This is a genomic window from Mesorhizobium wenxiniae (genome assembly GCF_002284535.1).
GTDB lineage: Bacteria > Pseudomonadota > Alphaproteobacteria > Rhizobiales > Rhizobiaceae > Mesorhizobium > Mesorhizobium wenxiniae.
The window spans coordinates 1-115,343 of record NZ_NPKH01000024.1 but is presented as its reverse complement, the minus strand read 5'-3'; the positions used below and the strand labels follow the sequence as shown (position 1 = coordinate 115,343).

The window sequence follows — 115,343 nt, the reverse complement described above, 5'->3', positions numbered from 1 at the left end:
GTCGTCCATGATCTCGTCGGTCGGGAATTCGGCGATTTGGATGATGATCTCGCCGGTCAGCTTGCGAAATTCCTCCGGCAGATGGGCATAGGCCTCCAGCGCCAGGAACTCCATTTCCTCCATCGACGGCGAAAGCTCGGCGTGCCAGGTGCGGGTTTTGTAGATGCGGGCCATGCTTTGTCCTTTGATCCCGGCATATAGGCTTTCGAGCCGGAGTCGGCAAATGGCCAAGTTGCAGCCTTTGCGCGGACAGGAATAAATTCCCCATGACTCCGCTTGACTCTTCGGGCGGCCTCTGGAATCAATAGGAACATAACAGGAACAATTGTGAGTGGAAGCTGACCGTCATGGCGACAAGCGCCGTGGCGCGGGAGACTGTTTTTGCCCTGCGCCGACAGATCGCGAAGATCGAGGGAACGCTGCCCGAGCGCCTGGAGGCGCCGGCCGGCGCAGCTCCCGTTGATGCGGATGTCACGCCCCGGGATCTAACAATCGTCCGCCGCGGCCTCGCCGTGGCGCCGCCCGATGCGTTTCTGCGCACCGGCGCGGAGGGTCTCGATACTGCGCTCAGCGGCGGCCTGCCGAAGGCGGCGCTGAGCGAGATCCATGGCGCCGCGACACGTGATGCCGGGGTCGTCGCCGGTTTCGCCCTGTCGCTCGTCAGCCTGATCCTCAAACAGGAGCCGCCGCGACTGCCGGTCCTGTGGATCGGCACCGCGGAGGTCTTCCGCGAGGCCGGCTTCCCCTATGCCAGAGGGCTTCATGGCCTTTTCGGGATCGAGCCGGAGCAATTGCTGTTTTCCGAGGCGCCAAGGCTCCTCGATGGGCTGTGGGTCGCCGAGGAAGCCGCCCGGATGACGGCGCTCGCCGCCGTCATCCTCGAAATCCGCGGCAGCCCGCAGCGGCTGGACCTCACCGCGACGCGGCGGCTGCACGCCCGGGCACAGAGCGCCGGCCGGCCGGTGTTCCTGCTGCGCCAGGCCGGCGAGGCCGAACCGACGGCGGCATCCGTCCGCCTCGTCCTATCGGCTGCGCCGTCGGCACCACGCCAGACGCTCGCCGGGCCGCTCGCCGGCTCGATCGGCCGCCCCGCCTTCACCGTCAGCATCGGCAAGAGCCGCACGGCCTTGCCGGGACAATTCACACTGGAGTGGAACCCGGATGAACGCAATTTCGAGGAAAGAAGGGCCGGGGAAGAACGGGCAGCGAATCCTGTCCCTGTGGTTTCCGCACCTCGCCGCGGAAAGGATCCTGCGGCAGCGTCTGGGGCGGTCCTGGCGTTCGCGGCCGTCGGATCACCTGCCCCTGGTGATCAGCCATCGCCAAGCGAACGCGCAGCGCATCGCCGCCCTCGACGAGCGGGCTGAGGCGCTTCATCTGAAGCGCGGCATGGGCATAGCCGACGCGCGCGCCATGCACCCATCGATCGACGTAGTGGAAGCCGATCCCGAGGCCGACCGCCGCCTGCTCGAAAGCCTCGCCGACTGGTGCGACCGCTACACTCCGCTGGTGGCGATCGACGCAGCCGACGGCCTGTTTCTCGACGTCACCGGCTGCACCCACCTTTTCGGCGGCGAACGGGCGATGCTGGACGACATTCTGTCGCGCTTTTTCCATCAGGGTTTCGATGTCCGCGCCGGCCTTGCCGCCACACCTGGTGCTGCTTGGGCGGCAACGCGGTTTGCCAGTGACCGCATCGTCCCCGGTGGCGAGGAGGAAGCGCTACTCGCACCCTTGCCGCTGGCGGCGCTGCGCATCGAGCCTGATATCCGCGCCAGCCTGGAAAGCGTCGGCCTGCGCACGGCGGGCGCCGTCATGGCAGCACCGCGCGCGCCGCTCGCCCGCCGCTTCGGCACATCGCTGCTTTTACGCCTCGACCAGGCGCTCGGCCGCCTCGACGAGGCGGTGTCGCCGCGCCTGCCGGTCGCGCCGCTTTCGGTCGAACGCCATCTCGCAGAACCCATCATGCTGACCGACGAATTAGAGCGGCTGGTGAAAATGCTGGCGACGACATTGAAGGTGGACCTCGAGCGCCGCGGCGAGGGCGCAAGAAGGCTGGCGCTGCTGCTTTTCCGCGTCGACGGCGCCGTCAGCCGCATCGCCGTCGGCACGTCGCGGCCCTTGCGCGAGCCGTTGCTGATCCAGAAATTGTTTCACGAAAGGCTCGCCGCGCTCGAACAGGACATCGATGCCGGCTATGGCTTCGATCTCGTGCGCCTCTCGGTCCTGTCGGCCGCGGCCTTTGACATGCAGCAGGCGGACCTCGCCGGCGAAACGCACGATGACGGCGCCGACATCGCCCTTTTCGCCGACCGCATCCGCGCCCGGCTCGGCGAAAGCGCGGTTTTGAAACCGGTTGCCGTCGAGAGTCATCTGCCAGAGCGCGCCGTCGCCACGCTTCCCTATGCGGAGGCGCCGCAAAGGGTCTCTCCGCCGAAGAAGCCGGACAAGATACAAGACACTTCATCCACGCCTGTCTTTCGGCCGGAACGGCCGATCCGGCTGTTCCGTTCGCCCGAACCGATCGAGGTGCCGGCCACCGAAATGCCTGAGGGACCGCCGATGAACTTCCGCTGGCGGCGCGCGCTGTACCGGGTCGCGCGCGCCGAAGGGCCGGAACGCATCGCCCCGGAATGGTGGCGGGAGACGTCGGGGCCGGAAGACGCGCCGACCCGGGATTATTTCCGCATCGAGGATAGCGACGGCCGCCGTTATTGGCTCTACCGCCAGGGTCTCTACGGCGCCTCTCAAGTCCCGCCGCGCTGGTTCATGCATGGGGTCTTCGCATGAACGCGCTGACGGTCGTTCCCTATGCCGAATTCGGCATCCAGTCGAATTTCTCGTTCCTGCGCGGCGCCTCGAAACCGGAGGAGCTGGTGGTCGCCGCAAAGTTTCTGGGCTTTTCGTCGATCGGGCTTGCCGATCGCAACACGGTGGCCGGTGTCGTGCGCGCTTGGCAGCAGGCCAAGGTGGAAGGTCTTTCCTATCATCCCGGCTGCCGCCTGGTTTTTTGCGATGGCACGCCCGACGTTCTCGCCTATCCGCAGGACCGCAAGGGCTGGGGCCATCTGTGCCGCATGCTGACACAAGCCAATATGCGCGACGATAGCGAAAAGGGCGCACCGCTTCTCTATCGTGACGACTTTTTTGAATGGGGCGATCTCATGTCCCTGGCGGTCCTGCCGGATCTGTCGACGCCGGCGGAGGATGATCTCAGGCTGGTTAGCCGGCTCAAAGACCGCTTCGGCAAGAATCTGCGGCTTGCCGTTTCGCCGGATTATCGCGGCAACGACCACTACCGTATCGAGCAGGCAGCTGCCATGGCTGAGGCATCAGGCCTTCCGCTGATGACGACCAACGACGTTCTTTACCATACGTCCGAACGGCGCCGGTTGCAGGACGTGCTGACGGCGATCCGCCTCAACGTGCCTGTTGCCGAAGCGGGGCTGGAACTGGCGGCCAATGCCGAGCGCCATTTGAAGCCGCCAATGGAGATGGCGCGGCTGTTCCGGCGGCATCCGCAAGCACTGGCGGAAACGCTGCGCTTTGCCGGCGAATTGAGCTTCTCTCTCAGTGACCTCCAATACAATTATCCCGATGAACCGACGGAGTCGGGCCTCGGGCCACAGGCCGAACTGGAAAGGCTGGCTCGAGAGGGAGCCGCGATGCGCTACCCCTCAGGCGTTCCCGCCGATGTGACTAGGCGGATCCGGGAAGAGCTCGCTTTGATCGAGCGCCTGAACTACGCGCGCTATTTCCTGACTGTCTACGACATCGTCAAATTCGCCCGCAGCCAGGGCATACTCTGCCAGGGGCGTGGCTCCGCGGCTAACTCGGTGGTCTGCTATTGCATCGGCATCACCGAAGTGGGACCCGAGCGGATTGACTCGCTTTTCGAGCGTTTCATTTCCGAGGAAAGAAACGAGCCGCCCGACATCGATGTCGATTTCGAGCATGAAAAGCGCGAGGAGGTCATCCAGTACATCTACGAGAAATACAGTGCCAAGCGCACTGCGCTTGCCGCGGCCGTCGTCAGCTACCGGGGCCGCTCGGCGATGCGCGAAGTGGCCAAGGCGATGGGCCTGTCGGACGATGTCAGGAGCGCGTTGTCCAGCTCGATCTGGGGTTGGTCGACCTCGGAGCTCGGCGAAAAGGAGACCAGGGCCGGCGGCCTCGACCAGACCGACCAATCGACAAGGCATGTAATCGAATGCGCCAACGAGATCATGGGCTTTCCCCGTCATCTGTCGCAGCATGTCGGTGGCTTCGTCATCACCAGGGACCGGCTCGACGAGATCGTGCCCATCATCAAGACGGCGATGGACGAACGCAAGATGGTCGAGTGGGACAAGGACGATCTCGACGCGGTGAAAATCCTTAAAGTGGACGTGTTGGCGCTTGGCATGCTGACCTGCCTGCAGCGCGCCTTCACCCTGCTCCAGGATCATTATCCGGAGGTGCGGGATGGCTATGGGCAACCCTATGTGCTGGCCACCCTCCCTGCCGAGGACACACATGTCTACGACATGATCTGCCGCGCCGATACGATCGGCGTCTTCCAGATCGAATCCCGCGCCCAGATGTCGATGCTGCCGCGCCTCAGGCCGAAAACATTCTATGACCTGGTCATCGAGGTGGCGATCGTGCGACCAGGCCCGATCCAGGGCGACATGGTCCACCCCTATCTGCGCCGCCGGCAGGGCAAGGAAAAGCCCGAGTATCCCAAGCCGGAACTGGAAGAAATACTCGGCAGGACACTGGGCGTTCCGCTGTTCCAGGAACAGGCGATGAAGATCGCCATCGTCGCCGGCGGCTTCAGGCCGGGCGAGGCCGATGAACTGCGCCGCGCCATGGCCACCTTCAAGCGCACCGGCACGATCGGCAATTATCGCAAGCGGATGGTCGATGGCATGGTTTTGCGGGGTTACGAAAAGGACTTCGCCGAGCGCTGCTTCAAGCAGATCGAGGGTTTTGGCGAATACGGCTTTCCCGAAAGCCATGCCGCCTCCTTCGCCCTGCTGGTCTATGCCTCCTGCTGGTTCAAGGCATTTTATCCAGACGTGTTCTGCGCCGCGATCCTGAATTCCCAGCCGATGGGATTTTATCAGCCGGCTCAGCTTGTCCGCGACGCGCGCGACCATGGCGTCGAAATCCGCGAGGTCGACGTCAATTTTTCCGGTTGGGACTGCGCATTGGAGGACGCACCCTTCGACCCGGCCCGCATCCTCGGCCGCCATGCCGAAATGCGCGGTGTCATCCGGACCAATCATGCCGTCCGGTTGGGTTTTCGCCAGGTCAAGGGCCTGTCGAAGGAGCGCATGGAGGTGTTTGTCGCCAGACGCGGCGACGGCTACGAATCCGTTCGCGATGTCTGGCTGCGCTCAGGCCTCTATGTCGATGAGATCGAGAAGCTGGCGCAAGCCGACGCTTTCCGTTCGCTCGGCCTCGACCGCCGCGACGCCCTGTGGGCGGTCCGCGCGCTCGACAGCAAGAGTGCCGCCGAGACCTTGCCGCTGTTCGACCAGCCGGCGATCCGCTTGCGCGATCTTGAGCCCGCGACCAGGCTGCCGACAATGCCGCTCGGCGAGCATGTCATCCACGACTATCGTTCGCTCGGCCTGTCGCTGAAGGCGCACCCGCTTGCCTTTCTGCGCCAGCGGCTGGATCGTTCCGGCGTCACGCCCAATGCGCGCCTCGGCCAGGTTCGGGACGGCAAGCGGGTTTCGGTCGCCGGTCTTGTCCTAGTGCGGCAGCGGCCGGGTAACGCCAAAGCGATTTTCCTGACGCTGGAAGACGAGCAGGCGGTGGCCAACGTCATTTTCTGGGAAAGAACTTTCAACCGCTACCGGCCCATTGTCATGGGCGCGCGGTTAATCCGTGTCACCGGCAAACTGCAGTCGGAATCGGACGTCATCCATATCGTCGCCGACAAGGTCGAGGATTTGACGCCGTGGCTGTCCGTGCTTTTGGAGGAGGCCGGCACCGGCCAGCCTGTCAATGAGCCTTCGGCCAGTGGGCGCATGGAGAATGACAACCGCGAAGAGGGCGTTGCAGACGCACATGGCCCACAAGCCGTGCCGGTCCAGCGGGATCTCGCGGCGCTGTCGGGAAAGGCGGAGAAGGTCATGCCCAAAGGGCGCAATTTTCAATAGGCCTTACACCGTTCAGGACGGTCCGCCCAGGCGCGGCGGCAATCCATCCTCGAAGGGGAGCGAGCGAGCCTCCGAAGGCAGCATGATCGGGATGCCGTCACGCACCGGATAGGCAAGCCGTGCGACCCTCGAGATAAGCTCGCCGCGCTCCGGATCCCAGGTAAGCGGGCCCTTGGTCAGCGGGCAGGCCAGCAATTCCAGCAATTTGGGGTCGACATTGGCCTTCTTTCCATCACGCCCATCCACCATTCGGTCTGTCCTTCTCTGGGGCCAATCACTCTAGGTTTCGCGCGGCTCTCCCTTCTCCCCGGGGAGAAGGGAGAGCCGAAGGCGACGGATGAGGGGTGTTCCAGCTTGGCACCAACGGCGCTCCGTGCAGCACCCCTCAACCGTCTTGGCGCTGTGCCAATCTTCCTTCTCCCACAAGGGGAGAAGGAAGAGTCCCTATTGCAGGCTCGACCCGAAATCCTCGTTCTCACGTGCCAGCGCCATTTCGGTGATGGCGATCAGCGTTTCGGCGCGTGTCTTCAGGTCCGCGGCTTCGAGCAGCGCCTGTTTCTCGGCTGGCCCGTAGGGAGCCATCATCGACAGCGCATTGACCAGCATGGCATTTTCGGCGCGGCTGACGCTTTCCCAGTCGGCTTCAAGATCGTTGGCCTGCAAATAGGCGCGAAATGCCTTGAGCAGCGCTGGCCGGTCGATCTCGGCCTCTGCCTGATCTTCGTCGAGATCGGTGAGAAAGGGCGCAAACCGGCACTGGCGGAAGGGCGTTTTGACCGCAAGCTCCTGCACGATGCGGAACCGGCACACACCTTGCAGCGAAATCAGGTAGCGGCCATCGCCGCTCTCGGAAAGTGCGATGATACGTCCGGCGCAGCCGACATTGCAGAGTTCCGGCTCGCCATCGCCACGCCGTGCACCGTCGAGGCTGGGCTGTATAACGCCGATCAGCCGCGATCCGGCGATCGCCTCATCCACCATCTCAAGATAGCGCGGCTCAAAAATGTTGAGCGGCATGCGGCCGCCCGGCAGCAGCAATGCGCCTTCGAGCGGGAAGATCGGCACCGTCGACGGCAAATCCGTATCGAGTCGGTAATGCGCGTTTCCCGCCTGCACTTCCAGCCTCCGGTCGCTCCCTCAAGAAGCGCATGAAGCCCGCCCATCCCATCGCAACCTGACGCGTAATCGTCACGAAGCGAAGAACGGATCGGTCAGGCCTCCTAATCTGGCGCAGCCGTCGTCGATCGCAAGGCCATCAGGAAAAAACAGCTTTATGCGCGTTCAGGAAAACAGCAGCGACGACAATTTGCGCCGCGCCGCCAGCGTTGCCTCGTCGGTCATGCCCCATGCCTCGAAGAACTGCAGCAACTGCGTCTTGGCGCCGTCGTCGTTCCACGAGCGATCAGCCTTGACGATCGCCAGCAGATTGTCGGCCGCGGCCATGCGCTCGCCGTTGGCGTTCTGGATCATCGCAAGATCGAAACGTGCCTGGTGGTCCCCGGGGTTCTCAGCCAGGCGCCGCTGGAGTTCGGCCGGATTGCCAAGTGCTGCTGCCTGCGCGGCAAGCGCCATCTTGGCGCGTACGGCGGCGAGTGGCGGAGCATCCTTCTTGGCTTCCGGGGCCCGCGCCAGCACCGCTTCGGCGCCCTCGGCATCGCCGGCCTCGAACAGCAGATCGCCAAGCCCGGCAATCGCCTCGATCGTGTCCGGCGCCTGTTCAAGGACGGCGTCGTAGATGTCCGCCGCGGTCTGCACATCGCCGGCGGCGCGCGCCTCCGCGGCCGCGGCAAGCGCCTCGGCCACCTGCGGCGCACCATTGTTCTTGCCGCCGACCTTCTGGATGAACGCGGCGATCTGGCTCTCCGGAATGGCGCCCATGAAGCCGTCGACCGGCTGGCCATCCCTAAAGGCGATGACCGCCGGTATCGACTGGATACCAAGCTGTCCGGCGATCGAAGGATGGTCGTCGATGTTCATCTTGACCAGCTTGACCTTGCCGCCGGCGGCGGTGACCGCCTTTTCCAGCAGCGGCGTCAGTTGCTTGCAGGGCCCGCACCATGGCGCCCAGAAATCGACCAGCACCGGCTGACGGCCCGATTCCTGGATGACGTCGGCGGCAAATGTGGCGGTCGTCGTATCCTTGATGACGTCGACGGTGACAGGCGGCTCGCCAAGCGCGACTCTCGCGGGAGTGGCCTCAGTGCCGCCATACTGCACTGTGGTGGCATACTGTCCGCCATTGCTGCCAAATGGGCCGCCAAATTGATTGTTGTCGCTCATCTCGTCGCCCTTTCGGTCGCGCCGCCGGCCACCGGCCCGGCGCAACGTCCTTTATTCTCACTCAGAAATCGGTTTATCGTCATCCAATGTGGCGATCATCCCGTGACTTTCAAGATAACAGGATCATGCCCGGTTGCCTCGACGAATTTGACGAGGTCGGCAGCGGCGATCGAGGTCGTTGCCTCGTTGGTCAGCGGATGAGCATTGATGACCGCATGGCGCATCAACTCCTGGTCGAGAACGACCTTGACCCGCAACTCCGTATCGTTGATCACGCCGAACACCGTGACCGCGCCCGGTACGACGCCGAGAAGCTCCATCAGCATCTCCGGCTTGCCGAAGGAAACGCGCCCGGCGGCGCCGATGATATGATGGATCTGCTTGAGATCGACCACCGCCTCCTCATCGACGCTGACCAGGAAGAAATTGTCCTTCTTGTCCTTGAGGAACAGGTTCTTGGTGTGCCCGCCGGCAATTTCTCCACGCAGCGCCTGCGAATCGGCGACCGTGAACAGAGACGGATGGCGCAAGGTCGAGACCTCGATCCCGAGATCGGCGAGAAAGGCAAAAAGCTCGGCTTCGGTTTTCGGCATGTTGTTTCTTGTCGGACTTCTTGCTGTCGCGGTTTGGATCATGCCGTTTACGGCCAATGACGCGGCCGAGACAAGACCGTTGCGCGGCGACGCGCTGAATTCCGTGCGATATACGCCACGGAAGGCTCGGTTACGTCGCCGGGTGCGGCCAAAAAACCTGCGATTCCCCTGTTGCAATCGCCGCGCCCTTCAGCCATATAGGCGCGGCTTGCGGCCCAAAAGCCGCGCGAGCGGGTGTAGCTCAGGGGTAGAGCACAACCTTGCCAAGGTTGGGGTCGAGCGTTCGAATCGCTTCACCCGCTCCAGTTTCCCACGGGGAATCAAGCGATTAAGAGGCGCCTTTCGGGGCGCCTTTTGCTTACATGGCGTTGCAACCGGCGCGCGTGTCGCCCAGTCGCGCTCGCGATAGCGTTGCGCTGGGCCGTGCGCAACGGGTTCTTCTCGCCATAGGCGGCGCCGGTGGCGGCCACCAACCTCCAACTCCATCAGCCGCCCGGCGGCAAAGCCAATCATCTCGCGCAAGAGGTCGGAATCCGGAGGCTTCTCCACGAGCGCGCAGGTTCATCATGCCATCGGTCATCGATGGTTCCTTCGAGGTTGGTGTCAGCAACCAGACCTCACCGGCGAATTGTCGATGGACCACGGCAAAGCCGCTCGCTCGCTACAGCGCGATCGAGGGCGCGCTCGCGAGCGGCGTCGCTACCGCCGAGCCACACCACCTATGAGCACGCGACCCCGCTCGGTGGTCGACTGCACCTCGGCGGACATACGAAACTATGATGTTGCTTGAGCTGCAATGCGCTCGAGTGTCGGCACTGCCAACCGGCAAATCAGGCCGGGAGCCGCCACATTCGCACACGACCTGTACCACGCAATTCCGTTTCCTCGAGTGGGTCGCAAGCAAAATTTGGTCCAAGCAGTTTGCGAGTTGCATCCGAGATACGGATTTCATCGGGATCCGCTGACGTTTGAATACGTGCGGCGAGATTAACGGTCTCGCCCCACAGGTCATAGGCAAACCGCCTTTTGCCTATGACGCCCGCGACGATTGGTCCTGAGTGAATTCCAATTCTGAGTCTTATCGGTTCTCCTGCGAAGCGTTCGCGCTTAACCGCCTTCCGCAGTTCAAGTGCATAGTGCGCAAGGGCTTCTGCATGATCGGATCGCGCGGCGGGCAGGCCAGCGACCACCATCACGCAGTCGCCGATTGTCTTGATCTTTTCGCAGCCGTATCGTTCCGAGAGCAGATCCGCCGCCTTGAAGAAGTAATTTAAAATAGCGAGCGTTGTCTCGGCTCCGACGCTTCGCGCTCTTTCCGTAAAGCCGACGATGTCGGCAAAAAGCACACTCACGTCAGCATGGTTGTCTGCAATTTGTTCGTCCGCTTTTAACCGCTCCGCGATCGACGCCGGAAGAATGTTGAGGAGTAGGCTTTCGGCGCGATGGTATTCACGCGACAATCCCTCTTGGCTCTGCCTTAACGCCTCGTTCGTCAGTTGTAATTTTTCGTTGAGTTGACGCTCCCTCTCTTGCAGGAGTGTCATTTCATAAGCCTTCTGTTGAAGCCGCTGCCTATTGTCGCGTTCGGCAGTGGCGTCAAGAAAGAGCAGCCATACGCAGGCATTGTCAGCAAAAAGATGAAGGTCCGCGACACGCCCGCTGGGCAGTTCGACCATGGCCATATGATATGGAAGCTCCGGGCAAGGCAGCAAACCTTCCATGAATTCAAGCTGCTCGGCAACAGGCTTACCAATGCGAAGTGATGAGAGTCCGTAATGTTCAACACTACCGCCCTTCTCTGCGATGCAAAGCTGGGCGTCAATTTTCAAATAAGCGACAGAGTGCTCGTTGTAGAAGAAATCGTAAATCCAGTTTCTGACTTCTCTTGGCAATCCATGCATGGTCTATTTGGCAACCATCGAAGCAAGCTGACGAAACGCATCATCAACACATTCACCCGAAAGCGCACTTGTTAGATAGATTTGCCACCCAAGTTGCCTCAGTTCGTTAATCTCACTATCCGATATTGCCCACCGATCGGCCAGATCGGATTTGTTGAACAGCAATACGAACGGCATAGCGCCGAATTCGGCCTCGGCCCGCTCGCGCAGCGTGAGCGCCACGGCAAGAGTAGCGGCACGGGTTCCATCGACGACAAGCACGAGCCCGCTCGCACCTCGCACATAGCTGACGCGGAACGAGCCGATATCGTCTTCGCCGGCCAAATCCCACAAAATCAGATCCACGGTTTTATCGGGCAATACGACACTCTTCTTGTCGATTTTCACTCCCACCGTGGTCAAGTAGGTTTCTGAAAAGATGCTTTGCACAAACCTGCGAACCAGACTCGTCTTTCCGACAGCGAACCCGCCCAACATGCAGATCTTCTTTTGCAATATCCTGGGCTCCGCCCTAGTGGAAATTTACCGTAACCGAAACTCTGCGATTGGCGGAGCTCCCGGTTCGGCTATTTTCAGCCTCCGCTGGCTCAAAGGTGCCCGCGCCGCGAACCAAGAGCAATTCCGGATCGACGCCGCGCTTCTTGAGAAGCGCACGAACTGTCTCCGCGCGGGCGGCGCTGATCGACACGTTGGCCGTTTCACGGCCCGTCGCGTCCGAATGGCCGGTCAACATGAACTGGGCTGTTACGCCTGCCTCGCGGGCATCCTTGGCCAATTCCTTCAACTGATTCGACAATTTGTCGAGAACCGGCAATTGCTCTGGTCCCGGTACAGCCTTGCCAGAATCGAAGAAAATGTCGACCGCTTGAATAGTGTCCCTCAAATGCGTGAGTTCCTGAGGGGTCGACTCACGCAGCTCGGAAATATCTAGAGAGAGTCCGTCCGCGGACAGCTGTTGGGAGGCGACCCGCGCCCGGTTTATCCAGGCGGCAGGGGCCTCACCCACGGCAACGATGCGATCCTGGATGGTCATAAGCCGAACCGATGTCGGCGGAGCAAGCGACGCCACCAGCCGCTTCAGCACGAACTTCGGATCGAGGCTCTGATAGAATTGCCACTGCGAATGAACGCGAGCCGGATCAACCCCTGTTCCGGACAGCAGAGCCTGCGGGTCGGCGGCCTGCGGGTCTCTCAGGCCGGAAATATAGAAGTGTCCACCCCTCGCCCTTTGTTGGGCGACGATGATTCCCGGTTGGGCCTCAAGTCGCGACACATAAGTCTGCCAGTGCTCCGCCGCGCGTGCTTCGGGGCTCACATCACGAACCTTGGAGATGTCGAATACCGGTCCGCCTGCCGAAAGCTGTCGGGCCGCCGCGCGTGCCCGATCTATCCAGGTGTCGGGAGCCTCACCCTCGGCAACGATGCGATCCTCGACGATCGAAAGCCGAACCGATTTCGGCGGGGTCAGTGACGCGGTTAGCCGCTTCAGCACGAACTCCGGATCAAGGCTCTGATAGAATTGCCACTGCGAATGAACGCGGGCAGGATCGACCTCCGTTCCGGACAGCAGAGCCTGCGGGTCGGCGGCAAGCGGGTCTCTCAGGCCGGCAATGTAGAATTGGCCATCGCGCACCTTTTGTTCGGCAACGATGATCCCCGGTTGGGCCTCAAGTCGCGACACATAGGCCTGCCAGTGCTCCGCCGCGCGTGCTTCGGGGCTCACATCACGAACCCCGGAGATATCGAATACCGGTCCGCCTGCCGAAAGCTGTCGGGCCGCCGCGCGTGCCCGATCTATCCAGGTGTCGGGAGCCTCACCCTCGGCAACGATGCGATCCTCGACGATCGAAAGCCGAACCGATTTCGGCGGGGTCAGCGACGCGGTTAGCCGCTTCAGCACGAACTCCGGCTCAAGGCTCTGATAGAATTGCCACTGCGAATGAACGCGGGCGGGATCGACCTGCGTTCCGGACAACAGCGACAGCGGGTCGGCGGCAAGCGGATCTCTCAGGCCGGCAATATAGAATTGGCCATCGCGCACCTTTTGTTCGGCAACGATGATGCCCGGTTGGACCTCAAGTCGCGACACATAGGCCTGCCAGTGCTCCGCCGCGCGTGCTTCGGGGCTCACATCACGGACCCTGGAGATATCGAATACCGGTCCGCCTGCCGAAAGCTGTCGGGCCGCTGCGCGTGCCCGATCTATCCAGGTGTCGGGAGCCTCACCCTCGGCAACGATGCGATCATTGACGATCGAAAGTCGCACTGAATCCGGCGGAGCCAGCGACGCCGTTAGCCGCTTCAGCACGAACTCCGGCTCAAGGCTCTGATAGAATTGCCACTGCGAATGAACGCGGGCGGGATCGACCTGCGTTCCGGACAACAGCGACAGCGGGTCGGCGGCAAGCGGATCTCTCAGGCCGGCAATATAGAATTGGCCATCGCGCACCTTTTGTTCGGCAACGATGATGCCCGGCTGGGTACTCAGCCGCGACACATAGGCCTGCCAGCGTTGCCCGGATTGCCAGGAAAGAAGAAACCAACCGCCTGCCGGAATCAAAACCAGCAGGACTGCAGCCACCACCAGCCAAGGAAATCCTTGGTTAGAGTCCTCCTGCTTCAGTTCAACGCAGGTCTGCAACAGCGTCTCTACGCCGGCCAACTGCGAACTGTCGCCGTCAAACTGCTCTAAAGCCTGTGAGCATTCATCATGGATGCGAAGCAACACATCGCGAACTATTTCATGTAATTCCTCTGGCGGATTTCCCCGGATCACCGCAACCAAGGTCGCAAACGGCCCAACTTCCGACCAGAGACGAAGCTCCCCAAAACGGATAGTGTCGAGGCCGCTCTGTTCTTTCTCGTTAAATGAGTCTTTCACAAAATCTTGAATTGCACTAAGCATCGAAGAAATGAGTTGCGGATCTTCGCTCGTTGCATTATCGGCGGTTACATGCGCTATCAAAAGCCCGGAATTGCGGTTAATCAGAAAGACATGCTCTACACGATAGACAAGAGAATGCTTAAGAACAACTTCTGAGAAGCTTGCGCCCGTTCTCCAAGCTTCAAATCTCCACTTGAGCCCATGCCAAGTAAATATATGTCTTAAAGTTTCATTCAGCGACTGAAAGGTCTGATCGATCTTTTCCCCGATCGACTTGCGAATTGCCGGCAGAAACACCGGGTATAGTATATCCGTAAGCGTACGCGGGCTCTTCTGGATTGACCGTTGCACGGCCCTCTCGACAGCTGGCGCAAGTGCCTCGCCGAGTTGCGCATGAGGCGCACGTGCGGCTGCACTGGGGAGAACACCCCCAACTGCAGACGCAAGCTGCTCGGGTTCGTCGAGCAGGTGCGAAACTCGTGAAAGCTCCGAAATTTCGCGGCCGACCAGCAACTGGCGCAGCGTTTCCATGCGAGGATCGGCGGTGGGAACTCCGTGGAAACGCGCACGATAGTCCGGATCAACGTTCCGGGCAATTTCGACCAAAAGATTAGCCAGGGCCTCGCGATCAATCTCTGTATCGTTCGAAGCTGCTCTTTGAGGAAGGCTGATTGGGTCGACGGTCGACGTCAAGTTCCGATCAACTCACTTTCCAACTACGTTCCGAGTTGCTCTTGCTGCCGACGGGATCCTGATTTAGACATTTTGCAACCTCGACAAACAGGCCAGCCAAAAGATTTCGGTCGGTCTTGACGTTGCTGAGATCGGAAAACATTTTCTCCATTAGCATCTGCATGCTTTCATTCTTTTGCTTGATTTCCTCACGCAGCAATTGATCGCTTCGATTTATCCGGTCCGCGACTTCGCGCTCAAGCTCGCTCAATTGATCCGACAACGCGCGCACCTGCTTTTCAAGCGCCTGATTTTGCTCACGAAGATTCCGGTCAATCTCCTTGTCGGCCTCGGCTCGTGCATCTTTTTCGTTCCGCAATTGCGCCGCGAGCGATTCGACCTGCTTCTTTGCATTTGACTCGTACATTTCAAGATTGCGCTTGGCCTCGGATTCTACATCCTTGAAGCGCTGCAAGAACCGTTCTTCAAGCTTGGAAAAACGGCGGTCGTAGTCCTGCATCTGGTTGCCGAACAGCAGATCACGTATCTTGTCGACACCTACAGCGTCGCCGGAGACCCCGCTCTCGCGAGCCTGGACCCCCATGAAGGCCAGCCCGTTTCCGTCTGCATTACTTATCAGATTTTCGTCCGCTTTATTTGCTGAAGAAGCGGTATTCGAAGATTCCTTAGCCATCCTTATGCCCCTTCATTTGAACACCTGCCACAGTGCAAAACTCAAAAACACCCAAGCATGTCAGCAAAATACCCGGCTCGCAAGCCGGAATCTTCTTGACGTAAGCCAATTCGTGCGTCCCTTTTACATCTCTTCGACTAGCAGCAAATGCACGAGTTCCGATTGGTGTCGCTCTCGCATCTCTTTGTGATAGCAGCCATAACCGGCTAATCTAATCGACCATTGGACGCAATCTACTATCGAAATGAGTAATACAATGTTCCGTCTATAGCTACTGGAGCGCAATTAAGTAGCGCAGACTCATTAGAAGTATCTAAATTAGCTGGTCTGGCGGCCCACATACTGTCTCGCACCCGGCTGTATACTGCGACGATCCGCTTCCTATGCGAGGCCCAACGGTAGAAGGGAGGTCCTCTTTCGCACGGAGAATGGCTGTTCGAGAATGCGGGGCGTTTCGGTCGACAGGGGGGAGCAATTGTCCCAATAACGGCAGTCATTCACACCAAAGCTTCAGTGAGCTTGCATTTACGGCGCCCCCGATTGCAAAAGACGTCAGTCTGCCGTAGCTGTTCACTCATACGGTGCCAGGGACCATAGCTCGTGGTCATGGAGCCGACTCCGGGGATCGACATGAGTATGCGGCATGCTTGGCTTTGACGTGCATCTGCGACAGCTGGCGCCCAAGCTCGGCGGCACGGATGCGAATGCTGCGCCAGGCTTCCAGCATCGGTAGCACGACAGGAGCAAGCTCGCTCCGCAGCCAAATGGCGGCGTCGCGGCGGCTCGGAAGAGTTCGCAGGAGACTGTTTGGACGCAGCGTCCCTGAGGACCGTTCCCTTTGGCAGGAATCGCCGGCTATGTTTCGGGACTCTTGTTCTACCTTCGAACCAGGCACGGGTAAGACGGCGTGGTGCATAATCCTTTGGTTTCAATCGTGGTTCCTGCGCACAACGCTGAGGTAACGCTGGCGCGCGCACTCGATTGCCTTCTCGATCAGGAAATAATGGACTGGGAGGCGATCGTCGTCGACGACGCCTCCAAGGACGCCACCGCCGCGATTGTCGCCGGTTATGTGGAGCGCGATGCCCGGTTTCGGACGTTGAGTTCTTGCGCGCATAGCGCCGCCGGCGCGCGCAATTGCGGGATTTCGACAGCGCGCGGCCGCTGGCTCATGTTCCTGGATGCGGACGATTGGGTGGACGCCAGCTTCCTTGCGAAAATGCTGGCCGCACTTGAACACGCGCCCGATGCGGTCGCCGCCTATTGCGGTTCCCGGCGCGTGATGCCCGATGGCCAACTCACCCCGTCGAGCATCCCGACGGAGATTGCGATCCAGCCCTTCGAAACATTCGCGCGCCGGTGCGCCATTCGCACTCACGCGCTGCTGGTCGACCGGAAGACAATTGTCGAGTTGGGCGGCTTCGATGTTTCGCTGCGCACCTGCGAGGACTGGGATCTGTGGCAGCGCCTCGCACGTCTAGGCAAACGTTGGGTGATGGTCGACGAGCCGCTCGCTTTGTATCGGACCAGCCCCAACTCGCTCACCCGCAATTCGACGCAGATGCTGGCCGATGCGGAAATCGTGATCGCCCGCGGCTTTTCTGCTGACCCCCGGGTCGACCACCCAGCGTCGGCTCACGCCAATGGAGCGATCGAGGCGGACGGCCGCACCGCTTCCGAAGCACTCGCGTGGTTCGCGTTATGGAACGCCGCGTCGGATTGCGGCAGCGGCCGCCGCTCGATCAGCCCGCAGTCCCTGCGCGCGCTCCCGGCCGGACGTAAGTGGGCGCGTGACATCGCCAAGGTGGCCTTCGATGGCCTTATGGTAGGAAGCCTATCGGTGCCAGCGCAATTGGCTGCCAGCTGGGACAGGTTCGGCGGCTCCCTCACCGAGTTGATCACCGAACTCGGCAAGGTCTGGGACGATCCCGTCGCGGGTCGCCGCGTCCAGTATCAGCTTGAGGAAATGCTTCTCGACTTCGACGATCTTGCCGCGCCGCGCAGACTGGCGCGGACACTCGGAATTCGCGTCGACGCTCGAAATCCGGCCTCGATCGAATTGCCGAAAGGAATCGATCAAATTTATGCCTATCTGATGATGGATGGCCAGATCGAGGCTGTCGTGCAGTTCGGCGTACTCGGGAAAGTGACAAGGCGCCATTGGATTGAATTGATCCGGAATTTCGTGCCCCCTGAGCGGCTTATACACAGTGCCGCGCGACTTGCGAGGCGATCGCCTGTACATGCCCCGCAGCAGGGCGCCGGTGCCGACAAGTCAAACATGTTTGCAGCCGAGGCATTGTTGTCCATCGCGGGACGCCGGTCCGATCGGGACAGCCACTTCGGCAAACTCGCGCGGTTGGCCGCGGAAGCGCGGGGGCTGGTTCGGTCGAGCGCCGAAGCGACAGAGCCGCTTGCAGCGCCACGCCGTGCATCGGCCGCGGATGGGCACGACAATGATCGCACGTCGTTCTGGAATCGCCGTTTCGCGATCGAGGATCCCTGGAACTACGGTTCGTCTTATGAGCAGGAAAAATATGAGCGGCAGCTCGAAATTCTGCCTGCCGGTCCGATCGGACGGGCGCTTGAGCTCGCCTGCGCGGAGGGGCACTTCACGCGGCAGCTGGCGCCGCGAGTGGGCCATTTGACCGCAACTGACATTTCCGCCGTAGCCATCGGGCGAGCGCGCGCGCGATGCAGCGATCAGCCGAATGTTGAGTTCGGCGTACTGGATTTTTGCGTGGACACGCTGCCGGGTGAGATGGACCTGATCGTCTGTTCGGAAGTGCTCTACTATCTGGATGATCTCGCCGAGTTGCGGCGCATCGCCAAAAAAATCGTTGAGGCATTGGCGCCTGGCGGCAGTTTCATCAACGCACACGCATTCGTGTTACGTGACAATGTTGAAAGGACCGGCTTCGACTGGAACACATTCGGTGCACAAGCGATCTCAGAGACGCTGGCAGGGACCGAAGGCCTCGTCCTCGATCAATCGATCCAGACCGAGCTCTATCGCATAGACCGCTTCCGCCGCCTGTCACCGGACGACGTGGCGACGGAACCGATGGTTGATCAAGTGCCAATCCGCGCGCGCCTTGAAATCGGGGTCGCGCGAAATATCGTCTGGGGCGGGGCGCGGGCCTTGCGCCGCGACGTTGCGCGTAGCGAGCGGCGGCAGCGTATCCCTGTCCTCATGTATCACAGCGTCTCCGATGAAGGTCCGGCCGCGCTCGCCCGTTTTCGGCTCACGCCGGCCGCATTCCACAGCCAGATGTCATGGCTGCGCGCCAATGGCTTTCACGCGATTAGGTCCGAGCAGCTGGAATGGTTCATCGCCAACCGTCAACCTTTCGTTGGCCGCCCAGTGCTCATCACCTTCGATGACGGCTTCCAGAACTTTGCCGACCATGCCTGGCCGATCTTGCGCGCGAACGACCTGACCGCGGAAGTGTTCCTGGTGACGGACCTGGTGGGTGAAAGTGCACTGTGGGACGCCGACAGCGGTCCGCCAACGCAGCTTATGGACGCCGGGACGGTGCGACGCCTCGCTGCCGAAGGTGCATTCTTCGGAAGCCATCTGGCGACGCATCGCGCGATAGATGGTCTGTCGAGCTCTGACTTGGCCAGCGAGCTGCTTCGCTCTCGTATGTTCATCGAACGGTGGACCGGTCGGCTAACCACGGCGTTCGCGGCACCCTTTTCTGTCACCGATCGACGGCTTGGCAGGCTGGCCAAGGAGTGCGGCTATCGGATCGGCTTCGGCGGCAGACACGGCCCGGCGGACCTCGATTGCGATCCCATCGACCTTCCGCGCATCGAGATTCGCGGGGATCGCTCGCTCGATGACTTTGTTGCCAGGGTCGAGGCCGTGCTGGGATGAAACGGTGAACTTGTCAGTGTCCCGCCCGTTTTCCTCGTTCGCAAGCCCTATTGGGCGACTTGGGACACCGCTGACATCAGCTCCTGCGGGTTTGGCGCCCCAAACATGTATCGCCCACCCTCTGGAACCTCCGTGAAGCTCCAGCGGACGATCCCCTGTCGGTCCAGCAGGAACTGACCGACCAGTTGTCCGTGTCCCGTTGCCATCATCTGCTCGTCGGCTTCGGTCAGTTCGTAATGGTCCCTCTTGTCGAGGATCTCGCCGGCCGCAATAGGATCCATCGGACCGGGCAACTCGCTTGGTATGTCGACCCGCATATCCTTTACCGCTGCCATCGAGACTTTGTACGGCCAGTTGGTCTCGTTTTCGGTGAATTCGAGATTGGGCAGTCCAAAAGCACGATGTGAAGCGCGTTCAGGGTCGGAGGCCGCAAGCAGATTCGGCATCGGGTGGTAACGGAAATAGAGACGCGCCCGTTCGATCGGCGTGTTGACCACCGTCAGGCTCTCCACGCCCTTTTCGCGCAGCTCCGGATCAAGCCGCGCCTGGGCGGCGATATGGCGCCGGCAAAACGCACAATGCAGACCTCGAAACAGGCCGACCAGCACCGGTCTTTGTCCTCGAAAGTCGTCAAGCGCGATTTTGCCTTCCTTGGTAATGGCGTCGAGTACCACGTTCGGCGCACGGTCGCCCGGTTGAAGCGGTACCAAGTCGCTACGCGCGGACATTTCCAACCTCCAACCCGGCTAATCGAGAAAAGGCAGCACCACAAGCGCTTCCGGGTCGAGCCCGTGCTGGGCGCATATACCCTGCGCCAGGGAAAAGTAGCGTTCGGCCTCGGCCAGATTGTCGAGGTCGAGATTAAGCGTTGCCAGACCATCATAGCACGGAAACAGCAGTTGGGGCTCGCCCGTTTCGCGGGCTACGTCCAGTGCTTCGTGGAACAAGCCAACCGCCAGTTCCGGACGGCCGTGGCATTGGTGGATCTGCGCAAGCACGATCAACGGCACCGGCAGGTGCTCGCGCTGGTCGAGCGCCCGGTCGATCTCGATGGCCTTCTCGGCAGCAGGCACGCCCTCCGTTGGACAGCGATCCGTGAAAGTACAACAAGCAACCGCCAGATTGGCGAGGAGGCGCGCTTGGAAACCCAAGTCACCAATATGGCGCGCCACTTCCAGACCGCGCCGACAGACCTCCATCGCCCGTGCCGGATCGATGGTCGTGTAAAGCACGCCGAGATTGGTGTAGCCGCGGCAGGCCGCGCCCAGTAGACCGGCGGCTTCGGCCAATTCAATGCTATGCTCAACCTGACGCACGGCTTCACGGTTTCGCCCAAGGCGAGCCAACGCAACAGCCTTGGTATTAAGTGCCTCGGCGGTCACAAGAGTGGCATCACACCCTACCTCGGAGACATGCTCCGTTGTCAGAGAGCGTACGCAATCCAGCGCCGCGTCTGCCCATTTTGCCGCGAGAGCGTGATCTCCGCTACGGAACGCCTGTCGGCCACGTTCTTGCCAGAGATGCGCCTGCTCGATCGGGGCATCCGCTCCATCGAGGAGCGCTGCCGCTTCAGCATAGCGGGATTCTGCGTTGTCCCGCTTGCCGACGTCCCAGAGCAGCCGACCGATCTTACGCAAAACTCGCGCCGATGCGACACGATTGGCTGACTCGCGGTATGCCTGCAACACCGTCTCGTAGTGGTGGTGCGCGATCTCGCGACGGCCTATCGGGCCGCTCAAATCGGCAATGCGCTCTGCAATTGCCAGTTTGAGTGGTGTTTGCCCGATCGCGCCCAACGCAGTCAGTGCTCGCTCGTAGAAACGAAGGGCGTCGTCGTTGGCGTATATCATGCGAGCGCGATCGCCCGCCGCCTGCAGGTAATGCGCGCCCCTCTCCCGCTCGGCGCTCTGTGCGAAATGATGACCGAGCACGGTCAAATCCTCGAGCCGTTCCGGCTTGCCGCCGCACACTTGCTCCAAGGCAGCACCGACCCGCCCGTGGATGTCGGTCCGGCGTTGCAGGAGCATATTCTGGTAGATCACGTCCTGCAGCAATGTTTGCGTAAAGCGGTAGCTTTGCGACGAGACCGAGCCTGATCCGGCAACTTCCTCGATGATTTCCGCATCGCAAAGCAGTTCGCAGCCGGCTTCTAGCCGGCCGGGGTCGGCTGTCACGGCTTTCAGAAGTGTGGCATCGAAGCGCTGGCCGATTACCGCGGCTTCCTGGGCCAGCCGCCGCACCTCTTGGGGCAGCCGGTCGACGCGAGCAAGCAACATTGCCTGGATGGTGGCGGGAATGCCGGTTGCGAATTCGCCTGCCACAGTCCGCCATCGCTGGCCCTCGCGCATCAGTACACCGCGATCGACAAGGCCGCGGACGATCTCCTCTACAAAAAGGGGGTTGCCGCCCGCGCGCCCAAGGATCTGGTCGAGAAGCCCTCCTGCGGAGTTTACCCAGCTCTCGCCGAAAAGCGCCGCCAGCAGGCTGCGTCCGTCATCATTGTTGAGCGGCGAAAGCCTGAGCGCTGTGTGACTGACCCGACTTGAGTCGAGCTGGCCGTTGTCCGGCGCCGGACGATGCGTGACCAGCAACATCAACCGCGTGCGTTCCAACCTGTCCATCACGAAACGCAGTGCCTCGAGCGACACGGCGTCGGCCCAATGCAGGTCTTCGACGACAATCAACAGCGGCGACAGCGCAAGCCGCCGTTCGATGATTGTGCGGACTGCGTAGAGAATTTGCCGCCGCAGCTGCTCGGGCTCGACATGCTGCAAGGTGGCATCGGGGTCGCCAAGGCCGAGCACATGGTAAAGCAAAGGCATCAGCCGCTTCGCCTCCTCGCCCTCCAGGCCGAGATCGGTAAGCAAGCCTGCGAGTTTCCCCCGCACTTCGTCCCCACTGTCGTTTTGCATCATCCCAGCAGCACTGCGCACCACTGCGCCCAAGGCGCCAAATGATTGTTCGCCCAGCGGTGAGCACGTGGCCAGCCGCACGGCGATGTTGCGAAAACGATCCTCGTCGCCGACGCGGGCGACGAACTCCTTCACCAGCCGCGATTTCCCGATACCGGCTTCTCCGACGAGGCGGACAAGTTGGGCCGAGCCGCTGCACGCCTGGTCAAGGCTCGCCATCATTCTATTGAGCTCCGCACCACGACCCATTATCGGCGCACTGAGGCCGAGCGCCTCAAGCCCACGCGCTGCACGCGGAGTCGCGAGCGGTGCATCCAGTCGATGGACGAGCACACTGCCAGCCTTGCCGCGAAACACGACATCACCGAGCGATTCGTAGGAGAAGGCATGCCGGGTCAGCCTGTGAGTGAGCTCGCCTACCAGCACCTCACCCGGTGCGGCCAGCGATTGCAGGCGTTGCGCCGTATTCACTGTGTCGCCGGTCACCGAATAGGATTTGGCGGTGCCGATGCCCAATCCGCCAGTAACGACCGGACCAGTGTTTATCCCGATGTGGAGTAACAGAGGCGAGCCCGAGTGGGGGGTGCTTTCGCCGAGCCGCGCCGTCCGGGCGATCATGTCGAGAGCGGCGCGAAGCGCACGTTCCGGATCGTCCTCATGCGCGACCGGCGCACCGAACAAAGCGAGCAGTGCATCGCCGATGAATTTGTCGACGAAACCACCAAAGTTTCGCACGGCCGCCGTCAATTCCTTGAACAGTTGGTTCTGCAGCGCTTGCATGACCTCGGGGTCGAGCTGCTCGCTGAGCGTCGTGAAGCCGCAAAGGTCTGCGAACAGGACCGTGACCGTCCGTCGATCGGCGTCGGAGACGGGGTGCAGCCCATCTTCGCTTTCGATATTCGGAAGCAGCGACGGAGTCCGGGAAGGCGGCACAATGGTCCGGTTTGGCGTCGGAGCAGGCCGTTCAACCGCTTTTGCGGGCGCACCGACGCTTGCCCCACATTTCGGACAGAACTCGAAATCAGGTGCGCAGGGGTAGCCGCAACTGACGCATGGCACGGGCTGGCGCCTGCCACACCTCGGACAGAAGGCGTAACCGCCCTCAACCTCGAAACCGCAGCCCGAGCAGTCCATCGAACAAGACCTCTCTACAGGCCGTGACGCCGTGATCTCGCCACGCACTTCACGGCAGGCTATTAACAAGGATGCACCGATAGCCGTCGACCGGCAAGCGGCAGCGCAAATGGGCATCGAGCAATCCGTGTGGGTCCGGTGGCAGAGCGCTGCCGATTCGGGCGGCTGCGTGGCCGTCGTTTGCGAAAGTTCCCTCTTACCCTCCGTCTTCCTGCTATTGTGGAGATGAGGACACGGACCCATGAGCGAGAATCGTAAGCTAGTCGCAATCCTGGCTGCAGATGTGGTCGGATACAGCCGGCTCGCGAGCGCGGACGAAGATCGTACTTTGGCGAGGTTGCGGGCACTGCGCAGCGACCTGATCGAGCCGACCATCGCTGTCCACAACGGACGCGTGATCAAGCGCACAGGCGATGGCGCACTGGTCGAGTTCCGCAGTGTGGTAGACGCCGTGCGCTGCGCCCTCGAAGTGCAGAATGGCATGGTCGAGCGCAATGCCGGCGTGCCGCAGGACCGCCGCATCGAGTTCCGGATCGGCATCCATCTGGGGGATGTGGTCGAAGAAAGCGACGGCGATCTGATGGGCGACGGCGTCAACATCGCCTCGCGTCTGGAGGGCGTCGCGGCGCCCGGCGCCATCTGCCTGTCCGAGGATGCCTATCGCCAGGTCAAGGCGAGGCTCGACCTCTCGGTCAGCGATCTCGGCAGCACACAGCTCAAGAACATCGCCGAGCCCATCCGGGTCTATTCCCTGCAAGTCGGCAGCGCCGGAACCAAGGCGGCCGCGACAACGGAAACTGCGACGAGCCGGCCGCCGACGGCAGCGCCGCCAAAGCTGTCGATCGCCGTGTTGCCGTTCGCCAACATGAGCGGTGACGCCGAACAGGACTACTTCGCCGACGGCATCTCTGAAGATATCATCACGGCGCTGTCCAAACTGTCGCAGCTCTTCGTCATAGCACGCAATTCGTCATTCACCTTCAAGGGCCAGAACGTCAATGTGCAGGAGGTGGGCACCAAGCTCGGCGTGCGGCATGTACTTGAGGGCAGCGTACGCAAGTCGGGGAACCGGGTACGCATCACCGCGCAGCTCATCGATGCAACCTCGGGCGGCCATCTTTGGGCGGAGCGGTTCGATCGCGACCTGACCGACATATTCGCCGTGCAGGACGACGTGACGCAGCAGATCGTCGATGCGCTGGCGCTCAATCTGACTGAGGGTGATCGTCAGCGGCTGGCGCCCGAGCACCCGCGCAACACGGAGGCATATGACTGTTTCCTGCGGGGCCGGGAGCTGTGGCACCGGCTGACGAAGGAGACGAACATCGCAGCCCGCAACCTCTTGCAACGTGCCATCGAACTGGACCCGATGTTTGCCTCTGCCCACGCTTTCCTCGCCCTCACGCACGGACTCGATTACCTGAACAGGTGGAGTGCGTCGCCGCCAGAATCGATGGCGCAAGCGGAAGAGGTCGCAACGCGAGCGGTAACGCTGGATGGCAGCGATCCCTGGGCGCACTGGGCGCTGGCTATCGTCAAGCTGTACTCACGACGGCACGATGGGGCCATCAACGAGGCCGAGCGTGCGATAATCCTCAATCCGAACTTCGCCGAAGGGCACGTCATCCTCGGCGAGGCGCTGTACTATTCGGGCAGGTCCGAGGAGGCCCTCGAGAGTTTCGCCCGGGGGAAGACCTTGAATCCATACTTTCCGGATGTGCTTCTGCACTTTCAGGCTTTGGCCTCGTTTCAACTAGGAAGGTACGAAGAGGCCGTTGACCTCTTGATGCAACGGCTGGCTAGCAACGCTGTCACCGACGTCTCGCGCGCGCTTCTGGCCGCCAGCTACGGCCATCTGGGCCGTTTCGCCGAGGCCCGCGCGGCATGGCAGGAGGTGCTTCGCGTCAATCCCGATTATTCGCTGGAATACCGTCGCAAAGTCTTGCCCTACAAGAACCCTGCCGATTTCGAACTCGTGGTGGACGGGCTCCGCAAGGCCGGTGTCGTACAATGACAGGTGGCCTATGCGGCCGGATCAGACGCAGAGGCTCACCGATAGATCGCCGTCGCCTTGCGGTTGCGCACTACCTAGAGCAATTCCAGGGAAAGTGCGTACCGTTTTCCGTCAGGAATTGCGTCAAAAGTGAGGCTCAGGTCGCCTTGATCTCTGCCTGGCCGATCTTGCGCCATCGGGCGTTTTCGCGAACCAGTTTCAGGTCGTCGGTCGTCTCGGCAAATGTCCGCAAACGGTATTGCCGGAGCAGGTCCGGGAAGAGCGCCCCTTCCGGCAGGCCGGCAAGCTGCTCGCGGACCGAGATCTTTTCATCGATGACCCGCATCCCCCAGGCATTTTCCCGAACCTGCAGCTCCGCAGCCAGATCGCGCTCTTCCGGCGCGCTTTCGTCCAGCACAGCCAGCAGGATGGAGTGGAAAAGCGCTACATAGCCAATCTGTCTCAGGCCGCCCACAACCCGCACGCGCGGCAATATGGCAAGGACGAGGAACATCAGGAACAAGTTCGGCAGCAGCACGCCGTCCAGCAGCGCCTGCTTGAGATGCGGCCGCTCGAACGGGATGGAAAGACCATGCGGCCTATCAGGCTCGATCAGGTGCCCGTTCTCGAGGACGAGCTTTCGCACGCGCTCCTCGCGGATGCCCCAGAAATAGGCCGTGGCATTAGGCAGGAATCTGCCAAATGGGCTCGATGCGGCCTCTTGCAAGGCACGTTCGAGACGCTGGCGCCTTGCGGGCTCAATGAGCAGCCTGGAAAGAAGGCTGCCGTCATATTCTAGATGCCGCGCCATGGCAGCCGCGGCGAGCCGATCGTCGATGAAAACCGGCAGGGCCATGCCGGAACGATCCCAATCGGCGACCAGATCCTCGTTGAGGGCTGTCAGCGCATCGGCGGCGGTTCCAAAAACCTTGTCCTGGCTGGCAAGCAGTGTGCCCAGCCAGCGGCTGGCATCCGTTTCGTCGCCGACCGCTTCGAGCGCGCGCTTGTTGAGGGTGACGGGACCGGCCACGCAGGCGCTTTTGCGGCACAGTTTGTGGCGCCCCATGCCAAACAGGTTGATCTTGTCGTCTCCGACATCGAGCCATCCCGGCCCCTCCCGGCCAATTGTCTCCATGGTCATCGTCGTTCCCATGAAGCCGAAGAAGGCCGACAGCCCGTTTTCGACCGCGCCGAGCCAGGCAAGCAGGAGGGCATCGAAGGTGGTCCGGTCCATCAGAAGCAGGCAGTGCAGGCCGGACTGAATCACCGGTCTGTGCTCGAACTCGTCGAGGGCCTTGCAGATCTCTTCAGGCTGCATGATCGCACCAAGGCGCTGATGCAGGACTTCGCGCAGGATCGAGCGGGCAGCGATCGCCGGGCCCGATGCAGGCCTTGCCACCGGCCGCCACAGATGGCGGGCGTAATCGGAAACCGGTGCATTCCAGTTCTGCTCGATGTCACGCGCGACTTCCGGGCAGAGCAGCGACAGCACAGCCAGAATTTCCACCGGAGGCGTAGTGGTTGGGTCAAAGACGGCGGTCATTGGTCCCGTCTAGCCGCTTGCGGTGCAAACGCCAAGGGAGACCAGACTTGCGGCCGGCCCACACATAGCCCACACATAGATTGTCAACTCGATCAAGATGGTGTGAGACGAAATTGACCGTATTCAACGGAGTTCTCCATGAGCAAGCGCTGTCGCCGATTCGGCACGAATTGTTAGATTGGCTAAACAGTTAAGGCCAAACAGCGGCTCTCAGAACCGCAGCCGGGCCATGCTCAGGAGGTCGTGGTACTGCCCATCGGTAAAACCGGCCTTCACATGCCGGCCTTCGACCTCGAAGCCGTGGCTTGTGTAGAGGCGGACGGCCGGCTCGTTGTCGGCAAAGACGGTCAATTCGACCCGCTTCAGGGCGCGCCAGTTGTCGGCCACGTCAAGCAGCGCGCCAAGTATGGCAGAGCCGATACCCTTGCCGACATACGCATCGTCAAGGCCGATATTGATCTCGCCGATATGCGCACGGCGCGGCGAACTCTGCACGACCAGGCTGCCATGGCCGACGACCCTGCCGTCCAACTCGGCAACGATCCAAGTGGTTTCCTGGCCGGATTTGGCGATGCGCCGCTCCACCTGCTCCACCATCTCGAAGGGCATCCTCAGCGTGCCCCAGCGGAAGCCCGGCATGTTGAAGATAGCGCAAAGCGCCTCCGCATCGCTTGGCCGGACGGACCGGAGCTGCGGCTGGATTTTCTCGGAGGATGGCGAGGTCGTGCTGGTCATGGCGTTTTCCGGCGATGGCAATCGACCCGGCACGATGCACCGGACGTCACCTGAAAATCCAGCCGTCTCTGCAACCTATGATGCCGATTGCGAGCTAAAATACCGGGAGGCGGCGTAGAGTTTGAAGACGCCGCTGACGCCGATCCAGCCGAAAAGGGTGAGCCAGCACAATGTCCCGGTCGCCGTCCAGTCGATCCGGTGCACCGCAGCGTCGGTGATGCGATGCCAAGGATGGCAAGCAGGCCAATCAGGAACTGCGCCAAGCCGAGCACCAGCAGTTCCTCGCGCGGCGCGCTTCTCCAGACGAGATATATGCCGCCCGCACCGGCGAGGAAGATGGCGCTGTAGACCTGAGCGTGGAAGGCATCGATCGGCCATGGCCAGATGCTGCCGAATGTCAGGGGAAACAGCAACAGGCCGACGCCATAGAGCCCGAGGATCGCCGATTCCACCGGCATGTAGCCTCGCCATGCGGGATTCAAGGTCACGCCTTTTGCAGAAGGACGGGCCCTGGCCCGCCACAGGAACAGCCCGGATACCGCGACCGAAGCAAGATAGACCAAAAACCAGAGCCAGGGCGCTTTGCGCCGGAAGTCGAAATAGCCGAGATTGATGAACGAAACCACCGACACGATGACGGTGAAGATGAAGGCCATGACGAGCACGAGCCTGCCGGGCGACCAGCGATTCCAGACCACCAGCGCCGCCATCACGACCATTTCGGCGGTGTAGAAGCCGCCGAGGAAGCGGGCATTGAACGGCGTAACGGCCCAAGGCCAGCGCGGCTTGACCAGCGCGAAAAACAGGCCGGCGCCTACGATCAGGACGATGATGACCGCCCCAGAGAAAAGGCGCAGGGCCGCGGGAAATGGCGGGTTGTTGGATGTCGGCATGGAGAAAGCCCCAACGATGAATGGCCCCATGGACCATCATAGTGCCGCTTGCGGCCGGTGAAAATCCGCCGAATGGAATTGAACTGTCACCAGGCTTGGCCATTCGAATGGCCGTACGGTCCGTTTCGAAGTAAGATGGAGCACTCGGACCAAAGACCTGGTCCGGCCAAGACGCCTCGAGGGCGCATTTTCCGGAGCCTGCACGATGAACGAATCTCAGGATCTGTTCTCGCTTCTGCGGCAATCGACCGATGTCGATCCACAGGCAATCGACGCGATCAAGCGAACCATCGCGGAGGGCAAGGACCGCGAACTTTGCCGCATCAATGCGCCAGCCTTCGCCAGCAAGCATGGCCTCGACGAGGAACGCGCCATAAGCGCCTTTCTCCATGCAGCGCGGGTGGGCATCTTCGACATTTCCTGGAATGTTCTGTGCCCCGGCTGTGGCGGCGTGCTCGACACCAACGCCACGCTGAAAACCCTGCAGAAGGACGAATACACCTGCGCGCTGTGCTCCGAGGGCTATTCGCCGACCCTTGACGAAATGGTCGAGGTGACATTCACGGTCAGTCCCCGCGTGCGCAGGATTGCCGCACACAATCCGCACGAACTGCCGGTTGTGGAATATTTCCGCCAGATCTACTGGGCGTCCGGCGTCGATCTGCCGGAAGAGGATTTCGCGAAAAAGATGGAAGCGTTCTCGCTGGAGGATATCGAGCTTGCCCCCGGTGAAAAGGCGGTTCTGCCCATACAGCTTCCGTCCGAATTCATCATCGTCTTCGAGCCGGTCACCCATTCAGCCCAGTTCATCGACGGGAAGGGCGAACCAACAAAAGAGCGCCGAAGCCTCTCTTTGGTCTTCGACCGCGACCATGTCCAGAACCAGACGCTGGAGATGCAACCCGGCCCGTTGCGCATTTCGCTGGAAAACAGGACCGACACCCGCGTGCTGCCGACGGTCTTCATCGCCGGCCAGGTATTGCATGATTTCCTGGGCAAACGCCGGCCGTTCCTGACGGCCAAGCGCCTGCTCACCAACCAGACGTTTCGCGACCTCTATCGCACGGATACACTCGACATCGACCAGCGTCTGAAGATCACCAGCCTGACCTTCCTGTTCACCGACCTGCGCGGATCGACCGAGCTTTACGAGCGGGTGGGCGACCTTCCAGCCTTCGATCTCGTGCGCGTCCATTTCCAGGTTCTGCACGAGATCGTCGCGGCGGAGGCAGGCGCGGTGGTGAAGACGATCGGTGATGCAGTGATGGCGACCTTCGCGACGCCTGATCGTGCGATTGCTGCGGCCCTCAGGATGCGCGATGCCATGCGTGCGCTCAACGACAAGAGCGGGCGCGAGGATCTGCTGCTCAAGATCGGAGTTCATGCCGGCCCCTGCATCGCGGTGTCTATGAACGAGCGGCAGGACTATTTCGGCCAGACGGTCAACATTGCTTCGCGGGTCCAGAACCTTGCCAACGCACAGGCGATCTTCGCCACTCGTGCGGTGGTCGACGACGATCTCACCGCCGATCTGTTGCACAGGAACGCGCTGACGCCCGTGCCCCACGAGGTCTCGCTGCGCGGCATTGAGCGGGAGATCGCAGTGTATACGATCCCCTAAAGATTTGGCCGCTGAAGATTTGGGTCGTCTAGCCCCTCACACGCGCCTGCAGACAAAATACCGATCGGCGGGCACCGAAGGCGGTGGCGGGAGGCGTTGCAACAGCGGGTGATCGAGCGGCGTGCCGCTGACCGCTATGCCACCCACGCGAAGCAGGCGCGCGATCAGATCGGGAAGCCAGGTAGAGGTCACTGCATCGCGATCATCATAGCCGGTGCCGATGTCGGCATGAACAAGAGCCGCGTCGATGCCAATGAACCTGCTCGCCGTCTCGCGTATTTCGCCGAGCACGAGGTCTTCAGCTTCGGGAATTGAGCTGGCGTGTGCGCCAAGTTCGCGGTCGAACACCACGATCCGCCGTCCGGGCAGGCGCTCGCGCAGATGGTGGAACGTCCGGCCATTGCCGAGGCCGAGCTCGAGCACCAGCCCTTCCATTTTCGCCACCTCGGGGCAAACTTGATCGAGAATGTCGCGCTGTGCGGTCATCCTGCTGATGAAATTCTCGAGGCGAGTCATATGCGTTTGTGTGTCCTGAACCAGCTCAAGAGATCAGCAATGCCCCCGACCAGAACGGTTCACGGGTGAAACCCGAGGGCGACGTGTTAAACCCCGATCGCGTCGCGCCACATATAGAAGCGAACGATGAACACTGCAATAACCGAACAGGCTGCCGACAAGGATCATACCGGGTGGAGTCGGCGGCCCGGCGACGGAATAGCGATGTCACTTGTAGGGGTCTGCGGCGTCCCGCAGCCCGTCGCCGAGGAAGTTGAACGCCAAGATGACGAGAATGACGGGGAGCATCGGCAACAGCAGCCATGGATAGAACGCGATGACGCTGACGCTGCGCGCCTCGGTGAGCAGGATGCCCCAGCTGGTTATCGGCGCCCTCAGGCCGAGCCCGAGGAAGCTCAGCGCCGTCTCGCCCAGGATCATCCCGGGTATGGAGATCGTCGCCGTCGCGATCAGATGCGACATGAAGCCGGGAATGAGATGCCGCCCGATAATGCGGCTGCTTTTGGCGCCCATCAATTGCGCGGCCAGAACGTAATCCTCCTCGCGCAAGGCTAGAAGCTTTGAACGCACGGCCCGCGCCAGTCCGGTCCAGTCGAGCAGCCCGAGAATGACGGTGATGCCGAAATAGATCAGGATCGGACTCCAGGTTATCGGCATGATCGCCGCCAGAGCCAGCCATAGCGGAATGCTGGGGATCGATTGCAGAACTTCGATTATCCGTTGAACGATCAGGTCGAAGATACCGCCGTGATAGCCGGCCAGTCCGCCGATGACAATGCCGAGCAGGAAGCTGAAACTGATGCCGACGAGGCCGATTGTCAGTGAAATGCGTGCGCCATAGATGATGCGCGAGAGCACATCGCGCCCCAGCCTGTCAGTGCCGGCCAGAAAGAGCTGGCCGTTTTCGGCAGGGCAGACAAAATGCCTGTCACCTTCGATCAGGCCCCAGAACCGGTAACTGTCGCCCTTGCAGAAGAAACGGATCCGCTGAACATCATCCTGTTTCTCGATGTAGTTCCGCTTGAGCGTGTCCATATCCAGCGTCATCTGGCGGCCATAGACGAACGGCCCAACGAACTGGCCGTTGTGGAACAGGTGCACCCGCTGCGGCGGCGAATAGATGTAGTCCATGTTGCGTGTGTGCAGATCGTAGGGTGCCAGGAACTCGCAGATCAGTATCCCGAAATAAAGCGCTGCCAGGAATATGCCGGATATAACGGCAAGCCGGTGCTTTCGGAATTTCCACCACATCAGCCGCAACTGCGACGCCTGAAAGACCTTCGACTGCTCCGGCGTCATCGCCTCGACCGACTGCAGGTCAATGGGCGCGATGGAAACGTAGTGTTGCAGTGGAGCACCTGGAGCGGGCAGCGGCGAAAGCGTGTTCATTTGGTGCTGCCGCCCTGCAAACGAATTCGTGGATCAAGCAGCGCCAGCGCCAGGTCGGAAATCAGGACACCGATGACGGTCAGGAAGGCGAGAAACATCAGGAACGACCCTGCCAGATACATGTCCTGGCTTTGCAGCGCCTTGATCAGCATCGGCCCGGTCGTTTCCAAAGACAGCACGATCGCCGTGATTTCGGCGCCGGAAATGATGGCCGGCAGGATAGAGCCGATGTCGGAAATGAAGAAATTGAGCGCCATGCGCAGCGGATATTTGACCAGCGCCTTGAACGGATGAAGTCCTTTGGCGCGCGCGGTCACGACATATTGCTTGTGTAGCTCGTCGAGAAGATTGGCGCGCAGCCGCCTGATCATGCTTGCCGTGCCCCCGGTGCCGATGATCAAGACCGGAATCCAGATATGGGCGAGGATCGACTTCGCCTTGGCCCAGCTCATCGGCTCGCCGAGATATTGCTGGTCCATGAGATGGCCGATGGATGTGCCGAACCAGATGTTGGCGAAATACATCAGGATCAGCGCCAGCATGAAGTTCGGAATGGCAATGCCGAGAAGGCCGAAGAAAGTCAGGCCGTAGTCGCCCCAGCTGTATTGATGCGTGGCGGAGTACATGCCGATCGGAAAGGCGATGAGCCAGGTGAAGATGATCGTGACGAAGGAAACCAGCACGGTCAGCCACATTCGGTCCCCGACGACGTCGCGAACCGGCATCTCATATTCGAAGGAATAGCCGAAATCGCCGCGTAGCATCCCGCCGACCCAGTAGAAATAGCGAATGACCGGTGGCTGGTCGAAACCATAGTCCTTGCGCATCATCTCGATGCGATCGGAATCCACCGCTTCGCCCAGAGCCCGAAGCTCGGCAACATGGCTGTCGAAATAGTCGCCTGGTGGAAGTTCGATGATCGTGAACACCAGTGCCGATATGACCAGCAGCGTTGGAACCATTACGGCGATGCGCCAGACAAGATATCGAAGCACGCTCAGGACTCTCCAAGCCAGAATGTATCCGGCATGTAGACACCGAAATAGGCGGTCGGGTCATAGCCGTAGAGCGCCTTGTCAGGCAGATTGCGCAGCCGCGAGGACACCAGGACCGGCTGATGCGTTCCGTTCACGGTACCGATCGAAAACACCTGATCGGTGTAGATCGACAGCATCGAATTCCAGATTTCGGCGCGCTCCGTGGCTTCGGTCGATGCGTTCCAGCGCTTGAGCAAAACCATCAGCTCGACCACAGGCGGAAGATCGGGCGCCTCACCGACCTTGCCGTGAGACAAGTAGTGAGCACCCCAGAGCGGCCATTGCAGCTGGTCGTCGATGGTGGGGGCCAGCTGGGACGGGTTCATGTCGGCGGTCGGCACGCCATTGTCGATGCCCGACCACATCGACATCATGATCTGGCCGCCAAGCGCGCGGCTGCGGAAGATATCGCGCTGCGAAGTCCGGATGAACAGGGCGATCCCGATCTTGCGCCAGTGATCGGTGATGAGTTCGAGCGCGTCGGTTTCCAGCGTGCTTTCGCCGGCCGTTTCCACTACGATCTGCGCAGGGCGCCCATCGGGAAGTATCCGCAGGCCGTCATCGTCGCGCGTCTGAAGCCCGACCTCGTCGAGCAAGGCATTGGCTTGGTCGGGATCATGGGCGACCCAGGCTTTCGCGAATTCCGGCCGGTAGAGCGGGCTCTCCGGCAGGACCGTATCGGCACTTTCCTGCGCCAGTCCGTAGAACACGGCCATATTGATCTCGCGCCTGTCCACAGCGAGCGAAAGTGCGCGGCGCACGCGCACGTCACGCAAAAGGCCACGCCACGTCCGGTCGGCACAATTCAGATTGGGCAGCAGCGCCAGTCGCGAACCCTGTGTGCGTTTCCAGAGATGCATCTTCACCGGGTACCGCTTCTCCGCGTCCTTCAGGAAGGCGTAATCGCTGAAGTCAATTCCCATGCTTTGCAGGTCGCTCTCGCCCGCACCGGTCTTGGCCGAGATGATCGCCGACGAGCTGACATTCATGACGATCCGGTCAACATAGGGCAGTTGCCGGCCATTCTCGTCTATTCGATGAAAGAACGGGTTGCGCTCGAAGACGAATTGCTCGGCCGGCGGCTTGGTCCGGTTCTGCCAGGGATCGAGCGTCGGCAGTTCCGGGTTCTCCGGGCGATACTGCCGCGACATGCGGATATGCAGAAGCGTCCATTTCTTGGCCCGGTTCTCCTTCATTAGGCCGGCGAGCCGGAATGGATCCTGGTATTTCTTGTGGAACTGCTTGAGATAGGCGGCCGGCAGAACAAGCGATAGCGGCGAAGCAGCAGCAAGCTTGGGCAGGAAGTCGGGATTGGGCCCATCCCAACTATAGCGGACCGTCGACGGATCGACGATCTCGAAGCGTGGCGGCTTGCCGGCCGCCAGCAGGGCCGGGGCAAGCCCGCCTTGCGAGAGCTCATCGTTCAGCCAGACATCTTCCCAGCAATAGCGAAAATCCTCCGGCGTCAGCAGGCTACCGTCAGACCATTTATGCCCTTCCCGAATCTTGAAAGTGAAGACGCGATCATCCGCTACGTCGAAACTTTCGAGGATATCGGGTTGCAAGTTAAGCTTTTCGTCATAGCCGACCAGGCGAGCATACCCGTAGATCGTCATCATCCGGATATCTTTCTGGCTGCCGATGATCGTGCGCAGCGTGCCGCCATACTGGCCGGGCTGCCGGCCCATCGCGGCGAGGTTCAGCGCGCGCGGGCTTTTGGGCAAGCGTTCGGCGAGTGCCGGCAGCGCCTTGGCCTTCAGCTGTGGCTGAAGAAATTCCGGCTCCAGATCGCCGGCGCGCGACGTGCCCGGCAGAAATGCCGAAGCCATGAGGCCAAGGACGGTGCGCCGGCTGATCAATGGCGTAGCTCGCTGACATCGGCCGAACGTCGGGCCAGCACGAGGTGGCCGCCGCCAAGATCGAGCGGCGACAGCATATCCTCGTCGCCCTCGTCGCGGAATTGCGGTCCCCATGCGCTGGTGTCGGAAGCGCCGCTGAGCTTCAGCGTCTTGAAATCCATCGGCCTGTCGAGATCGGGGAAAGGGACTGCGGCAACCAGTGAGCGGGTGTAGGGGTGGACCGGTTTCCTAAGCAGGATTTCGCGCGGCGCAAGCTCGACGATACGCCCGCCGCACATCACCGCGATGCGGTCTGCCATGTAGTCTACCACCGCCAGATTGTGGGATATGAACAGGTAGGTCAGGCCCAGTTCCTTCTGCAGGTCTTTCAAAAGGTTCAGGATCTGCGCCTGGACAGAGACATCGAGTGCCGAAACCGGCTCGTCGCAGATCAGGAGTTCAGGCCCCAGCGCCAACGCGCGCGCGATGCCGATACGCTGACGCTGCCCGCCGGAGAAACTGTGCGGATAACGCTTGATGAAGCGCGGATCGAGCCCGATTGCCTGCATCAGGCTCTTGACCGTTGCGAGTCGGGACGCGGCATTGCCGCGTTGATGGATTTCCAGCGGCTCGCTCAAGATGTTCTCCACCGTCATGCGAGGTGAAAGCGACGAAACCGGATCCTGGAAGACCATCTGGATTTTCGCGCGCAGCATGCGCAGGGCGTCTCCCTCGGCTTCCAAGACGTCGATCGGTCCGTCGCGGCCGTTAAAGATCACAGAGCCGCCGCTAGGGGTGACAGCCCGCATGAGGATCTTGCTGACGGTGGTTTTGCCGGAGCCGCTTTCGCCGACCAGACCCAGGCACTCACCCCGCCTGATATCGAAGCTCACGCTGTCCACGGCGCGAACAGAAGTTTGATGACCCGCTCCGAACCATTCGGACTTGCGGGTGGTGAAGGTCTTTTTGAGATCCCTGACCGACAGCAGGACGTCGTCCGGCCCCTTCGACGCCGGCGCCGTCTGCTTGCCGAGCAGGTTCTCGACATTCACCGGCACCTCGCGGAGCGCTTTTAGCCTTTCGCCAGGCTTCAGATCGAAATGCGGAACGGCTGCCATCAGGCCCTTCAGGTAAGGGTGACCTGGCCGGCGGAATATCGCCTCGACAGGTCCCGCTTCCATGATCTCGCCATGGTAGATGACCACCACCTCGTCGGCGACATTGGCGACCACGCCGAGGTCGTGCGTGATCAGTAGCATCGCCATGTTCAGCTTGGTCTGAAGGCCGCGCAGCAATTGCAGGATTTGCGCCTGGATGGTGACGTCCAACGCCGTCGTCGGCTCGTCGGCGATCAACAAGGCGGGCCGGCAGATAAGCGCCATCGCGATCATGGCGCGTTGACGCAATCCTCCCGAAAGTTCAAAGGGATACATGTCATAGGCGCGCTTGGGATTGGGAAAACCGACAAGGCCGAGCATTTCCTCGGTCCGCGCCTTGCGCTCCGCTCGAGCCATGGGCGTATGAATCTGCAGGGATTCGCTGACCTGGTTGCCGATCGTGTGCAGCGGCGACAGCGATGTCATCGGCTCCTGAAAGATCTTGCCGATGCGGCTGCCTCTCAACGCCCGGATATCGGGTCCGTCACGCGGCATCTGCAGGATATCCTGCGTCGTGCCGGGCTTTTCAGGATCGGAAAACAGGATACGGCCGCGAACTTGGGCTGTGTTCGGCAAAATGCCCATCACTGCCTGGCTGATAACCGATTTTCCGGAACCCGACTCGCCCACAAGCGCGGTAACCTTGCCGGGGAGGACGCGAAGATTTGCACGCCTGACGGCATGCAACGGTCCCCCGATAATGGCAAAAGAGATGCCAACGTCCTCGATCCGCAGCAGATCAACGCCCGAATTCATTCTCATACCAGCCCCACTCTGGCAGGTCCAAAAGGCGAGACTAGCGCATTGCCAGCCTAGAGCAACTTGGATTCGAAACAATCGCCAGTTCCCTGGCGGAACGGCGACCGGACTGCATACCAAAGGCGTTCGGATCAGATCGGGGCGGTTACTGGAGCTTCCTCGGGGCGCCCGCCGACAGCCGCGCTGCATCGCGATGAAGCAGCATGACCTGCTCGGCGTCGGATATTCGGTCGTAAATCGGCTCCAGCGTGCCGTCCTCATCGAGTGCGAGAGCACCCGACAGATCGGGTGAAAGCACCGTCAGCTTCTGTTTGATACCCGCCAGTCCCTCCTTGCCGAGCGTCAGCCAGCTGTGGGCGCCGCAATAGCCGGCGAAGTCCTTACTGGCGAGAATGCTGTGCGGATATTTCTTGGTCAGGGTCTGGAGGCGCTGGACCTCGTTTACAGCCGAGCCGAAGACAGAGAATGTTAGCCGGTCGGTAAGTCCGACATTGCCGAACATCACATTGCCGACATGCAGGCCGATGCCAAATTTTATGTCGCCCAATCCCTGCTCCTTTCTGCGCAGATTGAGATCCATCATGCGAGCGGTGGCCTTGTGCGTTGCCGCAAGAGCAGCCTGGCAGGCGGTCTCGGACTGCGCACGGTGCCTTTCGCAAGGGAAGACGGCAATAAAGCCATCACCTATGAAACTCATGATCTGTCCGCCTCTGCGATTGAAAGGTGCAGCAATGGCATCGAAAAACTGGTTCAGCGTATCGATGTAGATTTCGCGGCCGGCAGTTTCGGCAAGCCTTGTCGACCCGCGCATATCGGCCATGACCAGTGCGGCCCGGATTGTATCGCCCTCGCCGCGCTTGATCTGGCCGTCCAGCACGCGCCTGCCGGCGTCGCCGCCGAGATAAGTCGTCATCATGTTGTCGGCCAGCTTGGTGAGCACCGCCATCTTGGTTGCGATAGCGAGATGGTTCTGGATGCGCAGCAGCGCTGAAATCATGCTGTCGCTGAAGCCTGAAGCGCTGTCGGTGGACCAGGACCCGATCATGCCCTGACTGGTATTGCCGTTGAAGGGATGGACGAAAGCCAAGTAATCGGTCACGCCCATAAGCCTGAGTTCATCGAAAATAGGAAATTCCGACGGCACCGACGGGTCGAGCCGGCGCCTCAGATGGTCGAGCTTGTGGCTGAGCAGATGGTAGTATGGGCTGGTCAGGAATCTGTCAGAATGAACGCCGTCCTTTTTGCGGAAGCCTTCCACTTCCATGCCCTGGCCGCGAAGCCAGGTGAAGCCAAGCGCGTCATAAAGCGGATGAAGCATCGAAAAGCTCAAATGCACCCGCTTCAACGGCAGGCCGGCAGCAGCCAGCCGTTCACAAAAGCCCTTTACCAATGTTTCCAGGTCGTCGCCCGCCAGCGCCGATTGGGTCAGCCAATCGGCAACCTTATCCATGAGAATGGTGGAAATTTCTGCTTGCGCTGTGCTCATGCTATCTTGAGACCCGTCGAAGACGAGCCATTCTCCTTTCTAACGACCCGAAGATAAGACCCTCGAAGTCAATAATGCCCTTGTCGGCAAAAGCCGTCGAAGGGGCATTATGTGGCGAGGCTGCCGGCGGAGTGCAATCATGATCCTGCCATCAGGTAAAAAATTCGCCGGCTCAGACGCCGTCAGGCCTTCACCACAGTCTCTCGGGCTAGCCCGAGGCGGCCAAAAACATTGCGTGTGTCGACGATCAGAAGAGCGTGATCAGCGATCGCCTGATAGTCGATCGCCTCGTGGTCGGTTGCAACGACGACAGCGTCGAAATCCTTCAGGGCCGCCTCGGTCAATTCGACCGAGCGCCGCCCCTTGATCGCCATATGCTCCCGTGTGGTCGGGATCTCGGTAACATGCGGATCGTGGAATTCCGCCTTGCCGCCCCATTCCTCGATGAGTTCAATGAGCCGCAATGAGGGGCTTTCGCGGATGTCGGGCACATTCTTCTTATAGGCGAGCCCGATGATGAGAATGCGCGAGCGGCTGAGCGCCTTGCCGCAGCGCCGGTCCAGCGCCTTCGCCAGTTCATCGACCACATGACGCGGCATGGCCGTGTTGATCTCTGCCGCCAGTTCGATGAAGCGGGTCGGCAGTTCGTATTCGCGCGCCTTCCACGTCAAGTAGAAGGGATCGATCGGAACGCAGTGCCCGCCAAGTCCGGGGCCAGGATAGAAAGGCATGTAGCCGAAGGGCTTGCTCTTTGCCGCCTCGATCACCTCCCAGATGTCGATGCCCATCGCACCGAGCACGACCTTCAACTCGTTGACCAGGGCTATGTTGACCGAGCGGAAGATGTTTTCCGTCAGCTTGACCGCCTCGGCGGTCGCCGTGGTGGAAACCGGAACGACGGTCTTGACCACGCCCTGGTAGAAAGCCTGCACGAGCGTCGCCGCTTCAATGCCGTCGCCTGCCACGACCTTGGGGATCGTCGCGACTTCAAAGCTACGATTGCCGGGATCCTCGCGTTCGGGCGAGAAGCCGAGGAAGAAGTCTATCTTCGACTGCAAGCCGGTTTCTTCCAGTATGGGCTTGATCACGTCGTCGGTGGTGCCGGGATAGGTGGTCGATTCCAGCACGATCAGCTGGCCGAGACGCAGATGCTTCGCGATGGTGCCTGCCGTGTTCCTGACAAAGGAGAGGTCCGGCTCACGGTTTTTCGTCAGCGGTGTCGGAACGCAGATGATGATGACATCGCAGACGGCCAGTTCGGCAAAATCCGCAGTGGCGCGGAACCGTCCGCTCGCCACCTGGCCGGCAAGGGCCGTCGATGTCACCGCCTCAATGTAGGATTGGCCGTTGTTCAGGTTCTCGACCTTCTGGGCTTCGACGTCGAAGCCGGAAACCGGGAAGCCGCCGCGTGCGATCGCAACCGCCAGCGGCAACCCGACATAGCCCAGTCCAATCACGCCGACTTGCGCGGCGCGCGTCGAAATCCGGTTCAGAAGACGGTCATATGTCGATCGTGAGGCGTCCAAAAATCTGCTTTCCGTTCAATTCGGACAGGCCGTCCGCTCCCCATTGCGAGGCTCACCTGGTTCCCCAAGAACCCCGAGGCATATTGCGGAAAATCGATTTCCGCAAGCCGTCGTCAGACCGGCACCTTCGCCTTCAGGCTTGCGGCGGCCATCGCATAGCCGCCGGCGGCGCCATCGATGAAATGAACGTGGTCGCGCTGCAGCGGCGAGGCGACCAGGCATGTCATCAAGGCCGATTTCTGGCGGTGCAGGCCATAGTTGCAGATGCCCGCCTCTTCCGCCTGTTTCAGCCGGTTCTCGATCCGTTGCAACACATCCGCGTCAACGTCGATGGTCATCTTCAAGCCGTCGTCGAACTTCCGGAAATCCGAATTGCTGGCCACGTCGCGTTTGTAGACCTTCGGATCGAAACTGCCGATCGTCCAGCCATACCTGTCGGTGACAGCCGTAAGCGTCATCAGAAACAATATCCACAGCTTCGACAGCCATCGCCATCCTGCCGGCGCCATGGCCCGCGCCTCGATATCGAGGCCGGCGGGCGGAAAACTGAAGCCCGGCCCGTTCACCGGGACCGGGTGGCCATCGCGTTCCTGCCTGCCGGCAAGAGCGATGATGTCGGAAGCCAGAAACTGAAAACCGCGCAAGTCGCGCGACGCCCCCGGTATGGCTATGATCGAGACGATTTCGCCATGCCGGGCTTCGATCGGGTCCCAGCGGCAGGAGAGGCCGGTCAGATCCGGCCGCGCGCCGGCTGGCGCAGGATCGATGCGGTAGCGCCCCGCTTTCATCTCGGCTTCCGCCCAACTGCCGCCACCGCCGGCGAACATGGCATAGAAGACCGCTTCGGAGGCCCGGAACCTCGCCACGCGAACGTCGAGGCCTTGCGCTCTTATATCCTTTATCGGCACGATTGCGGCTCGCAAGGTCAGGTCCAGTTCGTCCGCCACCCATCTCTGGACAACCGCCAGCGCGTTGCGGGTGATCTCCAGCGCCGAGCCGGGAAACGCCACGAGCGCGCCGTCGCCGCCGAAGACAAAGGGAAGATCTTGCCGACCCAGCGCATTGAGCAGCGCCGAAATGACGCTCGCGCCGGCCATATTGACGGTTTTATAGCGCCCAGCCCCGATCGCCTTGGTCGAGCCGACGATGTCGGCGGTGGCCAGCGCCCAGCCATCCGGGAGAGGCCGATAGTTATCGATATCGGCAACGCTTTCGAACTTTGCGAAGACCGGCAAGGAAGCGACAAACGGGTCGGACGCGGCAGCTGTTTCCATGAGCATCAAATAGCACATTCCACTGCTTGAGGGTGAAGTCGATCATGCTTCGAAATTGACTTGCACGGGCATTCCGATGATAGGGTCCGGCGATGCGAATTGCCTTCTACGCGCCGCTGAAGTCGCCCAATCATCCCGTTGCCTCCGGCGACCGCCAGATGGCACGGATGCTGGTCAAGGCGCTGGAGCATGGAGGGCATAGCGTCGAACTAGTATCCGAATTGCGCTTCTATCTACGCGAACCGGAGTCGAAAAGTTTCGCTGCGCTCAAGATCGAGGCCCGAGAGGAAGCCGCGCGGCTGACAAGGCTTTGGGATCGTGACGGCAAGCCCGATCTCTGGTTCTCCTATCATCCCTATTACAAGGCGCCCGACCTGATCGGACCCGAGCTGGCGTCGGCCTTTGCTATCCCCTATGTGACAGCGGAAGCCTCCTATTCGAGGCGGCGCAACGTCGGTTTGTGGGGCGATACCCAAGCGTTGGTGGCGCGAGCCGTCGAACAGGCAGCGCTGAACATCTGCTTCACGCTAAGGGATCGTCAGGGACTGATGGATGCGATTCCCGACGCCGCTCTCGGTATGCTTTCGCCCTTCATCGACACATCGGTATTCGGGGAAATGCCGGCAAGGGGTTGTCCGACGCGCCTCGTTACCGTCGCCATGATGCGCCCGGGCGACAAAGTCGAAAGCTATCGCATGCTGGCGCAGGCGCTCGGTCCGATCGGCCACCTGCCCTGGACCATGTCGGTGGTCGGGGATGGGCCTGCCCGTGACGAGATCAAAGCGCAATTCGCCGGCTTGCCCGCCGACCGTATCGAATGGCTTGGCGCGATTGAGCCAGCCGCCGTGCCGGACGTCCTCTACGGTGGGGGAATTTACGTCTGGCCGGGTTACGGCGAGGCCTATGGTGTTGCCTATCTTGAAGCACAGGCCGCCGGTCTTCCGGTGGTGGCTCAGGACATCGCCGGCGTGCCGGAGGTCGTGCGGGATGGCCAGACCGGGTTTCTCACCCCGGCGGGCGATGTGGCGGCGTTCGCATCTGCCATTGAAAGGCTTCTGGCCCGTAACGACGAAAGAACCATCATGGCCGCGGAAGCCAGACGTTTCATCCTCGAAGAACGCTCCCTCGGTGTTGCAGCGGCGCGTCTGGGCGAACTTCTTGCGAGGATCCCGGTTTCATGACATCCGATCAGATCTGGCAGCCCTTGGTGGAAGAACTGGCGTGCCGGCAACGGGCGGACCGTAAGGCAGAGTTCTGGCTGCGTGACGATGACGCCGTGGAGCCGACGCCGGCGCTTGATCGGCTGCTCGACCTCACCGGTGAATTCGCGGTTCCGGTCACTCTGGCCGTCATTCCGGCCCTGACTGGTGAGAAGCTTGTCGCCCGGCTTGACGAGGCGCCGCATGCCACGGTCGCCATCCATGGTTGGACGCACCGAAATCATGCGCCCGAGGACCAGAAAAAGCAGGAGCTCGGCGCGCATCGGCCGCGTGAGGTGGTGCTCGATGATCTGGCTCGCGGGCTGTCGCACGTAACCGGCCTGCACGGCGCACGTGCCGTTCCGATGCTGGTGCCACCCTGGAACAGGATCGACGCCGGCTTGGTATCCGACCTTGGATCGATAGGATTTGCGGCATTGTCGGTCTATGGGCCGCCGAAGCCGGCTTCACTGGCGGTCATCAACAGCAATGTCGACATCATGGACTGGCATGGCACGCGCGGCTGCCGCGATTATGGCCTATTGGTTCAGGCTATCATCGCGCAATTGCAGCGTGCATTCGACGGCGGCGAACCGGTCGGCCTGCTCACCCACCATCTCGTACATGATGAATCGGCCTGGCTTTTCCTCGAACGGCTATTCACAGTCACAGCACAGAGTGAAGCCTGCGCATGGCTTCCGATCAGGACACTGATCGGGCGCAGCGCCGGTAGAGGAAAATAGCTCAGCGCTTTTTGTGCAATGAGACTGGAAATGTGAGCGTCTGGCCATCCCGCGCGGCAAAAGCGCCGGCAAACCTGTCTTTGGCCAGTTTCTCGATCTCGTCCAGTTCCTCGTCGGTGCGTGTCGGATCGTGGTGAAACAGCGCAAGCCCGCGCGCACCGGCCGCCTCACAGAGCTTGGCGCCCTGTTGCCATGTCGAGTGCCCGTAACCGCGGCGGCGTTCCATTTCCTCCTCGGTGTAGGTGCAATCGTAAACGACGAGGTCGGCATCTTCAATCAGGCCGAGCACCGCCTGATCGAGTTTGTTCGGCTCGTGCTCAGTGTCTGTTATCACCGCCACGACGCGGCCGCCCCATTCGACCCGGTAGCCTATGCAGCCACCCGGATGGGTAAGACTGCCGGTTCGGACCACCACCCCTTCGCGCGGCCGAAGCACGTCTCCGGATACGAAATCGCGATAGTCGAGCCTTGCCTTGCAGAACTCCAGTTTCATCGGAAACCATGGCGGCCGCATGAACTTATCGACCATTTGCCGGGTCGTCATGTGTCCTGCAAGATGCCCGGACCAAAGCGTAACCTTAACGCTCCGGTCATAGATCGGCGCAAAAGACGGCAACCCGATGATGTGATCGTAATGGCAATGGGTGAAAAGCAGGTCGAAATCGGTCACGCCCAGAGCCTGAAGCGCCCCGCCGGCAGGTCGTAGGCCAGAGCCTGCGTCGAATAAAAGCGTATGCTTACCGCATCGCATCTCAATGCAGATTGTGTTGCCGCCATAGCGAGAGAATTCTGGCCCCGATACCGAAATGCTGCCGCGCACGCCCCAAAACCTGACCAGGAAAACGTCGTCGTCCATGCTACCCCTTCGCAGTCCCCCGTCGCCCATCGTAGCCAAACAACTGCTGCTAGGCGAGACAGGTTTTCCCGGGTGACCTTCTCAGCAAGAGGCCGGTGCCATCACGACGGCGAGGATCGAGCGGACGTCATCCGTTATTTGGCGCTTCGTGCATCGATCAGATCCGCGGTCGTATGGCTTAGGCGATCGGCAAGAACCCTCAATATCTCGATGGTCATTTCCGGGAACTCCTTCATAAGCCTCAGGAAATGATCCTTGCTGATTCTCAACGCTTCCAGCGGACTTGCCGCTCTGACGGTGGCCGTGCGGGAGCTGTTGCACAATATGGCGATCTCGCCAACAATCGAATTTGGCTCCAGTTCGGCAACTTTTATCGGTCCGCTGTCGGAATCGACCAGGATATCCGCCCTGCCTGAAAGGATGACATAGGCGGCGTCTCCCTCGTCGCCCTGCCGGAAAAGGATCTGGCCGGCACTGTAGCTCACACGATCGGATGTGAACGCAAGCAGCTTGAGCTTTGTCGGCTCGATGGCAGAGAACAAGGGAACGCGTTGCAGCATTCCAACTTCGTCCTTGAGCAGCATTGTCGCAAACCTTCCCAAAATTCGCGTGTGCCAGACTAGAGCAACGGTCGCCCAGATGGAATCAATTCTGTTTCCGGGATGGCGAGACGAACCACGCGAAAGGTGGCAAGCCCGATGTCGAGCGATCGGGCGATGCCGCTGACAAAATGGGCTTCGCCAGCCGGAACCCGAAGAGCCGGGTGAATTTGCGGCAAATCCTTCGGTTTTCGGCGCGGATGCAGTCCCGCTACGCCCTTTGCCGAATGCCTTGGTCTTGCAGCAAATTCGCACCGGCAGAATGATCCCATCTGAATGTCCGTTGCTCTATGACAGCAGTTCCTTGAATATACCGTTCCCTGCCAAAAGTGTCTCGGGTGTTCCGTCTTCCACCAATTTGCCCGAGTCGAAGACGATAACGCGATCGAACATCATCCCCATCGCCGGATTCGTCACGACCCACACAATTGCCGGCGAATGGCCGTCGCGCCTGGCATCCTCGAGCACGTTTCGCAGCACCTTATCCTGCATGCGCTGGTCGAGCGCCGACAGCGGCCGGTTGAGAATGAGAAAATCAGGACGCTTGAGCAGGGCCCGGGCAACATCGAGCTTCTGTCGCTGTCCACCGGTCAGCCGCCTGCCGCCGGAGCCGACATTGAAGTCCAGGCCGACATCCAGAAGTTCGGCATAAAGCCCAAGTTCGTCAAGAATGTCATAGACGATGGAGCGTATGCGGTCCGGCGCGTCGGGATGGTTGTTGCCCACACGCCCGAACAGGACATTATCCATGACGGTGGCCGCGGCTATGTATTTTGCAGGATCATACCGTTCGATCGCATTTTGCAGCTCGGGCGGCAGGTTTTCGTAGAACAGGTTGCGTGCAGCGACGATCTTGCTCATCAGCTCGTCGCTCAGCAGGCCGAAGCGGTACCGGGGCTCGATATAGGCAAAGCTCAAGGTGACAATCATGGCGCGGTCGCTCTCCGAAACCGCCTCGTGGGGACGGTTCTTGAGCCGTTGCAGCAAGGTTTCGTAGGCGGGTATCTCCTCGGCGCTCATGAAGGCGAGCTGCTGGAAGAACTGGTGATCGGGCGGCAGGTCGGCAAACAGCTCGATCGCCTGTTCGGCGATCTCCATGCCCATTTCGTAGAGCGTGCGGTCGAGGCCGGCTTGCCTCAGCACAGAAGCAAAATAGGGATTGGCCGCCAGAGCCCTGTCGGCCAGTTCGGGCCCGGCGGCAGCGCCGAAGAGCAGGTTTTGGCCAATCGTTGCTTCCTTGTTGTAGGCGCCCGGTTCGAAAGGAACCACCAGTTCGCTCAGCCCTTCGTGTTCCAGCCGGGTTCGCAGCGCCGCACGCAGTTCGACGATCCGCCTGGCAAGCTCCGTGTGACGCGTCAGGTCGGCCGAAGAGCGCAAGCCAAGATCCAGAATATCGCGCGACAGAACAACCGCGTCGAGCACCCGGCGCACGGCTTCAAAGAGGTCGTGCGGGCCGGTAGCGCCAGCGGAAGCATAGTTGATCCAGTCGCTGTGGATATCCAGATCCGGATTGCCCGACCGGCGCGCCTCGTGGATGTTCCAGCGGTGCTGGTCTGCCGCAGCACCGTCATAAGGCACCGATGTCAGCGGCGCATGCTTCAACCCGTAGAGCAGGTTATCGCGGAGGCTTGCCTGGAACAGGAAAACATCCGACGAGGCATAGGACATGCGCCGGCCGGTCACTGCTTCGGGGAGTTCAAGCAGATCGTCGGCGCCCGAAGCGACCCTTCCGCTGTCCGGCCAGTTCAGCCGCGCGAAGGCTTCTGCAAGCGCCTCGGCTCCACCTGTTGCGGTACTAACCAGCGCCACCGTCTCACCCGGCTTGACCTGCAGGGAGATACGGTCGAGGAGCATTCCACCGCCATCGTCTGCTATGGACAGACCGATCGCGGACAGGGGTTTGGTCATCGGTTCGGGATCGTCGATCGTCAATGCCCCGATTCTCGGCGCAATGAGACCATCGACGGTGAATTGTTCAACGACCTGCTGATATTTGACCTGGATATCCTGCCGCGCCTGATCCCAGTCGATCAGTTCCTTCATCGGTCCGGGCAGTTCCTTATAGGCGCTGATCACGGCCACGAGCTGGCCGACGTCCAGCCGCCCCTGGATGACCAGATACCCGCCGATCATGTAGAACAGAAAGGGCGTGACCTGCGCGAGAAAATTGTTGAGGAACTTCACCATGAATTTCCATTGGTAAAGATCGAAGCGGATCTTGAAGATGAGCCCGAGCCGGGCAGCTATGTCGGCGCGCTCGTAGTTTGATGTGTCGTGGACGTGAACCGCGCCAATCCCGTCGACGATTTCGCCAACCCGGCCCGAAAGCGCGCGCGCCGTCAACTGCCGTTCGCGCCCGAGCACAATCAGCCGCCGCCGCATTCGCGGGATGAGCACGATCTGGATCGCCACGATCACGACCGCTATCATTCCGAGCCAGAAGTTCTGGACCACGATGAACAGCATGGCCGTCAGCGCCTGGCCGCCGAGCAGCACCGGCTGCACGAAGGCATCGCCGATGAAGCCGCCCAGCGGCTCCACCTCGTCCTTCACCATGGTCGCCACTTCGGCGGATTTCACTCGCTTGAAGTAAAACGGTGGAAACCGCAGCACACGATCCACCAGATCGAAGCGGATACGCCGCAGCATGCGTTCGCCGAGGCGGCCCTTGTAGGTGTTGATGTAGAGTTTGAACAGGCCGTTGATGACGACTAGCAAGAGGAACACAAGGCTCAGGGCAAACAGCGTCGCCTTGCGGTCGAGCTGAAAACCGGAGAAGAACTGGACCTCTCCGATGAACGGCAGGTTATAGTGCAGCCTCATGAATGGCTGGGTCGCGCCCGGTTGCTCGAAGCCGCTACCTTGGATCGGGCCGTTGATGATCAGCTTCGGCAGGTCGAAGGACATGAAATACGGGATCATCGAAAGCACGACGATCATCAATATCCAGAGCTGCTGCTTCTTGGTGTGCGTCCAGATATAGCGGGCTAGGCTGGGTTCCATATGCGGCTGTGGGCCCTTCAGTTGGAAGGATGCAGGATGTAAAAGCACCTGCTGGCGAATGGCGTATCGGCAATCTCTTCGTCGGCAACGAGAAGCTCGAAGCTGCAGCGCACGGAGATTGTCCTGCGCTCAACGATGGAAGGAACCTGCGAGGCGGCGCGATCCAGTTCCGCCGCATGGTCGATGACAACGTTATGGGCATTGTTGATCAGCGAAGAAAGCAGCTGGCCAGACGGTTTGCGGCTTCCGTAGGGTTTTTGCGAATAGCCGAGCAGCACGAGGCCGCAGCTACGCCGCTGGTGCTGGCGAATGGACGCCGATGGTCCGGACAGATGCAACAGGCTCTCTCCGGCACCGGGCAATGTCGAAGCGGCTTGCTGCATAATCACGTCCGCGAATCAAACAGCCTTGTGGGAGGCAAGATTGCGTTGTGTCGCCCGAAATCCCAACATACAAGACAAATATGATGGATGTCACGCAACCCCGCAATGCCGGCATGGGCTGGCACGAGCAAGCCTTGGACCTCACGCGGGGAATTGCTGCCTATGTCAACTGCCCTCTCGTGGCAGGGCTGGCGCGCGTCATCACCAAGCATCCGAAGGCCGATATCGCAAACGCCTTCAACCACAAGCAGGTCGCCTGCAAGATGTGGGCGCTCTACAGGCTGTTCGAAAGCTGCGGCGGCCGGTTCGGGCGCGTATGGGTTCTGGGTGGATGGTACGGCGTATTGCCGGCAATGCTTTTCAACGACGCCCGCTTCGACATCGCGGCGGTCGATAGCATCGACATCGATCCCGAAGTCGCGCCGGTCGCCCGGACCCTCAACCGGGAAGCCGGCGACCGGTTCCGGGCGCTGACGGCAGATATGTACGCACTCGACTATGCGGCCGTGCGGCCCGACCTGGTGGTCAATACGAGCTGCGAACACATAGCCGATCTGCCCGCCTGGCTTGCTCTGCTTCCGCGGGGCACGAATGTACTGCTGCAATCGAACGATTATTTCAGCGAGCCGACGCACATCAACTGCGTGGCTTCACTTGCAGCCTTCGAAGCAATGGCGACGCTACGGGAGGTGCGGTTCTCCGGCGAACTGCCGACAAAAAATTATACACGCTTCATGCTGATTGGAACTGTTTAATGCATTCGCCCAAAAGTGCGTAGCAGTTTTGGGACAACGACATGCATAAAAACAAGGACTTGAAGCGCGTCGCACGAATCTCACCAGACTCGACGCGCGTTAGCATATCGTTTGTTTGATCATGAACTTTTCCGAAACCGGGCCCCATTTTTAGGGACCATTGTTCTATACCGCTCGCGCAGAATTTGCGCCGACCGACGCGCGCCTTCCAGATCGAGACGATGCTCGGATGGCGTCGGTCCCACAAGCGCCTGTTCGATCGCTTGCCCCAAACGTTCGGGCGTTAGGTCCTTTTCCGTCAGCATGGTCGCAAGACCGAGTTCTTCGAGCCTCAGGCTGCGAACGGTCTGTTCGGTTTCCCCGCCGGCTGCAAATGGAACGAGCAGGGAGCGACAACCCGCGCGCAGGACATCGCAGACCGTGTTGTAACCCGCCTGCGACACCGACAGGCGGGCGCCGGTCAGCAGGCTGGCGAAATCCTCGCGGAACCGGAAGATGGACAGGACCGGCGAGGCATCGCGTGCGATCGCGTCAAACTCGTCTTTCGGCAGGTTTGGGCCGGTGATCAAACACCATTTCCAAGCGTTGCTGGCATGCCGCGCCGCTACGATGGTGGATCTGACAAGGCTCTTTCCGGCAGCCCCGCCGCCAACCGACACCAGAACGTCGAAGCGCTCGGAGGCCGCGGGCGATGGCGGCGCGGCAACGAGCCCTGTGTAGGTGACCTCGGCTTTGATCGCCCCAGCCAGTGGAAATGTCTTGTCGATGGTTGCGAAACCCGGATCGCCGTGGATCATGACAAGGTCGAAATGCCTGTTGATGAGATCGACCGTTTCCTCGTTTCGGCCCGGCTTGACGCGCTCCTGAAGGATATCACGGACGGACGTCGCCAGCAGCGGTCTGGGTGACGTCGCGTCGATGGCCTCGATCAGCGGCAGGAGTTCGAAACGCATCTGCCGGCGTCCAAATGGAAACGCCTCGACAATGACGATATCAGGCCTGCAATCCCGGAATGCCTGCAGCAGCATCTCTGAACGCCATTTCTTGAAATCATCGTCGATCGGATTGCCCTGCAGGTCGACAAGTCCGGAAAATCCTTCATCACCGGAGGTGACAGGTGGCAGGGTTACAGATTTTACACCCAGTCCCGGAAACCCCGCGATCGGCGCTCCGCCGGTCACGACGGTTACGTCAAACCCGTCATCGACCAGAGCCGCCGCAATGCGGCTGGCGCGCGCGAGATGGCCGATACCGAGCAGGTGCTGGACATAGAAGAAAGCGCGCAGCCGCTTCATTCGGCGGCCCGCCACTCCCGCTCGAACAGTTCCTTGAGCTGTCCAATGCTTGCCATATGATCGAAATTGCCGCGCACGCGCCGCTCTGCGGCGTCGCCGAGGCGGGCGCGCAGCACGGGATCACGGATCAGGCGCTCCAGCGCCCGTGCCAGGGCAATTGGGTCTTCCGTCGGAACCAGCAGCCCGGTTTCATCCGGCGATAAAAGCTCCGGCACGCCGGAAATATCGGTCGACACGCAGGCAAGTCGCTGGCTAGCCGCCTCCACCAGAACATTCGGCAGACCGTCCCGGTCGCCATTTGCGGCGATCCTGCAGGCCAGGGCGAAGATGTCGGCGCAGCGGTAGTGCTCAAGCACCTCCTCCTGCGCAAGCGCGCCTTTCCAGGAGACGCGACCATCCAGGCCGAGCTTTTGCGCCAGCGCCTTGAACCGTTCCAGTTCCTCGCCGCCGCCGATATGCTCGAAACGCCACGCCAAATCACCAGGCAAGAGGGCAAGGGCCTCCAGCAAGGTATCGTAACCTTTCTTTTCAACGGCGCGCCCGACGCTCAGAACGATAACCGGTTCATCCGGCGCCGAGCCGTCATGCTGTTTTCGCGCCTCGCCGAAACCGCCGAAGCGATCAAGGTCGAGCCCATGATAGCTCAGATGCACAGACGAGTTGCCGTTAGCGAGTTTTTTCAGACGGTCGAAGCCGGCTTTTGTGCAAGTGACCGTCCAGCGCGCCGAGGAAAGCTTGCCAGCCAGATCCCAGTCCGCCGAAGTCCAGATGTCCTTGGCGTGGGCCGAGCAGCTCCAGGGCAGGCCACGAAGCTGGCTGGCATAGCGCGTCACCGATGCCGGTGTGTGCGCGAAATGTGCATGCAGCCAGCCCGCGCCTTCCGGCCATTCGGCCGCCAGCACGAGCGCTTGCCCGAAGCGGCGCGCGCGATTGCGCGTAAAGTCGCGGCGGATATCGGTAGCCAGCGATCGGAGCGCGCGCCAGAAGCCCGGCCGCAGCAGATAAGCAAACAGCGAGCGAACCACGCGTAGCGGCTCTTCATGCAGATATTCCGGCAGATAATGGACGGGCGCTTTGATCTCGTCATGCACGGGGTGGCGTTTTGCGTCGGTCGGCCGCCTGAGCGAGACCAGTATCAGGTCGAACCCCGCACGCTCCAGACCGAGCAGTTCCTGCGCGATGAACGTTTCCGACAGCCGCGGATAGCCCTTCAGAACCACGACGACCTTGCGATGTTGCAACTCAGTTCATGCCTTCAATGACCGAAAGGTGATGGCCGCCCCGCCGGTCGAGCAGTTCCGCGACGATTTCGGAAATGTGAGGCAGCCCTTCCAGCGTCAGATGCGGATGGCTCTGCGATGGGCCGGGCCGGTCCGGCAGCACCTCCAGTGCATTGGCAAACCGCTGGGAATCCTCGGCTTCTTCCGGCAAAAGCATTTCGATGAGGCCGAGTTCGGCTGCGCGCCGTGCTCGGATCAGTTGTTCCTCGCGGGGCTTGACGCGCGGCACGATCAGCGCCGGCTTGTCGAACGACAGTATCTCGCAATAGGTGTTGTAACCGCCCATCGCCACGACCGCCTTGGCGCCGGCAATCAGCTCTTCCATGCGGTTGTCGAACTCGATGATCCTGATATAGGGGATCTTGGACCCCTTCTTGAGCAGCTTGTTGCGCTTGCGCGCCGGCATGTAAGGCCCAAGCACGATCAACGCCCTATGCTGCAATTGCGGATCCTGCTGATAGGCATCGATGACGCTGTGGATCAGATCGGCGCCGTCACCGCCGCCACCGGTGGTAACGAGGATATAGTCGCCCTCGGGCCGGTGGCCGGGCAACTCGTTCTTCTGCAGGCTCCGTTGCAGGAAACCGACGAACTTCATCTTTGCCCTGATAGCCGGCGGCACCTCCAGGCCGGTCAACGGATCGTAGAAATCCGGCGGACCATAGGCCCAGATCTTGTCGTAGAACAGGCCTATCTTGCGCATCACATCCCTGCGTGCCCACTCTGCTTCGAGCAGATGCGGCGCGTCCATCACCTCGCGCAGGCCAAGCACGAGCGTGGTGCCCCGCGTCTTGAGGTAGGAGAGCGTGTCCTCGATCTCACCGCGCAGGCCGAGCGGTTCCTTGTCGACGATGAAGATATCCGGCCGGAAGGTCTCGGCTGTATGGCGGATGATCGACTGGCGCATCCTTAGCGTCTCATGCAGATCGATATCCTTTTCCAGCGAGGTGTATTCGCCGTTGCGCAACTTGATGACGCTGGGGATCTTCACGAAGTCGACACGGGCGCGGTAGTCGAAGGCGCCAGCGATAGTCGCACCCGAAATGATAAGCACCTGAAGACCGCGGAAATCCTCGACCAGCGAATGCGCGATCGTCCGGCAGCGCTGCAAGTGGCCGAGCCCGAACGTGTCGTGGCTGTACATGAGAATTCGAGCGTTTTGTACGTGCTGGGTCATTGTTGAACGTCTTTTAGAATTCTCGGCTTGAGGACCGTGGACGACCCCGCACGAAACCATCCTCGCGGGTCTACCGACCTGTTTTGAAACATGAGGGCGCAATTTTCAATTCGTATTACCCAAGAGGATCCATATGCTGAAGCCAGGAAGCTGCGTCTGCTCAGCTGCCCGCTTGTCACGTGGTCCAGAAGAAGCTGCATCATTTCATTGGTGTTGATCATCTCGGATTCTGGTAGCGGAAATTCGGATAGGGCGGCGTTGGCAGAAATTGACGTTTTCAAGGTTGGGTCGAGCGTTCGAATCACTTCACCCGCTCCAATTTCCTTCCGGGGTATCAAACATCGAAAAGCCGCGGTTCGGCGCGGCTTTTTGGTTTTTGGGGTAGCACCAAACTGGCTGATAGTGGACCTTTCATATTGGACAGTCCTCACATACCATGCTGGCGGGAGGGCGGCTCGAGAGGAATGGCTTCGCTCCTACCTTGGAATCGGGTCACAAGGAAGCGCCAGCGAGCTAAAGCCAGCGCATCCAATTGTGCAATGTCGATTCGTTCCTAACAAGCATGCGGACCAGCAGCCCTTTTTTGTAAAAGAGCACAGCTGCTCGCTTTGTGCTGCCGATAGCAGCGGCGGTCGCTACTACTGAGCCTCTTTTGGCTTGTCTACGAGTTTCTCGACCAGCCGCCGGAGCTCGGAAGAGGTAGTGTGCCCGGCAACAACCAGGGAGCGGAGCGTTTGACTTTAAGGTTGGAGCGACCGGAAGATCTGAATGCTCGGCGAGCCGATCAGCTCCAGCATACTCATCAAAGGCTGGGGTCGAGCATTCGAATCGCTTCACCCGCTCCAGTTTCCTTCCAGGAATCAAGCATCGAAAGCCGCGGTTCGCCGCGGCTTTTTCGTTTTGGTGGCAGCACGGCATCACCCGGCAGACGGAGCGAGCTTGTCGCTTCGCCAGCTGCCCGTGGCCAGCAGGCGCTTTGTTCGCCGCGCCAAATACGTCCCCAAGTAGAGTCTAGGACCTTTGCCTTTCAATTTCGGACCAAGGTCCCTTGCGGACAGGTGGATTTAAATCAAACTGGCCGATAGTGGACCTTTCATATTAGAGAGTCCTCATATTCTTTCCTGGCGGGAGGGCGGCTCGAAGGAGGAATTATGAAAACTCGAACCAGTCTGTTCGCAACGGTCGCCGCTCTCGCCCTTGTCGCGTCTCCAGTCCTCGCCGGACCCGGCGGCAATGGCGGCGGGAAGGGTAACGGCGCGAGCAACGGCAATGGCGGAAATTCGGCTGGGGCTGGATCGCAGGGACACGGAGCCGCAACGTCTGCGGCGGCCAAGGACAAGTCCACTCGGGGAATTGCCCATGCGATGGCTGTCGTTTCTACGACGCCGGCCTCACCGCAGGCCACCCTGTCCTTGCAGGCAGCCTTGGACAAGTTCCTGGCAAGAAAGGCCGATCCGGCAGAGACTTCCGACGACACCTCCGGCGAAATTCCTGACGCGGCCGAATAATATTGCAAATCATGCGCTGCTCGGCGGCGCATCGCACTGTCGAGATTCTTAGCCAGTTGGCAGGCTCCTTCATCTGTTCGGCCGATGCCATGGGTGAAGGAAAAGCCGACATTTGAGTCCGATCCTAAGGGATCCCTGGAACGGTCCTGCCCCTACAGACTGTCCAGAGAGCACCACCGGCTTCGGGCCGGTGGTGCGTTTTTGCGTGGGCGCTCAATTGGCCACTAACCGTGGCCGTTTCCTCTCTGCAACGCCAGAGATTGGCGGAATCCTTAGCGAAGGCGTTCTTCTCCCCGTCCCTATACGGGGAGAAGTGCCCGGCAGGGCGATGAGGGGCGGCGCCAGGATCGGCCCTTAAACGCTCAACACGGGGTCGCTCATTCGTCTGAGGCGACTGGCCTTGCTGGCATCTCTTCTTCGAGCCCGCAGCCGGATCACCTTACCCCAACTCGACGGTCCGCCCTTCTTCGATGCTCTGCTCGGCGGCGAGCACGATGCGCAGGCTGTTGACCGCGGCATCCATCTGCTCGGACAGATCAAGATCCTCGCGGATGGCGCGCAGGAAGAATGCCTGCTCGCGGTCGCAAAGCTCCTGGTGGCCGGGCTCGTCCTCCATGCTGACGATCTCGTCGGGCTTCTTGAAATTCTTGTCGCCGTCGACCTCGGCATAGTGGATCTTTAGCGCGTCGGTCTTGGTGTGCCGGTCGATATCGGCTGAGTTCGACACCTCGGCGAGTTCGGCTGCGCTGCTTGCCGTCTGGCCGGCGACGATCGAGACCGCGCCCTTGGGGCCGACCACGTCCTTCACGAAATAGGCCGTCTCGCTCATCATCGGCCCCCAGCCCGCCTCATACCAGCCGACCGAACCGTCATCGAAGGTTACGTGCAGATGGCCATAATTCTGCTTGGCGGCATCGGCCCACAATTTCGCGCCGACGCCGTGAACGCGGACCGGTTTGGCGCCGGTCAGCTGGCACATCACATCGACATAGTGCACGCCGCAATCGACAATCGGGATCAGCGAATCGATCAGGTTCTTGTGCCAGTGCCAGGCGCTGCCGCTGCTCTGCTGGTTGAGGTTGAGGCGCATGACCAGCGGCTTGCCGAGCGTCTTGCCGACTTCGATGAACTTGATCCATGACGGGTGGACGCGCAGGATATAACCGAGCACCAGTTTGCGGTTCCTGGCGCGGGCCGCAGCGACGACCTTTTCGGCATCTTCGATATTGGTGGCGAGCGGCTTTTCCATGAACACGTGGCAGCCCGCGGCAATCGCCTTCAGCGCATATTCGGCATGCGTGTTGGGCCAGCTGTTGATGGAAACGGCATCCGGCCTGGTCTCGTTCAGCGCCCGGTCGAAATCCTCATAGAGCGGATAGCCGGCTAATTCCGCCGGAATCTTCGTGTTGCTCTTGATCGTGCGGCTCATGATGCCGACGATCTCAAAACCGTCTAGCCTGTGATAGGCGCTGGCATGCGACGCGCCCATATTGCCGAGACCAATCACTAGCACTTTCACCTTATCGGTCAAAGCCACCTCCCTTTTTGATTTAGTTGGGGCGGCGACCCAATCGCCGCCCATATCGTCACCAAGTGCCCTACTTGACCGCTGAGTCGAACAGATGCGCCTTGATCTTCTCGACGTCGAGCGCAGCAAAGCCCTCCGACAGCTTGGCGCCGTCGGCATCGGCCTTGACCTTGGCCTTGTCGAAATCATTGGCCGGGCCGATCAGTTCGTTGGTGCAGACGTCCTCGGCCTTCACCGGACTGCTGATCTGGCCGATCTTGTGGATCTGGTCGAAGAAGCCCTGCCAGCTCGCCATGTCGTGCGAACCCCAGCCTTCGCGCTTATCCATGTCGCCACGGAAGACGTTGATCTGCTGCAGGATCGAGGTGGTGCCGAGCTCAGGCCCGAGATTCTTGGCCAGCGTCGGGAACTGCTCGAACACCGCTTCGACGGCCGCGCGCGGATTCTGGTAGCCGAATTCCAGGCCCATCGCCCAGCCGCGCAGGTATTTCTCCAGGAACGCCTTGCGGTCGGGATCATCGAGATCGGCCGACCGCACGACGAAAGTGTTCGCCGGCAGCTTCGAGTTCTGCACGCCGAGCCAGTATTCGAAGTCGAGGTTCTTGGCGATCCATTCGGCCCGCAGCCCTTCCCACGACAGCGCCGCATCGCCTTGGCCGCCGGCCAGTGCGGTGCCCCAGGTCGGCCAGCCTGCCTCGACATACTTGACTTTCTTGATGTCGACGCCTTGCGAGGCCAGCAGCGGATCGGTGATCGACTGCCATGCGGCGGAGCCGAGCAGGATGGTCTTGCCCTCGAGCGTCTTCAGGTCGTTCGTTCCCTCGCCCTTGCGGAAGGCGAAGCTGAACGTGTCGCGCGCCCCCATGTGAAACACGGATTTGAGCTTCATGCCGTTCTGGATGGCGAAGGAGAAGACGCCGGGCGAGGGAAAGCCCATGTCAGCCTGGCCGACATCGACGAACTTCACCGTCGCGGTGCCGTCCGACGGGCCCGGCTGCATGTCGGTGTCGAGGTCGCCGAAATAGCCTGCCTTCTTGGCCGCCCAATAGGGATAGTCGTCGAGCACTTCGAGCGTGCCGCGCGGCGAAATCCAGGTGAACTTGCCGTATGGCTCGGCCTGTGCCCTGAACGCCGAGGCGCCGAGCGCGGTGGCGGTCACCACGCCTGCTCCGGTGACTTGCAGAAAATAGCGGCGGCTGATCCCCGCCTTGAAACTGATGTGACTTTCCTTGGTCATGGCATTTCCCCTTTTGTTGGCCGATAGTTTCTCACCTGTCGCCCGCCTCCCAGGCGCCATCATTGCCCCGCGCGCTAAGTCCTCGTTTTACGTCGTAACCCAAAACCGCTGCGCACTCTGGGCGACATGCACTACGCCTCCCAGCTCGCCCACTTCTTGCCGATCAGGAAGAACAGCACGTAGATCAGGATGCCGAGGGTCGAGAGGATCAGAACCACCGCGAAGAATTGCGGCATCTGGATCATCGACGAATAGGTGGTCAGCCGGTTGCCGAGGCCGAAGCCGCCGCCGACCATCTCGGCGCCCACCGCGGTCAGCAGCCCGAAGATCGCGCCGATCATCAGGCCAACAAGGATCATCGGCAGCGCCATCGGCGCGCGGATCTTCCAGAATATCTGCAAGGTGCTGGCGCCATAGGAACGCGCCAGCGCGATCTTGGCGCTGTCGACGCGGCGAAAGCCCGTCGCCGCATTGATCATCACCATCGGCCCGGCGGCAAGCGCGACCGCGATGATGCGCGGCGTGTAACCGAAGCCGAAGCGCAGGATAAGAAGCGGCACCAACGCCAGCATCGGCGTGGTGACCAGGATCAGGATGTAGGGCGCGACGATCTTTTCGGCGAACGGGAATTGCGTGATCACCGCGGCCATCACCAGGCCGATAATGGCGCCGATCGAGAAGCCGGAGACCAGCTCGACCAGCGTATAGCCGAGATGCGGCGCGATCAGCGGGAACTCGTCGTACAGCGCGTAGGCGATCGCGCTTGGCCCCGGCATGATGTAGTGCGGCACATTGAACAGCCGCAGCGCCAGCTCGATGCCGCCGATGATGACCACCGCGACAGCGATGATGGCCGCGACCTCGGCGCCCGACCTGATGCCGGGCCCGCTGGCAAACGCCGAAAGATTGGTCAGGCTGACGTCGTGACCTTCGCCGGCTTTGGCGCCCGCCTTGGTTTTGGAGAATTCCGGTATGGCGTCGCCTTCGCTCACGGCCTGATCCTCACAATTTCTGCGGTGCCGCGCTCCCGCGCCTTCGGTCGTACGCGTTCGCCGACGATGTCCATCTTGATCGTGTTTGTGAGGTCGAAGACTTCTTTTGTCGCCATGATCTCCAGCGAGCGCGGGCGCGCAAACGGCACGCGATATTCCTGGGCGACGCGCCCCGGCCGCGCGCTCAGCACCACCACCCTGTCGGACAGGAAGATCGCCTCCTCGATGCTGTGGGTGATGAAGACGATGGTGGTTTTGGTGTCGAGCCAGATCTCCTCGACGAGACGGTTCATCTCTTCGCGGGTGAAACTGTCGAGTGCACCGAACGGCTCGTCCATCAAAAGCACCGAGGGCTTCAGCGCCAGCGCCCGCACGATCGCAGCTCGCTGCTGCATGCCGCCCGAGAGCTCGCGCGGAAACTTGCCGCCGAAGCCGTCGAGCCCAACACGATTGACGAGATGGGCGATCCAGGCGCGATCCGGCTTCTCGCCCTTGATCTCGAAGGGAAAATGGATGTTGGCGTCAAGATTGCGCCAGGGCAGCAGGTTTGCCTCCTGGAAGACGATGCCGATATCCGGATGCGGCCCGGTGATCTCTCTGCCGTCGAGCCGGATTGTCCCGCTGGACAGGCGATGCAGGCCGGACATCGACCACAAAAGCGTGGTCTTGCCGCAGCCGGAGGGGCCGACGATCGAGACGATCTCATTGGCGTGAACGTCGAGGCTGCAGCGATCCAGCGCCAGAAGGTCGCCGGAAGCCATATGATAGATCTTGGTCGCGGCCTGCACGCCAAGCTTCGGGGTTTTTGCACTGCCCGCGTTCATGCGCCCCTCGCAGGTTGCGCGATGATCCATTGGGTCATCCGTTCGCAAAAATCAGTCTGTAACTATCCTACTTTACTGTCAAGCGGCGACCGCTGCTCTAGTCAGAGAGATCGTTTGTACCACGGTTACATCATTGTTTGGATTGCCTTTTCTATTTCTTGAAAAGCTTGTTGCTTTCCTACATACTTCGGGACACCGACCGCGTGAGGCGAAGCAGGCAAGCGGTGCGCAAACATGATACAGGTCGACTTCCACGAACGGCAGGGATGACTCATGACCGAAGCTGACGGCCAGGGGCGGCCGACCTCGGACGGCGACCCGGATGGGCGCGATCCAGATGGGCGCGATCATGTCAGGCGCATCCCCGACATCATTTCGCTGGTCAAGGACTCTTACGGTGAATTGCGCCCGGCTGAGCGGCGCGTCGCCGATGTCGTGCTCGACGACGTCAGGTTCGCGGTCGACGCCTCCAATGCCGTGCTCGCCCAGCGCGCCCAGGTCAGCGAACCCACGGTGACCCGGTTCTGCCGCGCCATCGGCTGCGAGGGCGTGCGCGACTTCAAGCTGAAGCTGGCGCAGAGCCTCGTCGTCGGCGCGCTCTATCTGAGCAAGCCGCCGCCCACCAGCAGCGACAATGGCATGCCGTTCTGGAATGCCGTGTTCGGCGAGGCCCGCCGAGCGCTGCAGGAGGCCGAACGGCAGCTTGATCCGGCGCAGCTGGTGAAGGCCGCCGAGTTCATCGCCAAGGCGCGCCAGGTCACGGTGTTCGGCCTTGGCGGCAGCTCGTCGGCGCTGGCGCAGGAGACCCAGTACCGGCTGTTCCGCTACGGCATCACCGTCAGCGCCCAATGCGATCCGTATCTGATGCGGATGACCGCCTCGACCTTGAAGCCCAGCGATCTTGTGATCGCCATCTCGGCGACCGGACGCACGCGCGAGGTGATCGAGGCCGTCGAGCTCGCCAAGCATTACCGCGCCAACGCGATCGGCGTGACCGCGCCCGACACCGACCTTGCCCGCGCCTGCGACGTCAGGCTGACGGTAGCGGTTCCCGAATATCCCGACACGCTGAAGCCGACCGCCTCGCGTTTTGCTTTCCTCGCCGCGATCGACCTGATGGCCGTGGCGGCCGCCTACAAGCTCGACGGCTCGGCCCGCGAAACGGTCCGCCGCATCAAATACAACGCCCAGATCCACAGGACGGGCAAGGAGATGGAACCGCTGGGGGATTGAGGGGCGCGGCTTCTCCTTTTCCCCTTGTTGTGGAAGAAGGAAAGGCGCGGCGGCGCCGACTTGGAAAGGTAGAAGGACCACAAATGCTCGACTTGGCACCATCGAAACAGGCGGCCACCTGGTTTTCCTCCCTCGCCCGGTCGCTCGACGCGGGCGATGCCGAAGCCGCAGTCAATCTGTTCGTAGAAGACTGCTACTGGCGCGATCTGCTGACCTTCACCTGGAACATCAAGACGATGGAAGGCCGTGCGGCGATCCGCGACATGCTGGAAGCCACACTGGCCACGACAAGGCCGACCGCCTGGCAGCTCAATGGTGAGGCGAGCTCCGACGAAGGCATCGTCGAGGCCTGGTTCACCTTCGAGACATCATCGGCGTGGGGCCAAGGCATCATGCGCCTGCAGGACGGCCGATGCCGAACGCTGTTCACGGCGATGAGCGATCTCAAGGGCTTTGAGGAGCGCAAAGGGCCGGCGCGGCCTTTGGGTGTACGCCACAAGGCCGACCCGGACCGCGAGACTTGGGCAGAGGCGAGAGCGCGCGAGGCGCGTGATCTCGGCGCCATTGAGCAGCCCTCCTGTCTGGTCATCGGCGGCGGCCAGGGCGGCATCATGCTGGGGGCACGGCTCAGGCAGCTCGGCGTGCCGGCCGTCATCATCGAGAAGAATGCGCGGGCCGGCGATTCCTGGCGCAACCGCTATCGCTCGCTCGTGCTGCACGACCCGGTCTGGTACGACCATCTGCCCTACATCCCGTTTCCGGAAAACTGGCCGGTGTTCACGCCCAAGGACAAGATGGGCGACTGGCTGGAAATGTACACGCGCGTCATGGAGCTCAATTACTGGACCTCTACGAAATGCGTCAGCGCCAGCTATGACGAGGCCGAAAAGGTCTGGACGGTCGAGGTCGATCGCGCCGGCGAGCGCATCACGCTGAAACCCAAGCATATCGTCTTCGCAACCGGCGCCTATGGCCCACCGAGGCAGATCGACCTCCCCGGCGCCGCGACCTTCTTGGGAGAGATCCTGCACTCCAGCCAGTATTCCAGCGGCGAGAATTTCCGCGGCAGACGCGTCGCGGTCCTCGGCGCGGCAAGTTCGGGGCACGATGTCGCGGTCGACCTCTGGGAAAGTGGTGCTGAGGTCACCATGATCCAGCGCTCGCCGACGACGGTGGTCAAATCAGACACGCTGATGGAGGTCGGGTTCGAGATCTTTTCGGAAAATGCGCTGGCGCGCGGCATCACCACCGAAAAAGCGGACATGATCGTCGCCTCGACGCCGTTCGCGCTGCTGCCGCAAAGCCAGCGGGCGCTCTACGACATCATCAAGACGCGCGACGCGGCCTTCTACGACCGCTTACGCAACGCCGGCTTCGCCATCGATTTCGGCGACGACGAGACCGGGCTGCTGATGAAGGCCTACCGCACCGGCTCGGGCTATTACATCGACGTCGGCGCTTCCGATCTGATCATCGACGGCGAGATCGGCATCCGCAGCGGCGTCGACATCAAGTCGCTGACGCCGACAGGCATCCTGTTCGATGACGGCACCGAACTGGCGGCCGATGCGGTCATCTCCTGCACCGGCTATCAATCGATGAACGAGACCGTGGCGGCGGTCGTCTCGCGCCAGGTCGCCGACAAGGTCGGCCCATGCTGGGGGATTGGCTCGGGCGTGAAAGGCGATCCCGGACCATGGCAAGGCGAATTGCGCAACATGTGGAAGCCGACGGCGCAGGAAGCGCTATGGTTCCACGGTGGCAATTTGGCGCTATCGCGCTTCTATTCGAAGTTCGTTGCGCTGCAGATCAAGGCGCGGATGGAAGGAATTCCGACGCCGGTTTATGGGGCGCCGGCGTGAAGCTGTAATCTCCCCCCTTGAGGGTCCCTTGAGGGGGAGATGGCCGGCAGGCCAGAGGGGGTCGCCGCGCGTCGAGCGCCAACTTCCATCCGTTGCAGGAAGGCGAGCCCGGTCGAACCGACCCCCTCTGTCGCCTTCGGCGACATCTCCCCCTTCACGGGGGAGATCACCCACGCCCGAAATGCCGGCTCACCACATCGACATGCGTCTCATGCGCATGCGCTTCGAAACGCTCGGTATCGCCGAAATCGTTAGCAGCCTCGTTCGGCCACCAGGTCCCGCCAATCACGATGCCGTCCGAGACCAGCCTTTGCTCGGCGACCAGCGAGGCGCCGACCGCATCGACAAAGGTGAAGCGCCCCGGCCGCAGCCGCAGCACCGCGACGTCGCCGATGGCACCGACCGCCAGCGTGCCAAGCTCGGGCCTTGCGATCGCCTCGGCCGGCCGCTGCGTTGCGGCGCGCAGCACCTCGACGAGCGGCATGCCGAGCGCCAGCAGTTTCGACATGCAGACTAGAATGTCGAAGGCGGGACCGTCGACGCAGTAAAGATGCACGTCGCTGCTGATCACATCCGGCGCCAGCCCCTCGCCGAGCATCGCCCTGGCGACCTCGAAGTCGAATGAGCCCATGCCGTGGCCGATATCGAAGATGACGCCGCGCTCGCGCGCCAGCCGCATGTCGGGCCGAACCGCGCCCGAGGCGAAGATCGGCGCGTTGGGAAACGGCCGGAAGCAGTGGGTGAGGATGTCGCCCTTGCGCAGCCGCGGCAGCACTTCCGAGCGGCCTGGCGGCGGCTCGTCGATATGCGCCATCAGCGGCAGGCCGGCCTGGTCGGCGGCCTCGAGCGCCAGATCGACCGGCGCGATGCCGCTGCTGCCGCCGGCGTGGCGACCCGAGCGGACTTTTACGCCGACGATCACGTCTGCGTGCTCGCGCACCGCCGCCACCGTCTCGCGCGGTTCACAGAGTCGGAGATCGCTGCACTCGCCGACCGAAACGGTCTGCGAGAAGCCGAAAATGCCGGCAAAGGAAATGTTGACATAGGCCAGGATGCGGACCTTCGAGCGCTCGATGACATGGCGGCGAAAGCCGAGGAAGTTGCCGGCGCCAGCACTTCCGGCATCGATGAAGGTGGTGGTGCCGCTTTTTGCGGCGAGGCGGTCGGCATCGACGCCGAGCGAAGTGCCGCCCCAATAGACGTGGCTGTGTAGGTCGATGAGGCCGGGCGCGACGATGGAACCGGTGGCGTCGATGACGCGTGCGGCACGCTCGAATGGAATGTCGGAATCGATCGCGGCGATGCGGCCACCGGCGATGGCCAGATCACGTTGCGCGTCGAGGCCGGACGCCGGATCGATAAGGCGGCCGCCCTTCAGGAGAAGATCAAATTGCATCGGCGTCCGGCTCCGTTCCCGTTTTCTCGTCAAATCGGTCTGTAGGCGACAGCCTCGACCTCGATCTTGATGTCGATCATCAGCCGTGACTCGACCGTGGTGCGGGCCGGCGGATCCTTTGGGAAATGCCGGGCATAGACGGCATTGAAAGCGCTGAAGTCGCGCGCGTCCTCGAGCCAGACTGTCGTCTTGACCACGTCGTCCATGCTGCAGCCGGCCAGCGCCAGCGCCGCCTTGACGTTCGAAAGCACCTGCTCGGTCTGCTCGGCGATGCCGCCCACAACCACGGTGCCGTCGCTGCCGACCGGCACCTGGCCGGAGACATAGACCATGTCGCCGGCCCGGACCGCCGGCGACAGCGGCACGTGGGAAGTTCCAAAACACTGCTTGGGCAAGGAAAGTCTCCTGTTCAAAACATTGGCGGCCATCGCCGGAGATTCCGCGCGGTTCGGCTCTTTCGCTGCGCCGGTTTCCGGTTTCCTGCCGCAAGGTCTACGCCGACCGCGGCGATTCTCATACAGGCCGTGTTGGAAAGCAACATTTTTTGGAATTTATGTTGCTTTATTACAAGAGCACCAGCATCCTGCGTGGCAGGTGGTTGCGTCAAGTCATCCGGCAAGCGAGGATTGGCCAGGGAAAAGCGAGGAGCCGCATGATCGATTTCAGTGGCCGCAGCGTGGTTGTGACAGGTGCGGCTGGCGGCGTCGGCAGCGCGCTGGTCGCCGTCCTGTCCGCATGCGGGGCAAGGGTTATTGCGTGCGACCGTGAGGGCACCGGCCTGACCGGGGCCGGAATTGAAGAAGTGCACCATTTTGACTTGCTCGATGACGGCGCCGTGGCGGCATTTGCCAAGCGCATCGGGGAAAGCGCGGCACCGGCGGCGGTCATCTCTAACGCCGGCTGGACGCGGGCGGAAACGCTCGCCGATGTCTCGACGACCGCCCTCGACCGCGAAATGAATCTGAATTTCCGCAGCGCCGCCCTGCTGTCGCAGGAATTGCTTCCCGTCATGCGCAACCAGCCACAAGGCGCCGCCTTCGTGTTCATCTCCTCGGTGAACGCGCAAGCCCATTTCGGCAATCCCGCCTACGCCGCCGCCAAGGCAGCACTCAACGCCTGGGTGCGCGCCATCGCCACCGAGGAAGGCCGCAACGGCATCCGCGCCAACGCCGTCATTCCCGGCTCGATCCGCACCGGAGCCTGGGAGCATCGCCTCGCCCACAAGCCGGAGATCCTCGCAGCCGTCGGCAAGCTCTATCCGCTCGGCAGGCTGGTCGAGCCCGTCGAGGTCGCCCGCGCCGCGGCATTCCTGGCGTCGCCCTTTGCCAGCGGCATTACCGGCACCACCTTGAATGTCGACGCTGGCCTGATGGCCAGCAATCTGCCGTTTCTGGATCTGATCGGCGGTTGAGCGCAAGAGGCAGAGGCAGCGCCGACAAGCTCAAATGGCGTACAAATTTGTGAGAATCGGGGTCGGATGCCGCCCCCGCGTCCATACTAAGAAACGGTCATAGCCCCCGAGGACGGAAAAAATGACCGGCTCACACCCATCTTCTCGCCCATCACGGCCGCTTTTCTCGCTTCCTTCGTCGAGGCCGTCGAAGCTTTCACCACCGTGCTCGCGGTCGGCGTAACGCGCAGTTGGCGACCGGCGCTGATCGGCGCGACACTGGCGCTGGCGCTGCTCGCCGCACTGGTCATGACGTTCGGGCCGCTGCTGGCGCTCGTTCCCATCACCATCATGCAATTTGTCGTCGGTGTCCTGTTGATCCTGTTCGGCATGCGCTGGCTGCGTAAGGCCATCCTGCGCGCCGGCGGTGTCATCGCGCTGCATGACGAGGAGGCGGCCTTTCCAGGGAAACCGCGGTGCTGCATCGGCAGGCCAATGATCGGCGGGCCGATTGTCTGGCGGGAGTGGCGGCGTTCAAGTCGGTGCTGCTCGAAGGTGTCGAAGTGGTGTTCATCGTCATCGCAGTCGGCGCCGCACACGGGCAGACGCTCTATGCGAGCCTCGGCGCCCTGGCGGCGTTCGTCCTGGTGATGCTCATCGGCCTCGCTTTGCATCGGCCGCTGGCGCGCGTCCCGGAAAAGGCGCTCAAATTCGTCGTCGGGCTGATGCTGACCAGCTTCGGCATCTTCTGGACCGATGCGCACTGGCCGGGCGACGATCTGGCCTTGCTCGCGATCTTCGCGATCGTCGCGCTGGCGTCCTTTGCCATCGTGCGCTGGCTGCACAGCGCCTATCCCGCAGCCATCGGAGGGTTGGCCCGATGAACCTCGTTCGCCTTGCTGTGAGGGAATTCATCGGCATGTTCGACGACGACGGCAATCTGGCGCTGCTCGCCCTGCTGCTGATCGCGGCGATCACGGCGGCGGTGAAGTTTCTGGCGCTGCCGCCGCTCTTTGGTGGCATCCTGCTGCTAATCGGCTGCCTCGCCATCCTGGTGCAGAGTGTCCGCCGCGCCGCGCGGCACCAGTGATCAAAGGAGCGGACATCCGCTCTCTCGAACATTGTTTTACGATGGCATGTCGGCTGAAGGCCCGTCAGCGGTCGATCCGCGTCGATAGGATGATCGAGGATGACGTCCGCTCGACCCCATCCATAGCGCCGATCTGGTCGAGAAGCGTGTCGAGATCCTTGATCGACGGCGCGTCGACGATGACGATCATGTCGAAATTGCCGCTCACCGAATGCAGCGTCCGCACCGGCGACAGCGCCTGCAGGCTGCGCACAACCTTGTCGGCAAGCTTGGGCGTGACGGTGAGCAGGACATGCGCCCGCACCAGTCCCTGTTCATAGTCAGGCGAAAGCCTGACGCTATAGCCGGTGATGATGCCGCGCTGTTCCAGCCGCTCGATCCGGCTTTGAACGGTTGTCCGCGACACGCCGAGCCGCCGTGCCAGCTCGGCCGTCGAGGCGCGCGCCTTCGCGCGCAGCAGGGAGAGCAGGGCCTGTTCGGCGTTGCTAAGCACTTTCGACGAACCTCATCGGCATATTGATCAGCAAGCCACTTCGTTTCGAACACTTCCACGCTTCCTTTCGACGGGCAAGCTGCGATTCTATCTTCTTTGTCAGAGGTAAGGCGAGGGAACTGTTATGAAGAAAATCATCGTTGTCGGCGCCGGCAAAATCGGCTCGACCATCGCCGAGATGCTGGCGTCCACCGGCGACTATCACGTCACCCTCGTCGACCGCTCGGCGGCGCAGCTCGGCGCGGCCGAACTGCCTGAAACGGTCAAGACGCTTGAACTCGACATCGAAGCATCAGGCACGCTCGAAGCCGCTTTGGCCGGCAAATTCGCCGTGCTCAGCGCCGCCCCCTTCCACCTGACCACGCGCATTGCCGAAGCGGCAGCCAGCGCCGGCGTCCACTATCTCGACCTGACCGAGGACGTCGTCAGCACCAGGCGCGTCAAGGAATTGGCGCGCTCCGCCAACAGCGCCTTCATCCCACAATGCGGGCTGGCGCCGGGCTTCATCTCGATCGTCGCCAACGATCTGGCCAGCCGCTTCGACACGCTGGAAAGCGTGCGCATGCGGGTCGGGGCGCTGCCGCAGTACCCGTCGAATGCACTGAACTACAATCTGACCTGGAGCACGGACGGCGTTATCAATGAATATTGTGAGCCTTGCGAGGCGATCGTCGAAGGCGAGCTGATCGAGGTGCCGCCGTTGGAGGAGCGCGAGGAATTTTCGCTCGACGGTGTCACCTACGAGGCGTTCAACACATCCGGCGGGCTCGGCACGCTGGCCGAAACGCTGAAGGGCAAGGTGCGCACGCTGAACTATCGCACCATCCGCTACCCCGGCCATGCCGCGATCATGAAGGCGCTGCTCAACGATCTCGGCCTGCGCCACCGCCGCGACGTGCTGAAGGACATTTTCGAGAGCGCCCTGCCGGCGACGCTGCAGGACGTGGTCATCGTCTTCGTCACCGTCAGCGGCCGCAAGAACGGCCGCCTGCTGCAGGAAACCTACGCCAACAAGATCTACGCCAAGCGCGTCGGCGACATGGTGCGCAGCGCCATCCAGATCACCACCGCGTCAGCCATTTGCGCGGTCCTTGACATGCTGGCCGACGGCACCTTGCCGGCGAAGGGCTTCATCAAGCAGGAAGACATCGCGCTCGACGCCTTCCTAGCCAACCGCTTCGGCCACGCCTATGCGCAACACGAGATGGTTAGCCGGCTGGCGGGTTAGGTTCCCGGCGACGCCTTCGTCATCCTGGGGCTGAGCAAGGAGCGAAGCGACGCGGCGCAGACCCCATGCCGTGATGTAAGGGCGCATCCACGGTGCAGAATTCTGCTCCGTCGCATTCTTCGGCCGCTTTTACGACATGGATCCCAGGGTCTTGGCTCCGCTTTGCGTTCGCAACGCTCTGGGATGACGAAGCATAGGGGCCGCCCTTATCAACGTCCCTGCCACATCTAGATATGCAGCGCATGCCCGAGCGCCTTCAGCGCCGCTTCCTGAAAACCCTCACCTTGCGTCGGGTGGGAATGGATGGTGCCGGCTATATCCTCCAGCCGCGCGCCCATTTCCAGTGCGAGGCCGAAAGCCGTCGACAGTTCCGACACGCCGTGACCGACCGCCTGGATGCCGAGCACCAGATGGTTGTCCGCGCGGGCAACGATCCGGACAAAGCCCTCCTCACCCATCTTCGTCATCGCCCGGCCATTGGCGGCGAAGGGGAACGATCCGACCTTGATGTCGCCGCCGAGCCCCTTTGCCTCCTCCGGCGACAGGCCTGCGGTGACCAGCTCCGGATCGGTGAAGCAGATAGCGGGAATGCAGCGTTTGTCCCAGCCGCGCTTGTGGCCGGCGACGATCTCGGCGACCATTTCGCCTTGCGCCATCGCCCGGTGCGCCAGCATCGGCTCGCCGGTGACGTCGCCAACGGCAAAGATGCCGCGCATCGAGGTGCGGCACTGGTCGTCGATGCGGATGAATTTTCCCGCCATGTCGAGGTCGATCTGCTCCAGCCCCCAGTCTTCGACCACCGGCTTGCGCCCGACGGTGACCAGAATCCTGTCGGCAACGATCTTGCCATTCTTGCCGTCCTTCGTTTCGACCAGCAGCGCATCCCCCTTGGTCGACAACCCCTTGGCCTTGGCGCCCACAAGCACCTCGATACCGAGCTCGGCCAGCCGCTTCACCACCGGCCGGGTCAGTTCGGCATCATATTGCGCCAGTACGCGCGGCAAAGCCTCGACCACGGTCACCTTGGCGCCCATCTTGGCGAAGGCGATGCCGAGCTCCAGCCCGATATAGCCGCCGCCGACGACGGCAAGTCTTTCCGGCACTTCGCTCAACCCCAGCGCTTCGGTCGACGAGATCACCGGTCCACCGAACGGCAGCGACGGCAGCTCGACCGGCGCCGAGCCGGTCGCGATGACCACCGTCTCGGCGCGGACCACCTGCATTCCGGTCTCGGTCTGGACTTCGACGGTCTTGCCGTCACGGAATTTCGCCCAGCCGTGCACGGTCTTGACCCCGGCCTTCTTGAGCAGGCCGGCCACGCCGCTATTCAGCCGGCTAACAATACCATCCTTCCAGGCGATGGTCGTTTCGAGATCAATGGATGCTGTTCCAATCGAAATGCCGAGCGGACTCTTGCCGCCCGCCATATGCGAGATTTTCTCGAACTCCTCGGCCGCATGGATCAGCGCCTTGGACGGAATGCAGCCGACATTGAGACAAGTGCCGCCCGGCTTGCCGAACTCGACGATAACCGTGTCGATGCCAAGCTGGCCGGCGCGGATGGCACAGACATAGCCACCGGGGCCAGCACCGATAACGAGCAGCTTGCAGGAAATTTCCTTCATGGGGTTCCTCTCAAGGCGTCGCAGCGGTGCAAAATTTTTCCTCCCGGAAGGACAGCACCCCCTCTGTCCTGCCAGGACAGAGGGGGGTGGGAAGGATCACTGCCGCTCTCATTTCTTGCACCACAGCCTCAATCCACAAAAATCAGCGCCGGGGACTCCAGCAGCGCCTTGATCCGTTGAATAAACACCGCGGCGTCCCAGCCGTCGATCACCCGGTGGTCGAAGCTGGAGGACAGGTTCATCATCTTGCGTGGGATGAACTGGGTGCCGTCCCATACCGGCCGCACCATCATTTTGTTGACGCCGAGGATCGCCACTTCCGGATGATTGATCACCGGCGTCGTCGCGACACCGCCCATGGCGCCGAGCGAGGTGATGGTGATGGTCGAACCCGAGAGCTCGTCGCGCGTCGCCGTGCCTGATTTGGCCGCCTCGGCGAGTCTGTTGAGCTCGGCGGCGCAGTCCCAAATGTCGCGCGCCTCGGCGTGTTTGACCACCGGCACCACCAGCCCCGAAGGCGTCTGCGCGGCAATGCCGATATGGACGCCGCCATGCTGGTGGATGATGCCGGCTTCGTCGTCGAACAGCGCGTTGAGGTTGGGCTGGTCGGCGATCGCCCGGACCATCGCCCGCATCAGGAACGGCAGCAGCGTCAGCTTCGGCCTTTCCGCGCCGGTGCGCTTATCCTTGTTAAGCGCGGCGCGCAAATCCTCGAGTGCGGTAACATCGATCTCCTCGACATAGGTGATGTGCGGAATGCGCGACTTGGCCAGCGTCATCTTCTCGGCAATTTTTCGCCTGAGCCCGATGATTTTGATGTCCTCGATCGTCTCGTTGGGGGCGAGGCCGGAGATTTTCGCGAGCTGCGGCCCGCGCGCCAGAAACGCCTCGATGTCCTCATGCTGGATACGGCCGGCCGGGCCGCTTCCTGTGACCTGACGCAGATCGATGCCGGCCTCTTTCGCCCTGAGGCGGATGGCCGGCGACGCCAGCGGCTTTTCGCCTTCGAGGCGTGGCGCGCCGGAGACGGCCGCGAGACCCCCACCGACCGCAGTACCCCCAACCCCTCCCCACAAGGGGGAGGCGGATTCCGTCGCCGGTTCATCCTCACGCGCGGAAACTTTTGCGGACGGGCGCGCGACCGATTTGGCATCGGCTTTGGCGGCCGAAGCTCGTCCCCCTCCCCCTTGTGGGGAGGGGCCCGGGGTGGGGGTAGCCTCGGTGGCTTTCGCCTCACCTCCCGACGATTCCGCAGCGGCCTTCACATTGCCTTCGCCGGCCACCTTCAATCTGACGATGGGCGAGCCGATCGCCACCGTGTCGCCGATCTCCGCTCCGAGCCAGACGATCTCGCCGTCAACGGGCGAGGGAATCTCGACCGTCGCCTTGTCGGTCATGACGGCGGCCAGCACCGCGTCCTCGCGCACGAGATCGCCGACCTTGACCTGCCATTCGACCAGCTCGGCCTCGGCGACGCCTTCGCCGACATCGGGCAGCTTGATCACATATTCGCCCATCGTCGTCAGGCCTCCCCCTTTTAGGCTTCCATCGTTTCAACGAGCGCGCGGCCGAGCCTAGCGGGACCGGGAAAATAGTCCCACTCCTGCGCGTGCGGATAGGGCGTGTCCCAGCCGGCGACCCGCGCCACCGGCGCTTCCAGATGGTAGAAGCAGTTCTCCTGCACCAGGGCCGACAGCTCGGCGCCGTACCCGGATGTCAGCGTCGCCTCGTGCACGATCACGCAGCGGCCCGTCTTTTTCACCGAGCCGACGATCGTCTCGAGATCGAGCGGCAGCAGCGTCCTCAGATCGATGATCTCGGCGTCGATGCCGGTCTCCTCGGCCGCCGCCTCGGCGACATAAACCATGGTGCCATAGGCGAGCACGGTGACAGCGGCACCCGGCCGGCGGATCACCGCCTTGCCGAGCGGGACCGTGTAGTGGCCGTCGGCGACCTCGCCGAGTTCATGCTTCGACCACGGCGTCACCGGGCGCTCGTGGTGGCCGTCGAAGGGCCCGTTGTAGAGCCGCTTCGGCTCCAGGAAGATCACCGGGTCGGGATCCTCGATCGCCGCAATCAAGAGACCCTTGGCGTCATGCGGATTGGACGGCACCACGACCTTCAGGCCGGAGACATGGGTGAACAGCGCCTCCGGACTCTGGCTGTGGGTCTGGCCGCCAAAAATGCCGCCGCCGGTCGGCATCCTGACCACGATCGGACAGGTAAAGTCGCCATTCGACCGGTAGCGCAGCCGCGCCGCTTCCGAGACAATCTGGTCATAGGCCGGATAGACATAGTCGGCGAACTGCACTTCGACGCAAGGTTTCAGGCCGTAAGCGGCCATGCCGATGGCCGAGCCGACGATGCCGGATTCGCTGATCGGCGCATCGAAGCAGCGGCTCTTGCCGTATTTGGCCTGCAGACCTTGGGTGCAGCGGAAGACGCCGCCGAAAAAGCCGACATCCTCGCCGAACACGATGACGCGTTCGTCGCGGGCCATCGACACGTCCATGGCGTCGCGGATCGCCTCGATCATTGTCCGTCTTGGCATGATCAGACCCCGGCCTGCTGGCGCTGGCGCCTGAGATGCGGCGGCATCTCGGCATAGACGCCCTCGAACATGTCACGCGCCGAAGGCTTGCCGCCGGCATGCAGCGTGCCATGGCGCTCGGCCTCCCTTTGCGCCGCGATCACTGTTTCGAGGATTTCTGCTTCGGCCTGGGTGTGGCGCTCGTCCGACCAGACGCCGCGCTGGATGAGATGGTTCTTCAGCCTGACGATCGGATCGCCGAGCGGCCACGCGTCGGACTCGGCCTTCGGCCGATAAGCCGACGGATCGTCGGAGCTCGAATGCGCGCCGACACGATAGGTGACATATTCGACCAGCGTCGGGCCGAGATTTTTCCGCGCGCGCTCGGCCGCCCATTTCGCCACCGCATGGACGGCGAGATAGTCGTTGCCATCGACCCGCAGCGACGGAATGCCGAAGCCGAGACCGCGGGCGGCGAAAGTGCCGGAGCCGCCCCGGGCGATGCCTTGGAAGGTCGAGATCGCCCACTGGTTATTGACGACGTTGAGCACGACCGGCGCCTTGTAGGTCGAGGCGAACACCAGCGCCGAATGGAAGTCGGACTCGGCCGTCGAACCGTCGCCGATCCAGGCGGCGGCGATCTTCGAATCATTGCTGATCGCCGAAGCCATCGCCCAGCCGACCGCCTGGATATATTGCGTCGCCAGATTGCCGGAGATCGAGAAGAAGCCGTGCTCCTTCGACGAATACATGATCGGCAGCTGCCGCCCCTTCAGCGGGTCGGCCTCGTTCGAATAGATCTGGTTCATCATCGTGACCATCGGATAGCCGTCGGCGATGAGCAGGCCTGCCTGACGATAGGTCGGAAAATTCATGTCGCCCAGCGCCAGCGCCTTGCGGAAGGCGCAGCTCACCGCCTCCTCGCCCAGATGCTGCATGTAGAAGGAGGTCTTGCCCTGCCGCTGCGCCATCTGCATGCGCGCATCGAAGCTGCGCAGCGTCATCATGTGGCGCAGTCCTTCCAGCAATTCGTCGTCGGAAAGCAGGCCAGCCCAGGGTCCGACCGCCTCGCCGGCGCGGTTGAGCACGCGGATGATCGAGAAGGCCATGTCGCGGATGGTGCGCGGATCGACGTCGATCTCGGGACGCGGCACCGAGCCGGCCTTGGGGATGGTCACATTGGAAAAGTCAGGCGTCCCGCCCGGCCGCACCTCCGGTTCCGGCACATGGAAGCGCAATAGTCCCGCATCAGCCATGACCTTCGTCCTCCAATGTTGCCCGGTGCGATCTTTGCACACCGCCAGACCAGTGCCAATTCGCCGGGCAAGGCTTCGGACCAACAACCGCGCCAGCGAGCACACGTCAAGATGAAGATATGTCAGCGAAATTTCTTGTCGATCTTCCGCCGCCATGCGCAATTTGGCGAATGGTCTGACCCAACCTGGCGCAAGAGTCGGGAACTCCTGTTGGAAAGATCGCTCCTCGAGTTCCGTCGCGCCGCCTCCGTCCTGCCGGGGGATCGCGGCATCATTCCGGCTTGGGTTCCTCCCCCACGGGAGTGGGGGAGAGAGGTGGCTTGGCGAAGCCGAGACGGAGAGGAGGAACCGCGCCTTACGAAAGCCCTCTCTCCGGCCGCTTCGCGGCCACGTCTCCCCCCGCTTCGCGGCGGGCGCGGAACCCAAGTCTTGAGGGGCCGGCCTTCTTTTCTGCCCGTCCGGAGCCTCGATACAATACCGCCGACCGCCGTTCACCCCGCGCCCACATCGTGCTAACCAGCACCCATGGCACAGAAGAAAGGATATGAGGTCGATTCGTGGTTGGCGCGGCCGGATCGGCGCATCTCGGTCGTTCTGCTCTATGGTCCCGATCGTGGGCTCGTCGCCGAGCGGGCACGGGCCTTTGCCGGCAAAACCGGCCTGCCGCTCGACGATCCATTCTCGGTGGTCAGGCTGGACGGTTCGGAAGTCGATCGCGACGAAGGCCGCCTGCTCGACGAGGCTCGCACCGTGCCGATGTTTTCGGACCGGCGCCTGCTCTGGGTGCGCAATGCCTCCGGCCAGAAGGCGCTGGCCGACGACGTCAAGGCGCTCACTGCGGAGCCCGCGCGGGACGCGATCATACTGATCGAGGCCGGCGACCTGAAGAAGGGCGTCGGGCTGCGCGCCATCGTTGAGGCGGCGGACATTGCCATGGCGCTGCCGTGCTATGCCGACGAAGCCCAAGACATCGACACGGTCATCGACGACGAATTGCGCAAGGCCGGCATGTCGATGACGCTGGAGGCCCGCCAGGCGCTGCGCCGCAACCTCGGCGGCGACCGGCTGGCCTCGCGCGGCGAGATCGAGAAGCTGGTGCTCTACGCCCACGGCCAGACCGAAATCGGCCTCGACGACGTCAAGGCGACGTCGGGCGACGTCTCCGGTCTGTCCTTCGACGACGCCGTCGATGCCTTGCTCGAAGGCAAGGTCAGCGATTTTGACATGGCCTTCACCCGCCACTGCCAGTCCGGCGGCCAAGCTTTTCTGGTGCTTTCCTCGGCGATGCGGCAGCTGCAGGCGATCCAGGCGATGCGCGGTCAGATGGACACCGGCGGCCGCAACGCTGCTTCGGTCGTCGCCGCGGCGCGCCCGCCGGTGTTTTTCACCAGGCGAAAGCTGGTGGAGAAGGCCCTCGAACGCTGGAGCAGCGAGGCGCTAGGCCGCGCTTTGACCCGCTTGCAGACGGCGGTGCTGCAGACGCGCCGGCGGCCGGATCTCTCGGTCGCGCTGGCACGGCAGGCGCTGCTCGGCATTGCTGTTGAGAGCGCAAGGCTGGCGCAGAGAGCCTAATCTTCCCCCTTTACGGGAGAAGTCGCCGAAGACGACAGAGGGGGTCGCCGCGCGTGAAGTGCCAGCGCTTTCCGCGACGACAGACGACGTGCGCGAATTATGTGAGACGACCCCTTCTGGCCTGCCGGCCATCTCCCCTCAAGGACCCCTCAAGGGGGAGATTGATTGCTCTGACGATTCGCCAATTCACCAGCATCGCAAAAGAAAGGGCCGGGCTCAGTGGCCGGCCGTTTTTTCTTATCCATTGACACGATGCGTTATCCTAAGCTGGAACCTTATTTGCCGGCTAAATATCGTCTTGCCTCAACCGCCTACCGCTCCTGCTTCAGACGCCGGCAGAGCTCGTCGAGTTGCTCCAGTGTCCGGTAAGCGACGCTGATCACGCCGCCGCGTTCCTTGTGCTCGATGGTGACGATCATGCCGATCGTGCCGGTCATCAATTTTTCCAGCGCCAGCGTATCGGCATCCTTCTGTGCCGGTGCTGCTGGCTGTCGCTTTACCGTTGGAGCGCCGGTCGGCATCTGCGCCAACGCTTCGGCCTGGCGCACCGAAAGCCCGTCCTCGACGATCCGCTTGGCCAGGCCCGCCGGATCCTGCGCCGTCACCAATGTGCGGGCGTGGCCGGCCGACAGCGCTCCATCGACCAGCATGTCGCGAATCACGTCCGGCAGCTTCAGCAGCCTGAGCGTGTTGGCGACGTGGCTGCGGCTCTTGCCGATCACCTGGCCGAGATCGGCCTGGGTGTAGCCGTGATCGTCGATCAGCTGCTGATAGCCCATCGCCTCCTCGACCGGGTTGAGGTCGGTGCGCTGGACGTTTTCGATAATCGCCAGTTCAAGCGCGGTGCGATCGTTGACATCGCGCACGATGATCGGGATCTCGGTCAGCCCGGCGCGCTGCGCCGCGCGCCAGCGCCGCTCGCCGGCGATGATCTCGTAGCGGCCAGCCTGCGTCGGCGACGGCCGTGCCACCACCGGCTGCACCACGCCATGTTCGCGGATCGACTGGGCAAGATCGGTCAGGTCGGCGTCGCCGAAATGCCGGCGCGGATTCTTTGGGTTCGGGCTCAGGAACTCGATCGGCACCTTGCCGTCGGCATTCATGCTCTGCTTTTCCGGCGCTGCCGGACGATCGATTTCGCCGATCAGCGCCGCCAGTCCGCGCCCCAGTCTTTTTCTTGAAAGGTCTTCACTCATCGTCTGTCCAGATCGTTTCGGTGTTGTATCAGCGTCTAAGCGGCGCGCAGTTTGCGCTCGCGGCGGATCACCTCGGAGGCAAGCTGCAGATAGGCCTGGCTTCCGGAGCATTTGAGATCGTAGAGGATTGCCGGCTTGCCGTAGGACGGCGCCTCGGAGACCCGCACATTGCGCGGAATCACCGTTTCATAGACCTTGTCGCCCATATGCGCGCGCACGTCCTGCACCACCTGGTTGGCCAGGTTGTTGCGCCCGTCGAACATGGTCAGCACGATGCCCTGGATCGTCAGCTCGGGATTGATCGAGCGACGAACCTGCTCGACCGTCTCCAGCAGCTGGCTCAAGCCTTCGAGCGCGAAGAACTCACATTGCAGCGGCACCAGCACGGAATCGGCCGCCGCCATCGAGTTCAGCGTCAGAAGGTTGAGCGACGGCGGACAATCGATCAGCACATAGCCGAAATTCGCCGAGCGCTCGGCTGACGCGCGCAGGGCGTTGCGCAGCCGCAGTACCCGGTCCGGCGCCGACGCGATCTCCATTTCGATGCCGAGGAGATCGAGCGTTGACGGCACGATCGACAGGCCTGGCACCGCCGTCGGGATCGCCGCCGCCTCCAGATCGAGTTCGCCGGTCAGAACGTCATAGGAGGAAACGGTGCGGTCGCGCCGGTCGATTCCGAGGCCGGTGCTGGCATTGCCTTGCGGATCGAGATCGACGATCAGCACCCGCTCGCCGATCGCCGCTAGCGCCGTGGCCAGATTGATGGCCGTCGTCGTCTTGCCGACGCCGCCCTTCTGGTTGGCTACGGTGATGATTCGGGGGCCATTCTTCATCATGGGTATATGCCAGAAATTCATTCCGAGGTCGCCGATCTCAAGTCAGTTGGCGCAAATCAGACAGTTCGAGGATGACGCCATGAGCGTCGGTCGCGCTGGCATGTTCTAACAGATCGAACGACCATCGTTGAGCGCTTTCTGCCACTTCGGCGCGGTAATCCCGGCCTTTGTGGAACAGGCCGCACGCGCCCGCCGTCAGCCACGGCGCCGACAGTTCGAGCAGGACCGGAAGCGACGCCAGCGCCCTGGCCGTGACGATTTGAGGTGTCGAAACAAGCGCATAGGCGTCGTCAATACGCCGCGCGATAATGCGGGCGGGCAGGCTGAATTGGCCGACGACCGCTTGCAGAAACGATGCCTTTTTCCGATTGCTTTCAACCAGATCGATCCTGGCGCCGTCACGCTCGGCGAGCAGAAAGGCAATGACCAGGCCGGGAAAACCGCCGCCCGAGCCGAGATCGACCCAGCGCTTCGCCTCCGGTTTGATTCGCGCAACCTGCGCGCTGTCGAGGATGTGCCGGCGCCAGACATCGTCCTGCGTAGATTGCGCGGCCAGGTTTATTCGGCGGTTCCATTTCTGGAAGACCGTCTCGAAGTCCATAAGGCGGTCGAATGTTTCACGTGAAACCGGGCCGGCAGCCTCTTGCAGGCTCGCCCATGAGGCAGCGCTCACGCAACATTCCTTCGCGCGGCGGCCTCGGCGTTGCGGACATGCGCGACGATGATCGCCAGCGCCGCCGGTGTCATGCCTTCCATGCGTTGCGCATCAGCGATGGAGCGCGGCTGGCGCGCCAGCATCTTCTGCTTCAGCTCGTTGGACAGACCCGGAACAGAGGCAAAGTCCAGCGACGCGGGGATCAATCGGCTCTCCTCATGTCTGATTTGTGTGACATCGGCCTGCTGCCGGTCGAGATAGACAGAATATTTCGCCTCCGTTTCGAGGCGTTCGGCCGTCTTGGCGTTGATTGCCGCAAACTCCGGAGCAATTCGGGCCAGCCAGGCGACGTCGACGCCCGGATAGGCCAGCAACTCATAAGCGGAGCGGCGCACACCGTCCCTGTTGATCTCGAGCCCATGACGCGCCGCCTCGTTGGGGGTCATGGTCGTGCCAAGCGCAAGCTTGCGCGCCGTTTCAAGGTCCTGGACGACATCGCTAAACCGATGCATCCGTTGCCGCGAGGCGATGCCGAGCTTGGTGGCCAGCGGCGTCAGCCGCTCATCGGCGTTGTCGGCCCGCAGCGACAGCCGGAACTCGGCCCGTGAGGTGAACATGCGGTAGGGTTCGGCGATGCCGCGGCTGGTCAAATCGTCCACCATCACCCCAATATAGGCCTCGGTGCGGCTGAGCACGATCTGGTCGCTCGTCGATGCCTGCCGCGCGGCGTTGAGGCCAGCGAGCAGCCCCTGCGCGCCGGCCTCCTCGTAGCCAGTCGTGCCGTTGATCTGCCCGGCCAGGAAAAGGCCGCCAATTAGCTTTGTTTCCAGCGTCGGCTTGAGCTCGCGCGGATCGACATGGTCATACTCGATGGCATAGCCGGGCTGCAGCATGGTGGTACGCTCAAGGCCGGGAATGGTCTTCAGAATGTCGAGCTGCACGTGCTCGGGCAGCGAGGTGGAAATGCCGTTCGGGTAGACGGTGTCGTCGTCCAGCCCTTCCGGCTCGAGGAAAATCTGGTGGCCCTCGCGGTCGCCGAACTTGACGATCTTATCCTCGATGGACGGGCAGTAACGCGGCCCTACGCCTTCGATTGAGCCGGAATACATGGCGGAACGGCTCAGATTGGCGCGGATCAGCTCATGCGTCGCCGCAGTCGTGCGCGTGATGCCGCAATGGATCTGCGGGTTGTCGATGCGGTCCGTCATCAGCGAGAACGGCACCGGATGCTCATCCGCCGCCTGGCTCTCCAGCGACGCCCAATCGATGGTTCTACCATCCAGCCGCGGCGGCGTGCCGGTCTTCAGCCGCCCTAGCTTGAAGCCCGCGCGCGCCATGGTGGCGGACAGGCCGAGGCTGGCCTGTTCGTTCATGCGGCCGGCGACGATCTTCTTCTCACCGATATGGATCAGCCCGCGCAGAAAGGTGCCGGTCGTCAGCACCACGCCGCCACAGGCAAGCCGGCGGCCATTGGCCAGCAGCACGGCCGCGATGCGTCCATTGACGATTTCGAAATCCAGGACCTCGCCCTCGACGACGTCGAGACCGGCCTGCTCGCGAATCGCCGCCTGCATGGCGAGCCGGTACAGCTTCCGGTCCGCTTGCGTGCGCGGCCCCCGCACGGCAGGTCCCTTGCGGCGGTTGAGCAAACGGAACTGGATGCCGGCCGCATCGGCGACGCGCCCCATCAATCCGTCCATGGCGTCGATCTCGCGAACCAGATGCCCCTTACCGAGCCCACCGATCGCCGGATTGCAGGACATGACGCCGATCGTCTCGAAGCGCAGCGTCACCAAAGCCGTTTTCGCGCCTGTGCGCGCGGCAGCGCTGGCCGCCTCGCAACCAGCATGGCCGCCGCCCACCACAACCACATCAAAGCGATCGGTCATTTCAGAATCCCGAATTCCAGTCGACCGACACATGTCGCCGACAACCTGCGCTGTCAAGGACGCTCGACGAATCGTTTCACGTGAAACAATGCAACTGATGCGCTGGCACTGCGATCTTGGCGGGCGGCGACCAGTCCATCGCAGAGTATCGCGAACCTTCGGAGATTTGCCAAGTGATCCCCCCTTCGTCATCCTAGGGCGGAGCAGGGGCGAAGCGACGTCGCGGAGACCCTGGGATCCATGCCCTTATGTGACGGCCATGCACCGGGACCCGAACAGACTGCCCGGCAGCGGCGTTGCGAATGCAACCGACATTTCCAAGCCGCCGCATTGTTCGGCTGGCGTTACGGCCATGGATCCTAGGGCCTATGCTCCCGCCTCGCGTTCGCTCCGCCCAAGCCATGGAGGGCCTACGCCGATCACAGAAGTGAGGGGCCGAGACCGGTCTCCTCCTGCCGCAACGCTCAGCGTTTCACGTGAATCACCCGAAGCCGGCCGGTCTGCAATGTTTCACGTGAGTCATTTGCCGATACAGAACTGCGCGAAAATGACGTCGAACATGTCCTCGACGTCGACGGCGCCGACAATCCGGCCGAGCCTATCCGCCGCAAGCCGCAGTTCCTCGGCCCGCAGCTCCTGCCCGCGCTCATTGCCTGTCACTGCCGCAAGCAGGAAGCGTTTCGTCTCGTTGAGAAGCTCGACGTGCCGCAGCCGCGACGGCAGGATATCGCCTACCTTGCCAATTTGCGCCGCGGCGCGATGGCCGATCTCCGCCAGCAACTCCGCCAGCCCCGTACCGTCCCTGGTCGAGATAACCGCATCATAAGGTGTCCCAAGCAAGGACGCCCGCGGCTTGCCTTGCAACAGATCGACTTTCGTCCCGACCCTCAATGATGGAACACCGGCCGGCAGTGCGCCCGCTGCAATCGGCTCCGCCATATCCTCCAACACGAGCAGCAGATCGGCGGTTCCGGCCTTGCTCCTTGCCCTTTCGATGCCAATCGCCTCGATCCTGCCAGGCTTCTCCCGCAGACCGGCAGTATCCGTCACTCTTATGCGCATCCCCTCCAGGTCCAGCACCACTTCGAGCAGATCGCGGGTCGTACCGGGCTCTTCCGTGACGATCGCCGCCTCGCGCCGGGCCAGTGCGTTGAACAGGCTCGATTTGCCGGCATTCGGCGCGCCGAGGATGACGACCTCGAACCCATCGCGGATGATTTCGGCGGCCCGGAACCCCCGGACATGCCGTTCGATCTCGTCGATCATCGCCCACACGTCCGACCAGACCGTCTCTGCAACGGAACCCGGCACATCGTCTTCATCGGCAAAATCGATCTCGGCTTCGATCATCGCCCGCGCATGGATGAGCCGACGGCGCCAGCCCAAATAGAGCTCGCTCTGCACACCCTCGGCATTCTGAACGGCAAAGCGCCGCTGTGCCTCCGTCTCGGCGTTGACGAGATCGGCCAGCGCCTCGGTCTCGACCAGATCGACCTTGCCGTTGAGAAAGGCGCGGCGAGTGAATTCACCCGGCTCGGCATGCCTGATGCCGTCAAAGCCGGCGATCGTCTCCAGCATCTTTGCCACAACGGCGCGCCCGCCATGGACATGGAATTCGGCGATATCTTCGCCAGTGAAGCTGTTGGGGCCGGCAAAGAGAACGACCAGGCCGTTGTCCAGCACCGATCCGTCGGGCGTCCTGAACTTCCGATAGGTCGCAACACGGTTCCCAACCATGGAACCGGCAATTGTTTCGATAACGAATCGAGTTTGTGGGCCGGAAATCCGGATCACGGCAACGCCGGCGGGCAGGCGACCGCTCGACAGGGCAACAATCGAATCACCTGAAATCATTTGCCGACCCAGCACCACCGCCCTAGCTTCGCTTATTCATTGACAATTGCCGAGTTATCGAGCGTGACATTGCCGGCGCAAAATCTGCTTGCCGAAGAGGCCAGCCCCTACCTGCAGCAGCATAGCGGCAACCCTGTGCATTGGCGGGCATGGTCGCCGGCGTCGCTCGCCGAAGCAAGGGCGCTGGAGCGGCCGATCCTGCTCTCGGTCGGTTACGCCGCCTGCCACTGGTGCCATGTCATGGCGCACGAAAGCTTCGAGAATGACGACGTTGCCGCAGTCATGAACCGTCTCTTCGTCAATATCAAGGTGGATCGCGAGGAGCGGCCGGACATCGACCAGATCTATATGGCGGCGCTGTCCTCGATGGGCGAACAGGGTGGATGGCCGCTGACCATGTTTCTGACGCCGGACGGAAAGCCTTTCTGGGGCGGCACCTATTTTCCGCGCGAGGCACGCTACGGCCGTGCGGGCTTCGTCCAGGTACTCGAGGCGGTCGACAAGGCGTGGCGGGAGAAGAAAGAAAGCGTTAACCAAAGCGCTGACGGGCTGACCACGCACGTCGAGGCGCGGCTGGCGGGCTCGCATGCCAAGGCCGTGCTCGACCGCGACACGCTGGCGACACTCGCCAACGGCATAGAAGGCATGATCGACAGGGATTTGGGCGGCCTGCGCGGCGCGCCCAAATTCCCCAATGCGCCGTTCATGCAAACGCTCTGGCTGTCCTGGCTGCGCGATCGCCACACAGCCCATCGCGACGCCGTCCTACTCAGCCTCGAGCAGATGCTGCGCGGCGGCATCTATGACCATATCGGCGGTGGGTTGAGCCGCTACTCGACCGATGCCGAGTGGCTGGTGCCGCATTTCGAAAAAATGCTTTACGACAACGCGCAGCTCATTCGGCTGTGCAATTGGGCCTATGCCGCCACCGGCAACGAATTGTTCCGGATACGACTCGAAGAGACGATCGACTGGCTCTTGCGCGAGATGCGCGTCGACGGCAGTGCATTCGCTGCCAGCCTCGACGCCGACAGCGAGGGCGAGGAGGGACTGTTCTACACCTGGAGCAAGGATGAGATAGAAACCGCTCTTGGCGACGACTCGGCTTTATTTTTCAAACACTTTACGATTGTCGCCCCGCATGGCTGGGAGGGCAAGCCGATCATCCACCAGACCGAAGCCCAGCAAACGCAAAGCGTGGCCGATCGCGACCGGCTCATTCCCATAAAAGAAAAAATGCTAGCAGCCCGGGAGCAGCGCGTCAGACCCGGGCGTGACGGAAAAATCCTGACCGATTGGAACGGCCTGGTCATCGCGGCTCTCGCCGAAGCCGGTCGTTCCCTGAAACGGACCGACTGGATCGAGGCGGCGGAGCAGGCCTTCGCTGCCATTGCCAGCGCGGGTCGAGACAGTCGCTTGCCGCATTCGATGCTTGGCGCAAAGAGGCTTTTCCCGGCGCTGTCGAGCGACTACGCCGCCATGGTCAACGCCGCGATCTCCTTGTTTGAAGCTACCGGCACATCGCGTTACACCGAGCTGGCTGGCCAATTCATCGCGCAGCTCGATCAATGGCATAGCGATGAGAACAACACCGGCTACTACCTCACCGCGTCGGACAGTGCCGACGTGCCGATCCGTATCAGGGGCGATGTCGACGAGGCCATCCCGTCAGCCACCGGCCAGATCATCGAGGCCATGGTCCGATTGTCCTCGCTTTCGGGCGATCTTGAATTACAGGAAAAGACCTGGAAGGTCGCCGAACACGCGGCCGGCCGTGCAGCGCATCAGGCCTATGGCCAGGCAGGTATCGTCAACGCCTGTGCCTTGGCGATCGAGCCGTTGAAACTGGTGCTGGTGGACGACCAAGAGAACCCCGGGCTTGTTCCGGTTGCGAATCGAAATCCGGACCCCCGCCGGGTCGACACTATCGTGTCGGTCGGCTCGGCGACAAACCTGGCGACGCTGCCAGGCGGCGTTTTGCCGCCAACGATCGAGCCCGGCGCCTGGCTGTGCACCGGGCAGGTCTGCCTACCGGTGATAACGGACGCTGAGGAGCTCGAGCGGCAGTTGCGGCGCGGATAGGTGAGGGGCTGCCTCGCCTGACCCCTTACGTGTTCATCGAGTCGAAGAAATCCGCATTCGTCTTGGTCTGCTTGAGCTTGTCGATCAGGAACTCGATGGCGTCGGTTGTGCCCATCGGCGCCAGGATGCGGCGCAGCACGAAGATCTTCTGCAAGTCCTGGCGCGCGACCAGAAGGTCTTCCTTGCGGGTGCCGGACTTGAGGATGTCCATGGCCGGGTAGATGCGCTTGTCGGCCACCTTGCGGTCGAGCACGATTTCCGAATTGCCGGTGCCCTTGAACTCTTCGAAGATGACCTCGTCCATGCGGCTGCCGGTGTCGATCAGCGCGGTGGCGATGATGGTCAGCGAGCCGCCTTCCTCGATGTTGCGGGCTGCGCCGAAGAAGCGCTTCGGCCGCTGCAAGGCATTGGCGTCGACGCCGCCGGTCAGCACCTTGCCGGATGACGGCACGACGGTGTTGTAGGCACGGCCGAGGCGGGTGATCGAATCCAGCAGGATGACGACGTCGCGCCCGTGCTCGACCAGGCGCTTCGCCTTCTCGATCACCATTTCGGCGACCTGGACGTGGCGCACCGCCGGCTCGTCGAAGGTCGAGGAGACGACCTCGCCCTTCACCGAGCGCTGCATATCGGTGACTTCCTCCGGCCGCTCGTCGATCAGCAGCACGATCAAATAGCATTCCGGATGATTGGTGGTGATCGAATGGGCGATGTTCTGCAACAGCACCGTCTTGCCGGTTCGCGGCTGCGCCACGATCAGGGCGCGCTGGCCTTTGCCGAGCGGCGCCACCAGGTCGATGACGCGCGCCGAGATGTCCTTCGAGGTCGGAACGTCCATTTCCATCTTCAGCCGCGAGGTCGGATAAAGCGGCGTCAGATTGTCGAAATGGATCTTGTGGCGGATCTTTTCGGGGTCGTCGAAATTGATCGTGTTGACCTTGAGCAGCGCGAAATAGCGCTCGCCTTCCTTCGGGCTGCGGATCGGGCCTTCGACGGTATCGCCGGTCTTTAGCGAGAACCGGCGGATCTGCGACGGCGAAATATAAATATCGTCGGGGCCCGGCAGGTAATTGGCATTGGCCGAGCGCAGGAAGCCAAAACCGTCCTGAAGCACTTCGACCACACCGTCGCCGATGATCTCGATATCCTGGGTCGCCAGCCGCTTCAGGATTGCGAACATCAGCTCCTGCTTGCGCATCACACTGGCGTTCTCGACCTCGAGCGATTCGGCATAAGCGATCAGCTCTGGCGGTTTCTTGTTCTTGAACTCGGTGAGTTTCATTTCTTGCATCATTAGACGGACTCTGAGTGACTAAGCATGGGGAAAATATCGGCGGGATGCGACAAATGCCGGGCGCGGCCGAAGCGATGAATGGGGCGGCGCATGACGGGAAGGAAGACCCGTCTTTTATCGTCGGTCGACTAAAAGAGCAAGCCGCCTTTTGGGAGCGCCGCGCGTCTCTCTCGACGCGCAAAGGACGCTGTAAGACTTTTTGAGTTCCGCATCGTCCTTTCCGAAAATCGATCCCGATTTTCGGGTCGATGCGGTGGCGTCAAAACGGCTTCACGATGACCAGCACGACGATGACGATCATCAGTAATGTGGGGAACTCGTTGACGATCCGCCAGTGCCTCGCCGGTTTTTCATTGCGGTCCTCGGCGAATTTGCGCACCGCGCCGGCCAGATAGCCATGAACGGCCGAGAGCCCGAGCACCGCGGCGATCTTGGCATGCAGCCATCCGCCCTGAAAACCAAAGCCTTTCCAGGCCAGCCAGAGCCCGAATACCCAGGTGATGATCATGGCCGGATTGATGATGCCGCGCAGCAGCCGGCGCTCCATCACCTTGAAGGTTTCCGACTGGACGGAGCCTTTCTCCGCATCGGCATGATAAACCAGCAGCCGCGGCAGATAGAGCATGCCCGCCACCCAGGAGATGACGGCAATGACATGGATCGCCTTTGCCCAGGGATAGAAATCATCTGGCCCAAACAGGAACAGAAGCCCAGCTAACAAGAGGAAAACCGCAATCGCTATCGCCGCGCGGCGCATTGCGCCAGCACCACCTTCCGCGGTGCTATTCCCCATCATCGTCATGATGCGCTCCGCACCAGTTTCACCATCGCCTCGACATGCGCGATCGGCGTTTCCGGCGTGATGCCGTGCCCGAGATTGAAGATCAGCGGTCCATCGCCCAGTGCTTTCAAGATAGCGTCGACGCCGTCGGCTAGAGCCTTGCCGCCGGCCACCAGCCGTAACGGATCGAGATTGCCCTGTACGGCGCCGTCGCGCTGCAGTTCCTTTGCCGTCGTCAACGGCACGGTCCAGTCGAGCCCCAGCCCCGTCACGCCGGTCTTCTGGCGATAGCTCCGGTAGTGGGCGCCGGCGCCCTTGGGAAACCCGATGATCGGAACGTTGGGATGCACGGCCCGTACCTGCCTGACGATCTCCGCCATCGGCCCGACACAAAAGGCCTCGAAAGACACTTCGTCGAGCACGCCGGACCACGAGTCAAAAACCTGCACCACATCGGCGCCTGCTTCGATCTGGCGGATGAGATAGGCGGCCGAGTAATCGACAAGTACGTTCAGCAGATGCAGGAAAGCCGCCGGCTCGCGATAGGCGAACAGCCGCGCCGGCGCCTGGTCTGAGGTGCCGTGGCCGGCGATCATATAGGTCGCCACCGTCCACGGCGCGCCGCAGAAGCCGATCAGCGTCGTTTCATCAGGCAGTTTTGTCCGCAGCCGTCTGACCGTCTCGTAGACCGGTTCGAGATTCACGTGAAACGTTTCGCCGTCGAGAGCCGCAATCTCCGCCGCCGAGATCGGCGCCAACAGCGGCCCGCGTCCCTCCTCGAAACGCACGTCGCGGCCCAGCGCATGCGGCACGACCAGAATGTCGGAAAACAGGATCGATGCATCGAAGCCAAAGCGTTCTATCGGCTGCAGCGTTACCTCCACAGCAAGATCGGGATCGTAGCAAAGATCGAGGAACGATCCGGCCCGCCTGCGTGTCTCCCGATATTCCGGCAAATAGCGGCCGGCCTGGCGCATCATCCAGAGCGGCGGCGGAAACGCAGCCTTGCCCTTCAACACGTCCAGCATGATCCGGTTTTCGGGCATTCAGCGCTCGCCTCTCCAAGCTTCTCTATAATTAAATCTTCTATTTCTAGGAATCTTATGATTCTAAGAGTCTGTTGGTATCGGTGGTTGTCTCCTGTCCCGCTTTGCCCCGGAAAACGCCAGCCAGCATATTGTCGCGTGCTTCTTCTGCCGGGTAGGAGGGGATTGGGGACAGTTGGAAATTTCGGATTTAGGTCAATGCGTTATGGGCGCGCAAAGAAAACCGGCCTGTGGATGAGGCAGAGTCAAAAAAGCCCGTCCCCGAACTTGTCCCAGCCGCCCGACGAAGCCGACAGCGCATCGAATTGTGGACAAACTGGCATCTGATACAGTCGCCTCCGACCGGCCGATCTTTCCGACCGACCTTATCCACATCGGCCCACAGCTTGGAACGAACCCCTGTGAACAAACCCCAGAGCTTCTTTCACCTTCACCTGATTTCCGATGCCACCGGTGAAACGCTGCTGGCGGCCGGCCGCGCGGCCTCCGCGCAATATAAGGATGCGCGCGCCATCGAGCATATCTACCCGCTCATCCGCACCGAAAAGCAGGTGACGAAAGTGTTCGAGGACATCGAGGAGGAGCCGGGCATCATCCTCTATACGGTCGTCGACCAAAAGCTCGCCCGCGGTATCGACGAACGCTGCGCCGCCATGGGCCTGCCTTGCGTCTCCGTGCTGGAACCGGTGCTGACTGTGTTCCAATCCTATCTCGGCACGCCGGCCGGCCGCCGCGTCGGCGCCCAGCATGTTCTCGACGCCGAATATTTTCGCCGCATCGACGCGCTCAATTTCACCATGGAGCATGACGACGGCCAGCTGCCCGCCAATATGGACGACGCCGACATCGTGCTCGTTGGCATTTCGCGCACCTCGAAGACGCCGACCAGCATCTATCTCGCCAATCGGGGCATCAAGACCGCCAACATCCCGATCGTGCTGGGCGTGCCGGTACCGGAAAGCCTGGTCAACGCCACGAAACCGCTGATCGTCGGGCTGATCGCCACCGCCGAGCGCATCTCTCAGGTCCGCCAGAACCGCATCCTCGGCAACACCAGCGCCTACGAGCCGACCGACTATGTCGACCGCGCCGCGATCGCCGAAGAGCTCGCCTATGCCCGCCAGATCTGCACCCGGCATGGCTGGCCGATGATCGACGTCAGCCGCCGCTCGATTGAAGAGACGGCGGCGGCTATCGTTGCCCTGCGCGGCAAGACGCGCTAGGGCGTGTGATATTCAGGTGATGCCGGCCTGCAAACGGCGGCTTCCTGCGCTTCCGGTGCTCACGTACGAAAAGTACGCTCCGCTCCGGTTCTCGGAAGCCACCATTTTCGACTCGGCCTGACCTGAATCTCGACACACTCTAGTGAGCGTCAGGAATCGGGCGATAAAAAATGGCCGAAAAAATCATCCTTGCCTCGGGCAGCCCGTTCCGCAAGGCGCTGCTTGTCAATGCCGGCGTGGCGGTCGAGGCGGTTCCGGCGGAAGTCGACGAGCGCGCGCTTGAGGCGCCACTGAAAGACAGCGGTATCTCGCCTGAAGACGTCGCCTTGGTGCTTGCCGAGGCCAAGGCCACCGAGGTCAGCGAGCGAAAGCCCGGCGCCCTGGTGCTTGGCTGCGACCAGACGCTGTCGCTCGGCGACGAACTGTTCCACAAGCCGGTCGACATGGAAGGCGCGCGCCGCCATCTCTTGGCGCTGTCGGGAAAGACCCACCAGCTCAACAGCGCCGTGGTGCTGGCCCGCAACAGTGCGGTTCTGTGGCGGCATGTCGGCATTGCCAGCCTGACCATGCGAAAGCTCGATGCGGCCTTCATCGGCCGCCATCTGGCGCGGGTCGGCGCCAAGGCGCTGTCCAGCGTCGGCGCCTACCAGATCGAAGGCGAAGGCATCCAGCTGTTCGAAAGAATAGAAGGCGACTACTTCACCATCGTCGGCCTGCCGCTTCTGCCCGCTCTGGCCAAGCTGCGTGACCTCGGCGCCATCGATGGCTGAGGCTGCGAAAAAGGCATTCGTCATCGGCCACCCGGTCGCGCATTCCCGGTCGCCGAAGATCCACTCCTATTGGCTGGCGAAATACGGTATCGACGGCAGCTACCGGGCCATCGACGTCGCGCCGGAGGCTTTTGCCGAATTCGTGAGAACGCTCGAGGCGACTGGCTACCGTGGCGGCAACGTCACCATCCCGCACAAGGAGGCCGCCTTCGCGCTGGCGACGCGCCGCGACGATGCGGCCGAACAGATCGGTGCCGTCAACACGCTGTGGTCCGAGGGCGGAAGTCTGTGCGGCAGCAACACCGACGCCCATGGCTTTGCCGCCAATCTCGACGGGCATGCGCCGGGCTGGGCCGCAAATAGCCCGGCCGTGGTGCTCGGTGCCGGCGGCGCCGCCCGCGCGGTCATCCATGCGTTGATGGAACGCGGCATCAGTGACATCCGCATCGTCAACCGAACGCTCGCCCGAGCCGAGGAATTGCGCCACCGCTTCGGCGCCGGCGTCTCGGCCCATGGCACGCACGCGACCGGCGAGTTGCTTGCCGATGCCGGCCTGCTGGTCAACACGTCAGCGCTCGGCATGCATGGCCATGGAGGCCTGTCCGCCGATCCCCGCAGGCTGCCGGACCATGCCATCGTCACCGACATTGTCTATGTGCCGCTGGAAACGCCGTTGCTGGCCGCAGCCAAAGCGCGGGGCCTGAAGACCGTAGACGGCCTCGGCATGCTGCTGCACCAGGCGGTGCCCGGCTTCGAGCGCTGGTTCGGCATCAGGCCGGAGGTCACTGCCGAATTGCGGCAGATGATCGTCGCCGATCTCGGTGCCCAAGGAATGACTTAGGAGTGAAAGGCATGATCGTGCTCGGCCTCACCGGATCGATCGGCATGGGCAAGTCGACTACGGCCAGGATGTTTGCCGAAGCCGGGGTGCCCGTCCACGATTCGGACGAGGCTGTGCATCGCCTCTACGCCGGCAAGGCGGCTCCGCTGGTGGAGGCGGCTTTTCCCGGAACCACAAAATCCGGGTCGGTCGATCGCACGAAGCTGGCCGAGCGGGTGCTCGGCGATGCCGCAGCCTTGAAACGGCTGGAAGCGATCATCCACCCGCTGGTCCGCGCCGACGCCGCCGCCTTCCTGGCCCGGAACCGTGCCGCCAGCGCGCCGCTTGTCGTTCTCGACGTCCCGCTGCTGTTCGAAACCGGTGGCCGCGACCGCGTCGACAAGGTAGTGGTCGTCACCGCCTCGGCCGAAATCCAGCGCGCCCGCGTGCTGGCGCGGCCGGGCATGAGCCAAAAGATGCTGGCGTCGATCCTGGCCAGGCAGGTTCCCGACGCCGAAAAGCGCAAGCGCGCCGATTTCATCATCGACACTGGACAGGGCTTCGATGCGGCGCGCGCGGCGGTCAATGCGATCGTTGCCGAACTGGTGGGGGATAAGGCCGGCAAGCCTGCTTAACGCGCTTGCATCGGGCGGAATATGTTGCCAATTTGTTCCCATAACGATTCGGCTGGAATAACGCCGGACCCAACGGAATGATTCGATGCGCGAGATCATCTTCGACACGGAAACCACCGGTCTCGATTTCCGCGATGACCGCGTCATCGAGCTTGGCTGCATCGAGCTGGTCAATCGGTTCCCGACCGGCCGCACCTTCCACCATTACATCAATCCGCAAGGACGACCGATTCATGCGGAGGCGCAGGCCGTTCATGGCATCAGCGCCGCCGATCTCATGGGAAAGCCGACCTTCAGCGACATCGCCGAGGAGTTTCTTGCCTTCATCGACGGCGCCAAACTGGTCGCCCACAATGCGACTTTCGATATCGCTTTTCTCAATGTCGAATTCGGCCGGCTTGGCCATCCGCTCGTTGACCCCGGACTTGTCGTCGACACCCTGGCGCTGGCGCGCCGCAAGCATCCGATGGGACCCAATTCGCTTGACGCGCTGTGCCGGCGCTACGGCATCGACAATGCCCGTCGCACCAAGCACGGCGCGCTGCTCGATTCCGAATTGCTGGCCGAAGTCTATATCGAGCTCATCGGCGGCAAGCAGGCGGCGCTCATCCTCGACAGCGCCACGGCGCCGGCCGCCGGCAGGAGAAACGTCGACGATATCGATATCAGCATCGGCGCGCGCCCGATTGCACTGCCTTCTCGCCTGACCGCCGCAGAGCGCACCGCGCACGCGAGCATGGTCGGCACATTAGGCGAAAACGCGCTCTGGCTGCGCGTCGCCGCGGAAGCAAATTCCGCGGCATAGCGATTTTGACGGGTAGGAAGGCGATCGGCAGCGAACGTCGATTGTTTCGTTTCCGCGGTAATCTCCAAGGTCTGCGACCCGCCACTGAAATTGGCCGCTGGAACGATCGGCTTCCGACCTGTCAGGATCGAGGAGCTCGTCTCAAAGCAAAAAACCCGGCGCGAGGCCGGGTTCTTCAAAGGCTGCGCAACATCAGCCTCAGCTCACCTTGACCTTGCCGGCGGCCTGGTCCTCAGCCAGCTTCTGCTGGAACATCTGCGCGAAATCGATCGGATCGAGCATCAAGGGCGGGAAGCCGCCATTGCGCGTCGCCTCGGCGATGATCTGCCTGGCGAACGGAAACAGCAGCCGCGGGCATTCGATGAACAGCAGCGGCAGCATGTGCTCCTGCGGGAAGCCGCTGATGGCGAAAACGCCGCCATAGACCAGCTCGACGTTGAACAGCACTTCCTTGTCGAAGGACGCCTTGGCGTTCAGCGTCAGATTGACGTCGAACTGCTTGTCCGAAAGCGGGTTGGCGTTGACATTGACGTTGATGGCGATGCCAGGGGCCTTGTCGCGGCCGCGCAGCGTGTTCGGCGCGCCGGGGCTTTCGAAGGAAAGGTCCTTCACATATTGGGCAAGCACATTGAGCGAGGGCTGCGTCGCGTCGCCGTTGCCACTGGCCGCGCCGGTCGGCGCGTCGTCTTTGCTGGCCATAAGCCTTTGTCCTTTTGCCTGGGCAGCGTTGCTGACCGGATTGAAATCGGGCGTTCGCTACCATGGCCGGCATGACAAGACAAGGTTTGCCGACCTACTCGTCCCGGAGGCGTTTGCCGACCTACTCGTCCCAGAGGCGTTTGCCGACCTACTCGTCCCAGAGGCGTTTGCCGACCCTACTCGTCCTCAACGCGAGCTACTCGTCCTTTAGGCGGCGCCAGGGAGAATTGTGATCCGGGCCGCGCTTGTAGTCGTCGCCGCGCGAATAGTCGCTGTCGTCAAGGTCGATGGTCTTGTCGCGTTGCCGGGCCCTGAACCCGCCGGTGCTGAAATTGGTCGCCAGCACGATGCGGCCTTTCAACAGGCGCCAGGCAAGGTCGCGAACCGGCGGCAGGAACAGCAGAATGCCGAAAATGTCAGTAATGAAGCCGGGAATGATGAGCAGGATCGCGGCCAGCACGATCATGGCGCCATGCGCGAGCTGGCGGCTTGGATCACGGCCGGCGGCCATCTCGGCCCGGACCCGGGTCATGACGCCGAAACCCTGGTATCGCAACAACAGCGCGCCGGCGATGCTCGAAGCCAGCACCAGGCCGACCGTCGCCAGCGCGCCGACCTGGCGGCCGACAACGACGAAACCAGCGATCTCCAGCAGCGGAAGCGCGAGGATGAACAGGGGAAGCAGCGAAATGCGCAAATCTTGACCGATCGTTTCCATGTTTTGCCGGCCTGCGGGCAATCGCCGCTGGCACCGGCTCTTTTAGATAGGTATGCCTGCCTTTAATTTGAATGATTGCACCTTGCGTTCTATATGCTTTGGATGTTGAACGCTATGCGACCGCAGCCATTGCCTGGCCGGGCGGTCCGGCCGGAGTAGGGATTGATTGGCGGAAGATATGGGATTCTTCGACTTCGGCACGATTTTCTTTCTGGTTGCGGCGGTTGTGATCTTTTTCCAGCTGCGCAATGTGCTCGGCCGCCGCACCGGCAGTGAGCGCCCGCCCTTCGATCCCTATACGGCGGGCCGGACGCGCGACGACACCCAGAAGCCGGAGAATGTGGTCTCGCTGCCGCGCAAGCGAGCGCCGGGAGAGCCGGCAATCGACGCCTATGCGGCGATCGACGCCTTCGCCAAGCCTGACACCGATCTCAACAAGGGCCTGCGCGCGATCAAGGACAATGATCCGGCATTCGACCCGAAGACCTTCGTCGATGGCGCCAAGATGGCCTATGAAATGATCGTGATGGCCTATGCCGATGGCGACCGCAAGACGCTGAAGAACCTGTTGTCGCGCGAGGTCTATGACGGCTTTGTCGCGGCCATCGGCGACCGCGAGGCGAAATCGGAAAAGATCCAGTCCTCCTTCGTCGGCATCGACAAGGCCGACATCGTTTCCGCCGAGATGAAGGGCAGCGAGGCGCATATCACGCTGCGCATCGTCAGCGAGCTAATTTCGGCGACGCGCGACAAGGCCGGCGCCGTCATCGACGGCGATCCCGAAACCGTCGCCGAGGTCAAGGATGTCTGGACCTTCGCCCGCGATACGCGCTCGCGCGACCCGAACTGGAAGCTCGTCGCCACCGAAGAAGAAGACTGAGTCCGGACCACGGCGAGGCTCCGGTGTCGCTATCTCAGGCGTTCCGCGAAAAATCCTTTGACGATCTGCCCGGTTGGGACGAGGACGACCATCTGGCCGCGTTCGCGGCTTTCCGGCGCTCGGCTTTTCATGTCCTGACAAAACCCTATCGCTCCGGCGGGCTCGGCGTCGATTTCAATGCCTTCACCGAGGCCTACGCTGCAGCCCGCACCGTTTCGCCGACCGACCGGGCGCAAGCCCGCGCCTTCTTCGAGCATCATTTCATCCCGGCGCACATAGGGGGCGAAAGCGGCGGCACCGGCCTCGTCACCGGCTTCTATGAACCGGTGGTCGACGCTTCATCGGTGCGAACCGAACGATTTGCGGTGCCGCTGCTGTCGCGCCCGGCCGATCTCGTCGACATCGACGACGTCAACCGGCCGCCCGGCATGGATCCCTATCTCGCCTTCGGCCGCGCCACGCCGAACGGGCCGGTCGAGTATTTCGACCGCGGCGAGATCGAGCGCGGCGCGCTCGTCGGCAAGGGTTTGGCTGGCAAGGGCCTGGAAATCGCCTGGCTAGCCGACAAGATCGACGCCTTCTTCATTCACGTGCAAGGTGCAGCCAGGCTCACCATGACCGACGGCCGGTTTTCCCGCGTCACCTATGCCGCCAAATCCGGCCAGCGCTTTACCGGACCCGGCAAGATCCTGAGTGAATTAGGCGAAATCCCGCTCGAAGCGGTGACCATGCAGTCGGTCCGCGCCTGGTTCAAGGCGCATCCGGATCGCATCGACGAGATCCTGTGGCGCAACCGCTCCTATATTTTCTTCCGCGAGGCGGCTGTCGACGACCCGGAACTCGGGCCGATCGCTGGCGCAAAAGTGCCGCTGACGCCGGGCCGCTCCGTCGCTGTCGACCGTCTGCTGCATACATTCGGCACGCCGTTCTACATCGATGGGCCGTCGCTGACCGCTTTCGACGACAAGCCGTTCCGGCGACTGATGATCGCGCAGGATACCGGCTCGGCTATTACCGGGCCGGCCCGCGGTGACCTGTTCGCCGGAACGGGACATGCGGCCGGCGAGATCGCCGGCGTTGTCCGCAACCCTGCCGATTTCTACGCGCTGATACCGCGCCCGCTTGTACCGGGAGCGGGGCGATGACCCGGCGCATCGACAGGCTGAGCGAGGACGATCGGGTCCTGTGGAACCTGGTGGCGCGCACGGCCAAGCCGCTGAAGGGCAAGTCCGCCAGCGACATCCCGGCTATCGGCCCGGACGTCGGTGATGACACGAAGCCACCGCCGCGTGTCCAGGCGATGGCTCCTGCTGCGGCCACGAAAGCAAAGGCGCAGCATGTCTCGCATGTGATCGACGAACCGACGCTGGAAAAACTGTCGAAGGGCCGATTGCCGATCGAAGGCCGCGTCGACCTCCATGGCCTGAGCCAGGACGAAGCCTATTCGCTGCTGTTTTCCTTCCTGCACCGGGCGCATGCCGGGGGCATCCGTTATGTGCTGGTCATCACCGGCAAGGGTTCGTCGTCGGGCGGCGACGGCATCTTGCGGCGCGCCGTGCCCGCCTGGCTGTCGACACCCGCTTTCAGGCCGCTTGTCTCCAGTCACGACCATGCTGCCCGCAACCATGGCGGCTCGGGCGCGCTCTATGTCCGCCTGCGGCGTGGGCGCTAATGAGGATGCACCCCATGAGGATGCACTTGTGACCCCGTTCGGCGAAAAGCTTCGCGCCCTGCGAAGCCAACGTGGTGTCAGTCAGAAGGCCATGGCCGAGGCGATCGGCGTCAGCGCAGCCTATTTGTCGGCGCTGGAGCATGGCCGCCGTGGCGCGCCGACCTGGACGCTGATCCAGAAGATCATCGGCTATTTCAATGTCATATGGGACGATGCCGAAGAACTCGAGCGGCTGGCGGACACCTCGCACCCACGGGTGAAGCTCGACACGTCGGGCCTCAGCCCCGCCGCCACCGAGCTTGCCAATGTTCTGGCCGAAAACATCGAAAAACTCGACGAAGCGGAGCTTCGCCGCATCACCGCATCGATCCGCGCCGCGCTGAAGCAGCCAAAGTGACGGCCTGCTACTGAACCGCGCCAACCAGAACCGGCTGGCCATCACGGATCGAGACCCAGCGGCCGGTATTGTCGATCGCCTGCCGCTTGAGGAAGCGATAGCCGGTCCGGTCCCACGAGCGGACCTTTCCGTCCAGATTGTCGAGGACGTAGTCGCCCTTGCTTGTGCGCACGGTCAGCACGGCGTGGCCCTCACCGTCCGGCTTGCGCACGACGGTCATCAGAAGATTGGCGTAGGAAACGCCCAAGCGGTTCAATTCGCGGCGCTTTTCCAGGACATAGTCCTCACAGTCGCCAACGCCCCTAGCGGGATAGGCCCAGACCTCGTCCTTGCCATAAATGTCGATGTCGCTTATCGGCTTGACGGCGGCGTTGACCCTGGCGTTGACGCTGAGCATCTTGCGCCAGAGCGCACCGCTCATGGTGGCCGGGGCGAGATTGCCCGGATGGATCGAGCATTCGGCCGGACTGGTCTTGCAGAAATCGTAATGGCCGATCGGCTGCGATGTCGGCCCGCCGGTTGCCATTGGTCCCGCCGAAGCCGCCGTAGACCAGCCTGCCGCAAATGCCAGCCCGAACAGGGCGCACGCGCGCAGCCTTCTCGCCATTGGTGAGGAAATCATTGTCCCCCTCGTCCCTTGTTGTTAATGAAAGGTTAAGGGCGATCTACAGTCCCTGTCAATTATACCAACGGCCAGATTTGCGACATGGTTACCCGCGCGGCCGAAACAGCGGCTATTGTGCAACAGGTCGACTTGAACTGGGCTGCCATCCGGGACTCACAAGGCTACATCTTTACTTTTTGGCGGTGCGAACCAGCTTCGGCCTCACGGCGACGCGGGTCTGGCGGCCATAGCTGGTGATGAAGTCGACGATGCGCGGCACGATTTCGGAGCGGAAGCGCGAGCCGTTGAAGACGCCGTAATGGCCAACCGCCGGCTGCATGTAGTGAGCGTGCCTGTCCGCGGGGATGTTGATGCAGAGGTCGTGCGCGGCCTGGGTCTGGCCGAGACCGGAAATGTCGTCGTTCTCGCCCTCGACCGTGAACAGGGCGACATTGCGGATATCGGAGGGGTCGATGGCGACGCCGCGATGCATCATTTCGCCCTTGGGCAAAGCATGGCGGACAAACACGGTGTCGACCGTCTGCAGGTAGAACTCCGCCGTCAGATCCATTACCGCCATATATTCGTCATAGAAGTCGCGGTGCTTTTCAGCATTGTCGCCATCATGCTTCACCAGATGCATGAAGAAGTCCTTGTGGGCGATGATGTGGCGGTCGAGATTCATGCTCATGAATCCCGAAAGCTGCAGGAAGCCGGGATAGACCTCACGGCCGAAGCCGGGCACCGGCCACGGCGCCTGCATAATGACGTTGTCGCGGAACCAGTCGATGCCCTTTTCCTCGGCCAGAAGGTTGACCGCGGTCGGATTGCGGCGGGTATCGATCGGCCCGCCCATCAGCGTCATTGTCGAGGGAACGAACGGGTCGCCGCGCGTTTCCATCAGCGCCACCGCCGCCAGCACCGGCACCGAAGGCTGGCATACAGCCATGACATGGGTATCGGGTCCCAACGCATGCAGCATGTCGACGATGTAGTCGATGTAGTCGTCGAGGTCGAAACTGCCATCCGCCAGCGGCACCATGCGGGCGTCGACCCAGTCGGTGATGTGCACGTCGGCATGGGGCAGCATCGCCTCGACCGTGCCGCGCAGCAGCGTCGCATAGTGGCCCGACATCGGCGCCACGATCAGCAGCTTCGGATCGGGCCGGCGGCCGGCGGGAACCGCCCGCTCGAAACGGAGGAGATTGCAGAACGGCCGCGACCACACCGTCTTTTCGGTGACATCGACGCTTTTCCAGTCGACCACCGTCTTGGTCAGGCCGAATTGCGGCTTGCTGTAGCGGCGCGTCGTGCGCTCGAACAATTCGGCCGTTGCCGCGATCGAGCGGCCCCAGGACGTGTGCGTGAATGGATTGAGCGGATTGGTGTAGAACATACGCACCGCATCGGCATAGAAGCGGGCCGGTTGCACGGCGGCGTGGTTCAATTCGTAGAACTGGTAGAACATCGAGAACCCCGCTGCTGCGACCGAAGGGACGACAGCAGTGCCGAGCCTTGAATCTCGCGGGGAGGTTAACAACAAACTGCTGCGACGCAATACGTCAAGTGCCGTGATTTATGCTGATACTTTCGTCTAAGGTGTTGAAAACCGGCTTGAACGGCGGCAGCCGGCTTATTGTGCGGTTGCGAAGGAGTAACGAGGCAAGGCGTGTCCGGCTCAGGCCGGACACTACAAGCATTACACGCGGTCGGTGCACACGGAAGTATGGCCCGAACTTATGAAGCCGAGCCGCCTGGCGGCGCCCTTCGACAGATCGATCACGCGCCCCTTGATGAACGGGCCGCGGTCGTTAATGCGCACGACGACGCTGCGGCCGTTCTTGCGGTTGGTCACCTTCAGCTTTGTGCCAAAAGGCAAGGTACGGTGCGCGGCGGTCAGCGCCGACGGATTCATCCGCTCGCCGGAAGCGGTCTTCGAGTACAGCGCGTACCAGGAGGCGCGGCCGCATTGCGCGGCGGCAGAGGAGGTGGATGCGCCGACCATCAGGCCAGCCGCGATCGTCGCCGCGACAAGCGCGGTGCGGTTTGGTTTCGTCATCTGTGGCAAGTGGCTCCGTTTGACAGACCCGGCCGTTAAGGATCGAATGTGGCACGAAATGCGGCAGTCATCTGGCGGTTCCATGACTACAGTACACGTTTGGAGACGGTGGGAAACACTTTGTCAGAGGTTATTCGGCGTCGCCGCGTATCCCCGATGGTCTTCGTCTCGATATCCGACGTCGATATACAAGCAGAAGCGAATACGATCGGGTCGCCTCCTTTCGCTTTGCCATCGCGGTCATGGCTGAATTGACGATCGACTTGGAAAGGAAATTCCGGCGATGAGATTGATCAAGAATCTGCTGGCGTTGGTCGTGCTCGCCCTCGGCGCGCTGTGGTCGCTGCAGGGCAGCGGCCTCGTCGGCGGCAGCTTCATGACCGGCCAATCGCAATGGCTCTATATCGGTATCATCACTGCGCTGGTCGGCCTGGGCGGCCTGGTGTGGGCGAACCGTTCGCGCCCCTGACACTCGAACCACCTCAGGGTTTGGCGGCGTTTCGGTCGACCGGCGAATGTGCGCCCGCCACAAACAAGCATTTCCTGTTTTGCGCCCACCTTAGGCAAATCGATGCTGCGAATAGCCGAGGATTTGAAAACCGGTCCCTGTATTCGGGGTTAGTATAGTAGTCTTATCGACATTGCAGGAATTGAGAGAACGATTAGCGATGTCCATATCGCGGCGATCGCCTGAGCATGATGTCGAGCGCTGGCTGTCCAATTGGCGTTCTCGCGAGAGGAAGAACGTCCGGCAAATAGCCTCAACGGCTGAAAACGAAGCAAAGTCAACGGTGCCCGGCTTGTATATCATGTTACTAGAATTTATGTGTCATCCAGGCTTGGACGCGGTGGGACGCACGCCAGGCGCTTCGCAACCGGTGCCCCTGCGCCATCGCACGACAGGAAAACGTTCGGTCTATGCTCACGAAAAAGGGCAAGTACGGCCTCAAGGCGCTCGTCCATCTTGCGCGGCTGCCGGTTGGACAGCTCGCCTTCGTTGCCGATATCGCCACCCGAAACAACATCCCGAAGAAATTTCTCGATGCCATCCTGGTTGAGCTGCGCAACGCCGGTTTCGTCCAGAGCCGCAAGGGCAAGGAGGGCGGCTATCGCCTGGCGCGGCCGGCGGATGAAATCAAGATCGGCCACGTCGTGCGCGTGCTCGACGGGCCGCTTGCCCCCATTCCCTGCGCCAGCCGCACCCGGTATCAGCGCTGTGAAGACTGCAACGAGGCGACATGCCAAGTCCGACATCTGATGCTCGAGGTCCGGCAAGCGATCGCCGAGGTGCTGGATCAGCGCAGCCTCGCCGAGATGCGCGATATCGCCGGCGACGAAGACCTTTCGGCTGCGTTGAAAATCCAGGCATGAGCCGGAACCGACGGCTCCCGAGACGATTGGTGCGCTCATGACCGGGCGCGCAAATTCGACCTTCCCGAATTCTATCGTTATCGTTGGCGGCGGCGCCAGCGGCGTCGTCCTTGCCGCGCATCTGTTGAAATCGCCCAATCCGGATCTTCGTGTCACCCTGGTCGAAAAGCGCCCGCATTTCGGCCAGGGCATCGCCTATTCCACGCTGCTGTCGGCGCATGTGCTGAATGTCAGCGCGGCCGGCATGAGCGCCTATGCCGACGATCCCGGCAATTTCTGGCGCTGGCTGCTTGAATGCGGCCTGGCAACCCCAGAGCAGGCGCCGGTCTACGCGCCGCGCAGCGTCTATGCCCGCTACCTGAAGGAGCTGCTGGACGAGCTCGAGGCTCGCGAGACGGGGCGTCTTCGCCTGATCCGCGAAGAAAGCCTGACGATCTCGCCGACCGGGTCCGGGGCCGAGGTGACGCTGGCCAACGGCACCAGCGTCGTCGCCCACCTTGCCGTGCTGGCGACCGGGCACGACGAGGAGCCGGGCGCCGGCCAGGGCCATGCGATCAGGATGGGATCGGAAGCCGACACCACGCTCGACCCGGAAGCCCGAGTCCTGGTGCTGGGCACCGGCTTGAGCATGGTCGATGCGTTCCTGTCGCTCGAACAGCGCGGCCATCGCGGTGAGATTATTGCGGTGTCACGGCGCGGCCTGCTGCCTTCGCCGCACCGCAAGGGCAATCCGATCAAGCTCGACGTCGCCGACATTCCGCTCGGCACCCAGCTTTCTTATTTTGTCGGCTGGTTTCGCGACCTGATCCGGGAAAACCAGAAGGCCGGCATCGACTGGCGCGAGGTCGTCGATGGGCTCAGGCCATTCAACCAGAAGATCTGGCAGAACTGGCCGTCTTCGGCCAAGCGCCGCTTTGTCGAGCACACCAAGGCATGGTGGGACATTCACCGCCATCGCATGGCGCCACAGGTCTACGCCCGCGTCAGCGAGGCGGTTCAATCGGGCCGCATCCGGCTTGTCGCCGGGCGTGTCGTCGGCATCGCGGCGGGCGACGAATTCACCGTGCAAATCCAGTCGCGCCACACGCAGCGTCTCGAAACATGCGACGTCGCCCGCATCTACGATTGCACCGGCATCGCCAGGGACATCTCGACCACCTCGAACAGCGTGGTGCGGTCGCTGGTAGACCGCGGGCTGGCCCGGCCGGATCCGCTGCGCCTTGGCCTCGACGTATCAGACAATTGCGAGGTCATCGCCAGCGACGGCACCGTATCGGCCAAGATCCTCGCGGTCGGGCCGCTGACGCGCGGCACCTTCTTCGAGATCGACGCCATTCCCGATATCCGCGTCCAGTGCGCGCGTCTGAGCAAGCTGTTGCTGGGGTGAGGCAGAATCTGTTGATGGCAGAGGGGATGGGAAGGATTGCTGCAGAAGGTGTTTGGGTTGAGACCACCAGCAGCTGAAGACTGGAATCCCATTCCCCGTCTGGCCAACGGATTGGCACGATCTATCTTCTTTCAGACTGCAAACGGCTGGAAAAGACGATAGGCTGACAGCCTGCCCAAGGCGGTCGCTTGACCATGGAGCATCTGATATGAGCAAGCATAAGATCGCCGCACCCGACAGTTCCCCCTCGGGCAGTGCCCATTCGGACAGTGCATCGTCTCGTCTGCGTCCGCCCTATGCATCGGTTCTCGACCTGATCGGGCAGACGCCGGTCATCGAACTAACCAAATTCGACGTCGGCAAGTGCCGACTGTTCATCAAGCTCGAAAGCCAGAATCCCGGTGGCTCGATCAAGGACCGCATCGCGCTGTCGATGATTGCCGCCGCCGAAAAACAGGGCAAGCTGAAGCGCGGCGGCACCATCGTCGAGGCGACCGCCGGCAACACCGGTCTCGGCCTCGCCCAGGTCGGCATCCCCAAGGGCTACCGCATCATCCTGGTCGTGCCCGACAAGATGTCGCGCGAAAAAATCCAGCATTTGCGGGCGCTCGGCGCGGAAGTGCGCATGACCCGTTCCGATGTCGGCAAGGGTCACGCCGAATACTATCAGGACATGGCCGAAAAGATCGCCGCCGAGCTGCCCGGCGCCTTCTATGCCAACCAGTTCGCCAATCCGGCCAATCCGGACGCCCATGAAACCACGACCGGTCCCGAGATTTATTCGCAGCTCGACGGCGACGTCGACGCCGTGGTCGTCGGCGTCGGTTCGGGCGGCACGCTGACCGGGCTTGGCCGCTACTTCGCAGAGGTCTCGCCGAAGACCGAGATGATTCTCGCCGATCCGGTCGGCTCGGTGCTGGCGCCGTTGATCAAGACCGGCAAGATGCAAGAGGCCGGAAGTTGGACCGTGGAAGGCATCGGCGAGGATTTTGTGCCGCCCAATGCCGATCTGTCGCTGGTCAAAAAGGCCTACTCGATCACCGACAAGCAGAGCATGCTGGCGGTGCGCGACCTGCTGTCCAAGGAGGGCATCCTCGCCGGCTCGTCGTCCGGCACCCTGCTTTCGACGGCGCTTCGCTATTGCCGCGAGCAAACCGTGCCGAAGCGGGTCGTCACCTTCGTCTGCGACAGCGGCAACAAATATCTGTCGAAAGTGTTCGACGACTTCTGGCTGATCGAGCAGGGCCTCGCCGAGCACGAGCAGCATGGCGACCTGCGCGATCTGGTGATGCGCACACACCGCACCGGCGACATCGTGTCTGTCGGCCCGGACGAAAGCCTGCTCAACGCCTATGGCCGCATGCGCCGCTCGGATGTCTCGCAATTGCCGGTGCTGGACGACGGCAAGCTGGTCGGCATCGTCGACGAAAGCGATATCCTCGCCCACGTCGAAGGCCCCTATGACAGCCGCTGGGACCGCTTCAAGGCCCCGGTGCGCACGGCCATGACCGCCAATTTGCACACGCTGCAGGCCAGCCAGACGCTGGACGCGCTGCTGCCGGTGTTCGACCGCAACGAGGTCGCGATCGTCTTCGATGGCGACGAATTCATCGGCCTGATAACCCGCATCGACCTGATCAACCATCTGAGGCGCCGCGCAAGATGACCATCAAAGCCACCGTATCGGGCAGGAACCGTCTGGCCTTCTCGACGCGCACGATCCATGGCGGCCAGAGCCACGACCCGACGACGGGCGCGGTGATGGTGCCGATCTATGCGACCTCGACCTATGGCCAGCAGAGCCCGGGCGTGCACAAGGGTTTTGAATATGCCCGCAGCCAGAACCCGACCCGCTTCGCCTTCGAGCGCGCGGTGGCCGATCTCGAAAGCGGCGCAGCCGCCTTCGCTTTCGCCTCGGGTCTGGCGGCGATCGCCACCATTTTCGAACTGCTCGATTCCGGCGCCCATGTCGTCGCCACCGACGACATCTATGGCGGCACCTTCCGGCTGCTGGAGCGGGTGCGCAAACGCTCGGCCAACCTGCAGGTCGACTTCGTCGACTTCACCGATCTGGTCGCGGTGGAAGCGGCAATCCGCCCGGAAACCAAAATGCTCTGGGTCGAGACGCCGACCAACCCGCTGCTGCGCGTCGTCGATCTCGAAGCGGTCGCAGCACTTGCCCGGCGCAAAGGCGTGCTCTCGGTTGCCGACAACACCTTCTGCAGCCCCTATCTGCAGCGGCCGCTGGAACTCGGCATCGACATATCAGTCCACTCGACGACGAAATACCTCAACGGCCACTCCGACATGGTCGGCGGCGTCGCCGTGGTCGGCGACAACAAGGATCTCGCCGACCGCCTGAAATTCCTGCAGAACGCCATCGGCGCTATTTCAGGCCCATTCGACAGTTTTCTGGCGCTGCGCGGCCTCAAGACGCTGGCGCTGAGGATGGAGCGCCATTCATCGAACGGCCAGAAGATCGCGCACTGGCTGGAAAGCCGTCCCGACATCCGCCGCGTCATCTATCCCGGTCTCCCCAGCCACCCGCAGCACGCCATCGCCAGGCGGCAGATGCACGCCTTCGGCGGCATGATCACGGTCGAGCTCGACCGCGACCTCGCCGGCACCAAGCGCTTCCTCGAACACACGCAACTGTTCACGCTGGCCGAAAGCCTCGGCGGCGTCGAAAGCCTGATCGAGCACCCGGCGCTGATGACACATGGCTCGATCCCGGCCGGGAAGCGGGCCGAGATTGGGATTTCCGATTCGCTGGTGCGGTTGTCGGCCGGGATCGAGGACGGCGATGATTTGATCGCGGATCTGGATCAGGCTCTGGCGAGTTGAAGGGGGCCGTGCCCCGCTGGATAGTGAGGTCAGTTTGAAACTTCCCGGCTGAATGGCGCATCCGACTGTGAATTGACAAGGCGACGTACCCTCGCTTTGCTATCGGGGCAACCTGGAGGGAAAGTCATGGCTTACTCGTATCGTTGCAGGGACTATCCGGGAAACGAGGCCTGTCCAGCGACGTTCACGGCAGAAACCGAGGCGGAAGTGATGAAGCATGTCGAGCTTCACGGCGCGATCGCTCACGGGGAAGACCCGAAGCAATGGTCGCCGGAAGACCGTAAACAGGTCATGAAACTAATCGTAGCGACCTAAACTCGCTTCTTGGACGGGCCGCGCAGCGCCCCCACCACTCTCTCCAATGCTCGGCAAGCATTTAGAAGTGCGGCCCGATAGGCGACAACGCCGAGACGCGATGGAATTTTCAAACTGACCCACCGCCCGTTGACCTGAGTGGCATCCGGCGGAATTGTGGCCTTCCCTGCAATTGCCGACAGGCCGGTTGAAGTCATGACCATTCGCGAGCGCAACCAACCGACGGCAGCCGACACTCCCCTCACCTTCGCGGTGCTGGTCTTCCCCGGCTTTCCGATGATGGCGTTCAGTTCGGTCATCGAGCCATTGCGCGCGGCGAATGTGCTGGCAAAGCGGGAATGCTACCGCTGGATCATCGTCGGCGCCGCTGAGGGGCCGGTCGAGGCCTCGAACGGCGTCGTCATCCAGCCCGGCTTCTTCGCCGAAAATGCGCCGAAGGTCGACCGCGTCGTCGTCTGCTCGGGCGGCAATGCCGATCATCTCGTCGCCGACAATGCCGTGAGCTGGATCCGCAGGAGCCTGCGCGGCGGCGCCCATATCGGCGCGGTGGCGGATGCCGCGTTCTTCCTTGCCCGCGCGGGCCTGCTCGACGGCCATGCCTGCACCTTGCACTGGACCAGCCAGGCCGCCTTCACCGAGGCCTTTCCGGACATCGAGCTCAGGCGCGATCTCTACGTCATCGACCGCAAGCGCTTCACCTCGGCCGGCGGCGTCGGCAGCCTCGACATGATGCTGGAGATCATCACATCAGACTATGGCGCCGAACTTGCCGCCGGCGTCGCCGAATGGTTCGTGCACAGCCCGCTGCGCTCCAGCGTCGACCGCAAGCTGATGCCGCTGCGCTTACGCACCGGCGTCCAGAACGAACTGGTGCTGTCGGCCATCGCCATCATGGAGGATGCGGTGGAGGAGCGGCTCGGGATGGCGGAGCTGGCTGTGAAGCTGGGCGTCTCCTCCGACAAGCTCGAACGAAACTTCCGCTCAGAGCTCAGCATCTCGCCCAACGGCTATTACCGCCGCCTGCGGCTGAAGCGCGCCGCCGATCTCCTGGCGCATTCGACGCTGATGGTGCGTGACGTGGCGCTGGCCTGCGGCTTCGCCTCGATGTCGAGTTTTGCGCGGGCATTTCGGGAGGAGCATGGGCACGCGCCGAAGGTGGCGCGCAGGCATTAGGCGTCCGCGCGCTGACGCGGCGCAACGACGGCGGGACAGCGCCCCCCTCTGGCCTGCCGGACATCTCCCCCACTTGGGGGGAGATCGACTGTCACCGCTGATTTCGCCAATCGCCAACGTTACAGGAATAAGGGGAACGCCGAAGCCGCCAATCTCCCTCCTTGTGGGGGAGATGTCCGGCAGGACAGAGGGGGGCGCCGTAGAGTGCTACGGAACGACTTCAAGCGGCATTCGGCACAGCATCTGCGGCATCCCGCACAGCCTCTGAACGACGCATGGCTCATCTTCCGACTTCCAGGAGGCACCCCATGAGCATCGTAGTCTTTGACCCCGACAGCACCGAGGACGTCGACTTTAAGGATCGCATGCGCCACCCGGCGGCGGCCGATCCGGCCGGCGGCATGTGGCTTTCCGATACCGAGCCGTCCTTCATCGATGCGGATGCGCTGCGCAAGGGTCGGCTGGCCAGGCTGCGCGCCTGGATGCGCGAGGCCGGCTATGGCGGCGTGGTGCTGTTTGATCCCTACAACCAGCGCTACGCCACCGGCTCGCGCAACATGTTCGGCTATTTCCTGCGTAACTCGACGCGCTACTTCTTCATCCCGGCATCGGGGCCGATTGTGCTGTTCGAGTACCCGCAGAGCTACCATGTCTCGATGGTGCTCGACACGATCGACGAGGCGCGGCCGTCCAAGCTGGTGTGGTCTTCGGTGTCGGGCCGCGACGACGAAACCGCAGGTCCATTCGCCGACGAGATCGCCGAACTGCTCAAGGCGCATGGCGGCGGCTCGATGAAGCTCGGCCTCGACCGCTGCGGCCATCTGCAGGCGCTGGCGCTGGAAAAGCGCGGCTGCGAGGTCAGGGATTGCCAAGGTGAAATTCTCGCCGTGCGGGCAGTGAAGACGCCGGAGGAAGTAAAATGCCTGCAGGTGTCGATGGCCGGCGCCGAGGCCGCCGTCTATGCAGTGCGTGAGGCGATCAAACCCGGCGTTTCCGAAAACGATCTGTTCGCCATCATGTATCACGAAGTGATCCGGCAAGGCGGCGAGTTCATCGAAACCCGCCTCTTGACCTCCGGCCAGCGCACCAACCCGTGGTTCAACGAAGCCAGCGGCCGCAAGATCAGGCCGGGCGAACTTTTGGCGCTGGATACCGATACGATCGGCTGTTACGGCTATTATTCGGACTTCTCGCGCACCTTCCGCTGCGGGCCGGGCAAGCCAACCGATTATCAGAAGTCGCTCTACCGCATGGCCCACGACCAGGTTCAGCACAACATCTCGATCGTCAAACCCGGCATGGCGTTTCGCGAGATTGCCGAGAAGGCCTGGAAGATCCCGGACCGCTTCGTCGACCAGCGCTATACGTCGGTGATGCACGGCGTCGGCATGCATGGCGAGACGCCGTTCATAGCGCACGCCATGGATTACGAGACCTATGGCCGCGACGGCTTTGTCGTGCCTGGCATGGTGGTGAGCGTCGAGAGCTATATCGGCGAGAAAGGCGGCCGCGAGGGCGTCAAGCTCGAGGACGAGATCCTGGTCACCGAAACCGGCACCGAGCTACTGTCGCGCTTTCCCTATGAAGACGATTTCCTGGAGAAACAGGTTTGACCCCAGCACCCACCACTGATCGCGGTGCGGTATCGCAAACTTTCGCGACTAGCCGCAGCGCTCATGCTTTCGTCATCCTAGGGCGGAGCAAGGAGCGCAGCGACGCGGCGCAGACCCTAGGATCCATACCGTTACATCTAGGCTTCGAGACGGTGCAGAACTCTGTTCCGTTGCATTCTTCGCTAGAGGTGACGGCATGGATTCCAGGGTCTTCGCGACGCCGCTTCGCGGCTGCTTCGCCCTGGAATGACGAAGTTCAGGTATCCGCATGAAAAGCCCGGTCTCGATCAAGCGCGGCACGGTGGCCGCGGTGTTCGTCGATCTCCAGGAGGAGCATCGGCAGGACAAGCGCTATCTGGTCGAGGGTTTTGGCGACATTCTCGCTAACGTCCAGCGCCTGCAGGCAACGGCGCGGGCCAACGATGTGCTGCTCTACCATTCGGCCTACATCGTCGATCTCACCAGGGAGGCGCGGCGCTTCCATCCGGTCGATGCGAATGGCAGGTCGGCTTTCTCCGACAAGGACGATCCACTGACGGCGATCTGTCCGGAAGTGGCGCCGGTCGCCGGCGAGATGATGCTGGTCAAGACTGAGGCCAGCGCCTTCGGTGCGGGCCCTGCAGCCGGCCGGCTCAAGGCCAAAGGGATCGAGTGGCTGGTCGTTGCCGGCGTGTGGACCGAGGCCTGCATCGACGCCACGGTCCGGGATGCGGTATCACTCGGCTTTCGCGTGCTTTTGGTCAAGGATGCCTGCGGCAGCGGCAGCACGGCGATGCACCAGACCGCCATCCTCAACCTTGCCAACCGGCTCTATGGCGGCGCCGTCACCACCACCGACGGTGCCTGCCGCCTGATGGCAGGCGAGACGGTCGATGCATGGCAGGTCCAAGGTTCCGTGCCTTTGCGCTTCACCTATGAAAATGCGGCCCGGCTCTACGACGAACTCTGACAATTCCAGCGGATTTGGTGGGACCGGATGGCGATGGTCAGTGACGCCGACAAGCCCGAGACGGCAAAACGGGGGCAATACGCGACGCTGCTCGATCCGGCGCTGTGGGCCCATATCGACCGGGTCAATGCATGGTGTCCGCCCGGCATGGACCTGCCGCTAGACAAGCAGCGGGCGGTCTACGACGCGATGTGCCGGGCGTTCCACGCCGGTTATCCCGCAGGCGTCGAAGCCAGCGACGGCACGGTTGCCGCCGGCGATCAGATGATCCCGATCCGGCGCCACCAGCTGGCGGGCAAGGCGCCGCAAGCGATGGTCGTCTACTATCACGGCGGCGGCTTCGTGCTTGGCGGGCTCGACAGCCATGACGACATCTGCGCCGAGATCTGCGCCGGCACAGGCTTTGCCGTGCTGTCCGCCGACTACAGGCTGGCGCCCGAACATCTGCATCCGGCCGCCTTCGACGATGCGCTGGCGGTGTTCGAAAGGGCGGCGTCGACAAGCGGGTTGCCGATCGTGCTGTGCGGCGAGAGCGCCGGCGGCAATCTCGCCGCTGGGGTGGCGCATGCGGCGCGCCGCCGCCCTCACCCCGCGATCGGCCAGGTGCTGATCTATCCCGAGCTGGGCGGTGACAAGAGCGCCGGCTCCTATGTCGAGCACGCCGAGGCGCCGCTGCTCACGCTCAGCGACATCGAATTCTATCGTCAGGTCCGCTCCGGCAAGGCACAGTCACCAGACGATCCGACATTCTCACCGCTGCGCGACACTGACTTCTCCGGTCTGCCGCCGACGGTCATCGTATCAGCGCAATGCGATCCGCTGTCATCGGACGGCGAGGCCTATCGCGACCGCATCCTTGCCGCCGGCGGCCGCGCCTGGTGGTACGAAGAGCAACGCCTCGTGCACAGTTTCCTGCGCGCCCGCAAAACCGTGCCACGGGCCGGCGAAGCCTTCACCCGCATCGTCGCCGCCATCGCCACGCTCGGCAAGGGCGAGTGGTTGTAGGGAGGCTGCGAATGCCGGATGAGGGGGACCTTCCTCTTGCGGAACAGCGCACAACAACTGCGGAAATCCGAACACTTCACCCGTCAAACCCGCACTATCATTGCCCATGGCCAAAGGCGCTCGGCTCGACCGCATCCGCCCCCGCGAAGCGGTCGGCCGGGCGCCGATAGGGAGGACATGTCGATGAAATTCATGCTGACCAACCGAACACTGCATCCGCAGGCTGAGCCCGTCGCCGAAGGCTTCAAGAAAGGCAGCATAAATAGGCGCGAGTATCTCGCCACCATGGCTGCGCTCGGCGTTAGCGCCGCCGGCGCGCTGGCGCTCGGCGGCCTTGCGCCCTCGCCGGCCAGGGCGCAGGAGCCGAGGCGCGGCGGCGTCTTGCGCGTCGCCATGAACGTCAAGGGCTGGAAGGACCCGCGCACCTTCGACGGTGTCGAAATGTCCAACGTCGCCCGCCAGTGCAACGAATATCTGGTGCGCTGGAACCGCGATTTCACCTTCGAGCCGTGGTTGCTCGAGAGCTGGGAGACCAGCGACGACGCGCGCGTGCTGACGCTGCACGTCCGCAAGGGCATCACCTGGTCGAACGGCGACACCTTCAACGCCGACGACGTCGTCCACAACCTGACGCGCTGGTGCGATGCGAGCGTTGCCGGCAATTCGGTCGCCGAGCGCATGGGCGCGCTGGTCGACGCCGCCACCAAGAAACCCATCGACGGCGGCATCGAGCGTGTCGACGACTTTACCGTCCGGCTCAATCTGCCGAAGCCCGACATTTCGCTGGTTGCCGGCATGACCGACTATCCGGCGCTGATCATGCATCGCAGCTACGACGGCGAGGGCGATCCGCTGAAGGCGCTTGCGATCACGTCAGGACCTTGCGAACTGGTGGCATGGGAGGCCGAAGTCGGTGCCGAGGTCCGCCGCAAGGACAAGCCGTGGTGGAAAGGCGACTTCTGGCTCGACGGCATCCAATGGGTCGACTACGGCTCCGATCCCAATGCCATGTTCTCGGCTTTTGAATCGGGCGAGATCGACACCAACCACGAAACCGCCGCCGATACGGTGTCGCAGACGGACGCCATGGATCTGAGCAATTCGGAACTTGCCACCGGCTCGACGATCGTCGCGCGCTTCAACGTCGGCAATCCGCCCTATGACGACATCAGGGTGCGGCGGGCCGCCCAGCTCGCGGTCGACAATAGCGCGATCCTGAAGATCGGCATGGACGACCGCGGCAAGCCGGCCGAGAACCACCATGTCGGGCCGATGCACCCCGAATACGCCGACATCGGCCCAGCCGTCCGCAACGTCGACGAAGCCAAGGCGCTGCTTGCCGAGGCCGGCAAGTCCGACCATGAATACGAGCTCATTTCTGTCGATGTCGACTGGCAGAAGAACACCGGCGACGCCATCGCCGCGCAGATGCGCGACGCTGGGCTGAAGGTCAAACGCACCGTGCTGCCGGCGGCGACGTTCTGGAACGACTGGAGCAAATATCCTTTCTCCTGCACCGAATGGCTCGGCCGGCCGCTCGGCGTCCAGGTGTTGGCTCTGGCTTATAAGTCCGGCGCCGCCTGGAACGAGAGCGCCTATGCCAATCCGGAGTTCGATGCCTTGCTCGACAAGGCGCTGGCCACACCCGACGCCGGTGCACGCAAGGAGATCATGGCCAAGATCGAGCAGAATCTGCGCGGCGCCGGCATCATCATCCAGCCCTATTGGCGCTCGGTCTACCGCACGTTCCGCAAAGGCGTGCATGGTTGCGAGCAGCACCAGTCGCTGGAGCAGCATTTCGAGAAGGTTTGGCTTGAGGCGTGATCCTCGTTGCCGGATCGGCGACGACCCGACCATGTCTGGGAACTTAGCTCGGCGCCGTCCATGACCGGCTCGTTAGAGACTGTTGATATTTCTTGCCCGTCGCCCAACGCCCGTGCAGAGGGGTGCCGTCCCTCCAGCCCCTCAAGACCTGGGTTCCTCGCCCACCGCGAAGCGGGGGAGAGGTGGCCGCGAAGCGGCCGGAGAGGGGGCTTTCGTAGAGCGCGGTTCCCCTCTCCGTCCCGGCTTCGCCGAGCCACCTCTCCCCCACTTTCGTGGGGGCGAGGAACCCAAGCTGGAATGAAGCCGCTTTCCCGCAAACCCGGAGCATTGACGATCTTCGCGCCACACGGATCAGCGAGCGGCGCCCGATTTTAAAATCTCCTGTCCGAGACGCACTGTTTCTCGCACCAGCAGGTCCAGATCGTCGCGCCGGGTGCGGTGATTGTTGATCGCCACCCGCAGGCAATGCTGGCCGTGCACCGTCGTGTCCGAAAGGGCTGCGATGCCGTCTTCCTGCAGCCTCAGCATGATCTCGGTGTTGAGTGCCTTCTGTCGCTCTCCCGTCAGCCCGTCGCCGCGGTAGCGAAAACAGACGATGTTGATGCTCGGTGGCGCGACGAGTTCCAGCAGCGGCTCGGCCTCGATCAGCGTGCCGAGATAATGTCCCTGCGCGATGTTCTGGTCGATCAGGCGGCCGAACTTCTCGATGCCGTGCTCCTTCAGCGCCATCCACACTTTCAGCGCGCGAAAACCACGTGACGTCTGCAGGCCGTAATCATGCAGCCAGTGTCCGGAGGCGAGGCCGCGCGGCGTTGATTCCAGATATTCCGGCGTGACCGCGAAGGTTTTGCGATGCGCTGAAGCATCCCTCACCAGCGCGCAGCCCACCTCGAACGGCGCATGCAGCCATTTGTGCGGATCGAGCGCGACCGAATCGGCCCATTCGATACCGGCGACGCGATGAGCATTCTCTGGCGCGACGGCGATCAACGCGCCGATGCAGCCGTCGACATGGAACCAGACGTCTTCCTCATGCGCCAGCTTGGCAAGCGCCTGCAGATTGTCGATCGCTCCGGTGTTCACCGTGCCGGCATTGCCGATGATGCACGCCGGCTTGAACCCGGCCGCACGATCTTCGGTGATCGCCGCCCGCAGGGCCTCAATGTCGATCCGCAATCCGGCGTCGGTCGGGATACGGCGCAGCGCATTGTTGCCAAGGCCGAGTGCTTCCATCGCCTTGCGGTGGCAGGAGTGAAGCTGATCCGAGCCATAGAAACGCAGCGGCTTCTCGATTGCGGCAACGCCATGCTCGCGCACGTCGATGCCCGCCTTGGTGTTGCGTGCCACCGTCAGGCCGATGATGTTGGCCATCGAGCCGCCGCTGACCAGCGTGCCGCTGGCCGATTGGGGAAAACCCATCATCTGCTTGCACCAGTCGACGACCTGGCTGTCCATCAGGGCGGCGGCATGGTTGCCGCCGCCAAGGTTGGAGCCCTGGATCGCCGCCAGGAAATCACCCAGCGCGCCGGTGAAATTGCTCGACCCCATATACCAGGACCAGAAGCGCGGATGGATGTTGCCCATCGGATAGACCATCACCTTGTCGGTGACCTCGCCATAGACTTGGGCGAGCGGCTGAGGCGACCGCGGCAGCGGTGCCGCGAAGAATTCCCTCACCTCCGCCGGCATGTCCTTCCACACCGGGCGTTCCCGGACATCGCGCAGATAGTCGACGGCATCGTCGACGATCCGGTGCGACAGCGCCTGCACATCGGCCCAGTCGACCGGGTCGAGCGTTTCTTCGGCAACCATACCGGCAGTGCCGGCGGCCTTCAGCATGGCGTCCATCCGCGTCGCTCCCGATTGCAATCATTCGGCCGGGAACTGGCAGCCCGGCGTCGAACGCGACAGCGCGATCTCCTCCGCGTCCATCTCGGCTTCGATGCCGTCGAACAGCGGCGTCGTCATGTAGCGTTCGCCGGTGTCGGGAAGCATGCACAGGATCACCGAGCCGGGTGCGGCTTTTTCCGCGATCTGGCGCGCCACCGCAAAAGTGGCTCCGCCGGAGATGCCGGTGAAAATCCCTTCCTTTTGCGCCAGCGCCTTGGCCCATTTGATGCCCTCGGGCCCGGGAACAGGCACCACCTCGTCATAGAGGCTGGCATTGACCGCCTCCTGCAGGACGTTGGGGATGAAATCCGGGGTCCAGCCCTGGATCGGGTGCGGCTCGAAGGCCGGATGGCTGGCGGCGGGCGCGCCGTCGGCGCCGCGCTCCTGTGCCTTGCCGCTGCCGATGAGCCGGGCATTGGCTGGTTCGGCCAGCACGATCCGGGTTTCGGGACGCTCACGGCGCAGCACGCGCCCGACACCGACGACGGTGCCGCCGGTTCCGTAGCCGGTGACGAAGCAGTCGAGCCGTGACCCGGCGAAATCGTTGATGATCTCGCGCGCCGTCGTCGCCTCGTGAATGGCGGCATTGGCCTTGGTCTCGAACTGGCGGGCCAGGAACCAGCCATTGGCCTCGGCCAGCTCGACCGCCTTGTTGTACATGCCAAAACCCTTCTGAGCGCGCGGCGTCAGCACCACCTTGGCGCCCAGCATGCGCATCAGCTTGCGGCGCTCGATGGAGAAACTGTCGGCCATCGTCACCACCAGCGGATAACCTTTTTGCGCACAGACCATCGCCAGCCCGATGCCGGTGTTGCCGCTGGTCGCCTCGACGACGGTCTGGCCCGGCTTCAAGGCGCCGCTGCGCTCGCCCTCCTCGATGATGTTGAGCGCCAGCCGGTCCTTCACCGACGCCGCCGGATTGAAGAACTCCGCCTTCACATAGATCGTCACGTGATCGGGGCCGAGATTGTTGACCCTGATCACCGGCGTATCGCCGACCGTGTCGACAATGCTGTCGAACAGGCGGCCGCGCCCGGCCGTGGTCCTGATTTTCCGTTGCTGCAACATGTCTGCTCTCCTCTTTTGTTGTTGTCACGAGTTGTTGACGTCACAAGCCGGTTACAAACCGGCGGCTTGGGCGGCGAGATTTCGAGACCTTGCCGCAGTAAGGTGCCTGTGCCGGCAATGCGGCCCGGAAAGGCGGCTATGCCGGCGTCCGGCGCGGAAATTCGTTGCCGGATGCACTCTATCGCTTTCAGTGATAAAGCAGAGGGCGATGGGCCAGCGTGGGAGCAAGCGTGGAAACGCACGTGGAATCCGCTCGATCGAGCCTGGACGGCGCAACGGCCGGGTTGTCCGTGCGGCTGCTCGGGCCGCTGACGGTCATCCGCGACGGCGCCACCGTGCCACTGCCGGCATCGCGCAAGTTGCGCGCGCTCTTCGCCTATCTGGCGCTTGCGCCGCATGCCGTCGGCCGCAGCCGTCTGTGCGAGCTGCTGTGGGATGTGCCGAACGATCCGAGGGGCGAGCTTCGCTGGTGCCTCAGCAAGCTCAGGGGCATTCTCGACGAACCGGATCGCCGCAGGATCGAAACGCCTGGCGACACGATCGCCCTTGATCTGAAAGGCGTTTCCGTCGACGCGATCGACATCGCGTCGGCCGCCGCTGGAGGAATTGAGACGCTCGATCTGCAGCGGCTGCAGGCCCTGTCCGGACTGTTCGTCGGCGATTTCCTCGACGGGCTGGAGATCGACCGCAACCCGCATTTCAACGGCTGGCTGATCGCGCAACGCCGCCGCTTCCGCTCGTGGCATGCCGCCATTCTGGAACATCTCGTCAACAAGCTTCCGGCGGATGCCGACGAAATGTCAGCGCATCTGGAAAAGTGGGTGGAACTCGCTCCCTTCGACGGGCGTGCGCATGTGGCTCTTCTGGCAAGGTTGGCGCAGCGCGGCCAGATCGCCGCATGCGAGGAACATCTCGCTTCCGCGGCGAAGCTGTTTGCTTCGGAGGATCTGGATTTTGGACCCGTTCGTGAGGCATGGCGGACGATCCGCGGCGAGCGACCTGCCGCGACGCTCCGGGCGCGACCGGCATTTGTGCCCGCGGCCCCGCAAGCGTCAATTGTGCTGCCCGATTCCGATGTTGCTGCATCGTGCAAGGCCTCACTCGCGATAATGCCGTTTGTCGAGGAGGCGGCTGTCGGCGACCCTTGCGGCGACCTCTCTCGCGGCGGCCCCTCTCGCGGCGGGTTGGCCGACGGCCTGACCCACGACATCATCACCCGTTTGGCCAAGCTCAGGGATTTCTTCGTCATCGCCCGCGGCTCGGTCTTTGCGCTGTCGGAAAAAAACATCGCGCCAGAAGATGCCGGCCGGCGGCTCAACGTCGATTATGTGACCACCGGCACGGTGCGCAGCCAGGCAGGCCGCGTCGTCGTCAGCGTCGAACTTGTCGAGGTGCGCACGGCCAGGATCGTTTGGGCCGAGACGTTCGAACGCAGGCCCGACGACATCTTTGCCATCCTCGACGATATCGGCAACAGCATCGTCTCGTCGATCTCGGCCGAGATCGAAATGGTCGAGCGCAACCGCGCCATGCTGAAAGCCCCCAACTCGTTGAACGCCTGGGAGGCCTACCATCGCGGCCTCTGGCATATGTATCGCTTCACCCGCACGGAAAACGGACAGGCCCGGCATTTCTTCGACATGGCCCTGAGGCTGGATCCGACCTTCGCCCGTGCCTATGCCGGCCTGTCGTTCACCCATTGGCAAAACGCCTTTCAGCGCTGGGGAGACCGCGACAGGGAAAGCGCGCTCGCGTTCGAGGCGGCCGGCCAAAGTCTTCTGGTCGACGATCACAATCCGGCCGCCCACTGGGCCATGGGCCGGGCGCTGTGGCTGCGCGGCGAGCAGGACGGATCGCTGCTCGAGCTGGAACGGGCCGTCGACCTCAGCCCGAATTTTGCGCTCGGCCACTACGCGCTTTCGTTTGTGCACTCGCAGTCGGGTGATCCGAACGCCGCGATCGGTTCATCCGACCATTCGCGGCATCTGAGCCCGTTCGATCCGCTGCTGTTCGGCATGCTCGGCGCCAGGGCGATGGCGCATGTCCGCCTCGGCCAGTTCGACGAGGCCGCCGAATGGGCGCTGAAGGCCGCTGCCCGCCCCAATGCCCATGCCATTATCCTGGCGATCGCCGCCCACTGCCTTGCGCTGGCGGGGCGGATCGACGATGCCCGCACTTTCGCGGCCGCCATCCGCAAGACGCTGCCGAACTACTGTGCCGATGATTTCATCGCCACCTTCCGCTTCGAGCCGGACGCCGCAGCTCTGTTCCGGCAAGGCGCCAAGCGGATCGGACTGGGCTGATCCAACCGGTCAAGGCCACGACCCTTGCCGGCCGGACAAAGGCCCGCAAATCGGCTAGTTTCTCTGCACGGGGGACTGGTTCTTTGACTGACGGCCGCTGCCGGCCGGCCCGCAGCCCCCATCTTTGACGCTGGTGATTAGCCACAGGCCACCATGCCTTCGTCATCCCGGGGCGGAGCAAGGAGCGAAGCGACGCGGCGCAGACCCTGGGATCCATTCCGTGACATCAGCCGAAGAATGCAGTGGCCAAGAATGGCGCTTGTATCCGCAACGGCGCAAGTTACCCTTCAACCATGACCGGCTATGCCTATATGACCGCGAGCCAGAAGCGCGGCACGATCTACATCGGCGTCACCAATGATCTCGGCCGCCGCATGCCGGAGCACAGATCCGGCCAGGGCTCGCGCTTCACCAGCCGCTACGGCGTGCAGCGTCTGGTCTGGTACGAGGAACATTTCGCCATCCAGCGCGAGAAGTCGCTGAAGCGCTGGCCGCGCCAGTGGAAGATAGAGTTGATCGAGAAGACCAATCCAGAGTGGTTCGAGCTTTTTCGCGGACGGGGTGGTAGGCGTTCGGTTCTGCTCCGCAGGAGCACTGCCGCCAGGTAACGGCATGGATCCCAGGGTCTGCGCCGCGTCGCTTCGCTCCTTGCTTCGCCCTGATGACGAAGGGAGGGATGCTTCCGCTAGAATCTTTCACGTTTTGACGGAAGCGTATCCGGCGTTAGCAAAGTAGTTGTTGCATTCTGTAGCCTCGATGGTTT

General features: G+C 62.3%; 94 protein-coding genes, 1 tRNA gene and 4 pseudogenes (1 of these 99 running past the window's edge). 42 read left to right on the top strand and 57 right to left on the bottom strand.

The window, feature by feature from the left end; all coding sequences use genetic code 11:
- Positions 1-174: the start of a metallopeptidase family protein gene (locus CIT31_RS19870; protein WP_095520170.1), read on the bottom strand. It extends 249 nt beyond the left edge of the window; only the first 174 of its 423 coding nucleotides appear in the window; it begins with the start codon at positions 172-174; its stop codon lies off the left edge, out of view.
- Positions 175-347: 173 nt separating this feature from the next.
- Between CIT31_RS19870 and CIT31_RS35260 the strand changes: the two genes are divergently transcribed.
- From CIT31_RS35260 to CIT31_RS19855, 3 genes are read left to right on the top strand one after another with little or no spacing between them, the layout of a single operon-like run.
- Positions 348-1,367, top strand: coding sequence for an ImuA family protein (locus tag CIT31_RS35260; protein WP_065007320.1), 1,020 nt, complete (start codon positions 348-350; stop codon positions 1,365-1,367).
- Positions 1,309-2,790 (top strand): DUF6504 family protein, encoded by a 1,482-nt coding sequence (locus CIT31_RS19860; RefSeq protein ID WP_095520026.1) that lies wholly within the window; start codon positions 1,309-1,311, stop codon positions 2,788-2,790. The genes CIT31_RS35260 and CIT31_RS19860 overlap by 59 nt, the downstream gene beginning before the upstream one ends.
- Positions 2,787-6,152 (top strand): error-prone DNA polymerase, encoded by a 3,366-nt coding sequence (locus CIT31_RS19855; RefSeq protein WP_095520025.1) that lies wholly within the window; start codon positions 2,787-2,789, stop codon positions 6,150-6,152. The genes CIT31_RS19860 and CIT31_RS19855 overlap by 4 nt, the downstream gene beginning before the upstream one ends.
- Positions 6,153-6,164: 12 nt before the next feature.
- Here CIT31_RS19855 and CIT31_RS19850 read toward each other — a convergent pair whose 3' ends face one another.
- The 4 genes from CIT31_RS19850 to CIT31_RS19835 all read right to left on the bottom strand — a co-directional run bounded on the left by CIT31_RS19850 (position 6,165) and on the right by CIT31_RS19835 (position 9,025).
- On the bottom strand, positions 6,165-6,401 hold the full coding sequence (locus CIT31_RS19850) for a Trm112 family protein (RefSeq protein WP_095520024.1): 237 nt from the start codon (positions 6,399-6,401) through the stop codon (positions 6,165-6,167).
- Positions 6,402-6,596: 195 nt separating this feature from the next.
- On the bottom strand, positions 6,597-7,268 hold the full coding sequence (locus CIT31_RS19845) for an LON peptidase substrate-binding domain-containing protein (protein ID WP_029349515.1): 672 nt from the start codon (positions 7,266-7,268) through the stop codon (positions 6,597-6,599).
- Positions 7,269-7,433: 165 nt separating this feature from the next.
- A complete protein-coding gene (gene trxA, locus CIT31_RS19840; RefSeq protein ID WP_095520169.1) occupies positions 7,434-8,432 on the bottom strand; it encodes a thioredoxin in 999 nt (332 codons plus the stop codon).
- Positions 8,433-8,527: 95 nt separating this feature from the next.
- On the bottom strand, positions 8,528-9,025 hold the full coding sequence (locus tag CIT31_RS19835; RefSeq protein WP_095520168.1) for a prolyl-tRNA synthetase associated domain-containing protein: 498 nt from the start codon (positions 9,023-9,025) through the stop codon (positions 8,528-8,530).
- 230 nt (positions 9,026-9,255) lie between these two features.
- Here CIT31_RS19835 and CIT31_RS19830 point away from each other — a divergent pair.
- Positions 9,256-9,330: transfer RNA gene (locus tag CIT31_RS19830), tRNA-Gly, on the top strand.
- A 73-nt stretch (positions 9,331-9,403) separates the two neighbouring features.
- Here CIT31_RS19830 and CIT31_RS19825 read toward each other — a convergent pair.
- The 6 genes and pseudogenes from CIT31_RS19825 to CIT31_RS35255 form a co-directional block, all read right to left on the bottom strand.
- Positions 9,404-9,605, bottom strand: a pseudogene (locus CIT31_RS19825) (transposase); the annotation flags it as partial.
- A gap of 250 nt (positions 9,606-9,855) precedes the next feature.
- Positions 9,856-10,926, bottom strand: a complete 1,071-nt coding sequence (locus tag CIT31_RS19820; RefSeq protein ID WP_095520023.1) for an adenylate/guanylate cyclase domain-containing protein — start codon at positions 10,924-10,926, stop codon at positions 9,856-9,858.
- A gap of 3 nt (positions 10,927-10,929) precedes the next feature.
- Positions 10,930-11,421, bottom strand: coding sequence for a Rab family GTPase (locus CIT31_RS19815; RefSeq protein ID WP_245316398.1), 492 nt, complete (start codon positions 11,419-11,421; stop codon positions 10,930-10,932).
- Positions 11,422-11,437: 16 nt separating this feature from the next.
- Entirely contained in the window at positions 11,438-14,503 is a 3,066-nt protein-coding gene (locus tag CIT31_RS19810) for an OmpA family protein (protein WP_095520021.1), read from the bottom strand.
- A 7-nt stretch (positions 14,504-14,510) separates the two neighbouring features.
- A complete protein-coding gene (locus CIT31_RS19805; RefSeq protein ID WP_095520020.1) occupies positions 14,511-15,176 on the bottom strand; it encodes a coiled-coil domain-containing protein in 666 nt (221 codons plus the stop codon).
- A gap of 596 nt (positions 15,177-15,772) precedes the next feature.
- Positions 15,773-15,924 (bottom strand): annotated as a pseudogene (locus tag CIT31_RS35255) (IS110 family transposase); the annotation flags it as partial.
- Positions 15,925-16,083: 159 nt separating this feature from the next.
- Between CIT31_RS35255 and CIT31_RS19795 the strand changes: the two are divergent.
- The gene (locus CIT31_RS19795) at positions 16,084-19,056 is read left to right on the top strand and encodes a trifunctional glycosyltransferase/class I SAM-dependent methyltransferase/polysaccharide deacetylase (RefSeq protein ID WP_095520019.1); all 2,973 of its coding nucleotides are present in this window, start codon (positions 16,084-16,086) and stop codon (positions 19,054-19,056) included.
- Between the two features lie 47 nt (positions 19,057-19,103).
- Here the strand turns inward: CIT31_RS19795 and CIT31_RS19790 are convergent, their stop codons facing one another.
- Both CIT31_RS19790 and CIT31_RS19785 read right to left on the bottom strand, forming a co-directional pair.
- A complete protein-coding gene (locus CIT31_RS19790) occupies positions 19,104-19,784 on the bottom strand; it encodes a peroxiredoxin-like family protein (protein ID WP_095520018.1) in 681 nt (226 codons plus the stop codon).
- An 18-nt stretch (positions 19,785-19,802) separates the two neighbouring features.
- On the bottom strand, positions 19,803-23,102 hold the full coding sequence (locus CIT31_RS19785; RefSeq protein WP_108722853.1) for an adenylate/guanylate cyclase domain-containing protein: 3,300 nt from the start codon (positions 23,100-23,102) through the stop codon (positions 19,803-19,805).
- A 241-nt stretch (positions 23,103-23,343) separates the two neighbouring features.
- Here CIT31_RS19785 and CIT31_RS19780 point away from each other — a divergent pair, with 241 nt between their 5' ends.
- On the top strand, positions 23,344-25,116 hold the full coding sequence (locus CIT31_RS19780; protein ID WP_095520016.1) for an adenylate/guanylate cyclase domain-containing protein: 1,773 nt from the start codon (positions 23,344-23,346) through the stop codon (positions 25,114-25,116).
- A 136-nt stretch (positions 25,117-25,252) separates the two neighbouring features.
- Here the strand turns inward: CIT31_RS19780 and CIT31_RS19775 are convergent, their stop codons facing one another.
- The 3 genes from CIT31_RS19775 to CIT31_RS19765 all read right to left on the bottom strand — a co-directional run bounded on the left by CIT31_RS19775 (position 25,253) and on the right by CIT31_RS19765 (position 28,266).
- A complete protein-coding gene (locus tag CIT31_RS19775) occupies positions 25,253-26,638 on the bottom strand; it encodes a hypothetical protein (RefSeq protein WP_095520015.1) in 1,386 nt (461 codons plus the stop codon).
- A gap of 210 nt (positions 26,639-26,848) precedes the next feature.
- Complete coding sequence (locus CIT31_RS19770) at positions 26,849-27,373, bottom strand: GNAT family N-acetyltransferase (RefSeq protein WP_095520014.1); 525 nt, start codon at positions 27,371-27,373, stop codon at positions 26,849-26,851.
- On the bottom strand, positions 27,370-28,266 hold the full coding sequence (locus tag CIT31_RS19765; RefSeq protein ID WP_245316397.1) for a hypothetical protein: 897 nt from the start codon (positions 28,264-28,266) through the stop codon (positions 27,370-27,372). The genes CIT31_RS19770 and CIT31_RS19765 overlap by 4 nt, the downstream gene beginning before the upstream one ends.
- A 205-nt stretch (positions 28,267-28,471) precedes the next feature.
- On the opposite strand from CIT31_RS19765, the gene CIT31_RS19760 reads away from it, so the two are divergent.
- Positions 28,472-29,887 (top strand): adenylate/guanylate cyclase domain-containing protein, encoded by a 1,416-nt coding sequence (locus CIT31_RS19760; protein WP_095520013.1) that lies wholly within the window; start codon positions 28,472-28,474, stop codon positions 29,885-29,887.
- A gap of 36 nt (positions 29,888-29,923) precedes the next feature.
- Here the strand turns inward: CIT31_RS19760 and CIT31_RS19755 are convergent, their stop codons facing one another.
- From CIT31_RS19755 to CIT31_RS19720, 8 genes are all read right to left on the bottom strand, one after another.
- Positions 29,924-30,403 (bottom strand): class I SAM-dependent methyltransferase, encoded by a 480-nt coding sequence (locus CIT31_RS19755; RefSeq protein WP_095520012.1) that lies wholly within the window; start codon positions 30,401-30,403, stop codon positions 29,924-29,926.
- Between the two features lie 207 nt (positions 30,404-30,610).
- Positions 30,611-31,792: an ABC transporter permease gene (locus CIT31_RS19750; RefSeq protein WP_095520011.1), complete on the bottom strand. Its 1,182-nt coding sequence runs from the start codon at positions 31,790-31,792 to the stop codon at positions 30,611-30,613.
- The gene (locus tag CIT31_RS19745) at positions 31,789-32,787 is read right to left on the bottom strand and encodes an ABC transporter permease (RefSeq protein ID WP_095520010.1); all 999 of its coding nucleotides are present in this window, start codon (positions 32,785-32,787) and stop codon (positions 31,789-31,791) included. The genes CIT31_RS19750 and CIT31_RS19745 overlap by 4 nt, the downstream gene beginning before the upstream one ends.
- A 2-nt stretch (positions 32,788-32,789) precedes the next feature.
- The gene (locus CIT31_RS19740; protein ID WP_095520009.1) at positions 32,790-34,688 is read right to left on the bottom strand and encodes an ABC transporter substrate-binding protein; all 1,899 of its coding nucleotides are present in this window, start codon (positions 34,686-34,688) and stop codon (positions 32,790-32,792) included.
- Positions 34,685-36,580: an ABC transporter ATP-binding protein gene (locus CIT31_RS19735; protein ID WP_095520008.1), complete on the bottom strand. Its 1,896-nt coding sequence runs from the start codon at positions 36,578-36,580 to the stop codon at positions 34,685-34,687. Before CIT31_RS19735 ends, CIT31_RS19740 begins: the two co-directional genes overlap by 4 nt.
- Positions 36,581-36,728: 148 nt before the next feature.
- Positions 36,729-38,069 (bottom strand): adenylate/guanylate cyclase domain-containing protein, encoded by a 1,341-nt coding sequence (locus tag CIT31_RS19730; protein WP_095520007.1) that lies wholly within the window; start codon positions 38,067-38,069, stop codon positions 36,729-36,731.
- 182 nt (positions 38,070-38,251) lie between these two features.
- The gene (locus CIT31_RS19725; protein ID WP_095520006.1) at positions 38,252-39,595 is read right to left on the bottom strand and encodes a nucleotide sugar dehydrogenase; all 1,344 of its coding nucleotides are present in this window, start codon (positions 39,593-39,595) and stop codon (positions 38,252-38,254) included.
- A gap of 113 nt (positions 39,596-39,708) precedes the next feature.
- Positions 39,709-40,869, bottom strand: a complete 1,161-nt coding sequence (locus CIT31_RS19720; protein ID WP_095520167.1) for a DUF3095 domain-containing protein — start codon at positions 40,867-40,869, stop codon at positions 39,709-39,711.
- A 92-nt stretch (positions 40,870-40,961) separates the two neighbouring features.
- Here CIT31_RS19720 and CIT31_RS19715 point away from each other — a divergent pair, with 92 nt between their 5' ends.
- On the top strand, positions 40,962-42,050 hold the full coding sequence (locus CIT31_RS19715) for a glycosyltransferase family 4 protein (RefSeq protein WP_095520005.1): 1,089 nt from the start codon (positions 40,962-40,964) through the stop codon (positions 42,048-42,050).
- Entirely contained in the window at positions 42,047-42,811 is a 765-nt protein-coding gene (locus CIT31_RS19710) for a polysaccharide deacetylase family protein (protein WP_095520004.1), read from the top strand. Before CIT31_RS19715 ends, CIT31_RS19710 begins: the two co-directional genes overlap by 4 nt.
- A gap of 1 nt (position 42,812) precedes the next feature.
- On the opposite strand, the gene CIT31_RS19705 is transcribed toward CIT31_RS19710, so the two are convergent.
- The 3 genes from CIT31_RS19705 to CIT31_RS19695 form a co-directional block, all read right to left on the bottom strand.
- The gene (locus tag CIT31_RS19705; protein ID WP_095520003.1) at positions 42,813-43,667 is read right to left on the bottom strand and encodes an MBL fold metallo-hydrolase; all 855 of its coding nucleotides are present in this window, start codon (positions 43,665-43,667) and stop codon (positions 42,813-42,815) included.
- A gap of 134 nt (positions 43,668-43,801) precedes the next feature.
- Complete coding sequence (locus CIT31_RS19700) at positions 43,802-44,251, bottom strand: cyclic nucleotide-binding domain-containing protein (protein WP_029349567.1); 450 nt, start codon at positions 44,249-44,251, stop codon at positions 43,802-43,804.
- Between the two features lie 303 nt (positions 44,252-44,554).
- Positions 44,555-47,269, bottom strand: a complete 2,715-nt coding sequence (locus CIT31_RS19695) for an ABC transporter transmembrane domain-containing protein (RefSeq protein WP_095520002.1) — start codon at positions 47,267-47,269, stop codon at positions 44,555-44,557.
- Between the two features lie 29 nt (positions 47,270-47,298).
- Between CIT31_RS19695 and CIT31_RS34325 the strand changes: the two genes are divergently transcribed.
- Both CIT31_RS34325 and CIT31_RS19685 read left to right on the top strand, forming a co-directional pair.
- Positions 47,299-47,736, top strand: coding sequence for a hypothetical protein (locus CIT31_RS34325; protein WP_165778510.1), 438 nt, complete (start codon positions 47,299-47,301; stop codon positions 47,734-47,736).
- Positions 47,733-48,407 (top strand): class I SAM-dependent methyltransferase, encoded by a 675-nt coding sequence (locus CIT31_RS19685; RefSeq protein WP_425350622.1) that lies wholly within the window; start codon positions 47,733-47,735, stop codon positions 48,405-48,407. The genes CIT31_RS34325 and CIT31_RS19685 overlap by 4 nt, the downstream gene beginning before the upstream one ends.
- A gap of 119 nt (positions 48,408-48,526) precedes the next feature.
- Here the strand turns inward: CIT31_RS19685 and CIT31_RS19680 are convergent, their stop codons facing one another.
- The 4 genes and pseudogenes from CIT31_RS19680 to CIT31_RS36100 all read right to left on the bottom strand — a co-directional run.
- On the bottom strand, positions 48,527-49,702 hold the full coding sequence (locus CIT31_RS19680) for a glycosyltransferase family protein (protein WP_095520000.1): 1,176 nt from the start codon (positions 49,700-49,702) through the stop codon (positions 48,527-48,529).
- Entirely contained in the window at positions 49,699-50,943 is a 1,245-nt protein-coding gene (locus CIT31_RS19675) for a glycosyltransferase (RefSeq protein WP_095519999.1), read from the bottom strand. The genes CIT31_RS19680 and CIT31_RS19675 overlap by 4 nt, the downstream gene beginning before the upstream one ends.
- 1 nt (position 50,944) lies before the next feature.
- Entirely contained in the window at positions 50,945-52,159 is a 1,215-nt protein-coding gene (locus CIT31_RS19670; RefSeq protein WP_065006521.1) for a glycosyltransferase family protein, read from the bottom strand.
- Positions 52,160-52,797: 638 nt separating this feature from the next.
- Positions 52,798-52,878 (bottom strand): annotated as a pseudogene (locus CIT31_RS36100) (DUF2726 domain-containing protein); the annotation flags it as partial.
- Between the two features lie 432 nt (positions 52,879-53,310).
- Between CIT31_RS36100 and CIT31_RS33885 the strand changes: the two are divergent.
- Entirely contained in the window at positions 53,311-53,667 is a 357-nt protein-coding gene (locus CIT31_RS33885; protein WP_065006520.1) for a hypothetical protein, read from the top strand.
- A 439-nt stretch (positions 53,668-54,106) separates the two neighbouring features.
- On the opposite strand, the gene CIT31_RS19660 is transcribed toward CIT31_RS33885, so the two are convergent.
- From CIT31_RS19660 to CIT31_RS19645, 4 genes are all read right to left on the bottom strand, one after another.
- On the bottom strand, positions 54,107-55,198 hold the full coding sequence (locus CIT31_RS19660) for a Gfo/Idh/MocA family protein (protein WP_095520165.1): 1,092 nt from the start codon (positions 55,196-55,198) through the stop codon (positions 54,107-54,109).
- A 67-nt stretch (positions 55,199-55,265) separates the two neighbouring features.
- Positions 55,266-56,432 (bottom strand): ABC transporter substrate-binding protein, encoded by a 1,167-nt coding sequence (locus CIT31_RS19655; protein ID WP_095519997.1) that lies wholly within the window; start codon positions 56,430-56,432, stop codon positions 55,266-55,268.
- 131 nt (positions 56,433-56,563) lie between these two features.
- On the bottom strand, positions 56,564-57,424 hold the full coding sequence (locus tag CIT31_RS19650; RefSeq protein WP_095519996.1) for an ABC transporter permease: 861 nt from the start codon (positions 57,422-57,424) through the stop codon (positions 56,564-56,566).
- A complete protein-coding gene (locus tag CIT31_RS19645) occupies positions 57,421-58,248 on the bottom strand; it encodes an ABC transporter ATP-binding protein (RefSeq protein ID WP_095520164.1) in 828 nt (275 codons plus the stop codon). The genes CIT31_RS19650 and CIT31_RS19645 overlap by 4 nt, the downstream gene beginning before the upstream one ends.
- Positions 58,249-58,521: 273 nt before the next feature.
- On the opposite strand from CIT31_RS19645, the gene CIT31_RS19640 reads away from it, so the two are divergent.
- Together CIT31_RS19640 and CIT31_RS19635 are read left to right on the top strand one after the other, a co-directional pair.
- Positions 58,522-59,481: a MurR/RpiR family transcriptional regulator gene (locus CIT31_RS19640; RefSeq protein ID WP_095519995.1), complete on the top strand. Its 960-nt coding sequence runs from the start codon at positions 58,522-58,524 to the stop codon at positions 59,479-59,481.
- Between the two features lie 83 nt (positions 59,482-59,564).
- Positions 59,565-61,343, top strand: coding sequence for an NAD(P)/FAD-dependent oxidoreductase (locus CIT31_RS19635; RefSeq protein WP_095519994.1), 1,779 nt, complete (start codon positions 59,565-59,567; stop codon positions 61,341-61,343).
- 166 nt (positions 61,344-61,509) lie between these two features.
- Here CIT31_RS19635 and CIT31_RS19625 read toward each other — a convergent pair whose 3' ends face one another.
- Positions 61,510-62,739 (bottom strand): amidohydrolase/deacetylase family metallohydrolase, encoded by a 1,230-nt coding sequence (locus CIT31_RS19625; protein WP_095519992.1) that lies wholly within the window; start codon positions 62,737-62,739, stop codon positions 61,510-61,512.
- A 29-nt stretch (positions 62,740-62,768) separates the two neighbouring features.
- On the bottom strand, positions 62,769-63,167 hold the full coding sequence (locus CIT31_RS19620) for a RidA family protein (RefSeq protein ID WP_206073390.1): 399 nt from the start codon (positions 63,165-63,167) through the stop codon (positions 62,769-62,771).
- Positions 63,168-63,391: 224 nt separating this feature from the next.
- Between CIT31_RS19620 and CIT31_RS19615 the strand changes: the two genes are divergently transcribed.
- From CIT31_RS19615 to CIT31_RS19605, 3 genes and pseudogenes are all read left to right on the top strand, one after another.
- Complete coding sequence (locus tag CIT31_RS19615; RefSeq protein ID WP_095519991.1) at positions 63,392-64,150, top strand: SDR family NAD(P)-dependent oxidoreductase; 759 nt, start codon at positions 63,392-63,394, stop codon at positions 64,148-64,150.
- A gap of 99 nt (positions 64,151-64,249) precedes the next feature.
- Positions 64,250-65,013 (top strand): annotated as a pseudogene (locus CIT31_RS19610) (COG4280 domain-containing protein).
- 35 nt (positions 65,014-65,048) lie between these two features.
- Positions 65,049-65,219, top strand: a complete 171-nt coding sequence (locus CIT31_RS19605; protein WP_425350619.1) for a hypothetical protein — start codon at positions 65,049-65,051, stop codon at positions 65,217-65,219.
- A gap of 64 nt (positions 65,220-65,283) precedes the next feature.
- Here the strand turns inward: CIT31_RS19605 and CIT31_RS19600 are convergent, their stop codons facing one another.
- The gene (locus CIT31_RS19600) at positions 65,284-65,712 is read right to left on the bottom strand and encodes an Lrp/AsnC family transcriptional regulator (RefSeq protein WP_095519989.1); all 429 of its coding nucleotides are present in this window, start codon (positions 65,710-65,712) and stop codon (positions 65,284-65,286) included.
- A 124-nt stretch (positions 65,713-65,836) separates the two neighbouring features.
- Between CIT31_RS19600 and CIT31_RS19595 the strand changes: the two genes are divergently transcribed.
- On the top strand, positions 65,837-66,940 hold the full coding sequence (locus tag CIT31_RS19595) for a saccharopine dehydrogenase family protein (RefSeq protein ID WP_095519988.1): 1,104 nt from the start codon (positions 65,837-65,839) through the stop codon (positions 66,938-66,940).
- Between the two features lie 227 nt (positions 66,941-67,167).
- On the opposite strand, the gene lpdA is transcribed toward CIT31_RS19595, so the two are convergent.
- The 4 genes from lpdA to CIT31_RS19575 form a co-directional block, all read right to left on the bottom strand.
- Positions 67,168-68,565 carry a dihydrolipoyl dehydrogenase gene (lpdA, locus tag CIT31_RS19590; protein ID WP_095519987.1) on the bottom strand — a complete coding sequence of 466 codons (1,398 nt, stop codon included), beginning with the start codon at positions 68,563-68,565 and terminating at the stop codon, positions 67,168-67,170.
- Positions 68,566-68,693: 128 nt separating this feature from the next.
- The gene (locus tag CIT31_RS19585) at positions 68,694-70,082 is read right to left on the bottom strand and encodes a dihydrolipoamide acetyltransferase family protein (protein ID WP_095519986.1); all 1,389 of its coding nucleotides are present in this window, start codon (positions 70,080-70,082) and stop codon (positions 68,694-68,696) included.
- A 20-nt stretch (positions 70,083-70,102) separates the two neighbouring features.
- Positions 70,103-71,116: an alpha-ketoacid dehydrogenase subunit beta gene (locus CIT31_RS19580; RefSeq protein WP_065006506.1), complete on the bottom strand. Its 1,014-nt coding sequence runs from the start codon at positions 71,114-71,116 to the stop codon at positions 70,103-70,105.
- A gap of 2 nt (positions 71,117-71,118) precedes the next feature.
- A complete protein-coding gene (locus tag CIT31_RS19575; RefSeq protein WP_065006505.1) occupies positions 71,119-72,351 on the bottom strand; it encodes a 3-methyl-2-oxobutanoate dehydrogenase (2-methylpropanoyl-transferring) subunit alpha in 1,233 nt (410 codons plus the stop codon).
- A gap of 525 nt (positions 72,352-72,876) precedes the next feature.
- Here CIT31_RS19575 and holA point away from each other — a divergent pair.
- On the top strand, positions 72,877-73,923 hold the full coding sequence (gene holA / locus CIT31_RS19570; protein WP_095519985.1) for a DNA polymerase III subunit delta: 1,047 nt from the start codon (positions 72,877-72,879) through the stop codon (positions 73,921-73,923).
- A 311-nt stretch (positions 73,924-74,234) separates the two neighbouring features.
- Here the strand turns inward: holA and CIT31_RS19565 are convergent, their stop codons facing one another.
- The 5 genes from CIT31_RS19565 to mnmE all read right to left on the bottom strand — a co-directional run bounded on the left by CIT31_RS19565 (position 74,235) and on the right by mnmE (position 80,353).
- On the bottom strand, positions 74,235-75,119 hold the full coding sequence (locus tag CIT31_RS19565) for a ParB/RepB/Spo0J family partition protein (protein WP_095519984.1): 885 nt from the start codon (positions 75,117-75,119) through the stop codon (positions 74,235-74,237).
- Between the two features lie 35 nt (positions 75,120-75,154).
- A complete protein-coding gene (locus CIT31_RS19560; RefSeq protein ID WP_084646769.1) occupies positions 75,155-75,955 on the bottom strand; it encodes a ParA family protein in 801 nt (266 codons plus the stop codon).
- A 37-nt stretch (positions 75,956-75,992) separates the two neighbouring features.
- The gene (gene rsmG, locus CIT31_RS19555) at positions 75,993-76,628 is read right to left on the bottom strand and encodes a 16S rRNA (guanine(527)-N(7))-methyltransferase RsmG (RefSeq protein WP_095519983.1); all 636 of its coding nucleotides are present in this window, start codon (positions 76,626-76,628) and stop codon (positions 75,993-75,995) included.
- Positions 76,625-78,499, bottom strand: a complete 1,875-nt coding sequence (gene mnmG, locus CIT31_RS19550) for a tRNA uridine-5-carboxymethylaminomethyl(34) synthesis enzyme MnmG (protein ID WP_095519982.1) — start codon at positions 78,497-78,499, stop codon at positions 76,625-76,627. The genes rsmG and mnmG overlap by 4 nt, the downstream gene beginning before the upstream one ends.
- Positions 78,500-79,018: 519 nt before the next feature.
- The gene (gene mnmE / locus CIT31_RS19545; RefSeq protein ID WP_095520162.1) at positions 79,019-80,353 is read right to left on the bottom strand and encodes a tRNA uridine-5-carboxymethylaminomethyl(34) synthesis GTPase MnmE; all 1,335 of its coding nucleotides are present in this window, start codon (positions 80,351-80,353) and stop codon (positions 79,019-79,021) included.
- Positions 80,354-80,416: 63 nt separating this feature from the next.
- Here mnmE and CIT31_RS19540 point away from each other — a divergent pair, with 63 nt between their 5' ends.
- Positions 80,417-82,435, top strand: a complete 2,019-nt coding sequence (locus CIT31_RS19540; protein WP_095519981.1) for a thioredoxin domain-containing protein — start codon at positions 80,417-80,419, stop codon at positions 82,433-82,435.
- A gap of 25 nt (positions 82,436-82,460) precedes the next feature.
- Here the strand turns inward: CIT31_RS19540 and rho are convergent, their stop codons facing one another.
- The 3 genes from rho to hemE all read right to left on the bottom strand — a co-directional run bounded on the left by rho (position 82,461) and on the right by hemE (position 85,556).
- A complete protein-coding gene (gene rho / locus CIT31_RS19535) occupies positions 82,461-83,726 on the bottom strand; it encodes a transcription termination factor Rho (RefSeq protein ID WP_027153631.1) in 1,266 nt (421 codons plus the stop codon).
- 262 nt (positions 83,727-83,988) lie between these two features.
- Positions 83,989-84,531 carry a protoporphyrinogen oxidase HemJ gene (gene hemJ / locus CIT31_RS19530; RefSeq protein ID WP_095519980.1) on the bottom strand — a complete coding sequence of 181 codons (543 nt, stop codon included), beginning with the start codon at positions 84,529-84,531 and terminating at the stop codon, positions 83,989-83,991.
- Complete coding sequence (gene hemE, locus CIT31_RS19525; protein WP_095519979.1) at positions 84,528-85,556, bottom strand: uroporphyrinogen decarboxylase; 1,029 nt, start codon at positions 85,554-85,556, stop codon at positions 84,528-84,530. Before hemE ends, hemJ begins: the two co-directional genes overlap by 4 nt.
- A 401-nt stretch (positions 85,557-85,957) precedes the next feature.
- On the opposite strand from hemE, the gene CIT31_RS19520 reads away from it, so the two are divergent.
- The 5 genes from CIT31_RS19520 (at position 85,958) to dnaQ (ending at position 89,809) form a co-directional block, all read left to right on the top strand.
- Positions 85,958-86,779, top strand: coding sequence for a pyruvate, water dikinase regulatory protein (locus CIT31_RS19520; RefSeq protein WP_029348035.1), 822 nt, complete (start codon positions 85,958-85,960; stop codon positions 86,777-86,779).
- Positions 86,780-86,949: 170 nt separating this feature from the next.
- The gene (locus tag CIT31_RS19515) at positions 86,950-87,549 is read left to right on the top strand and encodes a Maf-like protein (protein ID WP_095519978.1); all 600 of its coding nucleotides are present in this window, start codon (positions 86,950-86,952) and stop codon (positions 87,547-87,549) included.
- Complete coding sequence (locus CIT31_RS19510; protein WP_095519977.1) at positions 87,542-88,390, top strand: shikimate dehydrogenase; 849 nt, start codon at positions 87,542-87,544, stop codon at positions 88,388-88,390. Before CIT31_RS19515 ends, CIT31_RS19510 begins: the two co-directional genes overlap by 8 nt.
- Positions 88,391-88,401: 11 nt before the next feature.
- A complete protein-coding gene (gene coaE / locus CIT31_RS19505; RefSeq protein ID WP_095520161.1) occupies positions 88,402-89,004 on the top strand; it encodes a dephospho-CoA kinase in 603 nt (200 codons plus the stop codon).
- 85 nt (positions 89,005-89,089) lie between these two features.
- Positions 89,090-89,809 carry a DNA polymerase III subunit epsilon gene (dnaQ, locus tag CIT31_RS19500; protein ID WP_095519976.1) on the top strand — a complete coding sequence of 240 codons (720 nt, stop codon included), beginning with the start codon at positions 89,090-89,092 and terminating at the stop codon, positions 89,807-89,809.
- Between the two features lie 198 nt (positions 89,810-90,007).
- On the opposite strand, the gene secB is transcribed toward dnaQ, so the two are convergent.
- Positions 90,008-90,508, bottom strand: a complete 501-nt coding sequence (gene secB / locus CIT31_RS19495; protein ID WP_095519975.1) for a protein-export chaperone SecB — start codon at positions 90,506-90,508, stop codon at positions 90,008-90,010.
- A gap of 196 nt (positions 90,509-90,704) precedes the next feature.
- Positions 90,705-91,205: an FxsA family protein gene (locus tag CIT31_RS19490; RefSeq protein ID WP_095520160.1), complete on the bottom strand. Its 501-nt coding sequence runs from the start codon at positions 91,203-91,205 to the stop codon at positions 90,705-90,707.
- Positions 91,206-91,404: 199 nt separating this feature from the next.
- On the opposite strand from CIT31_RS19490, the gene CIT31_RS19485 reads away from it, so the two are divergent.
- From CIT31_RS19485 to CIT31_RS19470, 4 genes are read left to right on the top strand one after another with little or no spacing between them, the layout of a single operon-like run.
- The gene (locus tag CIT31_RS19485) at positions 91,405-92,106 is read left to right on the top strand and encodes a Tim44/TimA family putative adaptor protein (RefSeq protein ID WP_065006492.1); all 702 of its coding nucleotides are present in this window, start codon (positions 91,405-91,407) and stop codon (positions 92,104-92,106) included.
- A 23-nt stretch (positions 92,107-92,129) separates the two neighbouring features.
- Positions 92,130-93,251 carry a murein transglycosylase A gene (mltA, locus tag CIT31_RS19480; RefSeq protein WP_095519974.1) on the top strand — a complete coding sequence of 374 codons (1,122 nt, stop codon included), beginning with the start codon at positions 92,130-92,132 and terminating at the stop codon, positions 93,249-93,251.
- Positions 93,248-93,778, top strand: a complete 531-nt coding sequence (locus CIT31_RS19475; protein ID WP_029348044.1) for a Smr/MutS family protein — start codon at positions 93,248-93,250, stop codon at positions 93,776-93,778. The genes mltA and CIT31_RS19475 overlap by 4 nt, the downstream gene beginning before the upstream one ends.
- A gap of 28 nt (positions 93,779-93,806) precedes the next feature.
- Positions 93,807-94,175 (top strand): helix-turn-helix domain-containing protein, encoded by a 369-nt coding sequence (locus tag CIT31_RS19470; protein ID WP_095520159.1) that lies wholly within the window; start codon positions 93,807-93,809, stop codon positions 94,173-94,175.
- Between the two features lie 7 nt (positions 94,176-94,182).
- Here the strand turns inward: CIT31_RS19470 and CIT31_RS19465 are convergent, their stop codons facing one another.
- From CIT31_RS19465 to CIT31_RS19455, 3 genes are all read right to left on the bottom strand, one after another.
- Positions 94,183-94,797 (bottom strand): transglutaminase-like cysteine peptidase, encoded by a 615-nt coding sequence (locus tag CIT31_RS19465; RefSeq protein ID WP_095519973.1) that lies wholly within the window; start codon positions 94,795-94,797, stop codon positions 94,183-94,185.
- Between the two features lie 172 nt (positions 94,798-94,969).
- The gene (locus CIT31_RS19460; RefSeq protein ID WP_095519972.1) at positions 94,970-96,247 is read right to left on the bottom strand and encodes a polyhydroxyalkanoate depolymerase; all 1,278 of its coding nucleotides are present in this window, start codon (positions 96,245-96,247) and stop codon (positions 94,970-94,972) included.
- A gap of 231 nt (positions 96,248-96,478) precedes the next feature.
- Entirely contained in the window at positions 96,479-96,838 is a 360-nt protein-coding gene (locus CIT31_RS19455) for a septal ring lytic transglycosylase RlpA family protein (RefSeq protein WP_095519971.1), read from the bottom strand.
- A 283-nt stretch (positions 96,839-97,121) separates the two neighbouring features.
- Between CIT31_RS19455 and CIT31_RS19450 the strand changes: the two genes are divergently transcribed.
- The 11 genes from CIT31_RS19450 to CIT31_RS19390 all read left to right on the top strand — a co-directional run bounded on the left by CIT31_RS19450 (position 97,122) and on the right by CIT31_RS19390 (position 109,319).
- Positions 97,122-97,307 (top strand): hypothetical protein, encoded by a 186-nt coding sequence (locus CIT31_RS19450; protein ID WP_029348051.1) that lies wholly within the window; start codon positions 97,122-97,124, stop codon positions 97,305-97,307.
- A gap of 449 nt (positions 97,308-97,756) precedes the next feature.
- A complete protein-coding gene (locus CIT31_RS19445) occupies positions 97,757-98,209 on the top strand; it encodes an RrF2 family transcriptional regulator (protein WP_095519970.1) in 453 nt (150 codons plus the stop codon).
- A gap of 37 nt (positions 98,210-98,246) precedes the next feature.
- Positions 98,247-99,596: an FAD/NAD(P)-binding protein gene (locus CIT31_RS19440; protein WP_095519969.1), complete on the top strand. Its 1,350-nt coding sequence runs from the start codon at positions 98,247-98,249 to the stop codon at positions 99,594-99,596.
- 208 nt (positions 99,597-99,804) lie between these two features.
- Positions 99,805-101,262 (top strand): pyridoxal-phosphate dependent enzyme, encoded by a 1,458-nt coding sequence (locus CIT31_RS19435; RefSeq protein WP_095519968.1) that lies wholly within the window; start codon positions 99,805-99,807, stop codon positions 101,260-101,262.
- Positions 101,259-102,440, top strand: a complete 1,182-nt coding sequence (locus tag CIT31_RS19430) for a cystathionine gamma-synthase (RefSeq protein ID WP_095519967.1) — start codon at positions 101,259-101,261, stop codon at positions 102,438-102,440. The genes CIT31_RS19435 and CIT31_RS19430 overlap by 4 nt, the downstream gene beginning before the upstream one ends.
- Before the next feature lie 126 nt (positions 102,441-102,566).
- Positions 102,567-102,755 (top strand): DUF1059 domain-containing protein, encoded by a 189-nt coding sequence (locus CIT31_RS19425; protein ID WP_095519966.1) that lies wholly within the window; start codon positions 102,567-102,569, stop codon positions 102,753-102,755.
- A 195-nt stretch (positions 102,756-102,950) separates the two neighbouring features.
- On the top strand, positions 102,951-103,928 hold the full coding sequence (locus CIT31_RS19420; protein WP_095520158.1) for a GlxA family transcriptional regulator: 978 nt from the start codon (positions 102,951-102,953) through the stop codon (positions 103,926-103,928).
- Between the two features lie 308 nt (positions 103,929-104,236).
- The gene (locus tag CIT31_RS19410; RefSeq protein WP_095519965.1) at positions 104,237-105,541 is read left to right on the top strand and encodes a M24 family metallopeptidase; all 1,305 of its coding nucleotides are present in this window, start codon (positions 104,237-104,239) and stop codon (positions 105,539-105,541) included.
- A gap of 268 nt (positions 105,542-105,809) precedes the next feature.
- Positions 105,810-106,490, top strand: a complete 681-nt coding sequence (locus tag CIT31_RS19400; RefSeq protein WP_095519964.1) for an isochorismatase family protein — start codon at positions 105,810-105,812, stop codon at positions 106,488-106,490.
- Positions 106,491-106,517: 27 nt separating this feature from the next.
- Complete coding sequence (locus CIT31_RS19395; protein ID WP_245316393.1) at positions 106,518-107,495, top strand: alpha/beta hydrolase; 978 nt, start codon at positions 106,518-106,520, stop codon at positions 107,493-107,495.
- Positions 107,496-107,678: 183 nt separating this feature from the next.
- The gene (locus CIT31_RS19390; RefSeq protein ID WP_095520156.1) at positions 107,679-109,319 is read left to right on the top strand and encodes an ABC transporter substrate-binding protein; all 1,641 of its coding nucleotides are present in this window, start codon (positions 107,679-107,681) and stop codon (positions 109,317-109,319) included.
- A 351-nt stretch (positions 109,320-109,670) separates the two neighbouring features.
- Here the strand turns inward: CIT31_RS19390 and CIT31_RS19385 are convergent, their stop codons facing one another.
- Both CIT31_RS19385 and CIT31_RS19380 read right to left on the bottom strand, forming a co-directional pair.
- On the bottom strand, positions 109,671-111,167 hold the full coding sequence (locus CIT31_RS19385) for a pyridoxal phosphate-dependent decarboxylase family protein (protein ID WP_165778508.1): 1,497 nt from the start codon (positions 111,165-111,167) through the stop codon (positions 109,671-109,673).
- Between the two features lie 21 nt (positions 111,168-111,188).
- Complete coding sequence (locus tag CIT31_RS19380; protein WP_095519963.1) at positions 111,189-112,277, bottom strand: PLP-dependent cysteine synthase family protein; 1,089 nt, start codon at positions 112,275-112,277, stop codon at positions 111,189-111,191.
- 242 nt (positions 112,278-112,519) lie between these two features.
- On the opposite strand from CIT31_RS19380, the gene CIT31_RS19375 reads away from it, so the two are divergent.
- Together CIT31_RS19375 and CIT31_RS19370 are read left to right on the top strand one after the other, a co-directional pair.
- Positions 112,520-114,580, top strand: a complete 2,061-nt coding sequence (locus CIT31_RS19375; RefSeq protein ID WP_165778507.1) for a transcriptional regulator — start codon at positions 112,520-112,522, stop codon at positions 114,578-114,580.
- Positions 114,581-114,873: 293 nt separating this feature from the next.
- A complete protein-coding gene (locus CIT31_RS19370; RefSeq protein WP_095519961.1) occupies positions 114,874-115,188 on the top strand; it encodes a GIY-YIG nuclease family protein in 315 nt (104 codons plus the stop codon).
- Positions 115,189-115,343: the final 155 nt, after the last annotated feature.

What these genes read in the sequence shown, in the direction of transcription:
- CIT31_RS19420 (WP_095520158.1), top strand. Translation starts at nt 102,951, where the DNA reads ATGACCATTCGCGAGCGCAACCAACCGACGGCAGCCGACACTCCCCTC.
- CIT31_RS19605 (WP_425350619.1), top strand. Translation starts at nt 65,049, where the DNA reads ATGTTCGACGACGACGGCAATCTGGCGCTGCTCGCCCTGCTGCTGATC.
- CIT31_RS19645 (WP_095520164.1), bottom strand. Translation starts at nt 58,248, where the DNA reads ATGAACGCGGGCAGTGCAAAAACCCCGAAGCTTGGCGTGCAGGCCGCG.
- CIT31_RS19655 (WP_095519997.1), bottom strand. Translation starts at nt 56,432, where the DNA reads ATGACCAAGGAAAGTCACATCAGTTTCAAGGCGGGGATCAGCCGCCGC.
- CIT31_RS19640 (WP_095519995.1), top strand. Translation starts at nt 58,522, where the DNA reads ATGACCGAAGCTGACGGCCAGGGGCGGCCGACCTCGGACGGCGACCCG.
- CIT31_RS19615 (WP_095519991.1), top strand. Translation starts at nt 63,392, where the DNA reads ATGATCGATTTCAGTGGCCGCAGCGTGGTTGTGACAGGTGCGGCTGGC.
- hemJ (WP_095519980.1), bottom strand. Translation starts at nt 84,531, where the DNA reads ATGACGATGATGGGGAATAGCACCGCGGAAGGTGGTGCTGGCGCAATG.
- CIT31_RS19785 (WP_108722853.1), bottom strand. Translation starts at nt 23,102, where the DNA reads ATGGACTGCTCGGGCTGCGGTTTCGAGGTTGAGGGCGGTTACGCCTTC.
- CIT31_RS19585 (WP_095519986.1), bottom strand. Translation starts at nt 70,082, where the DNA reads ATGGGCGAATATGTGATCAAGCTGCCCGATGTCGGCGAAGGCGTCGCC.
- CIT31_RS19770 (WP_095520014.1), bottom strand. Translation starts at nt 27,373, where the DNA reads ATGACCAGCACGACCTCGCCATCCTCCGAGAAAATCCAGCCGCAGCTC.
- CIT31_RS19620 (WP_206073390.1), bottom strand. Translation starts at nt 63,167, where the DNA reads ATGGCCGCCAATGTTTTGAACAGGAGACTTTCCTTGCCCAAGCAGTGT.
- CIT31_RS19425 (WP_095519966.1), top strand. Translation starts at nt 102,567, where the DNA reads ATGGCTTACTCGTATCGTTGCAGGGACTATCCGGGAAACGAGGCCTGT.
- CIT31_RS19700 (WP_029349567.1), bottom strand. Translation starts at nt 44,251, where the DNA reads ATGCTGCTCAAGGACGAAGTTGGAATGCTGCAACGCGTTCCCTTGTTC.
- CIT31_RS19750 (WP_095520011.1), bottom strand. Translation starts at nt 31,792, where the DNA reads ATGAACACGCTTTCGCCGCTGCCCGCTCCAGGTGCTCCACTGCAACAC.
- CIT31_RS19395 (WP_245316393.1), top strand. Translation starts at nt 106,518, where the DNA reads ATGGCGATGGTCAGTGACGCCGACAAGCCCGAGACGGCAAAACGGGGG.
- trxA (WP_095520169.1), bottom strand. Translation starts at nt 8,432, where the DNA reads ATGAGCGACAACAATCAATTTGGCGGCCCATTTGGCAGCAATGGCGGA.
- CIT31_RS33885 (WP_065006520.1), top strand. Translation starts at nt 53,311, where the DNA reads ATGAAAACTCGAACCAGTCTGTTCGCAACGGTCGCCGCTCTCGCCCTT.
- CIT31_RS19475 (WP_029348044.1), top strand. Translation starts at nt 93,248, where the DNA reads ATGACCCGGCGCATCGACAGGCTGAGCGAGGACGATCGGGTCCTGTGG.
- CIT31_RS19440 (WP_095519969.1), top strand. Translation starts at nt 98,247, where the DNA reads ATGACCGGGCGCGCAAATTCGACCTTCCCGAATTCTATCGTTATCGTT.
- CIT31_RS19780 (WP_095520016.1), top strand. Translation starts at nt 23,344, where the DNA reads ATGAGCGAGAATCGTAAGCTAGTCGCAATCCTGGCTGCAGATGTGGTC.
- lpdA (WP_095519987.1), bottom strand. Translation starts at nt 68,565, where the DNA reads ATGAAGGAAATTTCCTGCAAGCTGCTCGTTATCGGTGCTGGCCCCGGT.
- mnmE (WP_095520162.1), bottom strand. Translation starts at nt 80,353, where the DNA reads ATGATTTCAGGTGATTCGATTGTTGCCCTGTCGAGCGGTCGCCTGCCC.
- CIT31_RS19400 (WP_095519964.1), top strand. Translation starts at nt 105,810, where the DNA reads ATGAAAAGCCCGGTCTCGATCAAGCGCGGCACGGTGGCCGCGGTGTTC.
- CIT31_RS19755 (WP_095520012.1), bottom strand. Translation starts at nt 30,403, where the DNA reads ATGACTCGCCTCGAGAATTTCATCAGCAGGATGACCGCACAGCGCGAC.
- CIT31_RS19380 (WP_095519963.1), bottom strand. Translation starts at nt 112,277, where the DNA reads ATGTTGCAGCAACGGAAAATCAGGACCACGGCCGGGCGCGGCCGCCTG.
- CIT31_RS19625 (WP_095519992.1), bottom strand. Translation starts at nt 62,739, where the DNA reads ATGCAATTTGATCTTCTCCTGAAGGGCGGCCGCCTTATCGATCCGGCG.
- CIT31_RS19670 (WP_065006521.1), bottom strand. Translation starts at nt 52,159, where the DNA reads ATGACCCAGCACGTACAAAACGCTCGAATTCTCATGTACAGCCACGAC.
- CIT31_RS19580 (WP_065006506.1), bottom strand. Translation starts at nt 71,116, where the DNA reads ATGCCAAGACGGACAATGATCGAGGCGATCCGCGACGCCATGGACGTG.
- secB (WP_095519975.1), bottom strand. Translation starts at nt 90,508, where the DNA reads ATGGCCAGCAAAGACGACGCGCCGACCGGCGCGGCCAGTGGCAACGGC.
- CIT31_RS19390 (WP_095520156.1), top strand. Translation starts at nt 107,679, where the DNA reads ATGAAATTCATGCTGACCAACCGAACACTGCATCCGCAGGCTGAGCCC.
- coaE (WP_095520161.1), top strand. Translation starts at nt 88,402, where the DNA reads ATGATCGTGCTCGGCCTCACCGGATCGATCGGCATGGGCAAGTCGACT.
- CIT31_RS19765 (WP_245316397.1), bottom strand. Translation starts at nt 28,266, where the DNA reads ATGCCGACATCCAACAACCCGCCATTTCCCGCGGCCCTGCGCCTTTTC.
- CIT31_RS19835 (WP_095520168.1), bottom strand. Translation starts at nt 9,025, where the DNA reads ATGCCGAAAACCGAAGCCGAGCTTTTTGCCTTTCTCGCCGATCTCGGG.
- CIT31_RS19410 (WP_095519965.1), top strand. Translation starts at nt 104,237, where the DNA reads ATGAGCATCGTAGTCTTTGACCCCGACAGCACCGAGGACGTCGACTTT.
- CIT31_RS19855 (WP_095520025.1), top strand. Translation starts at nt 2,787, where the DNA reads ATGAACGCGCTGACGGTCGTTCCCTATGCCGAATTCGGCATCCAGTCG.
- CIT31_RS19465 (WP_095519973.1), bottom strand. Translation starts at nt 94,797, where the DNA reads ATGATTTCCTCACCAATGGCGAGAAGGCTGCGCGCGTGCGCCCTGTTC.
- CIT31_RS19575 (WP_065006505.1), bottom strand. Translation starts at nt 72,351, where the DNA reads ATGGCTGATGCGGGACTATTGCGCTTCCATGTGCCGGAACCGGAGGTG.
- CIT31_RS19685 (WP_425350622.1), top strand. Translation starts at nt 47,733, where the DNA reads ATGATGGATGTCACGCAACCCCGCAATGCCGGCATGGGCTGGCACGAG.
- CIT31_RS19730 (WP_095520007.1), bottom strand. Translation starts at nt 38,069, where the DNA reads ATGAGCACAGCGCAAGCAGAAATTTCCACCATTCTCATGGATAAGGTT.
- CIT31_RS19445 (WP_095519970.1), top strand. Translation starts at nt 97,757, where the DNA reads ATGCTCACGAAAAAGGGCAAGTACGGCCTCAAGGCGCTCGTCCATCTT.
- CIT31_RS19370 (WP_095519961.1), top strand. Translation starts at nt 114,874, where the DNA reads ATGACCGGCTATGCCTATATGACCGCGAGCCAGAAGCGCGGCACGATC.
- CIT31_RS19635 (WP_095519994.1), top strand. Translation starts at nt 59,565, where the DNA reads ATGCTCGACTTGGCACCATCGAAACAGGCGGCCACCTGGTTTTCCTCC.
- CIT31_RS19705 (WP_095520003.1), bottom strand. Translation starts at nt 43,667, where the DNA reads ATGGACGACGACGTTTTCCTGGTCAGGTTTTGGGGCGTGCGCGGCAGC.
- CIT31_RS19760 (WP_095520013.1), top strand. Translation starts at nt 28,472, where the DNA reads ATGAACGAATCTCAGGATCTGTTCTCGCTTCTGCGGCAATCGACCGAT.
- CIT31_RS19510 (WP_095519977.1), top strand. Translation starts at nt 87,542, where the DNA reads ATGGCTGAGGCTGCGAAAAAGGCATTCGTCATCGGCCACCCGGTCGCG.
- CIT31_RS19720 (WP_095520167.1), bottom strand. Translation starts at nt 40,869, where the DNA reads ATGGAAACAGCTGCCGCGTCCGACCCGTTTGTCGCTTCCTTGCCGGTC.
- CIT31_RS19735 (WP_095520008.1), bottom strand. Translation starts at nt 36,580, where the DNA reads ATGAATTCGGGCGTTGATCTGCTGCGGATCGAGGACGTTGGCATCTCT.
- CIT31_RS19680 (WP_095520000.1), bottom strand. Translation starts at nt 49,702, where the DNA reads ATGAAGCGGCTGCGCGCTTTCTTCTATGTCCAGCACCTGCTCGGTATC.
- CIT31_RS19595 (WP_095519988.1), top strand. Translation starts at nt 65,837, where the DNA reads ATGAAGAAAATCATCGTTGTCGGCGCCGGCAAAATCGGCTCGACCATC.
- mnmG (WP_095519982.1), bottom strand. Translation starts at nt 78,499, where the DNA reads ATGACCGATCGCTTTGATGTGGTTGTGGTGGGCGGCGGCCATGCTGGT.
- CIT31_RS19790 (WP_095520018.1), bottom strand. Translation starts at nt 19,784, where the DNA reads ATGTCCGCGCGTAGCGACTTGGTACCGCTTCAACCGGGCGACCGTGCG.
- CIT31_RS19820 (WP_095520023.1), bottom strand. Translation starts at nt 10,926, where the DNA reads ATGCATGGATTGCCAAGAGAAGTCAGAAACTGGATTTACGATTTCTTC.
- holA (WP_095519985.1), top strand. Translation starts at nt 72,877, where the DNA reads ATGGCACAGAAGAAAGGATATGAGGTCGATTCGTGGTTGGCGCGGCCG.
- CIT31_RS19775 (WP_095520015.1), bottom strand. Translation starts at nt 26,638, where the DNA reads ATGACCGCCGTCTTTGACCCAACCACTACGCCTCCGGTGGAAATTCTG.
- CIT31_RS19850 (WP_095520024.1), bottom strand. Translation starts at nt 6,401, where the DNA reads ATGGTGGATGGGCGTGATGGAAAGAAGGCCAATGTCGACCCCAAATTG.
- CIT31_RS19560 (WP_084646769.1), bottom strand. Translation starts at nt 75,955, where the DNA reads ATGATGAAGAATGGCCCCCGAATCATCACCGTAGCCAACCAGAAGGGC.
- CIT31_RS19805 (WP_095520020.1), bottom strand. Translation starts at nt 15,176, where the DNA reads ATGGCTAAGGAATCTTCGAATACCGCTTCTTCAGCAAATAAAGCGGAC.
- hemE (WP_095519979.1), bottom strand. Translation starts at nt 85,556, where the DNA reads ATGCCCGAAAACCGGATCATGCTGGACGTGTTGAAGGGCAAGGCTGCG.
- CIT31_RS19385 (WP_165778508.1), bottom strand. Translation starts at nt 111,167, where the DNA reads ATGGACGCCATGCTGAAGGCCGCCGGCACTGCCGGTATGGTTGCCGAA.
- CIT31_RS19710 (WP_095520004.1), top strand. Translation starts at nt 42,047, where the DNA reads ATGACATCCGATCAGATCTGGCAGCCCTTGGTGGAAGAACTGGCGTGC.
- CIT31_RS19435 (WP_095519968.1), top strand. Translation starts at nt 99,805, where the DNA reads ATGAGCAAGCATAAGATCGCCGCACCCGACAGTTCCCCCTCGGGCAGT.
- CIT31_RS19455 (WP_095519971.1), bottom strand. Translation starts at nt 96,838, where the DNA reads ATGACGAAACCAAACCGCACCGCGCTTGTCGCGGCGACGATCGCGGCT.
- CIT31_RS35260 (WP_065007320.1), top strand. Translation starts at nt 348, where the DNA reads ATGGCGACAAGCGCCGTGGCGCGGGAGACTGTTTTTGCCCTGCGCCGA.
- CIT31_RS19450 (WP_029348051.1), top strand. Translation starts at nt 97,122, where the DNA reads ATGAGATTGATCAAGAATCTGCTGGCGTTGGTCGTGCTCGCCCTCGGC.
- CIT31_RS19485 (WP_065006492.1), top strand. Translation starts at nt 91,405, where the DNA reads ATGGGATTCTTCGACTTCGGCACGATTTTCTTTCTGGTTGCGGCGGTT.
- CIT31_RS19565 (WP_095519984.1), bottom strand. Translation starts at nt 75,119, where the DNA reads ATGAGTGAAGACCTTTCAAGAAAAAGACTGGGGCGCGGACTGGCGGCG.
- CIT31_RS19430 (WP_095519967.1), top strand. Translation starts at nt 101,259, where the DNA reads ATGACCATCAAAGCCACCGTATCGGGCAGGAACCGTCTGGCCTTCTCG.
- dnaQ (WP_095519976.1), top strand. Translation starts at nt 89,090, where the DNA reads ATGCGCGAGATCATCTTCGACACGGAAACCACCGGTCTCGATTTCCGC.
- rho (WP_027153631.1), bottom strand. Translation starts at nt 83,726, where the DNA reads ATGCAAGAAATGAAACTCACCGAGTTCAAGAACAAGAAACCGCCAGAG.
- CIT31_RS19715 (WP_095520005.1), top strand. Translation starts at nt 40,962, where the DNA reads ATGCGAATTGCCTTCTACGCGCCGCTGAAGTCGCCCAATCATCCCGTT.
- CIT31_RS19695 (WP_095520002.1), bottom strand. Translation starts at nt 47,269, where the DNA reads ATGGAACCCAGCCTAGCCCGCTATATCTGGACGCACACCAAGAAGCAG.
- CIT31_RS19460 (WP_095519972.1), bottom strand. Translation starts at nt 96,247, where the DNA reads ATGTTCTACCAGTTCTACGAATTGAACCACGCCGCCGTGCAACCGGCC.
- CIT31_RS34325 (WP_165778510.1), top strand. Translation starts at nt 47,299, where the DNA reads ATGCAGGATGTAAAAGCACCTGCTGGCGAATGGCGTATCGGCAATCTC.
- CIT31_RS19515 (WP_095519978.1), top strand. Translation starts at nt 86,950, where the DNA reads ATGGCCGAAAAAATCATCCTTGCCTCGGGCAGCCCGTTCCGCAAGGCG.